The organism is Nocardioides sp. NPDC101246, assembly GCF_044767415.1.
Classification (GTDB): Bacteria; Actinomycetota; Actinomycetes; order Propionibacteriales; family Nocardioidaceae; genus Nocardioides.
Window position 1 is genome coordinate 284,989 of the sequence record NZ_JBIWNX010000007.1, and the last position, 81,194, is coordinate 366,182.

Sequence of the window (81,194 nt, forward strand, 5' to 3'; positions counted from 1 at the left end):
GTGTCAGCGTCGGGCTGCTGCCGATCGCCAGACCGCACTCGTGCTGGGCATGGGGCTGTGCTGGATGCGGGGCTGTGCTGGGCGCTGAACCGTGCCCCGACTTGGTCGCGCACCGTGTCCGGATGGCTTCCCCACTGTTGATGCTGCCCCACGCGAAGATATGTTCCACACGCTCCGCAGCAGGGGGAACCGACATCGCAGTGGGGGGATTGTCCGCACCCGTGAGAAACCCGGGCACAACGCTGCACCGGCCTTCTGCCCAGCCCACCTCACGCCGCTCGAGCAGTCGCGCCGAGGCACCACAGGCGAAGCCGGCGCTGTTACCAGCCAAGGGGTCTGCCGCCCCGAGCCGCGACACCTTGTGAATCGTTCACAAGGTGTCATCGTCTAGTAAAAGCGCCGAGACTCCACCAACCCCGCCAGGTACATCGAGGCCAGTTCCCAAGCCCGTACCCACCCCACGGAATCCGCGCCAAACCCCGCCGCCGACCCGATAACCAGCCAAAATTCTCGGGCTCGCCCGGTGTCAAGGATCGCCGAAGGCGACCGGCAAAGCCGGCGGCCGCAGGCCGTCCTTGACTCCGGACGAGACCGAGAACACCCTCCATAACGGGTCGGCGGCCATCAACCCAAGAAGCAACGAACACCACGCAACCCCACGACCACCCCGAAAAGGCCAAGACACCGCACAGCGCTATCGCACACCCACCCGCCGCCGGCGATAGTGCATAGGCAACCCGCTGCGACCGTGGCACCATCGAAGACATGACCGTGCCGGGGGTGCTGCGGCCCTATGTCACCTCGCTGGTCACCTACGACGTGGATTTCGGGGCGCCGGGGGTGCATCGGGGGATGCCGTCGACCGAGATCACTTTCGTGCTGCCGGTCGACGAGCCGCTGGTGACTTCCTGGGGGAGTGGAACGGAGCCGGTGACGGCGTGGTCGCTGGTCTCCGGGCTGCACACCCGACCGGCGGCGATCCATCACCATGGCTGCCAGCGGGGCGTACAGCTGGGGCTGACGACTGCCGGGGTGCGGGCGCTGTTCGGGATGCCGGCGGCGGCGTGGCGTGGCGAGCTCCTCGCCCTCGAAGAGGTCGCGGCACCTGGCGGCGTACGTCATCTTCCGGAGCGACTGGCCGAGGCCGATCCGCGGCAGTGGGAGGGGTTGGTCGTCAGTGGTCTGGTCGAGGCGCTGGCGCGCCACGGCGAGCCGGGACCGAGGGCAGAGGTGGGCCGTGCGCTGGCGCTGCTGACCGGGGGAGCGGGGGTGCAGAAGGTGGCTGACGACGTCGGGTACAGCCGTCGGCGGATCAGTGACCTGGTGCGCGCGGAGACCGGGGTGGCGCCGAAGCAGTTCCAGCGGCTGGCGCGCTTCGATCGCTCCCGTGGCCTCGTGGGCCGGATGCCGCTGGCTCGGGCGGCGACTGCCTGCGGCTACGCCGACCAGGCGCACCTGACCCGTGAGTGGCAGGAGTTCGCCGGCTGTACGCCGACGAGCTGGGTGCGCGAGGAGTTCCCATTCGTTCAAGACCTGGCCGAGGAGTCAGCGGTTGACTCGGAAGTATGAGCACTGAGCAGAAGAACGACGTAGCGAAGATCAAGTACTGGCAGTCGATGGCGTTCCAGGACGCCGAGGCGATGATGACGTGGCTGAGCGCGATCGGCTTCGTCGAGCACTCCACCTACCGCGAGGGCGGCATCGTGGTCCACGCGGAGTGGCTCTGGCCCGCCGGGGGAGGGCTGATGTTCGGGCAGGTACGCGAGGACGGCAGCATCAAGTCCACCGGAGGTTCCTCGGCCTACCTGATCGACGACGACCCCGACTCCGTCTTCGACAAGGCGGTCGCCGCCGGCGCCACCGTGGACCGCCCGATGGTCGACCAGGACTACGGCGGTCGCGGCGGCACGGTCACCGATCCGGAGGGCAACTCCTGGTCCTTCGGCAGCTACCAGCCCTCATAACCGCAAGGCGATATCGCACACCTTCGTCGGCTGCCGCGATAGCGCACCACAGGCGCTGAGACGAGGAGGGTCCGGCGGCACCGACCCTTTAGCCTTGGAGGCATGACACAGACCGGGGAAGCAGGGGGAGGGCTGTCGGCTCTGACCGGCCCGGTCGAGATCGTCGGTGTCGGCCTGCTCGGCACCTCGGTCGCGCTCGCCTGCGCCTCCGCCGGGCTCGACGTGCTGCTGAGCGACTCGGTCGCCAGCCACGTACGCACCGCGACCGGCCTCGGCGCCGGCCGCCGCCGCAGGCCCGGCGACTCGCCGCAGCTGGTCGTCGTCGCGGTTCCGCCGGCCCACCTCGGCGAGGTGATCACTCGAGCGCTCGCCGACAGCCCCGACGCCGTCGTGACCGACGTCGGCAGCGTGAAGGCCTCGCCGCTCGCCTACGTCCGCGAGCACGGCCCCCGCGACGTACACCGCTACGTCGGCAGCCACCCGATGGCCGGTAGCGAGCGCTCCGGGCCGCTGGCCGCGACCTCCACCCTGTTCGAGGGCCGCCCCTGGGCGGTGACGCCACACCCCGAGGCCGACCCGACGGCGATCGCGCTCGTCGGCGAGCTCGTCACCGTCTGCGGAGCAGTCCCGCTCACCCTCAGCCCCGAGGACCACGACCAGGCCGTCGCCCGCACCTCGCACGTGCCGCACCTGATGGCCGCCCTGGTCGCCGGCCGGCTGGCGGTCGCTCCGGAGGGGCACCTCGGCCTCAGCGGCCAGGGAGTACGCGACGTGACCCGGGTCGCGGCCGGTGACCCCGGCCTCTACGGCCAGATCGTGGCCGGTAACGCCCGCGCGGTGACCGACCTGCTGACCGAGGTCCGCGCCCAGCTCGACGAGATGATCGCGGCGGTCGGCACCGGTGACGCGGCCGCCCTGGACGTACTGCTCAAAGAAGGTCAGGCCGGGACGCGAGCGATCCCTGGCAAGCACGGCCGGCCGCAGGCCGCGCAGGCGAGCGTCTACGTCACGGTGCCCGACGAGCCCGGCAACCTGGCCCGTCTCTTCGCCGACGCGGGGGAGAGCGGGGTCAACATCGAGGACGTACGCATCGACCACGACCCCGGCCGCCCGGTCGGTGTCATGGAGCTGATCGTGGCCGCCGACGCCGCCGACCGGATGCAGGCGGTTCTGGAGTCCCGGGGTTGGGTCGCTCACCGGTAGGCTCCCGCCCGTGAGCAGCAGCAATCCCACCACTGACCCCGCACGCATCGTCATCGCCGTCGACGGCACCTCCGGCTCCGGGAAGTCGAGCACCTCGCGTGGTGTGGCCGACCGCCTGGGCATGCGCTTCCTGGACACAGGTGCGATGTACCGGGCGATGACCTGGTGGATGCTCAGCAACGACGTCGACGTGCACGACGCCGACGCGGTCGCCGCCGCGGCCGGCAAGCCGGTGATCACCTCCGGCACCGACCCGCTCGGCCCCACGATCGCCCTCGACGGTGCCGACGTCTCCGTCGAGATCCGTGGCGACCAGGTCAACGCGGCCGTCTCCCCGGTCGCCACCGTCCCCGAGGTCCGCGCCCGCCTGGTCGCCCTCCAGAAGCAGGAGATCGAGCAGGCCCTCGCCGCCGGGAACGGCATCGTGGTCGAGGGCCGCGACATCGGCACCGCGGTCTGGCCCGAGGCCGACCTGAAGCTGTACGTCACCGCCGACCCCGCCGCCCGCGCCGCCCGTCGCGCGGCCGAGGAGGGCGGCACCGACGCGGAGGCAGTCCGTGCGTCGCTGGAGAACCGCGACAAGATCGACTCCACCAAGGGCGGTGCGGCCGTGCCGGAAGGCGCCACCCACCTCGACACGACGCCCTACACGCTGGAGGAGGTCATCCAGCAGGTGATCGAGCTGGTGCAGAAGGCGGGGGAGTGAGAGACCTTCCACACACGGATGGGGTCGAGCACCCCACCCGCTGGCCGCTCTACCACCTCAACGTCTACGCCCGGTGGCTGATCCGGCGCCGGTTCGACGTGCGCCTGCACGAGACCGCCAACATCCCGGCGACCGGGCCGGTCGTCTTCGCGTCCAACCACATCGGCGTCATCGACGGCCCGCTGCTGGCGATCTTCACCCCGCGTCCGGTGCACGCGCTGACGAAGCTGGAGATGTTCGAGCACTGGTTCCTCGGGCCGTTTCTGCGTTGGGCCGGCCAGATCCCGCTCTACCGCTTCGGCAGCGACCCGGCGGCGGTGAAGATGGCGCTGCGGGTGCTGCAGGAGGGCAACGCGATGGGGATCTATCCTGAGGGCACCCGTGGTGCCGGCGAGCTGACCCACTTCAACCGTGGCGCCGCCTATCTCGCCCTCGCCTCGGGTGCTCCGGTCGTGCCGGTGACGATGCTCGGCAGCCGCGATCCCGGTGGCGGGGTCTCGTCGCTGCCGCACAAAGGTGCGCGGATCGACATCGTCTATGGCGAGCCTTTCCACGTCGAGCGCGTAGGCTGGCCGCGTACCAGGGAACAAGTCGGGCATGTCTCGGGTTTGCTCCAGAAGCACATGCAGGTCCAACAGGACCATGCCCTGGCGTTGACCGGTCGCGAGCTGCCCGGTCCGCTACCTACCGAGGAGAACAATGACTGACCCCGACGTTTCGTATGAAGACGTACGAGACGAGCTGAACGAGACCGACGAGACCCCGACCGGCCCGCTGCCGGTGCTGGCGGTCGTCGGCCGCCCGAACGTCGGGAAGTCGACCCTGGTCAACCGGATCATCGGCCGCCGCGAGGCGGTCGTCCAAGACGTTCCCGGCGTGACCCGCGACCGCGTCTCCTACGACGCCGACTGGAACGGCAAGGCGTTCACGCTGGTCGACACCGGCGGCTGGGACCCCGACGCCCAGGGTCTGGCCGAGCGGATCGCCGCCCAGGCCGAGATCGCGGTCTCCCTGGCGGACGCCGTCCTCTTCGTGGTCGACGCGACCGTCGGCATCACCGATGCCGACGAGGCCGTCGTACGCATCCTGCGCAAGTCCGGCAAGCCGGTCGTCCTGGCCGCCAACAAGGTCGACGACATGCGCACCGAGGCCGAGGCGGCCGCGCTGTGGAACCTCGGGCTTGGTGAGCCCTGGCCGGTCTCCGCGCTGCACGGCCGCGGCTCGGGCGACATGCTCGACGCGATCCTCGCGGTGCTTCCCGACCCGCCGCCGCTTCCCGAGGGCACCGAGATCGGCGGCCCGCGCCGGATCGCGCTGGTCGGCAAGCCCAACGTGGGCAAGTCGAGCCTGCTGAACAAGCTGGCCAAGGAGGAGCGGGCGGTCGTCGACAACGTCGCCGGCACCACCGTCGACCCGGTCGACGAGCTGATCGAGCTCGGCGGCCGCGAGTGGCGTTTCATCGACACCGCCGGGATCCGCAAGCGGGTCAAGGAGGCCTCGGGCCACGAGTACTACGCCTCCCTGCGCACCACGACCGCGATCGACCGTGCCGAGGTGGCCGTGCTGGTCCTCGACGGCGGCGAGAAGATCTCCGAGCAGGACATCCGGATCCTGCAGACCGTCCGTGAGGCCGGCCGGGCGCTGGTGATCGCGTTCAACAAGTGGGACCTCGTCGACGAGGAGCGCCGCTGGCAGCTCGACCGCGAGATCGAGCGCGAGCTCGTCCAGGTGCAGTGGGCTCCGCGGATCAACGTCACCGCTCGCACCGGCTGGCACGTCGACCGCCTGGTCCCGGCTCTCGACAAGGCCCTCGAGGGCTGGGAGACGCGGATCGGCACCGGCGCGCTCAACTCGTTCCTCGGGCGCCTCGTCGCCGAGCACCCGCACCCGGTCCGGTCCGGCAAGCAGCCGAAGATCCTCTTCGGCACCCAGCCCTCGACCGCGCCGCCGACGTTCGTCCTGTTCACCAGCGGCAAGCTCGAGGCCTCCTACGAGCGCTTCATCGAGCGCCGGCTGCGCGAGGAGTTCGGCTTCGCCGGCACCCCGATCGTGCTCCAGCAGCGGGTCCGGGAGAAGCGCAAGCGCTAGGGCCTAGTCGGAATCAGGGGTGGGCGGCAGCTGGCCGTCCGCCCCTGCCTGCACCCAGCCGTTGTTCGCGGCGTGCCAGCCGAGCTGCATCCGGGTCTCCACACCGGCCAGGTCCAGCAGCGCCCGCACCCTGCGCTGCACGGTGCGAAGCGACGTACCGAGCTGTTTGGCGACGGCCTGGTCGGTGAGCCCGGCGAGCAGCAGCCCGAGGACCTGCGCGTCCTCGTCGTCGACCTGCTGCGCGAGGTCGCCGGTGAGCCCCGAGGTGCCCACCAGCATCGGTGTCGCCTGGTCCCACACGTTCTCGAAGAGTGCGATCAGCGCGTCGAGCAGCGTGCTCTCCCGGACCAGCAGCGCACCGACGACGTCGCCGGAGGAGGTCAACGGCATCAGGGCGAGCCGCCGGTCGACGATGATGAGCTTGAGCGGCACCTGATCGGCGAACCTGACCTCCTCGCCCGCGTCGGTCGCCTCGATCGCCTCGTCGACCGTCACGTCGTGGCTCTCGAGCATGCTGCGCTCCACGACGACGCGATAGAGCACGCCGCGCGCGACGGCCTTGGTCTCGGCCGAGTTCTCCTGGCTGGAGGTCACGATCACGGGCGGGCGTACGAACGCGTCGACACGCTCGCGCGCGCCGAGCTGGACCTGCTCGAACCGGTGCCGGACGGCGTCCTCGCCGTGGATGACGTCGACGACGTCGGTGGGGCCGCGGCCGGCGGCGGCCACCCGGTAGGCCTCGTCGAGCCGGCTGAGCTCGATCTCGGCATGCCGCACCTCGTCCTGCTGCCGGGCGAGCAGGGCGCCGAGCGCGATCGCGGGCGGGGCGGCGGCGAAGCGTCGCTCGTCTCCGGTGATCCGCGCGGCCAGGCCGTACTCCTCGAGCCGGCGCAGCAGCAGATGAGCCTCTCCCGGTGAGGTGCCGAAGGCGCTGAGGGCGGCCGCGAACTCAGCGGCGGTGGCGGAGGGCATGGTGATGAGCTCGCCGTAGGCGAGGGTCTCATCAGGGGTCAGACCGAGCACGTGGCCGAGCATGTCAGTTCTGCGACAGACAGCGGGTGTTCCGGTGCTGACGGAGTCTCGCCATGCCGTAAAACCGCCACCACATCGCTCTTGTCGCGTGTCGCGCCGCATTGACAGGGTCCTTCTCCATGAGACCCCCAACCACCCCCGGCTTGACGGCCGCCACCAAGGCCGTCGCGGCAGCTGCTGCGGCGACGGCGCTGGTCGCGACCATGGCCACCAGCGCGCATGCGACCCCAGGCACCGACCCCTCGCCTGAGGGCCCCCAGACCGACGTCGGCCGCACCACGGCCGGCGCGGCACCACGTACGCCCGCCCTCGACGACGGCAGGACCACGATCACCCTCGTGACCGGCGACGTCGTCGACGTGACCGCGACAGACGACGGCGTCCTGACCCTCGGGTTCGACTCCGCCGCCGGCGCGATCGAGACCCAGCAGGTGGGCGACCACCTCTACGCGATCCCCACCGCGGCCAAGCCCTACCTGGCCGCGAACACCCTCGACCGCCGTCTCTTCGATGTCACCGCCCTCCTGGAGATGCGCTACGACGACGAGACGGTCGAGGCCACTCCGCTGATCCTGGAGCAGGCCTCGACCCGCGCCAAGGCGGCGAAGCTGCCGGGCACGGAACGTACGCTCGACCTGCCCAGCATCGACGCCGACGCCGTCGAGGTGAGCAAGAAGAAGGCGCCCGCGTTCTGGTCGGCGGTGGCCGCGGACAACGGCGCTTCAAAGCGCTCGGCCGGTGCTGCCGGGAAGCTCGGCGGCGGTGTCGAGAAGATCTGGCTCGACGGCAAGGCCGAGACGACCCTGGACCGCAGCACCGCGCAGATCGGTGCGCCCGAGGCGTGGGCCGCGGGTTTCGAGGGCAAGGGCGCCACCGTCGCTGTCCTCGACACCGGCATCGACGCCACCCACCCCGACGTGGCCGACCAGGTCGACGGCGCGCAGTCGTTCGTCCCGGGCGAGGAGGCCACCAGCGACCTGCACGGCCACGGCACCCACGTCGCCTCCACCGTCCTGGGCACCGGCTCCGCCAGCGAGGGTCTCTACAAGGGCGTCGCCCAGGGCGCCGACCTGCTGGTCGGCAAGGTGCTCGACAACCAGGGCTACGGCCAGGACTCCTGGATCATCGCGGGCATGGAGTGGGGCGCGGCGAACGCCGACATCGTCTCGATGAGCCTCGGTGACTCCAGCCTCAACGACGGCACCGACCCGATGGCGCAGGCGCTCAACGCGCTGAGCGAGGAGACCGGTGCGCTCTTCGTCGTCGCGGCCGGCAACAGCTACGCCGAGGGCTCGCTCGGCAGCCCCGGCACCGCGGACGCCGCCCTCACCGTCGGCGCGGTCGACGACGAGGACGTACGCGCCGACTTCTCCAGCTACGGCCCGCGGGTCGGCGACCACGCGATCAAGCCCGACCTGACCGCGCCCGGCGTCGGCATCGTCGCCGCCCGCTCCCAGCAGTCGTCCGGCGAGGGCTGGTACGTCTCGATGAACGGCACCTCGATGGCCACCCCGCACGTCGCGGGCGCCGCGGCGATCGTCAAGGGCGCCCACCCCGACCTCACCGGCGCCGAGCTCAAGAACGCGCTGGTCTCCTCGGCCGCGGACATCGACGCCCCGGCGTACGAGGTCGGCACCGGCCGTCTCGACGTACCCGCCGCGCTCGACGGCGTGGACGGCTCCGGTGACGGGTTCCTCGGCTTCTACGGCTGGCCGCACGACGGTGACGAGCCCGCCAACGGCACCGTCACCTACACCAACTCGACCGAGGCCGACGTCACGCTCGCGCTGAGCACCGACGTCACCGGGCCGGACGGCAAGCCGAGCGACCTGGTCTCGCTGTCCGCCGACCACGTCGTGGTCCCGGCCGGCGGCAGCGCCGAGGTCACCATCACGGCTGACGCCGACGACGCGACGCTCGCCGGCAAGTACAGCGGCGCCGTCGTCGCCACCGACGCCTCCGGCGAGATCACCGTGCGCACCGCAACCGCGCTGGTCAAGGAGGAGGAGCGCTACGGCCTCGACATCACCGCGCTCGACCGGTCCGGCGAGCCCGCCAGCGGGTACGTCGACTTCTACCGCTACGGCGACCAGTTCGTCAGCAGCCTGCCGATCGACCCGGCCACCGGCACGGTGCCGACCCAGCGCCTGCAGCCCGGCATCTACTCGGCCACGGCGTTCCTCGACGTCGCCGGCTCCGCAGGGCCCGGATCGACCGGTATCGCGCTGGTCGGCGACCCGCAGGTCGTGGTCAGCGACAAGGACCAGTCCCTCGTGCTCGACGCACGCGACGCCGACGAGCTCACCCTGAAGACGCCCAAGGACAGCGACGTCGCCTACCGCCGGTTCCAGTTCTTCAACGACTCCGGCATCGGCGGGCTCTACGCGACCTTCGGCGCCACCTACGCGATCCCGGTCGCCGTCGACTCGTTCTACGCCGAGACCACCGGCCCCGTCGACAGCGCCGAGTTCGACTTCGCCGTACGCTGGCGGGCCACCGAGCCGGCACTCGACGTGACGGCGCGCAGCCCGCGCCCGATCGCGTTCGACCCGACCTACCAGCTCGGCTCGGCCAGGCTCGACGGCCGGGTCTCGCTGCGGGCCGTCGCGGCCGGCAAGGGCACCTCCGCCGACTACGAGGACCTCGACGCCAAGGGACGCGCCGTGCTCGTGACCAGGGACGACGCCGTCACCGCCGAGGAGCGGGAGGCTGCCGCCCAGGCTGCCGGTGCCGCTCTGCTCGTGGTCGTCAACGACCGTCCGGGCCCGCTGGTCGACTTCGTCACCCAGGACGCGCTGTCCGTCGTCTCGCTGCGGTCGACCGCGGGTGAGAAGCTCGTGGCCGCCGCCAAGAAGGGCAAGGTGACCCTCGAGGGCAAGGCCGTGGAGTTCCCGAGCTACCTCTACGACGTCTCCAAGAGCTGGCCCGGCGAGATCCCGGCCGAGCTGGCCCTGGCCCCGACCAGCCGACAGCTCGCCACCGTGGAGAGCCGCTACAACGACACCCAGGATCGGCTCGCCGTCGACGACCGAGCCGACTGCCGCGACTACCAGTGGCCGCCGTGCCTCAGCGTTCGCGCGTGGCAGCCCACGGCGACCGACCGGACCGACTACGTCTCCACCTACGACGGCGTCACCTGGTACGAGAACGTCGAGCACGAGAGCACCTGGGAGCAGCGGGGAGTGCGCCAGGCGTACAAGCCGCGCAGCACCACGGTGCGCAACTGGTTCGCTCCGGTGACGGCGCCTCGCACGGGCGACGGCTACTGGGGTCCGCGACACAGCGGTGACTGGTTCGCGGTCAACGTCGCCAACTCCAGCGGTCCGGCCGGCCTCACCGGTGGGTTCCCCTGGGGCGAGACCCCGGTGACGGCCCGCCTCTTCCAGGGCGACACCCTGGTCCGGGAGAACATCGGTCAGGCGGTCCAGGCCGCGGTCCCCGTTGCCGAGGGCCCGCAGACGTACCGGTTCGAGATCGACACCGACGCGGCCGGCGACGCCCACCGCTACTCGACCAGCACCCGTACGTCCTGGACGTTCGTGGCCGACCAGGCTGACCCGGTCCCCGACGGTGAGGCCGGTACGCCGCTGCCGCTGCTCCAGCTCGACTACGACGTGGACACGGCGCTGGACGGCACGGTCCGTGCCGGCTCCGAGGTCCCGTTCGCGGTGGTGCCCTACACGGTGCCCGGCGCCGAGCGCGCCGGCGCGGTGAAGGCGGCGACGCTGGAGGTCAGCTACGACGGTGGTTCGACCTGGACCGCGGTGAAGCTGCGCAAGGACGGTGACCGCTGGGAGACACGCCTGCGCATCCCCGCGCGTGGCGCCGACCTGGTCTCGCTGCGGGCGACCGCCCGCGACGACGCCGGCAACGCGGTGACCCAGAAGGTCGTCTCGGCCTTCGGAGTCAAGCGCTAGCAGCGCAACGAACAGGCCCGCAGGTCACCGATGGTGACCTGCGGGCCTCGTTCCACGTCGTGAGCCGTTGGGCTAGGCGGCGGAGCCGTCCGTGGCGGCCCGGGCCGGCCTGACCTCGAGGCGCTCGAGCACGCCCTCGTAGAGCTTGGTCAGGGCGGCGACCTCCTCGGCGGTGAAGGCGTCGAACATGACCTGGCGGATCAGCGTCACGTGCTCAGGAGCGGCGGCCTCGATGGCCTCGAGCCCGGCCGGGGTGAGGTCGACGAAGGCACCACGCCGGTCATCGAGGCACTCGCGGCGCTCGACCAGGCCGCGCGCGGCCATCCGCATCACCTGGCGTGAGAGCCGGCTCTTCTCCCACTGCAGCTTGTCGCCGAGCTCGTACATCCGCAGCGAGCGGTCCGGGACGTCGGTCAGGTTGACCAGGACGTCGTAGTCGGCGAGGGAGAGACCGTTCTTGGCCTGGAGGTCGCGGTTCATCCGCGAGGTGAGCTGTGCGTTGACGGCGAGCCAGGCACGCCACGCGACCTGCTCGTCGTTACTGAGCCACTTGACCTCATCCATGAGGTACACCTTACCGAGTCGGATTCGGTGCTTTCAGCACCACCGCCCGCGAAAGACAACTGTTGACGCAGAAACTAGACTGGTCGCAGAGCCGCGGCCAGAGAGGATCCCACTGATGAGCACGTGGAACTTCATGGATGCATCCAGCAAGGAGACCCTGCTGGACCTCGTCCGCCGCGAGGCGGAAGGCATGTTCGCGCTCGTCGCCACCGACGAGGCCTGGGGCGGCCCGACCGCCGCGGGGGAGTGGACCGCCGCGAACGTCGTCGGCCACCTGGTCGACACCACCGAGACCTACTTCGTCGGCTTCGACGCCGCCGCCGGCAAGGGCGAGGGCCCCGCCCCGGTGCCGCTCACCGACATGGCCGTCCATGTCGACGCGGGCGCCCGCCAGTTCGAGGCGGTTCCGCGTGTCGAGCTGATCGAGCGGCTGCGTACGGCACTGGCCCGGGAGCTGGAGATCTTCGAGGGTCTCGGCGCCGAGGAGTGGTCGGGCCTCGCGGTCCCGCACAAGTACATGGGCCCGCTTCCGGCGGCGTTCTACCCGGTCTTCGCGCTGGTCGACTACACGCTCCACAGCTGGGACATCCGCGAGGGACTCGGCAGGCCGCACGCGCTGGCCGCCGACTCCGCGGACATGCTGATCCCGCTGTGCAACATCTTGTGGGCCAACACCGTCGCGCGTACGCCCGCGGAGAAGCCGATCGAGGTCGGCATCAACATCACCTCCGGCGCCCACGCCGGAGGCACCAGGATGACGCTCGGCGCCGAGGGCCTCCAGCAGGAGCCCGGCTCGCTCGAGGGCGTGGAGACCGTCATCGACTTCGACCCGGCCAGCTTCGTGCTGACCGCCTACGGCCGGATCAACGCCGGCACCGTCAACGGCGACACAGCTGTCGCCGCCGAGTTCCTGTCGAGCTTCTACAGGATCTGAAGAGTCATGGCATGAGGAGAGCACGATGAGCATCGACATGGACTTCATCACGAAGGACCGTGAGCGGATCAAGAAGGAGTACCTCCGCGAGGAGGGCGCCCGCCCGGCCAGCACGGCCCGCGGCATCCACCACGCCGCGCTGCTCTCCTCGGACGTACGCAGGTCGATCGACTTCTACCAGGGGCTCCTGGAGTTCCCGCTGACCGAGATCTTCGAGAACCGCGACTACGCCGGCTCCGACCACTTCTTCTTCGACGTCGGGGCAGGCAACCTGCTGGCCTTCTTCACGCTCCCGGGGCTCGACCTGGGCCCGTACGCCGAGGTGCTCGGCGGGCTGCACCACATCGCGATCTCGGTGACCTCCGAGAAGTGGGACTACCTGCGTGCCAAGCTCGACGACGCGGAGGTCGACTACATGATCGAGTCGAAGACCTCGATCTACTTCAAGGGGCCCGACGGCGAGCGGCTCGAGCTCCTCGCCGACCCGCTGGGGGAGATGTACGGCACCAAGGTGCTCTGAGATCCAAGGCTCGACCGGGACGGGTCCTCTGCCCGTCCCGGCCGAGTTCAGGGACGGTCGAACGGGTCCTCGGGGACCTCGAGCTCGAGCTGCTCGGCGTAGACCTGCTCCTCGGCCCGCCGGTCGGCCAGCCACGCCGTCAACGCCACGACGACCAGCTGCGAGCGGGACTCCGCGGCCATCTCGTGGACCATGGCGTCCAGCACGTCGACGTTCGTCGCCAGCAGGCGCAGGGGCATCGTGACGTACGGGTCCTCGAGCCGTTTCGGCTGTGGGACGGTGCGCATGAAGGTGCCGTCGGAGACGGGCCTGGTCTTCTCGCGCAGCGCCGCCTGGTGGGCACGGAGGAGGACCGGGAGCCGGGGGCGGGTCGCTGCGACGGCGTCGAGCATGACGTCGACCAGCGAGCGCGGGACCTCCTGGCTGTAGGTCTTCCACTGCGCGGCCAGGGATGCCGGTACGGAGAGGCTGATCGCCTGCACCGGCATCCCTTGGCGCCGCCCGGCGCCCTCCCGCTTCGATTTCGTGCGATGGGCCGGGGTGCCCTTGCGCGAGATCGGGTCGAGCTTGACGGCTGGTGCTGTCTCGGTGGGTGCTGTCTCGGATGGGGCTGTGTTGGATTCAAGGGGGAAGTCCGACACGGTGAGCTCCTGTGGTGGGTGTGATCCATGTGTCAGGAGTGATTCTGTCGGACAGCACCGACAGTTTCGTCAGGGCGGGTGTCAGATCACCATGCTCAGCGCCAGCACGAACACCAGACCGGAGACCGAGAGCACCGTCTCCATCAGCGACCAGGACTTGATCGTCTGGACGACGTCGAGGCCGAAGTACTCCTTGACCAGCCAGAACCCGGCGTCGTTGACGTGGGAGAAGAACACCGAGCCGGCGCCGACCGCGAGCACGACGAGCGAGACCTCGGCGGTGGGCATGTTGGCGACGAGGTCGACCACCAGGGACGAGGCCGTGATCGTGGCGACGGTCGCGGAGCCGGTGGCGAGGCGGATGAGGACCGCGAGCACCCATGCAAGCAGGATCGCGGACACGCCCGAGCCCTGGGCCCATCCGGCGAGCTGGGTGCCGATGCCGGTGTCGATCAGCGACTGCTTGAAGCCACCGCCAGCCGCCACGATGAGCAGGATGCCCGCGATCGGCGGCAGGGACTGCTCGACGGTCTTGGCGATCTGGCGGCGGTCCATCCCGGACCCGCGGCCGAGCGTGAACATGGCGACGATGACCGCGATGGTCAGCGCGACGAGCGGGGATCCGATCACGTCGAAGACCTGCTGGAGCTGGTTCTCGGGGTCGTTGATGACGATGTCGACGATCGCCTTGGCGAGCATCAGCACGAGCGGCAGCAGGACGCTGAACAGGGTGACGCCGAAGGTGGGGCGGCGGATGTCGGTGGCGGTGGCGGCACCCGGGCCGCCCACCGGAGTGGCGTCGTAGGTGTGCGGAGCCTCGACGACGACCCAGCGGCCCGCGAGCTTGCCGAACAGCGGGCCGCTGACCACGATGACCGGGATCGCGACCAGTACGCCGAGCGCGAGCGTCGTGCCGAGGTCGGCGTTGAGCGCGCCGATCGCGGCCAACGGACCCGGGTGCGGCGGCACCAGGCCGTGCATCGCCGAGAGGCCGGCGAGGGTCGGGATGCCGACGGTGATCAGCGAGACCTGCGCGCGGCGGGCGACCAGGTAGATCACCGGCATGAGCAGCACGAGGCCGATCTCGAAGAACATCGGCAGGCCGATGATCGCGCCGACGAGCGCCATCGCCCACGGCAGCGTACGCACCGAGGACCTGCCCACGATCGTGTCGACGATCTGGTCGGCACCGCCGGAGTCGGCGAGGAGCTTGGCGAACATCGCGCCCAGCGCGATCAGCAGGCCGACGCTGGTCGCGGTCGCGCCGAAGCCTTCGCCGAAGGAGGTGATCACGTCCATCACGTTGCGCCCCGCCAGCACGCCGACCGCGACGCCGCCGAGCAGGAGCGCGAGGAACGGGTGCAGCTTGACGTAGGTGATGAGGACGACGATCAGAGCGATCGAGGCCAGTGCGGCGGCGAGGAGTACGCCGCCGGAGGCGACCGGTGCGACCGGCTCTGGCGCGGCGAAGAGGATCATGCCGACTCCTTGGAGATCAGGTTGGGGGTGAGGTTCTCGGTGATGAGGTAGCGGTCGACGATCGCGTCGATGTCCTGGTCGATGTCGACGGTCGTGCCCTGCTCGTCGGGAGCGAGGGGCTCGAGGGTCGCGAACTGCGAGCGCAGCAGCGATGGCGGCATGAAATGACCCGCGCGGGCGGCGAGGCGTGCCTCGACCACCTCCGGGGTGCCGCTGAGGTGGAGCAGTCGGAGCCCGCGGGCGCGGCTGTGGAGCAGATCGCGGTAGCTGCGCTTGAGCGCCGAGCAGCTCAGCACCGCACCGGTCTGCTCGTGCTCGGCGAGCCAGCCACCGAGCGTCTCCAGCCAGGGTTGCCGGTCGTGATCGTCCAGCGCACGGCCCGAGGCCATCTTGGCGATGTTCTCCGGCGGGTGGAAGTCGTCGGCGTCGGCGAAGGGGACCCGGAGGCGCTGGGCGATCGCAGCGCCGACGGTGGACTTGCCGGAGCCGGAGACTCCCATGACGACGAGGAGAGGGTTCTGTGTCACGGGTCACAGGGTGCATGAAAAGGCATCCGTTTGGCAAGGCGGCGTGTGATAACGGATTCTGATTACACAGCGCTCGGACTGTGCGAGCATGCCGCTGTGACGAGTTCGAGCGGTGAGGCCGTACATCGACTGCACCAAAGTGTTCGCGACGCGCTCGGTCGCCAGATCGTCTCGGCGGAGCTGCCGACCGGAGCCGTCCTGACGTTGGAAGGCATCCAGGCGACGTACGAGGTGTCGCGCCCGGTGGCACGGGAGGCGGTGCGCGTGCTCCAGGCCATGGGCCTGGTCGCGACCCGGCGACGTGTCGGCATCACCGTCCTCCCGCGGCAGGAGTGGAACGTCTTCGACCCGCTCGTCATCCGCTGGCGCCTCGACGGTGACGGCCGGCGCGAGCAGCTGCTGTCACTCTCCGAGCTGCGCCGCGGGTTCGAGCCGATCGCCGCCCGGCTCGCCGCCGAACGCGCCGAGCCGAAGCACCACGGCGACCTCGCCCGATCCGTGGCCGACATGGTCGTCCACGCCGCCTCCGGTGACCTGGAGGCCTATCTGGAGGCCGACACCGTTTTCCACCGCGTGCTCCTCAATGCCTGCGGCAACGACATGCTCGCCGCGTTCGGCGATCTCGTCGCCGAGCTCCTCGCCGGACGTACGCACCACCACCTGATGCCCGATACGCCGAACCCGACCGCCATCGAGCTGCACGAGAAGGTGGCTCTCGCGGTACGCAACGGCGACCCGGCAGCCGCGGAGGAAGCCATGCGCGCCATCATCGACGAGGCCGCCGACGCCCTCGCCTCCGCCGACGACCCGCCGTAGGGAGCACCGATTGGAGGGCTTGCGGCGCTGTGCGGTAATGTTCGGATCGCTTCGAGGGGAGTCATCCACTCGCAGTTTCGGGCTGTGGCGCAGCTTGGTAGCGCACTTGACTGGGGGTCAAGGGGCCGCAGGTTCAAATCCTGTCAGCCCGACCGAAACAATCAGATCGCCCCTGACCTGTTCACGCAGGTCAGGGGCGATCTTGCGCCTGTCTGCGAGGTTGACCACGTTCCCGGTCGTCTGGGTCGTGGGCCCATTTCGGGCCCACCAGGTCGAAAACGCGTCTCCAACGGCGGCCAAAGCCTAGTGATCGGGGTGCAGGTAACGCTGAGTGACGGCGGGGTCTGCGTGGCCTGCGACACGCTGCAACATATCCAGCGGAACTTCGCTGTCTGCCATCCATGTCAGGGCCGTGTGTCGCAGGGCGTGGCGGTCGAGGCCCGCGAGGCCGAGCTTCTTGACCACGGAGTCCCAGCCGGTTGCCCGGCACAGCGAGGCGCTCGTGATCACCCCGCCTCGGGGTCGCACGATGAGACGCGCCTCGGGGTCGCGGCCCTCGGTCAGTCGTGCGAGTTCTGGCAGCAGTTGTTCGATGATCGGCACTGGCCGCTTCCGGCGTCCGTTGGTCTCCTTTGTGACGAGGCCACCGCTTCCGGGGTAGGTCTGGCGCTTTACCCAGATCAGCCCGTCGTCGTATTGGATATCCGCCACCGTGAGGCCGGCGCTCGATACATCGAGCGCCGACCGAGCGCCGCGTACGTCACGCGCTTGAAGTTGCCCGAGCACTAAGCACAGCGAATCGCCTCGAGGAGGCACTTGCCGAGGTCCTACAGGCCGAGCGGCTGGCCCCGGAGCAAGTCCGGTACTACTTCCTTAGCCGCCACTTGGTGCAGACCTGGGTCCGGACCCAGAAGGGCAAGCCGAGCCACCAACTGAGGGCCACGCGGACCGACTCCGCGTGGCCTGAGTGATGGCGACTACCTCGAACACGGCGAGGCCACCCACACGGCTGACTTGGACTGGTGGACGACGGAGGACGTAGCGAAGCATCTCAACGTCGCGGCCTCCACCATTCGTGCATATGCAGCCCGTGGCCAGATGCCCAGACCCGGGAAGCATGTGGGTCGCACGGCGCTTTGGCGTCCAGAGGCCATCGGATCATGGAACGCAGATCGCTCTCGCAAGCGGATGTAGCAAGCGCCGCGCTGTAGACCCCTAGTGCAATGCGTCGAATTACTTCGTATCCGGCTTCGGCGTCCGGGGAGGCTCGCCCGGTCGGTCGTTGCGACGTTCAGGAGGGCGGACGGTCGGTGGCAGTTTCGGCCGAGGTCTGGGTGGGGGCGGAGGCGGTGGCTTGGGCGTTGAGTTGGACATAGTTATCTCCCTCTCAGATCGAGTAGAAGCGTGAAGACTTCGATCACGAAGACAGATGCCGCGATCGTGTAGAGCTGGGCGAGACGGTCGAGGACCTTTTTGTTGTCGTCGTACTGGGTTCCCATCTGCTCAGCTAGATGCGCGACGGCATCGTCTTCCTCTGCGTCGGGCACGTCGATGGCGGTGATTATTGCCTTTGGGTCATGCGTGAACGTCACCTTGCGGGGTGCAAGGACCCAAACCGACAGGAGAGCCAGGGCAACGAAACTGAGAATCGCGGCATAGGTTGTGCACCTCAGTTCGCCGCCGCTACGGATCGCAAGTCCACCTAGAACGCTGACCAAGGTGCCGCCGATGCCAAGTAGCGACGTGGTTCGCGTTCGGAGGTTCGCAAAGTCAGTGGCCTGCCGATCGAGCCCACGTCGCGCTTCCTCAAGCGCTAGCGCGTACTTTCCTGTCACAGGGCCGGATTGTGCCGACCCAAGCCGCGGTTACTAGGACAACACGTCAGGGAGGGCATGACATACCTAGTCTGGTGTACGACCCGACTGGTTACGCTCGGCCGTCGCTGCGTTAGAACCCATCATCGCCCGCATGGATCAGATCGATCAGACCGGCCCCTCGCTAGACCTCTTGGCAGCGCTCGAAGATGACATCTTCTCCAACGTGGAGCTGGCGAGCACGCTCCGGAAGTGTGTGATTCTCGGCGGCCGAGCTGGATCGACCGACTTGAGGGATTGGGCGACCAGCGAACTGACGGGCTACGAAAATGACGATGAAGCGCCGGACTGTCGTCGTGCAGCGGCGCCGATCATGATCGATGCAACGATTGGAAACGGGTACGTCAAAGGCCAGGTGATCAGCGCCAACATCCTTCCTGAACCTGCGCGTGAGTTTTTCAGCGCAGGTCCGATCTTTCTTGACGGCATCGCGGCCATAGAGGCGATGGTTGAGGAGACCAGGGGCCAGAAGTCCTACCGGATGTCGCACGCCGGTGCGATGGACATCTGCGCTCAGCTTGACAAGGAATCTGGAAACCCGTTCCAGCAGATAACCGGTCTCTACTGGTCGATCTCGCATTCGTCGCTCGTTGGGATCGTTGATGCCGTTCGAACGCGCTTGGCTCAGATCGTTGCTGAAATGCGGACTCACACGCCGGTTGGGCAGCCAACGCCAACTGCTGAAGTTGCCAGCGATGCCGTTCGTCGCATCATCGCTATGAGTGCGCGTACCTCGCGCGGATGATAGGTCGTTGTCGGAGTGGTGATGCACCGGGTTGCCGCTGATTCGGACTAGACGGCGGCACAGCGCGGCGTGATCCGCCGGATATGTGCTGGCAACCCGGCCAACTGAGCCATGGGCCCAACGCTGCGCAAAATGGTCCATCCTTACAGGCGATGAGGTCACTCTCTGCACGCGATGTACGCCTATGCGGCGCAGTCTTCCCCACACACACGATCTGAGGGTCAAGGGGCCGCAGGTTCAAATCCCTTCAGCCCGATCGAAACAAACTGCCTTTGACCTAGGTAAACCGGTCAGAGCCAGTTTCATTGTCGGCTGTCGGTCAGCTTCTGCAGCCCCCTCACGGGTTTCAAGGGCAACCTCACCACCGAGCCGTCGGACGCCTCCGGCGAGTGCAAGAGATCTCGGTGTCTCCGCGAGTGCATGGGGCGTGTGGGACTTGGGCGGCAGTGACGCGCCCGAGCTGTCGGCCGGGTTTAGCATCGTCGCTGGTCGTCGGGGTCGTAGCATGCGTAAGCATGGCTGTCGATGTGGCGTATCCCGAGCTGGTGTGGCTGAAGGATCCGATCGATCCGATGACCGGAAAACCGACCGGGCGAGCGCCGAGCCGACGCCACAAGGCGAAGTGCTCGCACTTTGTAACCGACGACGCTGGAAACTTGCTCGGTCCGCCGCCGTATCGGGCGAGCGAGACGCAGATGAGGATTCTTCCGGCCTGCAAGACATGTGCGTCGGTGCTCAGCGGCCCGCGGGAGACGTACGTGATGTGGGGCATTCACAACGATCAACCCGACATCGACCCTGTCGCAGACAAAGCGGTGCGGATCGGGTGGGATGAGGCTGGCGACCTATCGACGGTTGCTTCGACCCGGGACGGCTTCAAGGAGCTCCTCGCCGTGACGATGCCTGAGATCGAGCAGGGCGCGATCGCGGGTGCCGCAGGAACGCTCTACAGGTTCGTCCATGAGATCAAGGTAGGCGACATCATTGTGTGCCCCAACCGATCGAAGCGGACGCTGAACATCGGACGCGTCACCGGTGAATACGAGTTTCACCCGAACCAGCGGCTCTATCGACAGTGGCGCCCGGTCGAGTGGCTGCAGGTCGATGTGGCGCGCGACGAGTTGTCCACAGCAGCCCAGAACGAGATCAGCTCGTTGATCACCTTGTTCAAGATCGTCACCGGTCGCGAGGAGATCGAACAGCTGACCGCTCAGCCTCCGACGTCCGAGGCCGACTTCACGTGGACCGCCTTCTACGCGGAGCTGGCGGATCGGATCCTTGCCTACGGCGCCGACCGGGAGGCGCTCTTGGAGAAGGTCTGGACTGCCGCCGAAAAGTCGGGCGTCCCGCACCTCTTCAAGTATCTCAAGGGCGACCGCCGGGTCGACCGCAGCTACGGCCCGCTACGGGACGTCGACCCGTTCACGGTGATGGCCAGCTTCAACCGAGGGATCAAGACTGATGCCCGCGCGGCGATCGCGGCGGCATTCGCTACCGAGTTCGGGGTGAGCGCCGAGCCGCCGACTCAGTTCTCTGGGATACCCACGGCTAACAACCTGAAGTCGTGGTTCATCCGCTTCGAAGTGGACCGCGGTGCCAACGACGTCGACGCGCTGTGGCATCTGGTGTCGTCGGCCGTCGACTACGCCAAGGGAGCCAACGAATCGACACGGGAGAACCTGGTGAGCGCGTTCGACGAATGCGCGACGGGTAACACCAGGCTCCTGACCATGGGTATCTACTGGATTCGCCCTCAGACCTTCGCCGCGTACGACTCGGTCAACGCCGGATACATCAAGAGCGAGCTCCCGAAGCTCGCCGAGAGCCTGACTCTCGGTGCCAAGATCTCGGGTGAACAGTTTCTCTCGAACACCGAAGTCCTTCAGTCGTGGCTGGCGTCAGGTGAGTCGGAGTTCGAGGACGTCTGGGACCTCTCCCACGCGGCATTCCTGCACGCGGCCGGTGGCTCCGACACGATGTCGGCCGACGAGCCAACGCCGACGGAGGGCGCGCCCCTGCCCGGGCAGGCCGACGTCACGGAGGTGGGCGAACCGTATGATCTGGGATCGGTTCGGGAGGACGGATGCTTCCTGCCTGAGGACGAGTTGCGCCCGATGCTCGAGCGACTCAAGTCCAAGAAGAATCTCGTGCTCCAAGGCCCTCCTGGCACCGGCAAGACTTGGCTGGCACGCCGGCTCGGTTGGGCGCTGTGTGAGGAGCGTGATCCACGGCGCGTACAGATCCTTCAGTTCCACCCGTCGCTCGCCTACGAGGACTTCGTCCGCGGCTGGCGACCGTCCACTAGTAGGACCGGCGGCGGGTTGAGCCTAGAGGATGGGCCGTTCATCCAGATGTGCCATCAGGCGGCGGCTGACCCCGAACACGCCTGGGTGCTCGTCATCGAAGAGATCAACCGAGGCAACCCCGCCCAGGTTCTTGGTGAGCTGCTGACCCTCATCGAGGCCGACAAGCGCAGCGAGAGCGCCGCGATGCGGCTGGCCTATCCGCGCACTCCTGACGAACGCTTCTTCGTCCCGTCCAACCTCCACATCATCGGCACCATGAACGTCGCGGACCGGTCACTCGCCATCGTCGACATGGCGCTGCGACGCCGGTTCGCGTTCATCGAGCTCCGGCCTCGGCTCGGTTCGGACTGGGTCGAATACGTCAGTCAGCTCGGCTACGACCCGAAGCTGCTCGAGGTCTACGGACAGCGAGTCGACGCACTCAACGAGCAGATCTCCTCGGACGCCGCTCTCGGGCGCCACTATTGCGTCGGCCACTCGTACTTCACGCCAGCCGTGGAACTCGAAGCCACCGAACTCGACACCAAGGGCTGGTGGGAGCGAGTCGTCGAGACCGATGTACGTCCATTGCTCGAGGAGTACTGGTTCGACCGCAGGCACCTCGCTGAGGAGGCGTACGGCCTCCTCGTCGGAGCGTGAGCATGCCGATCCCGATCCGCAACCTCTGGCTGCTTCAGTTCTTCGCCTCGGAACTGTTTCGTACGAACGGGTACGGGCAAGTTGCCGCCGAGGAGGCGCCGGCCGATCTTCCACAGCTTGTCGGGAAGATCTTGGCGGATGAGGTGACACGCCGCTTCCACCGAGGACTGTCGGTCGGGTTCAGGGCAGTCACCCGCAACGAGAGGCGAGTGAAGGGCAGGATCAACCAGCTGACCACCGAGCGTCACCAACTGCTCAACAAGGGCCAGGTGAACTGCACTTACGACGAGATCGTCACCGACATCCCGTCCAACCGGCTTATCAGGGAAGCCCTCGAGCGCGCCGCCGTGCTGGCGCCTGACGATCCTCGATTCCGATCACTCGCGCTTCAGATGCGAGCGGCTGGCGTACATGGCCCGTGCCCGCGTCTCGCGGAGGTGCCCCACATGCGGCAACAGCGACTCCTTCAGCAGGACCGGACGATGCTCGCCGCCGCGGAGCTCTTGCTCACCTTCATGATCCCGACAACCGACGACGGAGGCCGACACCTGCCGCTGCCGGCGGACGAGGACACCTACCTGCGGCGTCTCTTCGAGGCCGCAGCGTACGGCATCTATCGCCATCACCTCGTTCCTGACGGGTGGAAGGTCAAACACGGGCCGGGCCAGCGATGGGATTATTCCGAACTCTCGCCAGGGATGGGCGCCGTGTTGCCCAGCATGTATCTCGACATCGTCCTGGAGCATGCGAATCCCGATGGATTCGGGCGCCGCCGGATCGTGATCGACACCAAGTTCACGTCGGTGACGAAGGCCCACCACTACAAGACTTCGACCATCCAAAGCGGATACCTCTACCAGATCTACGCCTACCTGATGTCGCAGGCTGCTTCCGAGGTTGACCGTCCGTCCGAGGGCCTGATGCTGCACCCTGTCGTTGATGGGCACTTCGACGAAGAGGTCGTCATCCAAGGTCGACGCATCAGATTCGCGACAGTCGACCTGACGGCCAGCGGACAGCGAATCGCTGATGGCTTTCGTGCTGCGGTGTCCCCGAAGCTCCTGCCGGGACAAGACAGCCAAGGTTGAGGTGGCGCTTACGCGTCGTCCTTGCGGCTCCGGCGAGGCAGGGGTCTCTCCGAAAGACGGCCGGCGAGCTTGTCCTTTGCACGCTTGGCACGGTCGGCGGCGTCGGCCCCGAGCCGCTTCGCGTTGTCGATACCGTCGGACCCGCGTTCGCGTATCGTGTCGCGCGCGTCGGCGCCGCGCTCGAGTGCCCGGTCGCGTACGTCGCCCGCGGCATCGAGCCAGCGCCGAGCTGCGACGTCGTCGTTGCTTCGGTCGAGGCCGAGGAGGCTGTGAAAGTCGGTGACGCTGGTTGCGACCGTGTTGCGGTCGCGTACGACGTCTTTGGCTGACCCCGGGTTGAGCAAGACCTTGCCGTTGGCGGCGCGAGCGGCAGCGTCCATCCGAGTCAGCAGTTGCTCGGTCGTACGGGCGATGAGGGCCATTCGATTGCGACGGGCGGTCTGAACGCCGATGCGGTGCTGATCGAGATCATCGGGGTCGGCGTCGAGAACTCGCTCGAGTTCCAAGACGCTGATCCCGTCGGCGAGCCGGAAACAATGGGCAAGGACTGCGAGCCAATCGCGTACGCCAGCCTCGGCCTCTCGGGTGAGCTTGGCGAGCTCGCTGACCTTCGTCTCTCGCTCGAGCTTCTCGGCGATCGCGTCGAGCTGTCGCAGGGCATACGCCTGAGTCTTCGCGATGACCATCGAGACGTTCTGTGCCTTCGACCAAGTGATGTCAGAGACGCGACCGACCTCGGCACGGATGGTCATGGCCTCGTCGATGACCAGGTCGACGCCGAGCATGTCGGCAATCACTGCGTCCTTCTGGGCGCGCAGGATATCGTCGACCTTCGCGTCGATCCGGGCGAGGTAGTCGGTGATCTCCTCCATGGTCTGCTGCATCGCCAGCTGAGCCATGATGCCGGCCGCGCCCGTGAGTATTGCCGGGTTCCGGAGCATCTGTCCCGGCGTTTTGGAGAACTCGACGAAGCCCTTGATCTGGCCCTTCGAGCCCTTGAGCACGCCCGTGGACAGCTGTGACTTCGAGCTCTGCCGCAGCCCGTACTTGTCGACCAGCTTGGCTGAGTCCTTCGTGAGCTGCACCCATCGTCCTGACTGCGATGCGATCTGCGACGCGGTCTCTGCGGTCGCGGATCCGGCGCTGAGGACGGACCCCAGACGGGGCATGGGGACCTCCTTCGGCGGAAGGTTCTCAGAAGCCAGGAACGCCTCGAGGGCCTTCTGGTCGCCGATCAGCGCGATCCCATTTTCATCGCTGATCAGCTCGATTTCGTTGTCCACTTCCGCTCCTGGGTGGGTACCAGAGGTGACAGCGCCGCCGTTCGGTTAACGGCACGTTCGCGTGCCCACCGTAGCCAGCGTGGATGCCGAGCGGCGGACGTTCGGCGCTCTTGCATCATCGACATTGGTGATCGCGACGGGCATCGTGCTCGGCAGGCTGAGGAGCTTGCCGGCTCATGTACGGGGCGGGGTTCCAAGCATGGCGATCTTGGGGTGTAGTCAAGATGTGGGCGCGCGGTGGCGCCCGGCGGGGCCGGTGGCGTGGCACCGTTTGCGTGGACACGTCAGATGTGATCGAACAACGTACTCAGATCGGGGACACGGATGAGACTCATGCTCGGGGTTGGGGTCGCAGGCTTGGTGCTGGGTCTTTCGGGATGTGGGCCGTTTGATCGGGACGCGACCTTGGAGAATGACCTCCTAAAGATGGCCGGAGTCGAGGCGATTGATGTCGATGACCGCCGGGTGGAGTTCTCTGACGTCGAGGAGCGCGACCTGAAGCCGGTCGCCGATCGGATCGCGGAGTGGGAGGACGATGGCGGTCTCGCGACGAGGCTGGACGGCTGGGATCTGACGAGCAACGGTGTGGTCGTGGGTTCTGACGTCGCGCAGCAGGACCTGCCGAACGAGGCCGTTGCCGCGTTCGTGGAGTTGGCGGGTCTGGACCTTGATCGATACACATCTGAGGAGATCAAGCCCTTTGGTGCGGGAGGGATCGATGACTCGTTCCGGGTGTCGCTGGACGGCGTCGAGGACCCGCTGGGAGTCACCATCACCGTGTTGAAGGCGCTGGGGGAACATGCGGCTCGTTACGGCACGCTCTCGGTCGAGGCACCGGAAGGATTTCACGTCTTGGTGGGGATGGACAGGCTCGACGCGAGCCTGATCGACAGTGTCGTGACAGACCTCGAAAGCCTGCCGGACTGGAGTGCCTATGATGGCGCGTCGGTGCAGGTCGGCGGCATCAACGAGGAGCCGAACAAGATCGGACTCCACTTCAATGTTCCCTTGGTCGACACTGTCGATGTCAACAGGTCGGCTCTCGCGGCGCAGGCGAAGCTGACCAACCCGAACGACCTTTTCGTGTCGGTCACCGATGTGCCGTCCAACGGAATCCTCCTGGTGATGGGCACCATCGAGGAGGTCGAGGGCGAGGTTGCGGTGCTGGACGGTCTGAAGGATTCGCCGATCGCAAGCGTCACCTACATCGGCGGTGGGACCGACACTTGGCTGGTGCTGACTGTCAAGGCGCAAGCTGACCTCCTCACCGTCGCACAGGACGCGGAGCGGGTCGGCGTCAGCCGGCTGGAGATGTCGATCGAAGGGCAGGACCCGCTCGGTGACAAGGTCGATGGTACGCCGGCGGAGTTGATCAAGCAGCTGAGCCGCTAGGCAATGCGTGGTCGGGCATCGTCGTGTGCGGGATTCGTCACGGGCCGCTTCCACCAATCCGAGTCTCATGATGCTCGACTGTGCAGGCATCCCTGTCGGCCTCTCCAACGATCCCGAGCGTCTATACAATCCTCGGGTGAGTGACGAAAGCGCCCTGTTCGACTTCGCCGACGAGCCCTCGACCGATCCGGTTCCGGCCGCACTAGCACCGATCAGGACATGGCAGGTCGACCAGCTCCGTCAGGCCCTCGACGCCACCAACGCCACGTCGATGGAGGAGCGCCAAGCCCTCGTTGAGGAACACGTTGGGAGACCGGTCGGCGCTCTCCGCGAGCTTCACTACGACGACGTACGTCCGCTGCTCGAGGCTCTGCACAAGCGGAAGGTTGCGACTGTCGACACGGCCGGATCCGCATGGGATCACCGTGATGAGGACACCTGGATCGACAAGCTCTGAGGACTGGCGAGGAACACCGCACGAGCGCACCATGCCGTGGCAGGATGTGCGCATCGTAAAGATGAAGTTGTCGGATCGTCTGACGGGGGAGCGATGAAGGCCGAGTCGGGACACTGGCACGTGATGGGCCCGGCGGCCACCCCGCAGGAGCATGCAGCGCTGGACGCGTTTCGCGAGCTCCTCCCAGAGGACGGGGTCACGACCGCCTGGGCGAACCTGACGTTCATCGACAACAACGGCCGCTCGGCCGAGGTCGATGTGCTTCTCCTGACCAGATCGGGCCTGTACGTCGTCGAGCTCAAGGGCTGGCACGGCACCATCCGCGGCGATTCTCAGCGGTGGAACCACAACACCCGGAATGTCGAGAACCCGTGGCTGGCGACGGACCGCAAGGCGAAGAAGCTGGCTGGGATTCTGCGGAGCGTGACGAAGAACGGCAGCGAGCAGAAGGCGATCCCGTTCGTCGGCGCCCTGGTCGTCCTCCATGGACGAGAGAGCATCGTCGAGCTCGAGGGCAAGGGCCGTACGGGTGTGGTGGCCCTCGATGGCTACAACGTCACCGGGAACCCGAAGAAGCTGGATCAGCTCAGCGGCTTCCTCGCCAACCTGCCAGCCAACCCGCATCACATCGTCGACTTCCAGCGGGCAAGGCAGATCCGCAAGCTGTGCGAGCGAGCCGACTTCAAGGCGATCCCCAAGCAGCGGATGTTCGGCGACTACAAGGTCTCGCAAGCAACGCCGATCGCCGAAGGTCCGGACTGGCAGGATGTGCTGGTCGAGCACCCGTTCGTCTCAGGCGTACGTCAGCGGCTGCGGCTCTATGACGTCGACCCTAAGGCATCCGCCAGTGACCGCACGCGGGTCGAGCAGATGGCGCGGCGCGAGTACCAGCTCACGTACGGCATCCAGCACGAGGGCATCGCGGTCCCTGGCGAGTTCAAGGTCACCGACGACGGCCCCGCGCTCGTCTTTCCCTATGACCACGACGAGATGCCTCTCGATGCGTACCTGGCCTCGGAGAAGGGACGGGATCTCGACTTCGACCAGCGCGTTGCCCTGGTGCAGCGGCTGGCTGAGACTCTCCGGTTCGCCCACGAGCGTCACCTGTTCCACCGTGCCCTTGCGGCCAAGCGCGTTTGGGTGAAACCTGGCAAGGGCAAGACCCCGACCCTCACCATCCGCGACTGGTACTCAGGCCAGAAGGAGCGCGACACCGACGCGAGCAGCCGGTGGACGGCCATCAGCCAAGGCGCCACCGATCTGCTGGGTCTCGGCGATCACGAGGACTGGATATACCTAGCGCCCGAAGCGCGACATGACGCCCGCGACCTGCCAGGCATCCCGCTCGACGTCTACGGCCTCGGCACCCTGTCCTACCTGATCCTGACGGGCCGCCGGCCGGCCGACACCTTCGCCGAGCTCGAGCAGCGCCTCGCCGAGACGCATGGTCTCGATCCGCGTGCGGCCGCGCAGGTGCCTGACGACATCGCCGATGTGGTCACGCTCGCCACCAGTGACCAGGAGACGGCGCGACCGGCGACCATCGCGGAGTTCCTGGACCTGTTCCGCGGCGCTTACGACAAGGTCCGCGGCGCCGCCGACGCCGAGGAGCATCCTCAAGCGCCGGACCCGCTCGAGGCAGTCAAGAGCGACATCGTCGCCGATCGCTTCATCGTGGTCAGCCGCCGTGGCGAAGGATCCAGCGGTGTGGCCTTGGCGGTCAATGACACCGATGCGCCAGATCCTGACCGCGAGGTCATCCTCAAGCTCGCCCGCTCCGAATCTGCTGAGAACCGCCTCGCGGCTGAGGCTGAGATCCTGCGCGCTCTGGACCACAGGCGCGTCGTGAGGCTGATCGATGGACCGATCGAGGTGGATCAGCGCAAGGGCCTGATTCTCTCCGATGCCGGCAAGATGACGCTGGCAAGCAGACTGGCCACCGAGGGGCGTGCGACACTCGGTCAGCTGCAGCAGTTCGGGGGCGACCTCCTAGAAGCGATGGCTTACCTGGAGACCAAGGGCATCTTCCACCGCGACATCAAGCCCGCCAACCTCGGCGTGATCCCCGACCCCGGCAAGAAGCACCCGACGCTGGTGCTCTTCGACTTCTCGCTGGCCACCGAGCCACTCGACAACATCAGGTCCGGCACCCCTCGTTATCTCGACCCTTACCTGGGTCGTGGCCGGCGCCAGCGTTACGACCGGGCAGCAGAGCTGTACGCCGTCGCGGTCACTCTCTTCGAGATGGCAACCGGGCAACAGCCATGGTGGGAGGGCGGCCTCAGCGGTCCGGCCGACCCCAAGGCTGCGCCGATCATCGAGCCGACCAGCTTCGAGCCGGCAGTCGCCCAGCAGCTCACCGAGCTCTTCCGCAAGGCGCTGCATCCCGATGCCAAGGCGCGTTTCGCGTCGGCGGACGAGCTGGCACTGAGCTGGCAACAGATCTTTATCGAGCTCGATGCAGGCGAGGAGACCGCGGAAGCCAACGATGAGCTGGCCGGCAAGGCCACGCTGGAGACGCGCCTGGCCGAAGCCGGACTCTCAGCACGAGCGCGCTCCGGGCTGGCACGCCTCGATCTGGTCACCGTGGGCGATCTGCTCGGGATTCCCCCGATGAAGATCACCACCATTCGTGGTCTGGGGGAGTCCTACCGCAAGGAGATCCAGCGCCGCATCCGCGAGTGGAGGGCACGCCTCAGCGAAACCGAGCACGCCCACGAGGAAGGGGAGCGGCCAGGCGTCGAGCGCACCGTCGGGATCCTGCTCGACGCGCTGAGCGGCGAGAGTCGCGTCGAGATGCGCGCTCTCCTCGGCCTGACGGCCGACCTGGCCGAGACCGAACCCGCGTGGCCGTCGATGGCCGAGACCGCCCAACAGCTCGGGCGCACCCGCGACCAGGTCGTCCGGACGGTCGACAAGGCAGTCGAGACCTGGACGGCGCGCGACACCACTCTGACATCCGTGCGCGACGACGCTGTTGCGATTCTCGGGCGTGAAGGTCGGGTTCTGACCCTCCCAGCGCTGGCGTGGTCGCTGGCCGCGCAGCGCGGCTCGCTCCTCGACGGGCCGGAGCGGGCACGGTACGCCGCCGCTTTGCTCCGTGCGACCTACGAGCTTGACAGCCGCGAGATCGAGTCCTCGGTCGAGTACCGGCGCCGCCCGAACCGGCCCGCGCTCATCGCCCTACACGAGACGGTGGACATTGACGAGTCCGGTCAGCATTGGCCGACGGCCGAGACGCTTATCGGTGCAGCTGACGAGCTAGGTCGCGCCGCCGATCAATTGGTCAAGAAGGGCGTGGTCCCGCTCGTGACGGCGGCCGCCGCGTTGCGAGCCGAGGTCGCTGACGTCGGCGGTGAGTCGCTGCCCGCGGACGACCGACGACTGATCGCCCTCGCCGCAGAGGCCAGCGGGACAGCGGACGTCTCGGGCTACGGCGAGCTCTATCCCGTCGACCTTTCTCCGGTCACCGCCATCGAGATCGCCTTGAGTGGCAAGCCCGGACGCCAGGTTCATCAGGACGCGATCCGCCGCAGCGTCACGGCGAGATTCCCGCGGGTGCAGCTCCCCGAGACCGCCCACGGCCTGGACGCGCTGGTTGCCCAGGCGCTTCCCGGGATGGTGCGCCAGGGGTCGATCTACGAGCAGGCAAGCAGCACCCATAGCTCGGTGACCGGCACCGCCACCATGCTGACGCCTACCAACGCACCGGAGGCCGCAGGTCGCCTGCGGGAATCGTTGCGCAGGCACGGTGCGATCACGTTGTGCACCACCCCGAAGCGCTACATCCGGGCCGCCCGTTCCCTGCCCCAGGCATTCGACCTCGACGTACTCGATATCGCCGAGCTCGTCGTCACCGCCACCCGCGCCAAGTCCGACGAGGTTGGGGCCGACTGGCGCTTCATCCTCGGCGTCGACTCGCGTCCCCAGGACGACGCTGACCGAGCCACCCTCGGACGGCTCGTTCGCGACGCCGTCGAACCCGTCCTCGCCGAGCGCCTTGCGACCGATCGCCCCCTTCTCATCACCAACGCCGGCCCGCTGGTCCGCTATGGCCTCGACAGCCATCTCGCTGGACTCCTCGATGTCGGAACACCCCGTCCGGCCGCGCGTTGGCTCCTTGTCGCAATGAGCGGAAACCAGGCCGCCCCGCAGCTTGACGGTCAGCCTGTACCCGTCGGCCCAAGCGGCTGGGTGAAGTTGTCCTCCGACATCACGCCGCTGTTGGCGTCAGCACTCAACGGCTGATTGCTCCCGTCAGCGAGGCGATCGGCGCGTTGACCGCGAACGACGATGACGTGTCTGATTGACCTCGACGCGACTGCCGCATGTGACACGATGACGCCAACAGCGATAGGCCTGATGTGGCCGCCCGCCTTGCTGACTCGAACGACCTCGAAGGACCTCCCGAGTGATCAACTCCGCTGCCCTGCTGAAGGACCTCAAGGGCCAGCTCAAGCTTCTCCAAGCCGACCTACGGGAACGGGCCGAAGACCCGGTGAACGAGTGGGGGAAGCGACTTAAGGAGGAGCATGCCGAGGCGCTGCGCAAGAAGCGTACGGGGCACAACTGGGTGACCTGGCGCGACAACGAGGTCGACCAGGCTGCGGTGGCGTGGATCATCGCCGCGACGTTCCTGCGCTTCTGTGAAGACAACGATCTGCTCGCCGGTGCCCACCTGGATGGGCAGCCGGCTCCGACCGGCTGGATCGCCGGCCCGGGAGAGCGGACCGCGCGCAGCGAAGAGAACCTCACCGCATACTTCCGCGCCAACCCGACCCACAATCGGCGCGACTGGCTGCACCAGGGATTCCGCGTGCTCGCCGCGCAGCCGGCGGGGGAGGCCCTGGTCGACCCTGACCACAACCCGGTCTGGGCCGCACTGATCAGCTCCGAGCGAGCTGCCGACCTGATCTCCTTCTGGCGACGGACCGACTCCAGCGGTGACCTGGTACACGACTTCACCGATCCCGATCTCGGCACCCGGTTCCTCGGCGACCTCTACCAGGACCTCTCCGACCACGCGAAGAAGACCTACGCTCTGCTGCAGACCCCGGTCTTCGTCGAGGAGTTCATCCTCGACCAGACCCTCACCCCCGCGCTCGCCGAGTTCGGCCTCGACGGCCTCAAACTGATTGACCCTACCTGCGGCTCGGGTCACTTCCTCCTCGGCGCCTTCGACAGGCTGCTCGAGCGGTGGCAGATCGAGGCGCCAGCGCTTGACACCAAAGAGCGGGTACGCCGCGCGATGGACTCGATCCACGGCGTGGACCTCAACCCCTTCGCCGTCGCCATCGCCCGCTTCCGCCTCACTGTCTCGGCGCTCAAGGCGACAGGCACGCGCTCGCTGGTCGCGCTCCCCGAGCCTGCCTACCACCTGGCGATCGGCGACTCGTTGCTCGGCGAGCGTGGCGTGCAGCAGCCCGGGTTCCAGTTCGAGGGCGAGGAGCCTGACGGTGCTTACCAGTACGACGCCGAGGACCTCGCCGACTACCACGGCATTCTCGAGCCGGGCCAGTATCACGTGGTGGTCGGCAACCCGCCATACATCACCGTCAAAGACCCGGCACTGAGCGACCTCTACCGGAAGTCGTACGCCACCTGCCACCGTCAGTACGCCCTGTCGGTGCCGTTCATGGAGCTTTTCTTTCGGCTCGCGGTCAAGGGCGAGCAGGGTCGGGCGGCGGGGTATGTCGCCCAGATCACCGCCAACTCGTTCATGAAGCGTGAGTTCGGCAAGAAGCTGATTGAGAACCTCATCGGTGGACGCAACCTGGTTCTGTGGCAGGAGAACCCGGTCGACCTGACCGCCGTCATTGACACTTCGGGTGCCTACATCCCAGGGCACGGTACGCCGACCGTGATCTTGGTTGGGAGGCGTCGGCGGGCCGTGGGCGACACCGTCCGAGCAGTACTCGGCGTTCGGGGCGAGCCCGGACAGCCGGCGGAAGCGGCGGCTGGTCTGGTTTGGGCCGAAATCACTGGACACCTCAGCGAGGTGGGCTTCGACGGCAGGTTCGTCTCGGTCGCTGACCTAGATCGTGCTGTTCTGTCCGTACATCCATGGTCACTGAGCGGGGGCGGGGCAAGCGCCGTTTTCGATGCGATTTCTACTGCAGGTGCGAAGGCGCTCCGGGAAGTACTTGGCGAGGGTGTAGGGGGATCGATCCGCGCCGGTGCCGACGAAGCATTTATACGACCGCGGGTCCTGCCGCGAGAGATCGGGGCAGCGGAGTATTCGCGCGCATTCGTCGTCGGCGAGTCCGTTCGCGACTTTGCGAACAGCGGCACCGAGAGGATTCTCTTTCCCTACGAGGAGAATCTGCAGTCGTCGACGAAACTTGATGCTGCCCTGTGGCCCTGGCGAACGATGCTTGCTGGTCGCGCGACTTTCCAGGGAGTGATGGCAGATGCTGGATTGCGTTGGACTGACTACATGCAATTCACCAAGTGGGCCGCAAAAGCCACGCGGACGATCACGTTCGCAGAAGTAGCGACGCACAACCACTTCGTGCTGGAACGCGGTGGGAAGGTGTTCAAGCAGACCGCGCCGGTGATCAAGCTGCCGGAGGGGGCGTCGGAAGAGGATCATCTGGCGTTGCTTGGGGTGCTGAACTCGTCGACGGCGTGCTTCTGGCTCAAGCAGGTCAGCCACAACAAGGGGGAGGGTGGCGGAGCTCGCGTTGACGCCGGATACGCGGCGATGGGGAATGAGGAGTGGCGGAACACCTATCAGTTCGGCAGCACCAAGCTGGAGCGGTTCCCGCTGACGACTGCCTTGCCGCTGGTGCACGGGCGGGCGCTCAATGCGCTGGCGCAGCGCCTAGCCCAGGCGGCGCCCGCGAGAACGGTCGCGGGTTGGCTGTTGGATCCGGAGCGGTGCGCGCCGTTGGGGGCGCACCTGACCGATGCGGCAGATGAGTGGACGCGGGTGCGCGCGCGGATGGTGCTCGAGCAGGAGGAGCTGGACTGGAAGACCTACCATCTCTACGGGCTTGTGGACGAGGAATTGACCTTCGGCGAGCCATCGGCTGAGGCGGATGCTGAGAGGGGTTTCGACGAACTCAACCACCGAGGTGCGCTGGACCTGGGGGAGCGAGCGTTCGAGATCGCGCTGGCGCGCCGCGTACAGGCGGGGGAGGAGGAGACGGCCTGGTTCGAGCGGCACAGGTCGACGCCGATCACCAAACTGCCGGATCGGTGGGGTGATGACTACCGGAAGGTGGTCGAGCGGCGGTTGGAGCTGATCGAGTCGGATCCATCGATTCGGTTGCTGGAGAAGCCGGAGTTCAAGCGGCGGTGGGCGACGACGCCGTGGGACGTGCAGCTTAAGACCGCGCTAGAGGCGGCGATCCTGGACCGGCTCGAGGCGCCCGAACTGTGGCGCGACGAACAGGGCCCGGACCTGCGGTCGGTCGCACAGTTGGCCGACCTGCTGCGTACGGACGAGGTTTTGAAAGAGCTGGTCGCGATCTATGCCGCGACCGCTGAGCCCGACCTGAGCAGGGTGCTGGGGACGCTGATCGAGACGGAGGCGGTGCCGTTCCTGGCTGCGTACCGCTACAAGCCTTCGGGGTTGGAGAAGTTCCGAGTCTGGCAGGAGACCTGGGAACTGCAGCGGCGTGAGGACGCGGGGCAGAAGGTCGATATCGCAGTGCCGCCGAAGTACGGGCAGGCTGACTTCCGCAAGCCTGCGTACTGGAAGGCGCGGGGGAAGCTGGACGTGCCCAAGGAGCGGTTCATCGCCTACCCGGGCGTGACTCGCGAGGGCGATTCCACGCCCGTGCTCGGTTGGGCCGGCTGGGACCACCGCGACCAGGCGCTCGCTCTCGGCCGCGACATCCCTGTTCAGGACATGCTCGGTGCGGACGACGATGCGCTCACTCCGCTGGTCGCCGGCCTGGTCGAGCTCGAGCCCTGGCTCAAGCAGTGGTACGCCGAGGAGGACCCGGTCTACGGCATCAGCCCTGCCGCGGTGGTGGCGGAGCTCATCGACCAGTACCTGACCCGCATGGAGATGACTCGCGAGCAGGTGACGGAGTGGGCGCCGCCCGCGGCGACGAGAGGACGTAAGCGCTCGTGATCGAGGTGCGCGCAGGAGAGGTGCAGAGGGTGGTCTGATGCCCGGGGTAAATCGAGACCGGAACCTGTGACCCGTCGATAGGCTCGGTGGGCGCGAACGCGCGCGATCCGCCGGGTCCGTCACATCAGCGGCCGGAGTAGGTAAGAATGAAGACCGTCATGACTCCTGCTCTTGCTACCCCGCTGCGCGATGCAATCGACATCCCGCTGACCGTCCACGATGCCGACTTTGTCCTCCAGATCGACCGGGCCCAGGAGGATCCGGCCGGGACTCTGCGGGACTATGTGGTGACTGAGTCGATCGCGGAGGCGTTCGACAAGGGACTGAAGATGGTGGCCGCGACGCTGTCCGGCCGAGCGTCGAAGGGCGCCTTCATTCATGGCTCCTTCGGTGCTGGTAAATCGCACTACATGGCGGTGATGCACCTCCTGCTCACCGGCGAATCGCGGGCCCGGGCGGTGACCGGGCTCCAGGACGTGGTCGCTAAGCATGAGGCGCTGCTGGAGAAGCGGTTCCTGGCGGTCGACTACCACTTCGTCGGCGCTGAGTCGGTCGAGGCGGCACTCTTCGAGGGCTACCTCAACACGGTCAAGCGCCTGCACCCGGACGCTGGTGCGCCGGTGCTCCATCGCTCCGATGCGCTCTTGGAGAACGCGCAGGGCTTCCGCGAGCAGATGGGCGATGAGGCGTTCTTCGCCAAATTCCCGACGACCTCGTCCGGTGGCGGCTTCGGGTCGTATGAGAGCGCGTCGGTGACGCCAGAGTCGTTCGACGCGGCTCGTCGCGCTGCTCCGGGTGACGGCGCGAGGCAGGTGGTCGTGGCCGCACTGATCAAGCACTACTTCCCGGCCTTCGAGCGGACCGGCACGTGGCTGGACATGTCCTCGGGCCTGGCGGCTATGACGGCACATGCCAAGTCGCTCGGCTACGACGGGATCGTGCTCTTCCTCGACGAGCTGGTGCTTTGGCTCTCGGGCAAGCTCGGTGAGACGACATTCATCAAGACCGAGACCGAGAAGATCGCCAAGCTGGTCGAGACCGGTACGGGCACCCTGCCGGTGCCCGTGGTCTCGTTCGTGGCACGGCAGCGTGAGCTGAAGGAGTTCCTCGGTGGCGGTTCCGGCGGCGCCGAGCAGGTGGCGCTGGCGGACTCGTTCCAGTGGTGGGAGGGCCGGTTCGAGAGGATCGATCTGCCTGCGGCCAACCTGCCTGAGATCGTGCACAAGCGACTGCTCACGCCGGCCAGCGCCGAGGGGAAGGCAGCCCTGGATGCGGCGGTTGCGAAGGTGCGGGCCAACCCGGTTGCGTACAAGCACCTGCTGACCGACGAGGCCGGCTCCGGCGCGATGGACTTCGCGATGGTCTACCCGTTCTCGCCGGCGCTGGTCGACGCGATGATCGCGCTTTCGACGGTGATGCAGCGGGAGCGTACGGCCCTGAAGATTATGAGCGAGTTGCTCTCCCGCGGTCGCGAAGATCTGACGGTCGGGGACGTGATCGGGGTCGGTGACCTCTTCGATGTGGCGGTGTTGGGTGACTCCGATCCGCTGACCAAGGAGATGCAGGCGCTGTTCAAGGCGGCGCGCACGTTCTACAGCCACAAGATGCGGCCCTACCTGCTCAACCGGCACAGCCTGAAGGACTCGGAGGCGAAGGTACTTCCGCGCGCACACAACTTCCGGCGCGACGACCGGCTGGCGAAGACCCTGTTGGTCGCGGCGATCGTGCCCGCGGCTACCTCCCTGAAGGACCTGAGTGCATCGAAGCTGGCGGCGCTCAACTTCGGCACCGTGGTCTCGATGCTGCCGGGCCAGGAGGCCAGCCAGGTGGTGGCGAAGGTCAAGGAGTGGGCTGCCGAGTTCGGTGAGATCACTGTCGGCCATCAGAGCAACGACCCGATCGTCAGCCTGCAGCTCTCCGGGATCGACCTGGATTCGATCCTGGTGCACGTGGCCACCGAGGACCAGCCCGCCAACCGGCGTACGCTGCTGCGGCAGCTGCTAGCCGAGGAAATTGGTGCCGAGACGACAGGAACGCTCGGCAGCGAGTATGCGCTAACCCACGTCTGGCGTGGCCAGAAGCGGTCGGTGGATGTCGTCTTCGGCAACGTACGCGACAAGCAGGGCCTGCCAGACGCTGCTCTGCAAGCAGTGGACGGTCGCTGGCGACTGGTGGTCGACTATCCGTTCGACGACAAGCAGCGGCCACCGACTGATGACCTGGAACGGCTGCGCCAGCTGCGCGACGAGCAGCGGTTCACCGACACGGTCGTTTGGGTTCCACACTTCATGACCGCGGCCCGGATGGACGATGTCGGCAAGCTGGTGCAGTTGGAGTATCTGCTGACCGGCACTCGTTTCGACCAGTACGCGACCAACCTAGCGCCAAGCGACCGCGAGCCTGCCCGACGCCAGTTGGCCAACCAACGCGACTCGCTCCGTGAGCAGATCAAGACCTCGTTGTTCCAGGCTTACGGTACCGCCTCGGCCACCGAGGATCAGTTGGGTGACATGGTGCCCGATGGGCGGGTCTTCCAGACGCTGGCATCGGATTACGACCCGCTTAAGCCGGCCGCGCCAACTCTGCGCGGCGCAGCGGTGGCCGCGCTCAACGGCGCTCTCGACGGACGGTTCGCACAGCACCCAAAGCTCGACCGGCCGGACGAAGAAGTACGCCGCCCCGAGCTCAACGCGGTGCTCGACCTCGCCCGCCGGGCGATGGCCGGCGGCGGGCGGATCGAGCAGGTCGAACGGGCCGCTGCGGCCAAGGTTCGTCGGGTGGTCGATGCCTTCGGCATCGGGCGCCTGGCGGAGGTCACCTATGTCCTCGACCCGGTCCACTTCGCTTGGCAGGATCAGTTTGTGAAGGTCGCTGCCACCGGCGACCCCAGTGTCGGTGAGCTGCGAGAGGTGCTGGCGCCCTACGGGCTGACCGCCGACCTCCAGGACCTGCTGGTGCTGGCCTGGGGTGCGATGACCGACCGTACCTTCCGCCGCTATGGGTCCTCGATGGGCGAGGTGGCGATCGGCGCGCTCACTCCTGATGTCGTACTGCAGCACCCGGTGCTGCCGCCCGACGAGGAGTGGGCGCGGGCGCTGGAGCGGGCGAAGGCTCTCTTCGGTGTAGGTGCGCAGGAGTACCACCTCTCCTCGGCCGCGGTGGACCGCGTCGGGCGCAAGCTCGCCGGCAAGGTCCAGGAGTACGCGGCGGCGGTGAGTGATCTGGTCGTACGTCTCGAGCAGCATCAGGCGGTGCTCGGGCTCGACGAGGTCAGCCCGCGGCTCGCGACTGCTCGCCGGGCGCGAGATCTGCTTGCTGTCATCCGTCCCGATGGCGAGCCGATCGGTCAGGTGCAGGCGCTGGCAGAGTTCGACCTGCCGGGGGAGCTGGCTACCTTGGGTCGTGCGATCGCGAGTGCTGGCGAGATCTCCGGTGCGCTCCGTGGTGCGAACTGGGGGTTGCTTGACCGACTGTCCGGGCTGGACGGTGAACGGGCCGAGTCGGCACTGCGTACGCTGCGGGCGGCAGCAGCCGCGGACGAGCTGTCGCTTCGGGCCGACGGCGGCTTGAAGCCCGCCCTCAAGCAGGCTGCCGACGAGGTGACTGCGATCTTGATCGAGCAGCGGCGCCAGGCGGGCCCAACCGATCAGGAGATCGAGGAGCAGCGTCGCAAGGAGGCCGAAGCCCAGACGCTGCTCGCGGAGCAGGAGCGGCTGCGTTCCGAGCGTGAGGAGTTCGAGCGCCAGCAGCGCGAGGCTGCCGAACGCGCGACACGGGAGCGTGAGGAGTTCGAGCGTCAGCGGCGCGAGGCCGCAGAGCGTGCTGAGCGTGAACGCGCTGAGTTCGACCGGAGGCAGCAGGAGGCGGCCGAGCGCGCTCGCCAGGCATACTCGGTGGCCATCGAGAAGGCGACCGATGCCGAGCAGCTCGCGTTCGAGCTGGTGCAGCAGCTGGCGAACCCGGTCGAAGGCAAGCGGATCCGGGTGGAATGGCGATGGGAGTGAGCCCTACCTCGGTGGATGGTGCGCCGATGCGTACGGTCGCAGTCTCGCCGGCGATGGTGCAGCAGCGTGCTGCCGCCCTGGTCTCGTCGAACGACGAGGCGCGGGTGCTGCTGCTGCGCGCGCAGCCGTCGTGGGATCACGGTGATGTGAAGGTTGGAGAGCGGGTCGTACGGGTGTTTCCCGCGGTCTCCCAGCTCGCCATCCTGGACATCCTCGCGAACCTGACCGCTGATGAGTACGCCGTCGTTCTCACCGACCGGCCGACCTCGGACCTGGGACAGGCGGTGCTCACGCGCGTACATCGGCAGCACGTGGAGATGCCGGACGAGTGGGAGGCCGTACCGCAGCTCTTCACGGGCGCTCGGGAAGTAGACCATGACCTACGGCGACTGACCTGGGCTGCCACGGCCCTCTTGGACCACAAGCCCGTCGACGGATGGCCGCGTTCGCCGGAGCTCTCCGTCACCACATCCCATGCGATTGGTGCGTTGACCGCCGAAGTGCTCGGCCTCGGCGCCTCCCACCAGCTCGATGAGGCGGGCGTGCTGTTTGCGCTCGGACGTCGGGAGGTACGAACGGCGTGGGTCGCCGTCGACGAGACGTTGCGTCGGCACCTGATCAACTGGAGTGGTGACGAGCTGGGCCCAGCAGCAGCCTTCGCACTGAGGGTGGCCCAGCGGCAAGAGCATGTGACACCGCTGGCCGTCGGTTTGGCGCTCGACGTGCTGTGGCCGGATGACGGCGCCTCGCCCGAAGAGCTGCAGGTCGCCGCGCGTGCACGGGTCGAGCGCTACATCGACGGAAAGGCGATCTCGGTCCAGGAGGCAAAGACCGTCGCGCAGTCCGCCAAGGCGACCGTGCTCCGCAGTGGCCTCGATGCCACGCCGGAGATTGCGATCGCCTTGAAGCAGGCCGAGGCTCTGCTGGACGACCTCAACTGGCCGGCCGGGGCTGAACGGTCGACGGTGCTGGCACCGGGATATGCCGCGCGGCTGCGCACATTGGGTTCTGCGCTGGTCGGTGGCGAGGGCGTCGAGGAGGCGTTCGCGGCTCTTCAGGACCACCGCGATGCAGCCGGCGCTGAAGCACCAGCAATGGCCGTACGCCTTCATCGTTGGCTCGCGACCATTGAGGCCAGCACTTCGAGCCTGGCCGAGGACCTCGCCCGTCAGATTGACGATGGTGCATGGGTAGATGCTGCGCTTGGGGTCATCTGGAACGGTTCCGATGACCCGGAGGTATCCGGTGCGTATCGAGGGCTCGTGGAGAAGGTACGCGCGCGTCGACGGGTACGCGATGAGATCGCCGCCTCACGGCTTCCCGAGGCCGTGACCCACGGTGTCGCTGCGACCTTGGGCATGTCGGCGATCGGCGTCGAGCGAGTGCTCTCCGATGTCGTACACCCATGGCGCGCCGCGGGCGACGGTGTGTTGTTGATCGTCCTCGATGGGCTCAGCGCTGCGGTTGCCACCGGAATCGCTGGTGAGATCGCTCGCCTCGGCCTGGTCGAGCACGTTCCAGAGGCGACATCGCGCCGCATGGGCGCCGTGGCCGTTCTGCCCAGCCTGACCCAGATCTCGCGAGCTTCGTTGCTCTCGGGGAAGGTCTGCCAGGGCGACGGCGGTGTCGAGAAGCGCGGCCTTGCCGAAGCGTTCCCGAAGTCGGTGCTCTTCCACAAGGACGACCTGCGCTCGAGCGGGGGTGCCAGCCTCGCACGGCATGTCGCTGATGCCGTCAACGACCAGTCGGTGCCGGTCGTAGGTGTGGTGATCAATGCGATCGACGATGCGATCCACAAGAACGACACCTCCGGCTGGGAGTGGCGCCTCGACCAGCTCGCCCCGATGCGGGCGCTCCTGGAGGCGGCACTGGCAGCGCGGCGTACGGTGATCGTCACCTCCGACCATGGCCACATCGTCGAACGCGAGAGCCAGGCTCGCTCGCTGCGCGGGGCTGATGCCCGGTGGCATGCTGCGGCGAACCCGGTGGGGGAGGGCGAGATCCTGGTCAACGGTCCGCGGGTCGTGGCCGAGGACGGGCAGGCAGTGCTGCTGTGGCGAGAAGACGTGCATTTCGGGCCACGGCGCGCGGGCTATCACGGCGGTGCGAGCCTTGCCGAGATCACCGTGCCGGTGCTGGTCTTCCGGCGTGCCAGTGCGGAAAAGTCGCCTGCAGGCTGGGTGCCGGCGAAGCCTCAGACGCCCGAGTGGTGGTTTGAGCCTGCGCTTGCCGGTGCCCCGAAACCGGCTCCGCCCAAGCCGAAGAAGCGAGCAAAGTCGAAGGCACCCACCGACCAGGACGCCCTCTTCGCGGTCGAGGCTGCACCGGCAATCTCACCGGCTGGTGCCAGCGATCTGATCGACGCACTCCTGGCATCGGCCGCGTACGCCGATCAGCTCAGCCGTGCCCGACGGCTCGCTCGGGATGCTGGAAAGGTGGAGGCATTCCTACGGGCGCTCTACGCTAGGGGCGGTCGCGCACACCGTGACGCGGTGGCATCCGCAGCGGGCATCGCGACGACCGACATCGGACAGGTGTTCGCCGCGGTGCGCCGCCTGGTGAACATCGACGGATACGCCGTTGTCGAGCTCGACAACGACGGGGTGACGTACCGTCTCGATGTGGACATGCTCCAAGACCAGTTCGAGCTCGAGGCGGCCCGATGAGTGCGCCGGCGCTGAGCCCGCGGCGCCGGCGCGACATCATCGACGCGTTGCGCCGAGGCACGGTGCCACGGCAAGGGCTCGACGTTCTCGCCGTCGGTTTGGCACGTTTCGAGGGTGCCATCGATGCCGAGCTGGCCTCGGCCGCGGGCGGTGGCGCGGGGTTCAAGGCCGTCCGCGGCGAGTACGGGTCGGGTAAGACGTTCTTCTCTCGTTGGCTGACGGAGCGGGCCAAGAAGGGTGACTTCGCGACGGCTGAGATCCAGATCAGTGAGACGGAGACGCCGCTTCACAAGCTGGAGACTGTCTACCGGCGCATCGTGGAGAACCTCTCCACCCCGACAACTCCGTCCGGCGCCCTGCGCGACGTGGTCGACGGTTGGTTCTACCTGCTCGACTCGGACGCGGCCGAGGGATCGACCGCGGCAGTCCTGGAGCTGCTCGACAAGCGCTTGGCTGTGGTCTCGAAAGAAGCCCCAGCGTTCGCGGCTGCGCTGCGTCAGTACCGTCTCGCTGAGGCGACTGGTGACACGGCGCAGGCTGAGGGACTGTTGGCCTGGCTCGGTGGTCAGCCGCACGTCTCCGCGTCGGTGAAACGTGCTGCCGGCGTTCGCGGCGATCTGGACCACTTCGGTGCCCTGGGTTTCCTTCAGGGCCTGCTCACCGTGCTTCGTGATTCTGAGTACGCCGGGTTGGTGATCGTGCTCGATGAGGTCGAGACGCTGCAACGGATGCGCTCGGACGTACGCGAGAAGTCGCTCAACGCACTGCGACAGCTCCTCGATGAGATCGACGGCGGCCGCTACCCGGGGCTGTATGTGCTCATGACTGGCACCCCAGCCTTCTACGACGGCACTCAGGGGATGCAACGACTGCCACCGTTGGCACAACGAGTGGCTACGGACTTCCAGACCGATCCGCGCTGGGACAACCCGCGGGCACCTCAAATCCGTCTTCCCGGGTTCACCACCGACTCACTGGTCGAGCTCGGCGCTCGGGTGCGAGACATCTACGCCGCCGGTGCGTCGTCGCCGGATCGAATCCGCGAGACGGTCGATGACGCGTACATCCGCACGCTCGCGCTCGCCGTCGGCGGCTCCTTGGGCGGCAAGGTCGGCGTCGCGCCCCGGCTGTTCCTGAAGAAGCTGATCGCCGACGTGCTGGACCGTGTCGACCTCTACGACGACTTCGACCCCCGCCGCGACTACCGACTCACCGTGACCTCCACGGAGCTAACCGACGTTGAACGCGAGGCACACGCGGCGCCTGCAACCAGCGTCGACGACATCACCCTGGACGGGTGACGAGGCCGTGACCGGGCTCGATCCGGCGCTGGAGCATCACATCGTCAACACCCTCGGGTGGCCATCGCTGCGGCCGCTGCAGGCGGCCGCGGTCGATCCGGTCGTACGCGGCGAGGACTGTCTCTTGCTGGCCCCAACGGCCGGCGGCAAGACCGAGGCTGCCGTGTTCCCGATCCTCAGCCGGATGACCGACGAGCGCTGGCAGGGGCTCTCGGTCCTCTACGTCTGTCCGCTGCGGGCGCTGCTCAACAACCTGGAGCCACGAATCGCCGGGTACGCGGACTGGCTGGGACGCCGAGCGCAGTTGTGGCATGGCGACACTGGTCAGCCTGCGCGGCAGCGGATGCTCACCGAGCCGCCTGACCTCCTGCTGACCACACCAGAGTCGTTGGAGGCGATGCTGGTCTCGACCAAGGTCGATCCCCACCGTCACTTCGCCAACCTGCGTGCCATCGTCGTCGACGAGGTGCACGCGTTCGCCGGCGACGATCGCGGGTGGCACCTGCTCGCGGTCCTGGAGCGCTTGGAACGCCTGGCGGGACGTCCGATCCAACGGATCGGATTGTCGGCCACCGTGGGCAACCCCGACGAGCTGCTGACATGGTTGCAGGGCTCATCCGCCGGCGAGCGACCAGCGTCCGTGGTGGCTCCTGATGTAGTGACAGGGTCCGGGCGCCCGTCGGGTGAGGTCACGCTGGACCATGTGGGGTCGCTGGCGAACGCCGCGAAGGTGATCTCCCTGTTGCACGCGGGGGAGAAGCGGCTGGTCTTCTGCGAGTCCCGCCGTGAGGTCGAAGAGCTTGCGCATGCTTTGCGGGCGCGTGAGGTGACCACGTTTGTCTCGCACTCGTCGCTCTCGATCGACGAGCGTCGGCGGGCCGAGCAAGCCTTCGCCGAAGCCCGCGACTGCGTCATCGTCTCCACCTCGACACTTGAGCTCGGCATCGACGTCGGCGACCTGGACCGGATGATCCAGATCAACGCTCCATCGACAGTTGCCTCGTTCCTGCAGCGGTTGGGGCGTACGGGGCGGCGGCCCGGGACCACGCGCAACGCGCTCTTTCTCACCACCACTGAGGCCGGTCTGCTTCAGGCGGCCGGAATGTTGCTGCTGTGGTCTCGCGGGTACGTCGAGCCAGTGGTCGCCCCGCCATCCCCGCGGCACATCGCTGCCCAGCAGATCCTGGCGCTGTGCTTACAGGAGGGACGCGTCGGCGAGCATCTGTGGAGCGAATGGTGGAACGGCTTGTCGATCTTCGACGACCATGCCGACGAGATCATCGCGTGGCTGGTCGAGTCCGGACATCTCGAGCGCGACTCTGGGATGCTCTTCATTGGGCCTACGGCCGAGCGACGGTTCGGCCGCCGCAACTTCATGGACCTGGTCTCCGTGTTCACCGCCAGCCCGGAGTTCAAGGTCCTCGCCGGCCGTCAGGAGCTTGGTTCGGTCGACCCGATCGTGCTCACGCGGGAGGTTCAGGGACCCCGGGTCATCGTCCTAGGGGCACGGGCCTGGAAGGTGACTCACATCGATTGGAAGCGGCGCCGCTGCTTCGTCGAACCGAGCGATGCGCCAGCGAGAATGCGCTGGATGGGGGAGTCGGCCCCGCTCAGCGCCGCACTCGCTCGAGCGCAGCGCGACGTACTTCTCGGCGAGGATCCCGAAGTGACGCTGTCCAATCGAGCCCGTGCGGCTCTGAGTGAACTGCGGCTGGAGCGTTCAACCGAGGTGTCGTCTCGGGGTCTCGTGGTGCTACGCGATGGTGACGAGGCGTACTGGTGGACGTGGGCGGGGGCACGCGCAAACGCAACCTTGATCGCCGCCTTGCCTGGCATCGCAGACGAGGCACAACGCCCGGACAACTTCAGGGTCAAGCTGAAGGGCCCCGAAGCGGCCAACGCGCTGTCTCGTCCGATCGATGGTGTCGACTGGCCCCAGGTCCGTTCGGCGGTGTCGCAACGGGCGGTGGAGGGCCTGAAGTTCTCCGAGGTGCTCGCCCCCGAGGTCGCGAGCGCAACGGTGTCGGAGCGACTCAACGACTCAGCAGTTGCTGCCGCCGTCGCATCGGCTCCGCGACTCGGCGTAGTCAGAGAATGAGACTGCGGAGTCGCATGAACGTCTCCTGCGTGAGGTGCCAGAAGTCGATGTCGGGGTTTCCGACCGTGTTGGGGCCGCAGCTGTCGAGGACCCGCTGCACACGGTCGAGTTCGGGAATCGTGAAGTCGGGTGTGTCGACATCGTCAAGAGCCGTGAGCGGCGCCAGATCGGCACCCGCCGCTTCGAGGGTCGTCTGAAGGTCGAACGATGGTTCCGAGTTGAGATCCAACGTCATGTCGGGGACGGCGTGGGCGGACTTGGCACAATCGAAGACTCCCTGGACGGTCGGCACCACCGACCTGTCGACTTCCGCGATGAGTTTCGTACGACGCGCATTGCCCTCGGGTGAGGCCGCGCAGTCGTGCCATCGTTGCCCCGCCGGCCTAAACCCCAAGTTCAGAATCCTGTCACCTCGACCGAAACAAACTGGCTCTGACCTGGGAAAACCGGTCAGAGCCAGTTTCGTTTCCGGCTGCCTGAAACCGCCTCCGATACCCACTCTGGGACCGCGTCGAAGCGGCGACCGCACAGTGCAGGGAGCGGCCGCTTCCGAGGCCGCTGATTCACCCGGTCTGGGTGATGAGCGACAGATCAGACAAACCTAGGCTGCCAGCGATCCACGACTGGAGGAGGCGGAACCTGCGATGGGAATCTTGCTCGCACGACGAGGCGACGACCCCGACGTGCGTCGGTTCCGGACCGGCTGATCGCCGTGACGCTCCGCGTGTCCGAGCCGGCGACGTCATGACCGAGGGTCGGCAGAACAGCAAGAGGCTCCTGGGTCGGGTCGCCGGGGCGGTGACGGAAAGGGTCGTCGTCACGGTCGACCCCGATATCGTCCTGGAACACGTCGACCTCAACGCTCTGCTCAGCCGGGTGGACCTCGACGCGGTCCTGGCGCGGGTCGATATCGATGCGTTGCTCGCGCGGGTCGACCTCAACACGCTCCTCGCCGACGTCGACATGGACGCCCTGCTGCGGGACGTCGACGTGGAGGCGCTCGTACGCCGCTCGGGCATCCCCGACATCGTGGCGGAGAGCACCTACTCGATGGCCGGATCCGCACTCGACGTCGCCCGGCGACAGCTGGTGGGGCTCGACGTCGTCGTCGACCGGGTCGTGGACCGGCTGATGCGACGGAGCGAGGACGAGCTACGCGAGGGGCCGTCCAGCCTGGTTGCGGCCCGACGAGGAACGCCCGACCCCGGCAACGGCAGCGCGAGGGCCCGCCGGGTGCGCCGCTCGGTGTCCGGACACTATGCGGGAGCGATCAGCAGGGCAGCTGCCGCTGCCATCGACGGTCTTCTCATCGCCGGCCTCTACACGGTGGGCGTCGCCGGGTTCGGTTTCCTGCTCGCGACGTTCACGTCCAGGTCGCTCACCGACGATCGCTCGAGCCTGCTCGGGATCGCTGCCTTCACGATCTGGGCCTTCTCCTACGTCTTCATCAGCCTCGCCATCACCGGCCGGACGATGGGCAAGGGACTGACCGGACTGCGCGTCGTACGCGCCGACGGCACGGCACCAGGGGTGCGCACGATGTTCGTCAGGACTCTGGTGCTTCCCCTCAGTGTGGTGTTCCTCGGGATCGGCCTGCTCCTGATCGTGGTGCAGCGTGAACATCGTTCTTTCCACGACTTGATCGCCAGGACCTGCGTTGTCTATGACTGGGGGGACCGGAGCGCGGAGATGCCGGGACCACTCTCGGACTTCCTCAACCGTGCCCAACCTGAAGCGCACCCCTCGGGAGCCTCACGGTCGAGATCGTAGCTCCAGGCTGAGGAGGCGTTTGGTGGCGCGCGTCTGGGCGACGTAGAGGTCGCGCGGACCGGCGTCGCCGGCGGCTCGTACGCCCGCAGGGTCGAGGATGATCACGGTGTCGAACTCCAGGCCGCGAGCCTCGGGTGCGGCGACGACCGTGGCGCCGACCACGTCCCTCTCGGCCTCCAGAGCCAGCGAGCGCTCGGTCGTCGCGATCACTCCGATCAGCTCACCCGGGTGTTCGCGGGCGACCTCCGCGATCAGCGTGCTCAGAGTGGAGGAGAGGCCTTCCTCGGTCACGCTGAGGATGCGTGGCTGCTCTCCGTGCCGGATGGATCTGGAGAGCTGCTGATCCGGGGCGATCTCGGCCAGCAGCGGTTCGGTCGCGAGCAGGATCTCGGTGGTCGTGCGGTAGTTGACCGTCAGCCGGTGGTGGGCGAACCGCTCGCCGACGAAGGGCTCCAGGGCCTCGTCCCAGGTCCGAAGGGTGGTCGAGGGGCCGGCCTGGGCGAGATCGCCGACGACCGTCATCGACCGGTTCGGGCAGCGGCGCATCAGCGCACGCCACTGCATCTCGGAGAGCTGCTGGGCCTCGTCCACCACGATGTGGCCGTAGCTGGTCTCCGGGGCCCCGTCGACGAGAGCGCGGGCCTCGTCCAGGAGAGCGAGATCTGCGTCGCTCCACCCATCGCCGCGGCCGAGGCCGAGGTCGTTCAGGAGGTCGCGGACGAGCTCGTCGGCGACGAGTCGGGGCCAGACCCGGTTGATCGCTCGATCGATCGACGGTTCATCGAGGAGATCCTCGCGGATGGTGTCCCAGTCGATCTCCAGATCATCCGTGGAGGGTTCGTTGCCCGTGAAGCGGTCGAGATCGATGCCCAGGTGCGCTTCGAGCTCCTCCTCGAAGTCGGCGATCTCCTTCGCGGTGTTCCGCTCCAGCTCGTTGACCAGATCGTCGACGACGTACTCGGTGAAGAGCTCGCGAGCCGGGTTGTGCCCGATGTCGCCCTGCAGCGCCTGGCGCCGAGCGGCGTCGACCACGGCCGGGTCGAGCCTCACCGTGTCATGGGTCGTCTTCAGCTCCAGCGGTACGCCATGGGGCTGGTGCTGCCGCACCAACCGGGCGAGGCCGTCGGCGAGCGTGGCCCGCCCCTTGATCCTCGCGATGTGGTCAGGCTCGGTCCGTGTCGCCTCCACGCCCACCAGATCGGGCATCGTCGCCAGCCGCACGTCGTTCTCGCCGAGCGAGGGCAGCACCTCGGAGATATAGGTGAGGAACCGTCGGTTGGGTCCGAAGACGAGCACCCCCTGGTCGGCGATCGACGCGAAGGCGTACAGCACATAGGCAGCGCGGTGCAGCGCGACGATGGTCTTGCCGGTACCGGGACCGCCGTCGACGACCATGACCCCGCGATGCGGGGACCGTACGATCTCGTCCTGCTCGGTCTGAAGGGTCGCCGCGGCCTCGTGCATCCGCCCGGTCCGCGCCGTGCTCAGAGCCGAGACGAGCGGTCCGTCCCCGACGAGGTCCACGGCCCTCGGCGACGTACCGTCGAGGATCTCGTCGTTGACGTCGACTACCTCGCGGCCGTCGAGGCGTAGGTGCCGGCGCCTGCGTACGCCCATCGGTGCGGCCATCGTCGCCGCGTAGAACGGTCGCGCGGCATCGGCCCGCCAGTCGATCAGCAGCGGGTTGCCGGCCTCGGTGCGCAACCCGATCCGACCGATGTGCAATGACGCGCCCTGATCGGAGCGGTCGATCCGTCCGAAGCACAGCGAGTGCTCCGCCGCCTGCAGCTGTCGAATGCTCTCAGAGAGCTGTGCGACCTCGAGATCCCTGGCATACCGCTCGCTCGGCCCGTCCACAGGAGCCGCGATCGCGCGCTCCTGTGCTGCTCGTCTCGCGCTCATCTCGGCATGGAGAAGCGCGTACATCGCGTCGACCGACCGCTGCTCCTCGTCGACCTGACCGGCCCTGCCCACCTGCTCGCCCACGTACCCCCGCCTTCCGTTTCCGGGGGTCAACTATGAGTGGCCGCCAGGGTAAAGACAACGTTGATCTTTTGCCGGATCCGTGGCCTCTGACCGATTCTTCAGTACCCCGTTCCTCGCTTGACCTGCGCCCGCTCCGACGGATGGGCACCGCCCTTCTCGTCCAGCGTCGCGCAGGCGTCGGCGAGGTCATGGGTGAGCCGCTCGACCTGCTCGCGACTCATCGTCTCCTTGACCAGGGCGCGCATGATCTTCACGTTCTCCGCGTTGGGCGGCAGCGTGTACGCCGGCACCATCCAGCCGCGCTCGGCCGAGAGCTGCCAGGCGATGTCGGACTCGTCGTAGGTCGTGCGGTCGCCGGTGAGTCGGAAGGCCACGAGCGGGAGCTGCTCGAGGTCGTCGCCGATCACCTCGAACCGGCCGCTGTCGCGGAGGTTCTTCGCCAGGGCCTTGGCGTTCTGCTGCATCTGCTTCATGACGTACGTGTAGCCGTCGCGACCCAGCCGCACGAAGTTGTAGTACTGCGCCAGCACCATCGCCGCACCCGTCGAGAAGTTCAGGGTGAACGTCGCGTCGGTCTTGCCGAGGTAGTTCTCGTAGAACACCAGCTCCTCGGCGAGGTCGGACTTCTCGCGGAACACCAGCCAGCCGATGCCGGGGTAGACCAGTCCGTACTTGTGTCCGGAGACGTTGATCGAGCGGACCTGCTCGAGGCGGAAGTCCCACGGGGAGTCGGGGTAGAGGAAGGGCCACACGAAGCCACCGCTGGCCGCGTCCACGTGCAGCGGGATGTCCAAGCCCTTGTCCTTCTTGACGTCGAGCAGCAGCTGGTTGATCCCGACGATGTCGTCCATGTGGCCGGTGAACGTCGTTCCCAGCACACCGACGACCCCGATGGTGTTCTCGTCCAGGTACGGCGCCACGACCTCGGGGCCGATGGTGTACTTCTTCTCCTCGAGCGGAACGATCCGCGGCTCGACGTCGAAGTAGCGGCAGAACTTCTCCCACACGACGTGGACGTCACCGCCGAACACCAGGTTGGGGCGGTCCACCGAGGCGTTCGCGGCCTCTCGGCGCTGCTTCCACTTCCACTTCAGGGACAGGGCGCCGAGCATGATCGCCTCGGACGAGCCCTGCGTGCGACAGCCGGTCGTCTCGCCGGGGGCGTGGTAGAGGTCGGCGAGCATCCGTACGCAGCGCTGCTCGATCTCGGCGGAGATCGGGTACTCCGCGTGGTCGATGAAGTTGCGGTGCAGGTTCTCGGCGATGATCCGCTGCGCCTCCGGCTCCATCCACGTGGTCACGAACGTCGCGAGGTTGCGTTGCGGGTCACCCTCCATCACCAGGTCCTCGCCGATCAGGCGCATCGCGTCGACCGGTCGCATCCCGCTCTCGGGGAAGGCGGTCGACGGGGCCGCCTCGGTCAGGAACCGGTTGCCGTAGAGCGCTTCGGCCTCTGTGTCGCTGAGTCGTGTCATGGCTGAACCACCGTTCTTGTCGTAGTGGGTGTGTCGGTTGCTTGGATGACCCCGCCGACCGCGAAGCACACGGCTCCGGCGAACGTCCCCCAGTTGACGAGCCCGGAATTGATCGCGCTCGATGTCGCCGGCCGGATGAAGGCGGCGAGGCCGGCGAGGAAGAAGAGGACCGACCCGAGCTGGTTGACCGCGACGACCCACCAGCCGACCAGCTGGGGCAGCACTCGAACGCGGCCCTCACCCACGTCGAGCATCGCCAGATGACCGGAGGCCAGGAAGCAGACACAGCCGGTCATGTCCGGCAACCAGATCCACCCGTCGGACTGACGCGGCGTCAGTCCCGCGGCGAAGGCAGCGACCAGGCTGACGGCGAAGAACAGCGTCCCCACGAACAGCACGAACGCGCTGAGCCAGCTGCGCGGGCGCTGCCGGAAGCCCCGCCTGCGCTCGTCGGTGTCGTCGGTGAGCAGGATCGAGACGTAGCCACCGAGCGTGAAGAAGCAGCCCCCGACCAGGTACGTGACGTTGACGACCGGCAGGCTGACCACCTCGAGCTGGGCGAACGCCGCCCCCAGCGCGAACAACGAGCCACCGAGGACGAAGGCGACGGCGGCGCCGAGGTTGAGCCGGGTCGACCGACGCGTCAGTACCTGGTCCATCGCGGCGGCCACTTCCTCCCTCTTCCGACCCACCGTCATCCTCGAACGAGCCAGGTCGCGGCGTCCTCATCCGGCCCGGGTGAGATGAGCCGCTACATCGACTGCCGGAAACCCTCGGGTCAGACCACCCCGTGCTCGAAGGCGAAGGCCGTCGCGGCCGTGCGGGAACGTACGTCGAGCTTGGTGAAGATGTTGGAGAGGTGACGGGCGACGGTCTTCTCGCTGAGGACCAGATCGGTGGCGATCTGAGCGTTGCTTCGGCCGGAGGCGACCAGGCGGAGGACCTCGGCCTCCCGGGCGGTGAGGCCGGCGGGCAGGGAAGCGGGAGCGAGGAGGCTGTCGGCATCGTCGGCGGCGGGCCGGGCACCGATGTGGCGAAAGACGGTACGCGCCGCCTCGAGCTCGCGCCGCGACGACTCGGTGTCGCCGACGCCGGCCAGGGCGCGCCCGGTCAGCAGCCGCGCCTGGCTGCGTTCGTAGGTCGCCTCGGCCCGGGCCCACAGCTGCTGTGCCTTGCGCAGGTAGGGGAGAGCACCGGCGGCGTCGCCGGTGGCCAGCTCGACCGCGCCGTGGGCGTGCGCAGCCGCGGCGTCGAGCCAGACACAGCCGAAGTGTCCGGCCAACCCGTCCAGCTCGGCGGTGACCCGCCGGGCCCGGTCGCCCTCGCCGGCACCGAGCAGCACCTCGACGGCGGCGGGCAGGAGCCGGCATCGCTGCACGGGACCATCGGTCTCCACCAGCAGCCGCTCGACGGCGGCGAGCGCCGCCGCGCCCTGGCCGCGGGCAGACCAGAGCAGCGCGAGGCCGGGTTGCGGGTCGAATCCCCGGTCGGCCGCGCGCTCATAGGCGGCGTCGGCCTCGGCGTACTCGCCGCGCAGCCGGAACACCTCGCCCGCCTCGTACGCCGCCAGCCCGGCCGCGTCCGGCGCGTGGACCTCCTGGTAGCGGCGAGTCGCGTGCTCGAACTCCTCCAGGGCCTGCTGCCATTCGCCGTGCAGCCGCAGCAGCTGGCCACGGTGGACGGCGCACTGTCCGGTGAACGTCAACAGCCCGGGCTGAGCGGCGCACCAGCGTTCGAGGGCCGCGGTCCACTCCGCCACCCGGCCGAAGTCGCTGATCTCCTGGCAGCCCTCGATCGCGGTGCAGTAGACGTGCCCGGCCACGACCGGCGAGGCCTCGCCCGCGATCACCCGGACCATCGCCTCGTCGAGCAGGGCGAGCCCCGCGGCGACCCGCCCGGAGTAGAGCGCCATCCGGCCCTGGGCGCTGAGCCCCAGCGCGGTGAGGTCGGCCTCGCCGTAGCGCCGGCCACGCTCGGCCACCGCGTCGGCGCAACGGCCGGCCATGTCGAAGTCGCCGGCGTCGAGCGCGCGGAACAGCCGCAGGAAGTCGACCCAGCCATGCTCGACGCCGTCCTCGACGTCGGCGACCAGGCTCTCCGCCCGTGAGGTCCAGCCGCGGGCGAGCGCGCCCTCGCCGTGGACGTACGCGGTCATCGTGATCCGGAAGGCGCAGCGGACCGAGGGGCCGAGGTCGGCTGCCTCCTGGCTCAGACGGAAGGCCGCGTGCAGGGCGGTGACGGTGTCGTCGTGGTGCCCGGTCAGCTCGGCGGCGACGGCGAAGTCCTCGAGCTCCTCGGCCGAGAGCGAGTCGGGGTCGACACCTGCCCAGGAGGCGTACGCCGCACCCCAGTCACCGCAGGCAAAGGCGGACCGAGCGCTCTCCAGCTGGACGTCGGCCACGGCAGGCACCTCCACAGGAGAGCGTACTCGGATCAGGCGGCGAGAGCGGGCCGTCGCATCCGGGAGACGACCCGGTCGGCGATCAGGGCCGCGTCGCGCCCGGCGCCGGCCAGCAGCATCGAGCTGAAGGCGTACTGGAAGCTGAGGCCGCAGAAGAACAGCCCGTCGGCCTCCGCCACCACGCCGCGCATCTCCCGCGGCCAGCCGTCCTCGTCGAGCACCGGCAGGTGGATCCAGCCGAAGGCCTGCCGGAAACCGGTGGCCCACACGACGTTGGCGACCTCGCGCGGCGTGCCGTCGACCACGGGCAGCCCGTCGCGGACCTCCTCGATCCTGGACGTGACCCGCTCGACGCCACGGTCGGTCAGGTCGGAGCGCTTCACGCGGAGCATCGGCCCGCCGTGGCGGCGGATCTCGGGCATCTCCTTGCGCCCGAGCGGCGTACGCCGGGTGATCACGTGGCGCCAGGCGAAGAGCAGGACGGGGAAGATCACGTGCATCACCGGCGACTCCAGGCGCGGCGGGATCTGGCCGCAGTCTCGGCCCGCCAGAATCGTCGGTCGGGACTCGGCGACCTCGAAGGCGATGTCGCAGCCGGAGTGGCTGGCGCCGACGACCAGCACCGGGCCCTCGCGCAGCTGCCCGGGGCGGCGGTACTCGCTGGAGTGGAGCTGCAGGATCGAGGGGTCCAGCTGCGCCGAGATCGCCGGGACGTTCGGCGTCCGGCCGAAGGAGCCGGTCGCCACCACGACGTTGTCGCAGGTCCAGGTGCCGCGGTCGGTGGTCACCCGGAAGCCGTCCCCGTCCCGCTCGAGCCCGCTGACCCGGGTCTCGAGTCGCACCGGGAGCTCGAAGGTGCGGGCGTACGTCTCCAGGTAGTCGGCGACCTCGTCCTTTCCGGGGAACGACCACCTCTTCGCCGGGAACGCCATGCCCGGCAGGGAGTCGTACTTGGCAGGGGAGTAGAGCCGGAGCGAGTCCCACTGCCGCCGCCAGTTGTCGCCGACCCGTGCGTTCGCGTCGATGATCACGAACGGACGCCCGCGGCGCCGCAGGTGGAATCCGGTCGCCAAGCCCGCCTGGCCGGCGCCGATGATGATCGTCTCGATGTGTGTGGTGTCCATACAGGTGACGCTAGGTCCGCACCTCGCGGCTCCGCGTCGGTCGAACGGCGCATTCGCCCGCGGCGGGTAGTGGGTCGATCTACCCACGGGGAGCTGTCGGGATTTCCGAGCAGGGAGCGCTGAGCCGGGGCGATACTCGGGGGATGACGAGACAGCCCCCGGAAGACTTCAGCAAGCTCCCGCCGTCGGTGCCGCTGGAGGAGACGATCGCCTACCAGCTCGAGAAGGAGGTCCCGCACGGTCCCGAAGGTGGCGGTGACGCGGTCGACGGTGGTGGGGACGGCGACTGAGCCTCGTCCGACCGGACCGGATGAGGGCGAGCCCCTGCCCGGTGCCTCACCCTTCTCGGGTGGTGCGCCGGAGAGCGTCCAGTTCCTACGCTCAGCGAATCGCGACGAAGACGGAGCCGAGCGCGGCAACCGTCACCCCACTTCTACCGGAGGATGCTGAGAGATGGGCTCGCATCAGGTTCTCGTCCCCGGCGGGCTGGATCTGCTGGGCAGCGACCGCTTCTATCCCGAGGAACGCCCGGCCGTCGAGGTCGCCGTCGGCGACGTGTGGTGGGATCCGCGGCCGGTGACCAACGCGGAGTTCGCGGCCTTCGTCGACGACTCCGGGTACGTCACCATCGCCGAGCGCGAGCTCGATCCGGCCGACTTCCCCGGCGCCGACCCGGCGCTCCTGGTCCCTGGTTCGCAGGTCTTCACCCAGGCACCGGGTCCGGTGCCGTTGCACGACTGGACGCGGTGGTGGCGCTGGCAGCCCGGCGCCCAGTGGCGCCACCCGGACGGGCCCGCGTCCGACGTGGGGAGCCGTCCGGGACGCCAGGTGGCGGACTGGACCGAGATCCCGGACCACCCGGTCGTGCATGTCGGTTGGGAGGACGCCCTGGCGTACGTCCGCTGGGCCGGCAAGGACCTGCCCACCGAGGCCGAGTGGGAGCATGCCGCCCGCGGTGGCCTCGTCGGTGCCGACTACGCATGGGGTGACGAGCTCTCCCCGGACGGGCGCCTGATGGCGAACACCTGGCAGGGGCAGTGGCCGTGGCGCAGCGACGACACCCACGGTCACGACCGCACCAGCCCGGTCGCCTCCTACCCGCCGAACGGGCACGGCCTGTACGACATGGTCGGCAACGTGTGGGAGTGGACCCGCACTCCCTGGACGCCCGACCATCGCGACCTCATCGCCCCACCTCACGGCCGGGCCGGGGCGGGTGTGCCCTCGCCGCAGGTCGAGGTCGCCGCGCCCTCCTGCTGTGGCGGCAGCCAACGCCCGGAGACCAGCACCGGGACCGGCGCCGAGAAGGTCAAGGAGACCGATCGGATGGTGACGAAGGGCGGCTCGCACCTGTGCTCGCCGCACTACTGCCGTCGCTACCGGCCCGCCGCCCGTCAAGGGCACGGGGTGCGGGACACGACGTCGCACGTCGGTTTCCGCTGCGTCGTACGCACGGGCGATTGAACCCGGTTCCCCCGGAAGGGGTGAGGACGGGAGCGGGGTGGGTGGCGAGGTTGTGCGTATGTGGGAACTCGCCGGGCAGCTGCTGCCGGAGATGGTCGGGCTGGCGGTCACCCCGGCAGCGGTCGTCGCCTGCCTGATCCTGCTCGGGTCATCGCACCCGTACCGCAACGTCGTCACGCTGGCGGTGCCCTTCCTGGTTGTCTACGGGGTGTTGTCGGTCGCCGCTCTGGCGGCGGGGCGGGCGGCCGACGCCGCCAGCGACGACCCCTCGACGATTCGCGCCTGGATGAGCATCGCCGTCGGCGTCACATTCCTCGTCCTGGCGGTGGTGTCCTGGCTCCGGCCGCGCCTGCGGCAGGCTGCTGCGGGCGTCCTCGCGGCGCGCGCGACGCATCGGGCGAGCCCAGAAGAGCCCGCCTGGGTCTCGGGACTACGTGATCCGTCCGTCGGCCTCGTGCTCGGCGCGGGCCTGCTGCTTGCGATCGTGAACCCCAACGTCGCCATCCTGGCCTCCGGTCTGGCCATCGTGGTCACCGCCGACGTGAGACTCAGTGCGCAGCTCGCCGGCATCGCGCTGCTGCTGGCGGCGAGCATGATCGACTTCGTCCTCCCCATGCTCGTGTTCCTCGCTGCCGGTGAGCGTGGGCGCGGATGGCTCCGGTCCGCGACGAAGTGGCTCATCGCTCACAACCACGTCATCGGGATCGTCGTGCTCCTCGCCTTCGGCCTGCTGTTCGTCGTACGTGGGCTCACCCAGCTCACGGGCTGAGTGGCCGACCGACGCGAACCGACCTCGTGGCCGGACGTTCGGTGATATTTTTGGGCGACCACCGAAGTCCTACTGAAGGGCAGTTTCATGTCGGTTCAGTTCGAAGTGCGCATCGATGGAATGACCTGTCACCGCTGTGTCGAGACCGTGACAAGCGCTCTCGGTGGCCTGGACGGCGTCGAGGGGGTCGTGGTCGACCTGAACCCGGGAGCCGTGTCGAGCGCCCGCGTCACCGCCGCGGGACCGCTCGAACCCAGGGTCGTCAGATCCACGCTCGCCAAGGCCGGATTCACGATCGCCCGCGAAACCTGACCGGCCGAGGAGTCGTCCGTGCCCGGCCTCGGCTCCCGTCAGCACTTTCCGGCCCTCACCGCCGAACCCGACCTCGTCTACCTCGACGCCGCGTCCGGCACCCCCTGCCCCGAACCGGTCATCGCCCAGCTCATCGCCGAGCTGCGCGGGCCCGCCGCCAACCCCGGCAGGGGCGCACACCCGTGGGCCCGGGACGCGCTGCGCCGCTTCGAGGACGCCCGCGCCGCCGTCGCCGCGTTCCTCGGTGCCTCGTTCCCCGACGAGGTCGCCTTCACCCGCGGCGCCACCGGCGCGATGGCGTTCCTCGCCGACCGCTGGGGACCTGCGGCGCTCGCGAACGGCGGCGACATCCTCTACTGCCCCGACGACCACCTCTCGACGGTGCGGCCGTGGCTCCGGCTCGCCGAACGGATGCGCCACCAAGACGTCCGGGCCGTGGCGTACCGACGCGACCGTCTGGGGCGCATTGATCCCGGCGACTTCGCCAGCGCCGCCAGCGACCGGACCGCGGTCATTGTGGCCACCGACATCCACAACCTCCATGGCACCCGCACCGATCTGGACGCGCTGGCGATCCCTCCGGCGGCGACGGTCTGCCTGGACTGCTCGCAGAGCGCGGGGCGGCTGCCGCTGCGCCTGGCCGACTCCCGGGCCGAGCTCGCCGTCGTCTCGGGCCACAAGATGTTCGGGCCTCCCGGCACCGGCATGGTCTACGTACGCCGGGATCAGCATCATCGGATCGCGGTCGACCGGGCGGCCGCGCGGAGCGGGCCGGCGCGACACGTCTCGCCGCTCACCGATGCCGCCGAGGAGGGCAGCCTCGACGGGGCCGGCGCCGCGGGGCTCGCGAGTGCGACCGCGTTCCTCGACACCGTCGGTCTCGACCACATCGGCGACCACCTGGCCGCCCTGGCCGCCAGGTTCGCCGACGGCGCCTCCCGGATCGGGGGCGTCACTCTCCTCGGGCCCCCGGTCGAATCGGGTCGACCGCACAGCGGCATCGCCGCCTTTGCCGTCGACGGTCAGCTGGGCGCGGACGTCGCCTTCGTCCTCGAACAGCGCCGCGTCTACGTACGCGCGGGCGACCACTGCCTGAACGGGCCGCGGGAGGACGCGGTCCGGGTGAGCTTCCACCTGTACAACGACGAGAACGACGTCGACCGACTCCTGCAGGGCCTCGCCGCCGCTGCCGAAAGGGACTGACACGTGCAGAACGAAGGCATCCGGTACGACCGCGCCGCCGCGGCCCGCATCCTGGCCGAGGTCGCCGGCACCGGCTTCCTGGCCGGCCCGGCCCCGGCGGTGGCGGAGGTGTCGGTCGACTACCGCGTCGAGGAGCTCAGCCCGGAACCCGGAGGATCGCTCACGACCGGACAGCGCCGCTATCTCGAGTCCTTCATGCGTCCATGCGGACCGGACCAGGTCGTCAGCGCCACCCACCGCGTCACCTGGCGCGACTCCCGCGGCATCGCGAACAGCGGCCACATCGGCCCGGGCCCGCTCGGCCCGGTGCTGCCGATCGCGGCCAGGGAGGCCGTGATCGCGGTGGGTGACGCGATCGCCGGCGCCGATCCCGTCACCGCGCGTTCGGACGCACTCGACGACGACGCGCTCGACGTCCTGGCCGACACGACCACCGACCAGGAGCCTGCCGAGATCTTCCGCGTCGGCGCAGAGGCCGCCGGCCGCGCGCTCGTCCAGCACGGCATGCTCGCCGGACAGGTCGGGATCGAGGACCCGGTCGAGTTCGCCGAGGCGATGTGGGCTTCCGGGCTGTACGGGACGGTGGCCTCGACCTGGTTCTGGGAGCTGCAGGCCTCCACCTACCGCAGGGGCATGATCCCCGCGCGCCTGGAGGTTTCCGGCGGCCGGCTGCGCTACACCGCGGACACCGTCGCGCTGCTCGCCGAGATGAAGCGCCGTACGATCATCGATGCCCACGAGGTGATGGACCGGGCCCGCGAGGAGGGCCTGGGGGTGCGTGCAGCCATCCAGCGCTACCACGTCGAGCTCGACCAGATCTCACGACAGTACGCGCTGCTGCCGATGGGGGAACGGCCCGTCTGCCTCGGACAGCGGGCCCATCAGGTCGACGGGCAGCGCGTCTCGCCGCTCGCGGCCGTGGCCGAGGCGCTCACCGGCGCGTTCCGGTCCGCGGTCGCGTCGGTGCGGATCGCCGAGATCCCCGAGTCCGCCATCCGGGACGTACGTTTCGCGGCGGGGGAGCAGGAGTTCGGGGTCCCGGACATGACCTGCCGGCACTGTCGGGTGACGATCACCGCCGTCTTCGACGCCCAGGCGGCCGAGCTGATCGAGGTGGACCTGCACGGGAAGCGGGTCCGGGCCAGGTTCACCGACGCCGGGCAGCGCGACCGGATCTTCGCCGACCTGCGCGACTCCGGCTACACGGTGGCCGAGGGGTGAGCCAACGCTTTCCGCTCCCGGCCGCGCGGCACCCGCTGGCCGCCCGTTTCCTCGCTGACGCCGCCGCGGTGGGCGAGGCGATCGAACGATTTGGATCTCCGCTCCACGTGGTCTTTCCCCAGGTCATCGCGGAGAACGCCGCCGCTCTCGCGGGCGTGCTGCGGCGTCACGGCGTGCCGTACGACATCTTCTACGCGCACAAGGTGAATGCCTCGGCCGCGCTGCTGGCCGAGACGTCCGCCGCCGGGCTCGGCGCGGACGTGGCCTCCGCTGCCGAGCTCGACCGGGCCCTGGCCGCGGGGTTCGCGCCGGACCGGATCGAGGCGACCGGTCCGAAGTCGCCGGCGTTCATCGAGCGGATCGCCGGGCTGGGGGTCACCGCCAACGCCGACGACCTCTGGGAGCTCGACCGGCTCGCCGCTGCCGCGCCCGCCGGTAGCGCCGTCCCGGTCCTCCTGCGACTCTCCGGCTTCGCCTCTCCGGCAGTGCCGCAGTCTCGGTTCGGCATCGATCTCGCCGACGCCGATGCCGCCCTCGAGACCGTACGCCGCGCCCCCGGGCTCGACCTGCGCGGTGTCGCGTTCCACCTCGACACCGCCGACCCGGCGGCCCGGGTCGACGCGCTGACCGAGTCGATGGCGGTCGTGGCCGCCGCGCACCGCAAGGGTCTGCGGCCGTCGGTGGTCGACATCGGCGGCGGGTTCCGCCAGCGCTTCGTCGATGATCCCGAGCCGTTCCAGCGGTACGCGCAGGCGCTCGCGACCCCGGGTGAGCTGGTCTGGCCCGGCCACGACCCCGGGGCCTCCCACAAGTACGCCAACCACCGCCCCACCACCGAGGTGCTGGAGCGGTTCCTGGCCGCCGAGATCGAACGGCGACCGGTGGCCGAGGTGCTGCGCGAATGCATGCTCACGCTGTGGATCGAGCCGGGCAAGGCCCTGGTCGACCACGCCGGGGTCACCCTGGCCTCGGTGCTCTACCGCAAGCGCGCCGCAGGGCGCGACCTGGTTGTGCTCGACCTGTCCCGCAACCAGGTCACCCCCGCCGACCAGGAGGTCCTGCTGGACCCGGTGCTCCTCGACGGGCACGGTGAGCCGCCGGCGGAGGGTGTGTTCCTCGCCGGCCGGCTGTGCCTGGAGTCGGACCTGGTGAGCCGCCGCAAGGTGTTCCTCGAGTCCGAACCGAGCAGCGGCGACGTACTCGCGTTCGTCAACACCGCCGCCTATCAGATGGACCTCTCGGCGTCCGCGGCCGCCGGGCATCCGCCGCCGCCGAAGATCGCGGCGGTCCTGGAGGGCGGACGGTTCGCCTTCGTCGCCGACGACCACCACGGGAGCTGACCATGCGTTACGACAGCGTGCTCGACCTGATCGGCGAGACCCCGCTGCTGCGGCTCGATCCAGCCAAGCACGGCGTCCCCGAGGCGGAGATCTTTCTGAAGCTGGAGTCGGCGAACCCGTTCGGCTCGGTCAAGGACCGCGTCGCCTGGGGGCTGCTGCGCGACCACATCGACCAGATCGTCGAGAACGAGCAGGTCGTCGTGGAGGCATCGAGCGGCAACACCGCCAAGGCGCTCCAGATCATCGCCTCGATGCACGGGGTCGGGTTCCGTGCCTTCACCAACCGGGTCCGGGTGCGCGAGGTCCGCGAGATGCTGTCGCTGCTGGGCACCGAGGTGACCGAGATGCCAGGGCTCTCCGAGTGCCCGGACCCGACCGCGCCCAACGACGTGTTCGGGGTGATCGGCGACCTCATGGCGGCCGAGCCCCGCCGCTACCACCACACCTCGCAGTACACCAACGAGGACAACCTGCGAGCCCACTACGAGCAGACCGGGCGCGAGATCCACCGCGACGCCGGCTCGGTCGACCTGCTCGTGGGTGGGCTCGGCACCACCGGCTCCACCCGAGGGGCCGCGACCTACCTGCGCGAGCGCAACCCGGGGACCGCCGTGGTCGGCGTCGTCGCCGCCGAGGGGGACTTCATCCCCGGCATCCGCTCGGCGGCCGAGATGTGGGAGGTCGGGCTCTTCGACCCCGGCTTCTACGACGCCATCGCCGCGGTCGACTCGGCCGATGCGATCTCCGCGAGCCTCGAGCTCGCCACCCGGCACGGCGTGCTCGCCGGCCCCACCACCGGGGCGGCCTTCGCCGCGGCCCGGGAACGACTCCTGGCGGGGCCCGGAGGCCCGGTCACGGCGGTCGTGATCGCGTGCGACCGGATGGAGCCGTACCTCTCCTACTACCGCCACCGCCGCCCCGACCTGTTCGGCGCGGCCGGCCCCGCGCCAGTGGAAGCGGCGCCCTCGGCGACCCCGGAGGACATCGAGGCGTGGGCGGCCACGGGCGAGCACGTGGTCGTGGTGGACGTACGCACGGCGCTGGCCTTCCAGGCTGGCCACATCCCGGGGGCGATCAACCTCCGCGACGACCTGCTCGAGCAGGTCATGGAGGCGGGGATGCCGTTCTCCGAGGCGTCTAGGGTGGTGTTCGCCTGCCCGACGGGGGACCGGTCGGCGCGGTTCGCCGCCCGGGCCGCTTCGACCGGCCGTCTGGCCTACAACCTCGAGGGCGGCGTCCTCGGCTGGCGCGACAGCGGCCGACCGCTCGCAGGTGTCTAGGTCACGCAGGGATCAGGAAGAGCATCGTGCCCATGCCGGCCGCCATCAGCCCGTGACCGATCGCGGGCAGACGGTGCTCGCGCACCGCGGTCGCGCGCACCAGCCACCAGAGCATCCCGGCCGCGCAGACCACGACGAAACCCGAGTTGACCGCGATCGCCCAGCCCGGAGGGTGCCCGGCCGGTGCGATCGCCGCCGCACTGCCGTGGCCCGCATGACCCTGGACGTCGCTCGCATGGGCGCCAGCCATCAGCAGCGGCATCGCGGCGAGCATCCAGATCATCGCGGCGTTGAGGGCGAGATGTCCGACCACGTCGGCACGCCGGGTCCGGTCGCTCGCGCCCCGCAGAGCCGGCAGCAGGGCCAACGTCAGCACCGCGAACAGTGCGACCTGCGCCCAGACGGCGATGTCCGAGACGATCACCCAGATCATCAGGATCATCGCCGCGCTCATCGCGGCGTGGTTGACGTGGAGAACGGTCTCCCCGCCCGAGGGAGGACAGACCACGAGGATCCAGATCCCCGCGGTGCCGGTGAGCACGAAGGCCACGGTCAGCAGAAGGTCCCACGGAGGATCGACCACACTTCCAACGTACCGTTCTCGCGCATCGGATGAGCCCAGTTGCCGTGATCAGTGCCGCGGGCCGGAAAACCCCCGGCCGAGGCGTCAGGTACGTCGGCCGAGTTGGCACATGCGCGCCAGCTCGACCGACCGCGCTGACGCTTCGGGCGACGGGGGTGACGTCTCGGCCTACCTGGGTGAGCCTCGCTCAGGCGTCGAGATCCTGCGCGACGAGGGCGGCGACGGCGTCGACCGCGGCCTGGTCCGGGCCGGTGACCTCGACCTTGTCGCCGTTGGCGGCGCCGAGGGTCATGATCAGCAGGGACGAGGCGGCGTCGACGGGCTCGCCGCCGGGGACGGCGAGGGTGATCTCGGCGCCGAGCTCCTCGACCTTCTCGGAGATGATCGCGGCGGGACGGGCGTGCAGGCCGACGGCGGAGCCGACGGTGACGGTCTGGGTGGGCATGATGCTCCTTCGGTGGGTTGCGTGGATGTGGTGGAGGCTCAGCTGGTCGCGGCGGCCGGGACCGGAGCGCGGCCGAGCGACTTGAGGGCGATCACGGCGCCGGCGCCGACGATCACACCGGCGGCCAGCGCGATCAGGTAGCCGAGGACGTTGGTGACGGCGAAGAGGACGAAGATGCCGCCGTGCGGTGCGCGTACGCCGACGTCGAAGAGCTGGGAGAGCCCGCCGGTCACGGCGCTACCGAGCATGATCGCCGGGATGACGCGCATCGGGTCGCCGGCGGCGAAGGGGATCGCTCCCTCGGTGATGAACGACGCGCCGAGCAGCCAGCCGGCCTTGCCGTTCTCGTGCTCTGCGGGGGTGAAGAGCTGGGGACGCAGGACGGTGGCCAGCGCCAGCGCGATCGGCGGGACCATGCCGGCGAGCATGACCGCGGCCATGATCCGCAGCTCGGGGGAGTCGGCGGCGAGCGAGGCGGCACCGACGCCGGTGGCGGCGAAGCTGTAGGCGACCTTGTTGAGCGGGCCGCCCATGTCGAAGGCCATCATCAGGCCCAGCACGGCGCCGAGGGCGACGGCGCTGGTGCCGTCCAGGGCGGCGAGCCCGTCGGTGAGCCGCTCCATGAGCCAGTTGATCGGCTTGCCGAGCACCACGATCATCACCAGGCCGGCCAGGATCGAGGTCACCAGCGGGATCACCAGCACGGGCATCAGGCCACGCGCCCAGCTCGGCACACGCCACCCGCTGACCCAGTGGGCGATCACACCGGCGAGCACACCGCCCGCGATCGCGCCGAGGAAGCCGGTCGCGGGTGCCGCGACGCCGTCGGCGTTGACCACGCCGAACAGGTTGGCGGCCAGCGCACCCATGATGAAGCCCGGGGCGATGCCGGGGCGGTCGGCGATGGCGTACGCGATATAGCCGGCCAACGCGGGGATGAACAGCATGAACGCGGTCTTGCCGATGACGAAGAACAGTGCGCCGAGGTAGACGGCGAGGCCGCTGTCGAAGAGGGCGTGCTCGAGACCGAGCGCCTGGACGTCGGGCAGGTTGGTCAGGGTGTTGTCGACCATGACCGCGCCGTAGACGTCGGTGATGTCGTAGCCGCCGAGCAGGAAGCTCAGCGCGATCAGCAGGCCGCCGGCGGCGACGAACGGGATCATGTAGGAGACGCCGGTCATCAGGACCCGGCGGGTCCGTCCGCCCCAGCTCTCCGAGGCGGTCTCGGCGGACTGCGACGAGTCACCCCGGCCGGACTCCACGCGGGCGGCGTGCGGGTCCTCGGCGGCGGCGAGCGCCTCCGTGATCATCGCGTCGGCGTCGTCGATCGGACGCTTCACGCCGGAGGAGACCAGCGGCTTGCCGGCGAAGCGGCTCCGGTCACGGACACCGACGTCGACGGCGAAGATGGCGGCGTCGGCGCGGGCGATGGTCTCGGCGGGCAACGGGGTCGCCCCGGCCGAGCCCTGGGTCTCGACCGCGATCTCGACGCCGGCCCGTGCGGCCGCGGCCTGGAGCGCCTCGGCGGCCATGTAGGTGTGGGCGATACCGGTCGGGCAGGCGGTCACCGCGACCAGGGAGCGCTTCTCCGCCGCGGCCGGGGCAGGCTCCGGCGTGGCGCTGCGGGCCGGGGCCGGTACGTCGCCGACCGCGTCGAGAATGGTCTGAGCGGCCTGCTCGGCCGAGTCGGTCTCCCGCAGGGTCTGACCGAACTCAGGACGGGCCAGGGCACGGGCCAGCTTGGTCAGGATGGTCAGATGCGTGGCGTCACCGCCCGCCGGTGCCCCGATCAGGAAGGCGAGGTCGGCCGGGCCGTCCTTGCCGCCGAAGTCGACCGGCGGTGAGAGCCGGGCGAAGGCCACCACGGGCTCGTCGACCCCGGACGTACGGCAGTGCGGGATCGCCAGGCCGCCGGGGAGCCCGGTGGCGGAGACCTCCTCGCGGGCCAGCGCGTCGGTGACGAGCGCGTCGAGGTCGGTGGCTCGGCCGGAGTCGGCCACGCGCTGGGCCAGGGCACGGATGACGTCGTGCTTGTCGGGGCCGAGATCGGCGCCGAGGGCGACGAGCTCGGGGGCGATGAGTGCGGACATCAGAGTCCTCCGGTGATGGGGTCGAGGTCGCGTACGGACACGAGGTCGGCACGGACCTGGGGTGGGGTGGGGAGGGTGGTGCCGGGGAGGCCGGCGGCTGCACTGCCGTACGCGACGGCGAGCCCGAGACGTTCGGGGGCGGAGAGTCCGCGCAGGTCGGCGAGGAGATAGCCGAACAGCGAGCTGTCCCCGGCGCCTACCGTGCTGACGACCTCGGTGGGTGGCGGGGTGGCGTGCCAGGTGCCTTCCTCGCAGACGAGGACGGCGCCGTTCCCGCCGAGGGTCGCGAGCACGGCGGTGACGCCGCGGTCGACCAGGCTGCGGGCCGCCGCCGCTGCTGCGGCCGGGTCCTCGAGGGAGTCGGAACCGGTGATGGAGGCCAGCTCCTCGGCGTTGGGCTTGAGCAGGTCGGGTGCGCCGGCCGGGAGCCCGGCGGCGAGCGCCTCGAGAGGTGCCTCGCTGGTGTCGACGGCGATGCGGGCGCCGGTGGAGCGGAGTGCGCTCACCACCTCGGCGTACCAACCGGACGGCGCCTCGGGCGGCAGCGATCCGGCGAGGACGACCCAGCGGGCCTGCTCGGCCTCCTTCACGAGTCGGGCCGCCAGGGCGTCGAGCAGTGCCGGGGTTGCGGTGGCTCCCGGGCCGTTGAGCTTGGTGGTGGTGCCGTCGGGCTCGGTCACGGTGGTGTTGATCCGCGGCCGCCCGGCGGGTCCGACGGTGACCACGTCGAGCCCGCCGGCACGCAGCTCGGTGACCATCGGGTCGAGGTCGGGGCAGGGGAGCACGGCGCGGGTGGGAACGCCCGCCGCGTACGCGGCTCCGGAGATGTTCACGCCCTTGCCGCCGGGCTGTGAGGTGGTGGTCCGGGCGCGCAGGACCTCACCGCGGCGCAGCGGGCTGGTGAGCATCACGGTGTGGTCGATGCTCGGGTTGGCGGTCAGGGTGAGGATCATGCGATCAGCACCTCGAGGCCGCTCTCGCGGAGCTCGTCGGCGACGTCGTCGTCGATGTCGCTGTCGGTGACGAGCACGTCGACGTTGCCCAGCGCGGCGAAGCGGAGCGTGGTCTCGACGCCGATCTTGCTGGAGTCGGTCAGGCACACGACCCGGCGGGCGGCGTTGACCAGCGCTCGCTTCGTCGCGGCCTCCTCGTGGTCGGGAGTGGAGAGGCCGTGGGCCAGTGTCAGCCCGTTGGTGGCCACGAAGGTGACGTCGACCCGCAGACGGCTGAGCGCGTCCACGGTCTCCGCGCCGACCGCGGCCTGAGTGGCCGGCCGGACGCGCCCGGGCAGCAGGTGGAGCTCGATCTGGGCGCTGCCGGCCAGCTGTGCGGCCACCGGGACGGCGTGGGTCACGACCGTGAGCTGGTGGTCGCGGGGGAGCGCGTGGGCGAACCTGCTGGTCGTCGTGCCGGCGTCGATGGCGATGGTGCCGCCGGCAGGGGGCAGGAGGTCGAGCGCGACCTGGGCGATGCGGTCCTTCTGGGCGGTGAACGTCTGCTCCCGCTCGCCGAGCGCGGACTCGAGCACCGCCATGGCCTCCACCGGCACCGCGCCGCCGTGGACCCGGCGGACCAGGCCCCGTCGCTCCAGCGTCGAGAGGTCGCGCCGCACGGTCTCGGTGGTGACCTCGAACCGCTCGGCGATGTCGGCCACGGATATCCGCCCGCGCTCGGCGACGAGACGGGCCGTCGCGATCTGTCGCTCTTCGGCGTACATCGAGGCCTCCTTCATGATCGGTGTGGTTTCAGGTGGGTTTCGGCGTTGTGAATGCCCACATATGTTGTTTTATGCCCGAATGTGTTGACTAGTCAAGGGTTCAGGGCAGATATTTGTGGCCATGGTCACGTCTCACTCATCTGTCCTCTCCGGCACTCCAGTGGTCCCGGGGATCGTGCTGGCGCCCGTGCACGTGGTGCGGACCGAGGTCGATCCCGTCGCGCTGGAGGCCCTCGAACGACGCGGCTTCGACCAGCCCGAGGACGCCCTCGCGGCCTACCAAGCGGCCGCCACCGCCGTCGCCGACGGGTACGCCCGCCGGGCCGAGACCGCCTCCGGGGCGGCCGCCTCCGTGCTGAGCGCGAGTGCCGGCCTCGCCCGTGACAAGGGGTTGCGGGTCGCGGTGGAAAAGCACCTGCGTGCGGGGGAGGGACCGGTCGCCTCCGTCGAGGCCGCGGTGGAGCAGTTCGCCACGCTGTTCAGCGGGATGGGTGGCCTGATGGCCGAGCGGGTCACCGACCTGCGCGACATCGAACGGCGGGTCCTCGCCCATCTTGCCGGCGAGCCCGAGCCCGGTGTCGACGTTCCCGAGGGGCCGTGCGTGCTGGTGGCCGCCGACCTGGCGCCCTCCGACACCGCCGCCCTCGACCCCGCCCGCGTCGTTGCGCTGGTCACCGAGCGAGGCGGCCCCACCAGCCACACCGCGATCATCGCCCGCCAGCTCGGCATCCCGTGCCTGGTCGGGGTGGCCGGCGCGACCGGAATCGCGCCAGGGACCCCTGTGCTCGTCGACGGCCAGGCCGGGATCGTCGACCTGGAGCCGGGTCCTGACGCCGCCGTCCGCGCAGAGACCGACCTCGCCCGGCGCCAGGCGGTCGCGGCCTGGGCCGGGCCCGGACGTACCGCCGACGGGCACCCGGTGGCGCTCCTCGCCAACGTCGCCGACGGCTCCTCGGCACGCGACGCGGCCGCCGACCAGGTCGAGGGCGTAGGGCTCTTCCGCACCGAGCTCTGCTTCCTCGACCGGCGCGAGGAGCCCACCGTCGCCGAGCAGGCCGACGTCTACGCCGAGGTGCTCGCGCCTTTCGCGGGCCGCGGCCACGTCGTCGTACGCACCCTGGACGCCGGTTCGGACAAGCCGATCGCCTTCGCGACCCATGAGGGCGAGGAGAACCCGGCGCTGGGCGTGCGCGGCCTGCGGCTGGCCGCCGACAACCCCGGCCTGCTGGAGCGCCAGCTCGACGCCGTCGCGATCGCCGCCAGGCGCACCGGGGCCGACACCTGGGTGATGGCGCCGATGGTCGCCACGGTCCAGGAGGCCGCCGACTTCGCCGCCCTGGTCCGCGCTCGCGGCCTCAAGGCGGGCGTCATGGTCGAGGTGCCCGCGGCGGCGTTGCTGGCCCACCGGATGCTGGAGGTGGTCGACTTCCTCTCCATCGGCACCAACGACCTGACCCAGTACGCCATGGCCGCGGACCGGCTCGCCACCGACCTCGCCCACCTCACCGATCCCTGGCAGTCCGCGGTGCTGCAGCTCATCGCGATCACCGCCGAGGCGGGGCGTACCGCCGGCAAGCCCGTCGGGATCTGCGGCGAGGCCGCCGCCGACCCGCTGCTCGCGCCCGTGCTCGTCGGGTTGGGCATCACCTCGCTGTCGATGGCGCCGGCCGCGGTGGCCGCGGTCGGGGCCCGGCTCGGGTCCGTCACCGCCGAGCTGTGCGACACCGCCGCCGAGGCCGCGCTCGGCGCTCTCTCGCCGGCCCAGGGACGTGAGGCGGTCGCGACACTCCTGGCGTGATGGGGCGCCGGGCACACTGGGGACATGCCCGCGCGCTACGTCTTCGCCGAGACCTGGGAGCTGCCGATGTCGACCGAGGCGGCGCGCGACGTCCTGGTCGACCTGGAGCGCTATCCCCAGTGGTGGCCCCAGGTGCGAGCGGTGGCCAAGCTGGGGGAGGACGATGCCCTGCTGGTGTGCCGCTCGGCTCTTCCCTATGACCTGGAGATCGAGCTGCACGCGGTCAGCCGCGACCTGCCGACGCTCGAGGTGGGCCTAGGCGGCGACCTGGACGGGTTCGCGCGGTGGACGCTGATACCGACATCGAGCGGAAGCCGGACGGTGTTCGAGCAGGAGGTCGTCGTCGGCGGGCTGCTCGGGTTGGCCTCGGTCGCGCTGCGGCCCGTGCTCACCTGGAACCACAGGCAGATGATGCGCGGCTGTCGCCGAGGGCTGAGCGCACGGGTGACTTAGCCGCGGAGATCACCGAGTGCCGACGAGTCCTCGCCGCCGGAGCCGCCGGCCGAAGGCGATCAGCAGCACGAGCTCCAGGCCGATGGTGAGCAGGCCGAGGAACACGCTGAGAACCGAGGCGGGGATCATGAACGCGGTATGGGAGACCAGGATCCCGCCGGCCAGCCAGAGCCGGTGTCGGTCGTCCCAGCCCGCGCCACCGCGCCAGCGTACGACCAGCCATCCGGCGGCGATCGCGATCGCCGCGCCGGCGAGGAGCCGGAACCACGGAGCCATCGCGTCCCCGAAGAGAAGGACCGGGCCGAGACCGAGCGGCAGCAGCGTCGTCAGGAAGGCCATGGTCAGGCAGCCCGACACCAGGCCGACCACCACCGGGCGAGGCGCCGAGCGGCCCGGGACGGTCCGGTCGGTCCGGGCGCTGCCGTGGCGCCGGGGGAGGACTCGCAGACCCACCCAGGCGAGCACCCCGATGAGCACCACGTACGCCGCGGCCCATCCCCATGGCAGGTGATAGCCGGGGTCCTCCGTGCCGGCGATGACGACCCGGAGGCCGACCACGCCGAGGACCGCGAGAGCTCCGGTGACCACGAGCCCGCCGGTGCGCAGGTAGGCGCGTCCCCGGAAGCGTGGAAAGAGCATGTTGGTGATCATCACGGGCAGAAGCACACTGAGCACGACGTGGACCCCGAGCTGTGACTCCCAGTATGTCCAGTTGACACCGAGGGTGCGCAGACCCCAGTCGGCGGCGCCGTACATGTCCGGGCTGGTCAGGGCCCGGAGCCCCAGTCCGTCTTCGGCCAGTTCGTACGCGACGCCGAGCGCCACCAGGCTCGGCCAGCCGCCGCCGACACGGACCGTCGCCTCCCGGATGAGGAGGACGCCGGCCCCGTACATCACCAGCAGGAGCGGCAGCAGGATCCAGGCCGCCGGGACGGCGACGGCGGTGAAGGTCAGCTCGGCGCACAGCGTCGTCATCAGTGCGAGCGTCCAGGCGGCCCGCAGTCGGCCGTGGAGGGGCGCGGCGGCGACGACGGCAGTGGAGGAGGTGCTCATCGGCCGGTCATTCCCCCGGTGAGCGGTCGGTCGGCGCACGGGGCGGCGTGGTCGGCGAGGGAGACCGTGTCGGCGACTCTTTCCAGGCCGCGGCCGACCAGCCGCCTGGGAAGGAACCGCATCGCGCGGATCGAGAGGTTGCGCAGCCACATCTGGGCGGGCCTGTCCGGCATCAGGCCACCGTCGCCGGAGGTGCGGGCGAAGACGTGGGCGCGGTCGACGAAACCGCGCATCCCCGTCTCGTAGGCGGGCAGTGCGACTCGGTGGTCGCCGTCCGCCTTGGCCAGCTCGCCGGCGAGCACGTAGGCACCGACCAGCGCGAGGCTGGTGCCGATGCCCGACATCGGCGATGCGCAGTAGGCGGCATCGCCCACGAGCACGACCCGGCCGCTGGACCAGGTGTCCATCTGCACCTGCTCGACCCGGTCGAAGTAGAAGTCGGGGCTGTCCCAGATCTGCGGCAGCACGCGAGGCACGACCCAACCAGCGTCCTGGAACGTACGCACCACCATCTGCTTCTGGGCCTCGACATCGTGCCGGTCGTAGGAGAACCCGCGGCCCCGGAAGAAGAAGGCCGTCAGGGCCCGGTCGGTGCCCGGGAGCGGCCGCATGCCTGCGGTGCGGCCCGGGCGGCCTCCGCTGCCCGGCATCGTGTACATCAGCTGCCAGTCGTGCTCCGTCGCGGAGCTGACCGAGTAGAGGCACAGGTAGGAGTCGAGGTCGTGGACGTAGCGCTCCTCGGGCCCGAAGATCATCCGACGCAGGTCGGAGTGGACGCCGTCGGCGCCGACCACGAGGTCGAAGCGCCGGCTCTGCCCCTTCTCGAACGCGACGGTGACACCGTCCCCGTCCTGGGTGACCTCTGTGATCGCGTCGTCGAAGACGAACTCGACGTCGTCCTTGGTCGCCTCATAGAGGATGCCGGCCAGATCGGTGCGCAGCAGCGCCCACTCGGCAGCGGGCCCGCCCGAAGGGCCGAACACGTCAGGGTCGAAGCTGGCCTGGCGGCGCCCGCGCTCATCCACGAAGGCCATGCCGCGGGCAGCGAGCAGGCGCTCACGGACCTGGGGTACGAGGCCCAGGTGCTCGATCACCTCGCGGGCCGTCCCACGGATGTCGATCGCGTGACCACCCGTCCTCGGTCCCGGCGAGCGCTCCACCACCGTCGGCCTGAACCCGTATCGGCGCAGCAGATGGGCCAGTGCCGTCCCGGCGATCCCGCCTCCCGTCACGAGAACGTCGCGGTTCCTCATTCGTGCTCCCTTCGATTCGTGGTGACTGCCTTGGTGTGGGTGTGCTGCGTACACCGTATTCACGGCCGGAAGCCCTATAGCAAGGGATAACGCGACAAAGTGCACTAGTGTTGGTCTCGAAGTGAACTAGTACGCCGGGCCGAGCCGACCGGTCCAGCCGACCCAGATCGGAGCCGTGATGCCGCCTTCGGAGCGCCTTGATCCGCCGTACCGAGTGATCGCCGCGGAGATCGGTGCACGCATCGCCCGAGGCGAGCTGCGTCCCGGCGACCGGGTGCCGTCGATCCGGGCCATCGCGAGAGATTGGGGGGTCGCGGTGGCCACCGCGACCAAGGTGACCGCCGCGTTGCGCGAGGAGGGGCTCGTGGAGACGACGGTGGGATCGGGCACGGTGGTCACCGCGCGGTCGGGTGCCTCACTCGAACGACGGCCCGGGTCAGAGGAACAGGAGATGCTGCGTACGCGCATCGTTCGTGCCGCCATCGACATGGCCGACGCCGATGGTCTCCATACGCTGTCGATGCGCCGCCTCGCGAACCGGCTGGACCTCGGTCCGATGTCCCTCTACCGCCACGTCACGGGCAAGGACGACCTGCTGACCCAGATGGCCGACCTCGTCTTCGGCGACTGCGCCCTGCCCGAGCACGGCCCTCGGGGCTGGCGCGCCAAGCTCGAGCACGTCGCGCGCGAGCACTGGCGCCTGTGCTCGCGCCACCCGTGGCTGCCGCAGGTCGTCTCGTTCACCCGGCCCAACCTCGTCCCGCACATGATGGACCACACCGAGTGGACGTTGCGGGCGCTGGACGAGCTCGAGCTCCCGATGGACGTACGCCTTCAGGAGGCGCTCACGCTGCACGGCCTGGTGGTCACCGTCGCCCTGTCCAACGCCCGTGAGGCCGCGGCCGAGCGGAGGAGCGGCCTGAGCCTGAGCCGCTGGTCGCGGATGCAACGGGCCCGGCGTCGCGAGGTGCTCACCAGCACCAGGTACCCACTGCTGTCGGCCGTCTCCGAGGATGCCGCGCCGGACCTGGAGACGTTGTTCGAGTACGGCCTGGCGCGTCATCTGGACGGGTTGGCGGTCATGACGACGGCCTTACCGGAGTCAGCGCAGGGCTGACCCCTTCTGGTACTCGGCCCAGGACAGGTTCCAGTCGCCGAAGCCGTTGTCCCACTCCATCTTCCGGTCGGTGCCGGTGGTCTCGACGATGTCGCCGATGCGGGCCAGGCCGTAGAGCCAGGCGGCGTTGTCGGTGGAGATGCCGGTGCAGCCGTGGGAGACGTTGGCGTAGCCCTGGGAGCCGGTCGACCACGGCGCGGCGTGGATGAACTCGCCGGAGTTGGTCAGGCGCATGGCGTACTCGACGTCGTCGAGGGAGTAGTAGTCGCTCGAGCCCTGGTCGGAGATGCCGATCGTCTCCGAGCGCATCTCCTTGACCCGGTGCTTCTCGGAGATCACCTTGATCCCCGAGCGGGTGGTGAAGCCGGCCTTGCCGGTGGTCGCCGGGATCGCACGCAGCAGCTTGCCGTTGCTGAAGACCTTCATCCGGTGGGTCTGCGCGTTGACCCTGAAGACGTGGGCGTCGCCGACCTTGTAGCTGGCCGAGCGGCTGTGCTGACCGTAGACGCCGGCGCCCGCGGAGGCGCCGTTGATGTCGAGGTCGACCTTGATGGTGGTGCCGGGCTTCCAGTAGACCTGCGGACGGTAGCGCGCCTCGGTGTCGGAGACCCAGTGCCACGACCCGGTCTGGGCCGGAGTGGAGGTGACGTGCATCCGCTTCTCGAAGGAGGCGTGGTCCTTGACCGGGATGTCGAAGTAGACCGCGACCGGCATCCCGACGCCGACCTCGGACTTGTCCACGGGGACGATCGTGGCGAAGGTCTGCTGGGCCAGGGAGAGCGAGCGGGTGGTGAAGCTGCTGGTGACCGTGCCGGTCTCGCCGGTGGCGGTGACCGTGTAGCGCAGCGCCGGGTCGAGCAGGTCGTTGGCGGTCCACGTCGTCTTGTCCTCCGACAGCGAGCCGGGCACGGTGCGTCCGTCCGGCTTGGCGACCTTCACGCTCGTGAACTCGCCCGAGGTCGCGGTCACCGTGACCTGCTTGTCGACCGGGACGTCCTTGGCGCCGTCGGCGGGAGAGATCTCGGCGGCGAGGGGCTTCACCGACGGCGAGGCGCTGGCGGACTCGCCCTTCGCGGCGGACTCCGGGCTCTCTGAGTTGCCGGCGCAGCCGGAGAGTGCGATCAGGGCCACCACGGCCACTACGACAGGAAAAGGACGAACCCGCATGGGATAACTATGCGGTAGGCGGCAACCGAATTCTCGGCGCGTCCGCGCGTGTGATGAAGGTTGTGGTGTTGTCGGTGCTGCCACGTACGGTATCTGCCGATGAGTGACACTCGCGTCGAGGCGGCGTACGCCGGGGCTCTGGCCGCCTTCAAGAACCCGATGCTCGACCTCCTGCACGGACGGTTCGCGCCGTTCGTGGTGGCGGTGCTCTCGGTGACCTTCACCTCCGAGCGGGCCGCGGTGCCCGTCGTGGACGCGCACGCGGAGATCGGCGACATGCTGGACCGGCTCCGGGCCACCGGCCATGCCGAGGGCGAGGGGGGCGAGGTGATGCTCCCGGTCGGCACGGCGCGCGAGCTGTGCCGTCAGTGGGTGCGCGCCGGGTGGCTGCTGCGCCAGATCGAGGGCGAGGACGAGGTCTACCGGCTCTCCGCGCACGCGGTGGGTGCCCTGGAGATCGCCGGACGCGCGAGCGGGTCGCGGGCGCGGGTCTCGGAGTCGCGGGTCAGGACGCTGCTGGAGGCGGTCGAGCGGCTCGCCCTCGACGCCGACCCCGACGTGCTGACCCGGGTGGCGCGGCTGACCGAGGAGATCGCCGAGCGTCGCGCCGAGATCGCCCGCCTGGACCGCACCGGCGTCGTCGACACCGTCGACGACGACACCCTGCTGGAGCAGGCCGAGAACATCCTCCACCTGACCCGCGAGCTCCCGGCCGACTTCGCGCGGGTGGTCGAGTCGATCCGGGCGATGCAGCGTGACGTGGTGACCGACCTGCGCCAGGACGTACGTCCGGCAGGTGAGGTCCTGCGCGAGTACCTGCAGCGCGGCAAGGACGTGATGGCCTCCACCCCGGAGGGGAAGGCGTTCGCCGGTGCGCTGCGGATGGTCGGTGACCCGCGGCGCCTCGACGACCTGGCCACCAACCTGCACACCGTGCTGCGACACCGGTTCACGCAGGCGATGGGTCCGCCCGAGCGCGCCGAGCTGGCCGCGGTCGGACGCCGGATCGAGACCGGTGTCGCCGAGGTGCTGGCCGCCCAGCAGACCGCCTCCCACGTGATCACCACCCAGGTGCGTACGCACGACCCGGCCCGCGACCGGCAGGTCGACGACCTGCTGCGCGATGTGATGGTCGGCTTCCAGGCGTGGATGCCGTCCTCGCGGCCGGCCGAGTCCGTCGAGCCGCTGCGCCGGCTGCCCGTCGCCGACCTCGCCCACCTGCGCCAGTCCGTCGGCGAGCTGCGACCGCCCGAGCCACCGGCGCCGCTGGCCGACTGGGGCGATGTGGAGAGCGCGGTCGAGGACACCAAGGCCTGGGGCGGGCCGGGCTACCGGGCGATCGAGGCGCATCTCGATGCGTACGTCGCTGCGCGCGCCGGAGAGCCGGTGGATGTCGCCGAGGTCTTCGCGGCCGCACCGGAGGAGATCCGGCGCCCGGTCGACCTGCTCGGGCTGCTCGAGATCGCCCACCGGCGCGGCATGGACGAGACGGGCGAGATCGCCACGATCGAGGCGGTCCGCGCGGACGGGGTGCGCCGCAGGTTCGCGTTCGGCGAGGTGAGGATGAAGGCAGACGGTGAGGGGAACGACTTTGAGTGAGACCGAGACCGAGGCGGTCGCCTACGGCAGCGAGCCGGAGGGCTTCATCGAGCCCGTCTCGATGGAGGACGACCCGACCGAGCTCTTCGTCGGCGACCGCGGCGTCCTCGACGCCGACGTACGCCGGGTGCTGGTCCAGCTGCTGCGCCGCCGGTTCATCACCGCGGAGAAGAGCCCGCGGCAGTGGCGTACGTTGCTCGATCACCAGGCGGTGATCGAGTCGCGGCTCCACGACCTGTTCGTGCGGCTCGTCGTCGACCACGACCGCGGCATCGCCTACAAGCGGCAGGTGCGCTCGGAGGAGCTGGACGTGCCGGTGCTCCTCAAGGACGACGCCTACTCGCGTGCCGAGACGCTCGTGCTGGTCCATCTCCGCACCGTCTTCCAGCGCGAGCGAGGCGCGGGGGAGAACTCCGCACGGGTGGACGCCGACGAGCTGGAGCAGAGCGTGCTCACCTACTTCGACGTCGCCAGCGGGGACGCCGCCGCGCGCCGCGAGATCCGCCGGGCGGTCGAACGGCTCGCCCGCGAGGGGCTGATCGAGGAGGAGTCCGAGGACCGCTTCCGGATCACGCCGCTCGTCGAGATCGTGCTGAGCGTCGAGAAGCTCGCCGAGCTCAAGGCGTGGCTGAAGGACCAGGAGAACCAGCAGTGAACATGATCGACAGCCTCTTCGGCCTCATCCCGGCCCGCTCGACCGGCCGGCAGTGGGTCGCGAGCGAGCTGCAGCTGGTCAACTGGGGCGGCTACGACGGTGCCCACCGGGTGCGCTTCTCGCCGACCGCGACGCTGCTCACCGGAGGCTCCGGGTCGGGCAAGTCGACGTTGATGGACGCCTACATCGCGTTGATCATGCCCCACACGACGCCCTTCAACGGTGCCTCCAACGGTGGGGTCGTGGGCCGTCCGCGCGGCCAGGACCAACGCAACATCCTCTCCTACGCCCGCGGCAAGATCGACGAGGCCAAGACCGCCGAGGGCACCAAGATCCGGGTGCTGCGCGGAGACGGTCGCGACACCTGGTCGGCGATCGCGATGACCTGGGAGGACCAGACCGGCGCTCGCTTCACCGCGGTCCGTGCCTGGTACGTTCCCGCGTCCGCCAAGAACCTCGACGACGTGACCAAGCTCCGTGCCGTGGCCGAGGCGGGCTTCGACGTACGCTCTCTGGAGCCGGCGGCCGCTCACCGGTTCACGCGCACCTCGGTCTCCGAGGTCGGGCTGACCCCGATCGACACCGACCGCGACTTCACCGCCCGTATCCACTCCGCGCTCGGGATCGGCGCCGCGGGAGACGGGGAGAAGGCTGTCAACCTGCTGGGAAGGATCCAGGCGGGACAGCAGATCACCACGGTCGACGACCTCTACAAGAAGATGGTGCTCGAGGAGCCCGAGACGCTCGAGACCGCCGACGGCGTCGTCGCCCACTTCGACGAGCTCTCCGCGACCCGCGACCGGATGGTCACCGCCCAGCAGCAGGTGCGTGCGCTCACGCCGATCCGCGAGCACCGGGCGGCGATCGAGGACGCCGCCGCCAGGCTCGAGGTGATCGACGGGATCGGTGTCTTCGGTGACGAGGCCACCCCCGCCGGGCTCTGGCGTGCCGGCAAGCGGGTCGACCTGCTCAGCGAGCTGGAGGCGGACCTCAGCGCCCGCAAGAGCACCGCGGAGAAGGCGGTGGCCGAGAAGCAGGCGCTCATCGACGCCGCCGAGTCCGAGCGCGACGGGCTCGCGGTCACGGTCGCCGCCTCCGGCGGCCGGCGCCTGGAGGAGGCCACCCGCGAGATCAGGTCTGCGGAGACCCGGGTGGACAACGTAAGTCGCGCCCGCGAGGCGCTCGACAAGGAGCTGGCGGTCCTCGGGGCGGTGGCCACGACCCCCGACGAGTTCTCGGACCTCCGGGCGAGCGCGCAAGAAGCCCTGGTCGACGACGATGCCCGTTCGACCGCCCTCAACGCCTACGCGGCGGCTCGCTCGGCCGAGGCAGATGCGATCGGCCAGGTCGGCCGGCTCGAGGGCGACCTCGCCGATGCCGAGAAGACGAAGAACAACATCCCCGAGCCGCTGCGCGCAGCCCGCGCTGTGCTCGCGGAGGCGGCCGGGCTCAGCCCGGCCGAGATGCCCTTCGTCGGCGAGCTCGTCGAGGTGCGCACCGAGCACGAGGCCTGGCGCGAGGCGTTCAACCTGGCGCTGGGCGGCTTCGCGACCACGATGCTGGTCGACGCCGCTCACGTCGGCGCCTTCCGCGCGGCGATCGAGTCGGTGCGACAGCGCACGCGGATCCGCTACGAGGCAGTCCCGACCGGTCTCAAGGACGGCGGGCACGGTCTCGACGAGGGCACCCTGCCGGGTCGCCTGGACTACCGCCGGGGCGTGTTCACCGGCTGGCTCAAGAAGCGGCTGACGGAGCGGCACGGCTACGTCTGCGTGCAGACGCCCGCCCTGCTCGGCCAGCACAGGATGGCCCTGGCCGTCACCGGCCAGGTCTCCCAGGGCACCCGCGGCGCCCACGGCGGCCACGGTGGCGGCAACGTGCTCGGCTTCACCAACACCCGCCGCCTCGCCGAGCTCACCGAGCTCCTCGAGACCGCCCGCACAGACACGGAAGCGGCGAAGGTCGCGGTCGGCGAGGCCGAGCGCGCCATCAAGGAGCTCGACCTGCGGCGTACGTCCTTCAAGGCGGTCTCCGCGCTGACGTGGGACCAGGTCGACGTCGCCGGTGCCACCGCGGAGCGCGACCGGTGGGCCGCGGTGATCGAGGAGGTCACCGCCGACAACCCCGAGATCGCCACCGTCCAGGAGCGGCTGAAGAGCGCTCGCGCCAAGGTCGACTCGCTGCGTGAGGGCATCGGCGCTGCCAAGAGCACCGTCAAGGACCTCGACGCGCGCTGGAGCGATGTCGTCGAGCAGGTCGACCGGGCCAAGGACGCGCTGGAGGACGCGGCCGGGTCGGGCACCGATGTCGCCCCGGCCCAGGCCGACTATCTCGAGCAGCTCTTCAAGGCGGCCGGCGGTGAGGATGCCGGCCGGCGCGAGGACGCGCTCGCCGAGCTCGACGCCGTCTTCGCCCGGGCGGGCGAGAGTCTCGACACCGACCGCGCCGCCGCGCAGGAGACGATCGGTGCCGCCCGCGCGCAGCTGCGCCAGACCTTCGAGGCGTTCCTCGAGCGTTGGCCCAACCCCAACCTCCACACCGACCCCGATGCCTCCTACGCCGACTTCGACCGTCTCCTCGACGAGCTGCAGGCCAGCGGGCTGCACGAGCTCGAGGTCGAGTGGCGCGACTCGCTGCTCAAGCTGTCGGGCAACGACCTGACCAACCTCGACTCGACCCTGTCGCGGGCGGTGCGTGAGATCCGCGACCGGATCGACCCGATCAACCAGATCCTCGCCGAGCTGCCGTTCAACGACGACGGCCACCGGCTGCGGATCGACACCCAGGAGGGCCAGTCGGCGGTGCGTGGCCGCTTCCGCAAGGAGCTCCGGGCGGTGCGCGACCTGATCGAGAAGGCCTCGACCAACGACACCCGGGAGCAGGCCTACAACCGGATGTCGCGGCTCATCGACCGCATGCGCCGCACGGCACCGGACTTCGCCGACCTGATCGACGTACGCAACCACGTTCGGGTCAGCGCCGAGAAGGTCACCGCCGACAGCGGTGAGCACGTCGCCCTCTACGACCACATCGGAGAGAAGTCCGGCGGTGAGTCGCAGGAGCTGGTCGCCTTCATCGTCGGGGCCGCGCTGCGCTACCAGCTCGGTGATGCCGGAGCCGACCGGCCGCGCTACGCACCGGTCTTCCTCGACGAGGCGTTGATCAAGGCCGACGCCCGCTTCACCGGGCGCGCGATCGGCGCCTGGCGAGGCCTCGGCTTCCAGCTCGTCATCGGCGCCCCCAACGACAAGCACAGCGCGATCGAGCCGCACGTCGACGTGCAGTACACCGTGCTCAAGGACGCCGAGGGCCACTCGTTCCCGAAGCTCGAGGTCGGTCTCGAGGAGGTCCCGGTCCCGTGACGGGCTAGGGCTGCATCGAGAGGAACAGGAAGGACGCCAGCAGGACCAGGTGGACGAACCCCTGCAGGGCGTAGACGCGGCCCTGGACGACGGTGAGCCCGGTGACGAAGACAGTGATGACCAAGAGCACGATCTGGGTCGGCTCGAGGCCCAACTCGAGGGGACCGGTGAGCCAGATCATCGCGACCGCGAGGGTGGGGATGGTGAGACCGATCGACGCCATCGCGGAGCCGTAGGCGAGGTTGAGGCTGGTCTGGACCCGGTCCCGGGAGGCGTTGCGGACCGCGGCGATCGACTCGGGAGCGAGGACGAGGAGGGCGATCACGATGCCGACGACGGCGTAGGGGAACCCGAGACTCTTGACGGTGCTCTCGATGGTGGGGGAGAGGACCTTCGCCAGGCCGACCACGGAGATGAGGGAGACCAGGAGGAGGGTCAGGCTGAGGACGGCCTCACCCGCCGAGGGCGGGTCCGCGTGGCCGTCCTTGTCGAGGTCGACCAGACCGGTCATCCGGCCGTGCTCGTCGCTGGTGACGGGGAGGAAGAAGTCACGGTGGCGGACCGTCTGGGTGAAGAGGAAGGCGACGTAGAGCGCCAGTGAGGCGACCGCGGCGAAGGCGAGCTGCGAGGTCGAGTACTGCGGGCCCTGCGCCGAGGTCGTGAACCTCGGCAGCACCAGGGTGAGACCGGCCAGGGCGATGACGGTGGCGACCGCCGAGCCGGTGCCCGCGGCGTTGAAGCTGACCAGCCCGTGCTTGAGCGCGCCGACCATGAGCGAGAGCCCGACGATGCCGTTGAGGGTGATCATCACCGCGGCGAAGACGGTGTCGCGGGCGTACGTGCTGGTGCTGTCGCCACCGCTGGTCATCAGCATCACGATCAGACCGACCTCGATCACGGTCACCGCGATCGCCAGGATCAGTGAGCCGAACGGCTCGCCGACCCTGTGGGCGACGACCTCGGCGTGGTGGACCGCGCTCAGCACCGCGCCGATCAGCACCGCGGCCACCACGGCCAGGATCGTCCAGTGGTCATGGCGGAGCCACGATACGACCAGCACCACCACGGCGAGGATCGGCACGACCACTGACCATTGCAGGCGGCCCCGGACCGCTGGCGCACTCATGGGGTGACCCTATCTTGGGGTCGGGCCGACGACAGGATGCTCGACACGCGCTCGTAGCCTGAGGGGCGTGTCGTCCTCCTACACCCCTCCTGCCACGTTCAAGACCCGTCCCGATCTGCTGGGGAGGTTCGGCATGGTCGGCTCCACGCACTGGCTGGCCAGCGGCGCCGCGCAGGCGGTGCTCGAGCGCGGCGGCAACGCCTTCGACGCGGTGGTCGCGGGCGGGTTCGTGCTGCACGTGGTCGAACCCCACCTCAACGGGCCGGGCGGCGACCTGGTCGGTATCTTCGCTCCGGCCGACGGCACGCCGACGGTGCTGATGGGCCAGGGGCCGGCGCCCGCGGCGGCGTCGGTCGAGCACATGCGCGCCGAGGGGCTCGAGCTGGTCCCGGGCTCGGGCGCGCTGGCCGCTGCCGTGCCGGGCGCGGTCGAGGCCTGGCTGATGCTGCTGCGCGACCACGGCACCTGGGAGCTGGGCGAGGTGCTCGCCTACGCCATCGACTACGCCCGCAACGGCCACCCCATCCTGGGCCGGGCCGTCTCCACGATCGCCGCCGTGGCCGACCTGTTCCGCGACCACTGGCCCACCTCGGCCGCCCACTGGCTCGTCGACGGCGAGCCGCCGGAGCCGGACACGATGGTCCGCAACGAGGCCTACGCCGCCGTGCTCGATCGCCTCGTGGCCGCCGGTGACGGTGCCGCGACCCGCGAGGAGCGCATCGACGCGGCACGGGCCGCGTGGGGGAGCGGCTTCGTCGCCGAGGCGATCGAGCAGTTCGTACGCACCCCGCACCGCCACTCCTCCGGAACAGATCATTCCGGGGTGATCACGGTGGCCGACATGGCCGGGTTCTCGGCTGCGTACGAAGAGCCGGTGACGACCGAGTTCCGGGGCCACACGATCGCGAAGGCCGGGCCGTGGACGCAGGGGCCGGTACTGCTGCAGACCCTCAACCTGCTCGAGCCGCTCGACGACGCGCTGCTCGACCCGAGCAACCCCGACGGCGCGCACACCATCCTGGAGGCGACCAAGCTCGCCTTCGCCGACCGCGACGCCCACTACGGCGACGGTGCCGATCCGGCGGTGATCGAGACCCTCCTCTCGCATGAGTACGCAGCCGGCCGCCGCTCCCTGATCACCGATGTCGCCTCGGCCGAGGTCAGGCCCGGGCTGGCTGCGACAAGCTTCCCGCCGCTGCGCGAGACCTACGACCCGGCCGCAGCCGCGTCCGGTGTCGGCGAGCCGACCGTCTCGCGCGAGGGTGTGACCCGCGGCGACACCTGCCACATCGACGTCGCCGACCGCTGGGGCAACATGATCGCGGTGACCCCCTCGGGCGGGTGGCTGCAGTCGTCGCCGACGATCCCCGAGCTCGGCTTCTGCCTCGGCACCCGACTGCAGATGACCTGGCTCGAGCCCGGCCTGCCGTCCACCCTCACCCCCGGCCGCCGTCCGCGCACCACCCTCACTCCGACACTCGTCCTGCGTGAGGGTCGCGCCGTCACCGCCGTCGGCTCCCCGGGAGGCGACCAGCAGGACCAGTGGCAGCTGCTCTACCTGCTGCGCACTCTCGTCGGCGGCTATTCGCCGCAGGAGGCCATCGACGCCCCCGCGCTCCACTCGACCTCCTTCCCCGGCTCCTTCTGGCCGCGCACCTGGATCCCTGGCGGTGCGGTGCTCGAAGATCGTCTCGGGGCTTCGGTCGTCGAGGGGCTGCGGCGTCGAGGTCATGCTGTCGAGCTCAGCGGCGACTGGTCTCTTGGGCGGCTCTCCGCGGTCACTCGTGATCCGGAGACCGGCACGCTCTCTGCTGCTGCCAATGCTCGGGGGGCTCAGGGTTACGCCGTTGGGCGCTGACGTCTACCGCTGGTCGAGCCGCTTCGGCACCGGTGGTCGGGCCGCTTCCGCATCGCTGGTCGAGCCGCCGGAGCCGCTAGGCGGAGGCGTGTCGAGACCAACACGGTTCTCTTGCTCGGGACGGCTCGCTTAGCGACTGTGTTTCGTTTCGGGGTTCGCCGCCGACCCGGTCTTTGAGTGTTTCTCGATCGGGCGCCGCGTCAAGGACGCCCTGCGGGCGCCGCTATCGCGGTGGCCTTCGGCCAT

General features: G+C 69.2%; 60 protein-coding genes, 1 tRNA gene and 1 pseudogene. 39 read left to right on the forward strand and 23 right to left on the reverse strand.

Annotation, left to right across the window (positions count from 1 at the left end):
* Positions 1 to 765: 765 nt before the first annotated feature.
* The 6 genes from ACIRON_RS15555 to der all read left to right on the forward strand — a co-directional run bounded on the left by ACIRON_RS15555 (position 766) and on the right by der (position 5,961).
* On the forward strand, positions 766 to 1,569 hold the full coding sequence (locus ACIRON_RS15555) for a helix-turn-helix domain-containing protein (RefSeq protein ID WP_402993167.1): 804 nt from the start codon (positions 766 to 768) through the stop codon (positions 1,567 to 1,569).
* Complete coding sequence (locus ACIRON_RS15560) at positions 1,566 to 1,964, forward strand: VOC family protein (RefSeq protein ID WP_402993168.1); 399 nt, start codon at positions 1,566 to 1,568, stop codon at positions 1,962 to 1,964. The genes ACIRON_RS15555 and ACIRON_RS15560 overlap by 4 nt, the downstream gene beginning before the upstream one ends.
* 102 nt (positions 1,965 to 2,066) lie before the next feature.
* On the forward strand, positions 2,067 to 3,167 hold the full coding sequence (locus ACIRON_RS15565; protein WP_402993169.1) for a prephenate dehydrogenase: 1,101 nt from the start codon (positions 2,067 to 2,069) through the stop codon (positions 3,165 to 3,167).
* A 10-nt stretch (positions 3,168 to 3,177) separates the two neighbouring features.
* Positions 3,178 to 3,873 (forward strand): (d)CMP kinase, encoded by a 696-nt coding sequence (gene cmk / locus ACIRON_RS15570; RefSeq protein WP_402993170.1) that lies wholly within the window; start codon positions 3,178 to 3,180, stop codon positions 3,871 to 3,873.
* A complete protein-coding gene (locus ACIRON_RS15575) occupies positions 3,870 to 4,580 on the forward strand; it encodes a lysophospholipid acyltransferase family protein (protein WP_402993171.1) in 711 nt (236 codons plus the stop codon). The genes cmk and ACIRON_RS15575 overlap by 4 nt, the downstream gene beginning before the upstream one ends.
* Positions 4,573 to 5,961 (forward strand): ribosome biogenesis GTPase Der, encoded by a 1,389-nt coding sequence (gene der, locus ACIRON_RS15580; protein WP_091042148.1) that lies wholly within the window; start codon positions 4,573 to 4,575, stop codon positions 5,959 to 5,961. Before ACIRON_RS15575 ends, der begins: the two co-directional genes overlap by 8 nt.
* Positions 5,962 to 5,964: 3 nt before the next feature.
* On the opposite strand, the gene ACIRON_RS15585 is transcribed toward der, so the two are convergent.
* Positions 5,965 to 6,984, reverse strand: a complete 1,020-nt coding sequence (locus ACIRON_RS15585) for a helix-turn-helix domain-containing protein (RefSeq protein ID WP_402993172.1) — start codon at positions 6,982 to 6,984, stop codon at positions 5,965 to 5,967.
* Between the two features lie 128 nt (positions 6,985 to 7,112).
* Here ACIRON_RS15585 and ACIRON_RS15590 point away from each other — a divergent pair, with 128 nt between their 5' ends.
* Positions 7,113 to 10,910 carry a S8 family peptidase gene (locus ACIRON_RS15590; protein ID WP_402993173.1) on the forward strand — a complete coding sequence of 1,266 codons (3,798 nt, stop codon included), beginning with the start codon at positions 7,113 to 7,115 and terminating at the stop codon, positions 10,908 to 10,910.
* Positions 10,911 to 10,982: 72 nt separating this feature from the next.
* On the opposite strand, the gene ACIRON_RS15595 is transcribed toward ACIRON_RS15590, so the two are convergent.
* Positions 10,983 to 11,474: a MarR family winged helix-turn-helix transcriptional regulator gene (locus tag ACIRON_RS15595; RefSeq protein ID WP_091042141.1), complete on the reverse strand. Its 492-nt coding sequence runs from the start codon at positions 11,472 to 11,474 to the stop codon at positions 10,983 to 10,985.
* Between the two features lie 115 nt (positions 11,475 to 11,589).
* On the opposite strand from ACIRON_RS15595, the gene ACIRON_RS15600 reads away from it, so the two are divergent.
* Both ACIRON_RS15600 and ACIRON_RS15605 read left to right on the forward strand, forming a co-directional pair.
* Positions 11,590 to 12,408: a maleylpyruvate isomerase family mycothiol-dependent enzyme gene (locus ACIRON_RS15600; RefSeq protein ID WP_402993174.1), complete on the forward strand. Its 819-nt coding sequence runs from the start codon at positions 11,590 to 11,592 to the stop codon at positions 12,406 to 12,408.
* A gap of 25 nt (positions 12,409 to 12,433) precedes the next feature.
* On the forward strand, positions 12,434 to 12,928 hold the full coding sequence (locus ACIRON_RS15605; protein WP_091042136.1) for a VOC family protein: 495 nt from the start codon (positions 12,434 to 12,436) through the stop codon (positions 12,926 to 12,928).
* 47 nt (positions 12,929 to 12,975) lie between these two features.
* Here the strand turns inward: ACIRON_RS15605 and ACIRON_RS15610 are convergent, their stop codons facing one another.
* The 3 genes from ACIRON_RS15610 to ACIRON_RS15620 all read right to left on the reverse strand — a co-directional run bounded on the left by ACIRON_RS15610 (position 12,976) and on the right by ACIRON_RS15620 (position 15,548).
* Positions 12,976 to 13,410, reverse strand: coding sequence for a hypothetical protein (locus tag ACIRON_RS15610; protein ID WP_402993175.1), 435 nt, complete (start codon positions 13,408 to 13,410; stop codon positions 12,976 to 12,978).
* Between the two features lie 240 nt (positions 13,411 to 13,650).
* Entirely contained in the window at positions 13,651 to 15,048 is a 1,398-nt protein-coding gene (locus ACIRON_RS15615) for a GntP family permease (RefSeq protein WP_402993176.1), read from the reverse strand.
* Positions 15,045 to 15,548, reverse strand: a complete 504-nt coding sequence (locus ACIRON_RS15620; RefSeq protein WP_402993247.1) for a gluconokinase — start codon at positions 15,546 to 15,548, stop codon at positions 15,045 to 15,047. Before ACIRON_RS15620 ends, ACIRON_RS15615 begins: the two co-directional genes overlap by 4 nt.
* Before the next feature lie 123 nt (positions 15,549 to 15,671).
* Here ACIRON_RS15620 and ACIRON_RS15625 point away from each other — a divergent pair, with 123 nt between their 5' ends.
* Positions 15,672 to 16,391, forward strand: a complete 720-nt coding sequence (locus ACIRON_RS15625) for a FadR/GntR family transcriptional regulator (RefSeq protein ID WP_402993177.1) — start codon at positions 15,672 to 15,674, stop codon at positions 16,389 to 16,391.
* Positions 16,392 to 16,469: 78 nt separating this feature from the next.
* Positions 16,470 to 16,543: transfer RNA gene (locus ACIRON_RS15630), tRNA-Pro, on the forward strand.
* A 151-nt stretch (positions 16,544 to 16,694) separates the two neighbouring features.
* Here ACIRON_RS15630 and ACIRON_RS15635 read toward each other — a convergent pair.
* Both ACIRON_RS15635 and ACIRON_RS15640 read right to left on the reverse strand, forming a co-directional pair.
* Positions 16,695 to 17,177: a tyrosine-type recombinase/integrase gene (locus ACIRON_RS15635; protein WP_402993178.1), complete on the reverse strand. Its 483-nt coding sequence runs from the start codon at positions 17,175 to 17,177 to the stop codon at positions 16,695 to 16,697.
* A gap of 590 nt (positions 17,178 to 17,767) precedes the next feature.
* Positions 17,768 to 18,226, reverse strand: coding sequence for a hypothetical protein (locus ACIRON_RS15640; RefSeq protein ID WP_402993179.1), 459 nt, complete (start codon positions 18,224 to 18,226; stop codon positions 17,768 to 17,770).
* A gap of 133 nt (positions 18,227 to 18,359) precedes the next feature.
* Between ACIRON_RS15640 and ACIRON_RS15645 the strand changes: the two genes are divergently transcribed.
* The 3 genes from ACIRON_RS15645 to ACIRON_RS15655 all read left to right on the forward strand — a co-directional run bounded on the left by ACIRON_RS15645 (position 18,360) and on the right by ACIRON_RS15655 (position 23,043).
* Entirely contained in the window at positions 18,360 to 19,010 is a 651-nt protein-coding gene (locus tag ACIRON_RS15645) for a hypothetical protein (protein WP_402993180.1), read from the forward strand.
* A 515-nt stretch (positions 19,011 to 19,525) separates the two neighbouring features.
* Positions 19,526 to 21,955, forward strand: a complete 2,430-nt coding sequence (locus ACIRON_RS15650) for an AAA family ATPase (protein ID WP_402993181.1) — start codon at positions 19,526 to 19,528, stop codon at positions 21,953 to 21,955.
* 2 nt (positions 21,956 to 21,957) lie between these two features.
* On the forward strand, positions 21,958 to 23,043 hold the full coding sequence (locus ACIRON_RS15655; RefSeq protein ID WP_402993182.1) for a 5-methylcytosine-specific restriction endonuclease system specificity protein McrC: 1,086 nt from the start codon (positions 21,958 to 21,960) through the stop codon (positions 23,041 to 23,043).
* Positions 23,044 to 23,051: 8 nt separating this feature from the next.
* Here ACIRON_RS15655 and ACIRON_RS15660 read toward each other — a convergent pair whose 3' ends face one another.
* Entirely contained in the window at positions 23,052 to 24,326 is a 1,275-nt protein-coding gene (locus ACIRON_RS15660; protein WP_402993183.1) for a hypothetical protein, read from the reverse strand.
* Positions 24,327 to 24,752: 426 nt separating this feature from the next.
* Between ACIRON_RS15660 and ACIRON_RS15665 the strand changes: the two genes are divergently transcribed.
* The 8 genes from ACIRON_RS15665 (at position 24,753) to ACIRON_RS15700 (ending at position 44,327) form a co-directional block, all read left to right on the forward strand.
* Entirely contained in the window at positions 24,753 to 25,718 is a 966-nt protein-coding gene (locus ACIRON_RS15665; protein WP_402993184.1) for a hypothetical protein, read from the forward strand.
* Between the two features lie 136 nt (positions 25,719 to 25,854).
* Positions 25,855 to 26,175, forward strand: a complete 321-nt coding sequence (locus tag ACIRON_RS15670) for a hypothetical protein (RefSeq protein ID WP_402993185.1) — start codon at positions 25,855 to 25,857, stop codon at positions 26,173 to 26,175.
* 93 nt (positions 26,176 to 26,268) lie between these two features.
* Positions 26,269 to 30,423 (forward strand): BREX system serine/threonine kinase PglW, encoded by a 4,155-nt coding sequence (gene pglW, locus ACIRON_RS15675; RefSeq protein WP_402993186.1) that lies wholly within the window; start codon positions 26,269 to 26,271, stop codon positions 30,421 to 30,423.
* A gap of 163 nt (positions 30,424 to 30,586) precedes the next feature.
* Positions 30,587 to 34,258: a BREX-2 system adenine-specific DNA-methyltransferase PglX gene (gene pglX / locus ACIRON_RS15680; RefSeq protein ID WP_402993187.1), complete on the forward strand. Its 3,672-nt coding sequence runs from the start codon at positions 30,587 to 30,589 to the stop codon at positions 34,256 to 34,258.
* Between the two features lie 146 nt (positions 34,259 to 34,404).
* A complete protein-coding gene (locus tag ACIRON_RS15685) occupies positions 34,405 to 38,262 on the forward strand; it encodes a DUF6079 family protein (protein ID WP_402993188.1) in 3,858 nt (1,285 codons plus the stop codon).
* Positions 38,263 to 38,288: 26 nt separating this feature from the next.
* Positions 38,289 to 40,928: a BREX-2 system phosphatase PglZ gene (gene pglZ, locus ACIRON_RS15690; protein WP_402993189.1), complete on the forward strand. Its 2,640-nt coding sequence runs from the start codon at positions 38,289 to 38,291 to the stop codon at positions 40,926 to 40,928.
* Complete coding sequence (brxD, locus tag ACIRON_RS15695) at positions 40,925 to 42,229, forward strand: BREX system ATP-binding protein BrxD (protein WP_402993190.1); 1,305 nt, start codon at positions 40,925 to 40,927, stop codon at positions 42,227 to 42,229. Before pglZ ends, brxD begins: the two co-directional genes overlap by 4 nt.
* A gap of 7 nt (positions 42,230 to 42,236) precedes the next feature.
* Entirely contained in the window at positions 42,237 to 44,327 is a 2,091-nt protein-coding gene (locus ACIRON_RS15700) for a DEAD/DEAH box helicase (RefSeq protein WP_402993191.1), read from the forward strand.
* Here ACIRON_RS15700 and ACIRON_RS15705 read toward each other — a convergent pair.
* The gene (locus tag ACIRON_RS15705) at positions 44,317 to 44,619 is read right to left on the reverse strand and encodes a hypothetical protein (RefSeq protein ID WP_402993192.1); all 303 of its coding nucleotides are present in this window, start codon (positions 44,617 to 44,619) and stop codon (positions 44,317 to 44,319) included. The two genes, ACIRON_RS15700 and ACIRON_RS15705, sit on opposite strands and share 11 nt — an antisense overlap.
* Before the next feature lie 452 nt (positions 44,620 to 45,071).
* Between ACIRON_RS15705 and ACIRON_RS15710 the strand changes: the two genes are divergently transcribed.
* On the forward strand, positions 45,072 to 46,097 hold the full coding sequence (locus tag ACIRON_RS15710) for an RDD family protein (RefSeq protein ID WP_402993193.1): 1,026 nt from the start codon (positions 45,072 to 45,074) through the stop codon (positions 46,095 to 46,097).
* Here ACIRON_RS15710 and ACIRON_RS15715 read toward each other — a convergent pair.
* The 5 genes from ACIRON_RS15715 to ACIRON_RS15735 form a co-directional block, all read right to left on the reverse strand.
* The gene (locus ACIRON_RS15715; protein WP_402993194.1) at positions 46,080 to 48,083 is read right to left on the reverse strand and encodes a HelD family protein; all 2,004 of its coding nucleotides are present in this window, start codon (positions 48,081 to 48,083) and stop codon (positions 46,080 to 46,082) included. The genes ACIRON_RS15710 and ACIRON_RS15715 overlap by 18 nt on opposite strands.
* 98 nt (positions 48,084 to 48,181) lie before the next feature.
* Positions 48,182 to 49,558, reverse strand: a complete 1,377-nt coding sequence (locus tag ACIRON_RS15720) for a glutamate decarboxylase (RefSeq protein ID WP_402993195.1) — start codon at positions 49,556 to 49,558, stop codon at positions 48,182 to 48,184.
* Positions 49,555 to 50,250 (reverse strand): hypothetical protein, encoded by a 696-nt coding sequence (locus ACIRON_RS15725; RefSeq protein ID WP_402993196.1) that lies wholly within the window; start codon positions 50,248 to 50,250, stop codon positions 49,555 to 49,557. The genes ACIRON_RS15720 and ACIRON_RS15725 overlap by 4 nt, the downstream gene beginning before the upstream one ends.
* An 86-nt stretch (positions 50,251 to 50,336) precedes the next feature.
* A complete protein-coding gene (locus ACIRON_RS15730; protein ID WP_402993197.1) occupies positions 50,337 to 51,959 on the reverse strand; it encodes a LuxR C-terminal-related transcriptional regulator in 1,623 nt (540 codons plus the stop codon).
* A gap of 32 nt (positions 51,960 to 51,991) precedes the next feature.
* A complete protein-coding gene (locus ACIRON_RS15735; RefSeq protein WP_402993198.1) occupies positions 51,992 to 53,083 on the reverse strand; it encodes a flavin-containing monooxygenase in 1,092 nt (363 codons plus the stop codon).
* Positions 53,084 to 53,226: 143 nt separating this feature from the next.
* Here ACIRON_RS15735 and ACIRON_RS15740 point away from each other — a divergent pair, with 143 nt between their 5' ends.
* From ACIRON_RS15740 to ACIRON_RS15775, 8 genes are all read left to right on the forward strand, one after another.
* Entirely contained in the window at positions 53,227 to 53,373 is a 147-nt protein-coding gene (locus ACIRON_RS15740; RefSeq protein WP_378731928.1) for a hypothetical protein, read from the forward strand.
* A gap of 163 nt (positions 53,374 to 53,536) precedes the next feature.
* Positions 53,537 to 54,547, forward strand: coding sequence for a formylglycine-generating enzyme family protein (locus ACIRON_RS15745; RefSeq protein WP_402993199.1), 1,011 nt, complete (start codon positions 53,537 to 53,539; stop codon positions 54,545 to 54,547).
* A 58-nt stretch (positions 54,548 to 54,605) separates the two neighbouring features.
* Entirely contained in the window at positions 54,606 to 55,316 is a 711-nt protein-coding gene (locus ACIRON_RS15750) for a GAP family protein (RefSeq protein ID WP_402993200.1), read from the forward strand.
* Between the two features lie 87 nt (positions 55,317 to 55,403).
* Positions 55,404 to 55,628, forward strand: coding sequence for a heavy-metal-associated domain-containing protein (locus ACIRON_RS15755; RefSeq protein WP_091042103.1), 225 nt, complete (start codon positions 55,404 to 55,406; stop codon positions 55,626 to 55,628).
* 18 nt (positions 55,629 to 55,646) lie between these two features.
* On the forward strand, positions 55,647 to 56,831 hold the full coding sequence (locus ACIRON_RS15760; protein ID WP_402993201.1) for an aminotransferase class V-fold PLP-dependent enzyme: 1,185 nt from the start codon (positions 55,647 to 55,649) through the stop codon (positions 56,829 to 56,831).
* A gap of 3 nt (positions 56,832 to 56,834) precedes the next feature.
* Complete coding sequence (locus tag ACIRON_RS15765; protein WP_402993203.1) at positions 56,835 to 58,052, forward strand: copper chaperone; 1,218 nt, start codon at positions 56,835 to 56,837, stop codon at positions 58,050 to 58,052.
* Positions 58,049 to 59,392 carry an alanine racemase gene (locus ACIRON_RS15770; RefSeq protein ID WP_402993205.1) on the forward strand — a complete coding sequence of 448 codons (1,344 nt, stop codon included), beginning with the start codon at positions 58,049 to 58,051 and terminating at the stop codon, positions 59,390 to 59,392. Before ACIRON_RS15765 ends, ACIRON_RS15770 begins: the two co-directional genes overlap by 4 nt.
* A gap of 2 nt (positions 59,393 to 59,394) precedes the next feature.
* Positions 59,395 to 60,672 carry a pyridoxal-phosphate dependent enzyme gene (locus ACIRON_RS15775; protein ID WP_402993207.1) on the forward strand — a complete coding sequence of 426 codons (1,278 nt, stop codon included), beginning with the start codon at positions 59,395 to 59,397 and terminating at the stop codon, positions 60,670 to 60,672.
* Between the two features lies 1 nt (position 60,673).
* Here ACIRON_RS15775 and ACIRON_RS15780 read toward each other — a convergent pair whose 3' ends face one another.
* The 5 genes from ACIRON_RS15780 to ACIRON_RS15800 all read right to left on the reverse strand — a co-directional run bounded on the left by ACIRON_RS15780 (position 60,674) and on the right by ACIRON_RS15800 (position 65,507).
* The gene (locus ACIRON_RS15780) at positions 60,674 to 61,255 is read right to left on the reverse strand and encodes a DUF5134 domain-containing protein (RefSeq protein WP_402993209.1); all 582 of its coding nucleotides are present in this window, start codon (positions 61,253 to 61,255) and stop codon (positions 60,674 to 60,676) included.
* A 187-nt stretch (positions 61,256 to 61,442) separates the two neighbouring features.
* Positions 61,443 to 61,700 carry an HPr family phosphocarrier protein gene (locus tag ACIRON_RS15785; RefSeq protein WP_402993211.1) on the reverse strand — a complete coding sequence of 86 codons (258 nt, stop codon included), beginning with the start codon at positions 61,698 to 61,700 and terminating at the stop codon, positions 61,443 to 61,445.
* Between the two features lie 38 nt (positions 61,701 to 61,738).
* Positions 61,739 to 63,793, reverse strand: a complete 2,055-nt coding sequence (locus ACIRON_RS15790) for a fructose-specific PTS transporter subunit EIIC (protein ID WP_402993249.1) — start codon at positions 63,791 to 63,793, stop codon at positions 61,739 to 61,741.
* Positions 63,790 to 64,743, reverse strand: a complete 954-nt coding sequence (locus ACIRON_RS15795; protein WP_402993213.1) for a 1-phosphofructokinase family hexose kinase — start codon at positions 64,741 to 64,743, stop codon at positions 63,790 to 63,792. Before ACIRON_RS15795 ends, ACIRON_RS15790 begins: the two co-directional genes overlap by 4 nt.
* Complete coding sequence (locus ACIRON_RS15800) at positions 64,740 to 65,507, reverse strand: DeoR/GlpR family DNA-binding transcription regulator (RefSeq protein WP_402993215.1); 768 nt, start codon at positions 65,505 to 65,507, stop codon at positions 64,740 to 64,742. The genes ACIRON_RS15795 and ACIRON_RS15800 overlap by 4 nt, the downstream gene beginning before the upstream one ends.
* Positions 65,508 to 65,628: 121 nt before the next feature.
* On the opposite strand from ACIRON_RS15800, the gene ptsP reads away from it, so the two are divergent.
* The gene (gene ptsP, locus ACIRON_RS15805; protein WP_402993217.1) at positions 65,629 to 67,305 is read left to right on the forward strand and encodes a phosphoenolpyruvate--protein phosphotransferase; all 1,677 of its coding nucleotides are present in this window, start codon (positions 65,629 to 65,631) and stop codon (positions 67,303 to 67,305) included.
* 24 nt (positions 67,306 to 67,329) lie between these two features.
* Positions 67,330 to 67,758, forward strand: a complete 429-nt coding sequence (locus ACIRON_RS15810; RefSeq protein WP_402993219.1) for an SRPBCC family protein — start codon at positions 67,330 to 67,332, stop codon at positions 67,756 to 67,758.
* A 9-nt stretch (positions 67,759 to 67,767) separates the two neighbouring features.
* Here the strand turns inward: ACIRON_RS15810 and ACIRON_RS15815 are convergent, their stop codons facing one another.
* The gene (locus tag ACIRON_RS15815) at positions 67,768 to 68,811 is read right to left on the reverse strand and encodes a hypothetical protein (protein WP_402993221.1); all 1,044 of its coding nucleotides are present in this window, start codon (positions 68,809 to 68,811) and stop codon (positions 67,768 to 67,770) included.
* On the reverse strand, positions 68,808 to 70,064 hold the full coding sequence (locus tag ACIRON_RS15820) for an FAD-dependent monooxygenase (RefSeq protein WP_402993223.1): 1,257 nt from the start codon (positions 70,062 to 70,064) through the stop codon (positions 68,808 to 68,810). The genes ACIRON_RS15815 and ACIRON_RS15820 overlap by 4 nt, the downstream gene beginning before the upstream one ends.
* A 178-nt stretch (positions 70,065 to 70,242) precedes the next feature.
* Here ACIRON_RS15820 and ACIRON_RS15825 point away from each other — a divergent pair.
* Together ACIRON_RS15825 and ACIRON_RS15830 are read left to right on the forward strand one after the other, a co-directional pair.
* A pseudogene (locus tag ACIRON_RS15825) lies at positions 70,243 to 70,401 on the forward strand (GntR family transcriptional regulator); the annotation flags it as partial.
* A 114-nt stretch (positions 70,402 to 70,515) separates the two neighbouring features.
* Positions 70,516 to 71,181 carry a TetR/AcrR family transcriptional regulator gene (locus ACIRON_RS15830; protein ID WP_402993251.1) on the forward strand — a complete coding sequence of 222 codons (666 nt, stop codon included), beginning with the start codon at positions 70,516 to 70,518 and terminating at the stop codon, positions 71,179 to 71,181.
* Here the strand turns inward: ACIRON_RS15830 and ACIRON_RS15835 are convergent.
* Positions 71,167 to 72,348: an Ig-like domain-containing protein gene (locus ACIRON_RS15835; protein ID WP_402993225.1), complete on the reverse strand. Its 1,182-nt coding sequence runs from the start codon at positions 72,346 to 72,348 to the stop codon at positions 71,167 to 71,169. The two genes, ACIRON_RS15830 and ACIRON_RS15835, sit on opposite strands and share 15 nt — an antisense overlap.
* A 99-nt stretch (positions 72,349 to 72,447) precedes the next feature.
* Between ACIRON_RS15835 and ACIRON_RS15840 the strand changes: the two genes are divergently transcribed.
* The 3 genes from ACIRON_RS15840 to ACIRON_RS15850 are packed head-to-tail and all read left to right on the forward strand — an operon-like array spanning position 72,448 to position 77,964.
* Positions 72,448 to 73,947 carry a DUF3375 domain-containing protein gene (locus ACIRON_RS15840; RefSeq protein WP_402993227.1) on the forward strand — a complete coding sequence of 500 codons (1,500 nt, stop codon included), beginning with the start codon at positions 72,448 to 72,450 and terminating at the stop codon, positions 73,945 to 73,947.
* Positions 73,940 to 74,602, forward strand: coding sequence for a DUF4194 domain-containing protein (locus ACIRON_RS15845; protein WP_402993229.1), 663 nt, complete (start codon positions 73,940 to 73,942; stop codon positions 74,600 to 74,602). The genes ACIRON_RS15840 and ACIRON_RS15845 overlap by 8 nt, the downstream gene beginning before the upstream one ends.
* 2 nt (positions 74,603 to 74,604) lie before the next feature.
* Positions 74,605 to 77,964, forward strand: a complete 3,360-nt coding sequence (locus ACIRON_RS15850; RefSeq protein ID WP_402993253.1) for an ATP-binding protein — start codon at positions 74,605 to 74,607, stop codon at positions 77,962 to 77,964.
* A 4-nt stretch (positions 77,965 to 77,968) separates the two neighbouring features.
* On the opposite strand, the gene ACIRON_RS15855 is transcribed toward ACIRON_RS15850, so the two are convergent.
* Positions 77,969 to 79,090, reverse strand: coding sequence for a calcium:proton antiporter (locus ACIRON_RS15855; protein ID WP_402993231.1), 1,122 nt, complete (start codon positions 79,088 to 79,090; stop codon positions 77,969 to 77,971).
* Between the two features lie 133 nt (positions 79,091 to 79,223).
* Here ACIRON_RS15855 and ACIRON_RS15860 point away from each other — a divergent pair, with 133 nt between their 5' ends.
* Complete coding sequence (locus ACIRON_RS15860; RefSeq protein ID WP_402993255.1) at positions 79,224 to 80,948, forward strand: gamma-glutamyltransferase family protein; 1,725 nt, start codon at positions 79,224 to 79,226, stop codon at positions 80,946 to 80,948.
* Positions 80,949 to 81,194: the final 246 nt, after the last annotated feature.

Coding starts and splice junctions, on each gene's coding strand:
- ACIRON_RS15555 (WP_402993167.1), top strand. CDS start 766: ATGACCGTGCCGGGGGTGCTGCGGCCCTATGTCACCTCGCTGGTCACC.
- ACIRON_RS15560 (WP_402993168.1), top strand. CDS start 1,566: ATGAGCACTGAGCAGAAGAACGACGTAGCGAAGATCAAGTACTGGCAG.
- ACIRON_RS15565 (WP_402993169.1), top strand. CDS start 2,067: ATGACACAGACCGGGGAAGCAGGGGGAGGGCTGTCGGCTCTGACCGGC.
- der (WP_091042148.1), top strand. CDS start 4,573: ATGACTGACCCCGACGTTTCGTATGAAGACGTACGAGACGAGCTGAAC.
- ACIRON_RS15590 (WP_402993173.1), top strand. CDS start 7,113: ATGAGACCCCCAACCACCCCCGGCTTGACGGCCGCCACCAAGGCCGTC.
- ACIRON_RS15595 (WP_091042141.1), bottom strand. CDS start 11,474: ATGGATGAGGTCAAGTGGCTCAGTAACGACGAGCAGGTCGCGTGGCGT.
- ACIRON_RS15600 (WP_402993174.1), top strand. CDS start 11,590: ATGAGCACGTGGAACTTCATGGATGCATCCAGCAAGGAGACCCTGCTG.
- ACIRON_RS15605 (WP_091042136.1), top strand. CDS start 12,434: ATGAGCATCGACATGGACTTCATCACGAAGGACCGTGAGCGGATCAAG.
- ACIRON_RS15615 (WP_402993176.1), bottom strand. CDS start 15,048: ATGATCCTCTTCGCCGCGCCAGAGCCGGTCGCACCGGTCGCCTCCGGC.
- ACIRON_RS15620 (WP_402993247.1), bottom strand. CDS start 15,548: ATGGGAGTCTCCGGCTCCGGCAAGTCCACCGTCGGCGCTGCGATCGCC.
- ACIRON_RS15645 (WP_402993180.1), top strand. CDS start 18,360: ATGGATCAGATCGATCAGACCGGCCCCTCGCTAGACCTCTTGGCAGCG.
- ACIRON_RS15650 (WP_402993181.1), top strand. CDS start 19,526: ATGGCTGTCGATGTGGCGTATCCCGAGCTGGTGTGGCTGAAGGATCCG.
- ACIRON_RS15655 (WP_402993182.1), top strand. CDS start 21,958: ATGCCGATCCCGATCCGCAACCTCTGGCTGCTTCAGTTCTTCGCCTCG.
- ACIRON_RS15665 (WP_402993184.1), top strand. CDS start 24,753: ATGGCCGGAGTCGAGGCGATTGATGTCGATGACCGCCGGGTGGAGTTC.
- pglW (WP_402993186.1), top strand. CDS start 26,269: ATGAAGGCCGAGTCGGGACACTGGCACGTGATGGGCCCGGCGGCCACC.
- ACIRON_RS15685 (WP_402993188.1), top strand. CDS start 34,405: ATGAAGACCGTCATGACTCCTGCTCTTGCTACCCCGCTGCGCGATGCA.
- pglZ (WP_402993189.1), top strand. CDS start 38,289: ATGCGTACGGTCGCAGTCTCGCCGGCGATGGTGCAGCAGCGTGCTGCC.
- brxD (WP_402993190.1), top strand. CDS start 40,925: ATGAGTGCGCCGGCGCTGAGCCCGCGGCGCCGGCGCGACATCATCGAC.
- ACIRON_RS15710 (WP_402993193.1), top strand. CDS start 45,072: ATGACCGAGGGTCGGCAGAACAGCAAGAGGCTCCTGGGTCGGGTCGCC.
- ACIRON_RS15720 (WP_402993195.1), bottom strand. CDS start 49,558: ATGACACGACTCAGCGACACAGAGGCCGAAGCGCTCTACGGCAACCGG.
- ACIRON_RS15735 (WP_402993198.1), bottom strand. CDS start 53,083: ATGGACACCACACACATCGAGACGATCATCATCGGCGCCGGCCAGGCG.
- ACIRON_RS15740 (WP_378731928.1), top strand. CDS start 53,227: ATGACGAGACAGCCCCCGGAAGACTTCAGCAAGCTCCCGCCGTCGGTG.
- ACIRON_RS15745 (WP_402993199.1), top strand. CDS start 53,537: ATGGGCTCGCATCAGGTTCTCGTCCCCGGCGGGCTGGATCTGCTGGGC.
- ACIRON_RS15750 (WP_402993200.1), top strand. CDS start 54,606: ATGTGGGAACTCGCCGGGCAGCTGCTGCCGGAGATGGTCGGGCTGGCG.
- ACIRON_RS15755 (WP_091042103.1), top strand. CDS start 55,404: ATGTCGGTTCAGTTCGAAGTGCGCATCGATGGAATGACCTGTCACCGC.
- ACIRON_RS15775 (WP_402993207.1), top strand. CDS start 59,395: ATGCGTTACGACAGCGTGCTCGACCTGATCGGCGAGACCCCGCTGCTG.
- ACIRON_RS15785 (WP_402993211.1), bottom strand. CDS start 61,700: ATGCCCACCCAGACCGTCACCGTCGGCTCCGCCGTCGGCCTGCACGCC.
- ACIRON_RS15795 (WP_402993213.1), bottom strand. CDS start 64,743: ATGATCCTCACCCTGACCGCCAACCCGAGCATCGACCACACCGTGATG.
- ACIRON_RS15800 (WP_402993215.1), bottom strand. CDS start 65,507: ATGTACGCCGAAGAGCGACAGATCGCGACGGCCCGTCTCGTCGCCGAG.
- ptsP (WP_402993217.1), top strand. CDS start 65,629: ATGGTCACGTCTCACTCATCTGTCCTCTCCGGCACTCCAGTGGTCCCG.
- ACIRON_RS15810 (WP_402993219.1), top strand. CDS start 67,330: ATGCCCGCGCGCTACGTCTTCGCCGAGACCTGGGAGCTGCCGATGTCG.
- ACIRON_RS15815 (WP_402993221.1), bottom strand. CDS start 68,811: ATGAGCACCTCCTCCACTGCCGTCGTCGCCGCCGCGCCCCTCCACGGC.
- ACIRON_RS15820 (WP_402993223.1), bottom strand. CDS start 70,064: ATGAGGAACCGCGACGTTCTCGTGACGGGAGGCGGGATCGCCGGGACG.
- ACIRON_RS15830 (WP_402993251.1), top strand. CDS start 70,516: ATGCTGCGTACGCGCATCGTTCGTGCCGCCATCGACATGGCCGACGCC.
- ACIRON_RS15835 (WP_402993225.1), bottom strand. CDS start 72,348: ATGCGGGTTCGTCCTTTTCCTGTCGTAGTGGCCGTGGTGGCCCTGATC.
- ACIRON_RS15840 (WP_402993227.1), top strand. CDS start 72,448: ATGAGTGACACTCGCGTCGAGGCGGCGTACGCCGGGGCTCTGGCCGCC.
- ACIRON_RS15850 (WP_402993253.1), top strand. CDS start 74,605: ATGATCGACAGCCTCTTCGGCCTCATCCCGGCCCGCTCGACCGGCCGG.
- ACIRON_RS15855 (WP_402993231.1), bottom strand. CDS start 79,090: ATGAGTGCGCCAGCGGTCCGGGGCCGCCTGCAATGGTCAGTGGTCGTG.
- ACIRON_RS15860 (WP_402993255.1), top strand. CDS start 79,224: ATGGTCGGCTCCACGCACTGGCTGGCCAGCGGCGCCGCGCAGGCGGTG.